The organism is Pseudomonas sp. BMS12, assembly GCF_001592875.1.
Lineage (GTDB): Bacteria > Pseudomonadota > Gammaproteobacteria > Pseudomonadales > Pseudomonadaceae > Aquipseudomonas.
The window spans coordinates 108,230-216,759 of the sequence record NZ_LSOF01000003.1 but is presented as its reverse complement, the minus strand read 5'-3'; the positions used below and the strand labels follow the sequence as shown (position 1 = coordinate 216,759).

112 protein-coding genes (2 of these 112 running past the window's edge) are annotated in these 108,530 nt (G+C 65.2%); 50 read left to right on the top strand and 62 right to left on the bottom strand.

Annotated elements, in window-relative coordinates; translation table 11 throughout:
- The 3 genes in view from potA to AYB31_RS02105 are tightly spaced (at most 23 nt apart) and all read left to right on the top strand, a layout consistent with a single transcriptional unit that may run on beyond the window.
- Positions 1–828, top strand: partial view of a polyamine ABC transporter ATP-binding protein gene (gene potA, locus AYB31_RS02115; protein ID WP_068825309.1) — the 3' portion only. It extends 327 nt beyond the left edge of the window; the window shows 828 of its 1,155 coding nt (coding positions 328–1,155); its start codon lies beyond the left edge, outside the window; the stop codon is at positions 826–828.
- Between the two features lie 23 nt (positions 829–851).
- Entirely contained in the window at positions 852–1,733 is an 882-nt protein-coding gene (locus AYB31_RS02110; protein ID WP_177332268.1) for an ABC transporter permease subunit, read from the top strand.
- A complete protein-coding gene (locus tag AYB31_RS02105) occupies positions 1,730–2,608 on the top strand; it encodes an ABC transporter permease subunit (RefSeq protein ID WP_068825305.1) in 879 nt (292 codons plus the stop codon). The genes AYB31_RS02110 and AYB31_RS02105 overlap by 4 nt, the downstream gene beginning before the upstream one ends.
- 91 nt (positions 2,609–2,699) lie before the next feature.
- Here AYB31_RS02105 and AYB31_RS02100 read toward each other — a convergent pair whose 3' ends face one another.
- Together AYB31_RS02100 and AYB31_RS02095 are read right to left on the bottom strand one after the other, a co-directional pair.
- Positions 2,700–5,102, bottom strand: a complete 2,403-nt coding sequence (locus AYB31_RS02100) for a sugar-binding protein (protein WP_068825303.1) — start codon at positions 5,100–5,102, stop codon at positions 2,700–2,702.
- Positions 5,103–5,365: 263 nt separating this feature from the next.
- Positions 5,366–7,747, bottom strand: a complete 2,382-nt coding sequence (locus AYB31_RS02095) for a penicillin acylase family protein (protein WP_068825301.1) — start codon at positions 7,745–7,747, stop codon at positions 5,366–5,368.
- 104 nt (positions 7,748–7,851) lie between these two features.
- Here AYB31_RS02095 and AYB31_RS02090 point away from each other — a divergent pair, with 104 nt between their 5' ends.
- Entirely contained in the window at positions 7,852–8,892 is a 1,041-nt protein-coding gene (locus AYB31_RS02090) for an AraC family transcriptional regulator (RefSeq protein WP_068825299.1), read from the top strand.
- Positions 8,893–8,919: 27 nt separating this feature from the next.
- On the opposite strand, the gene AYB31_RS02085 is transcribed toward AYB31_RS02090, so the two are convergent.
- The 6 genes from AYB31_RS02085 to AYB31_RS02060 form a co-directional block, all read right to left on the bottom strand.
- Positions 8,920–9,594 (bottom strand): DUF799 domain-containing protein, encoded by a 675-nt coding sequence (locus AYB31_RS02085; RefSeq protein WP_442961785.1) that lies wholly within the window; start codon positions 9,592–9,594, stop codon positions 8,920–8,922.
- A gap of 9 nt (positions 9,595–9,603) precedes the next feature.
- Entirely contained in the window at positions 9,604–9,954 is a 351-nt protein-coding gene (locus tag AYB31_RS02080; RefSeq protein WP_068825295.1) for a DUF4810 domain-containing protein, read from the bottom strand.
- Between the two features lie 12 nt (positions 9,955–9,966).
- The gene (locus tag AYB31_RS02075; RefSeq protein ID WP_068825293.1) at positions 9,967–10,635 is read right to left on the bottom strand and encodes a CsgG/HfaB family protein; all 669 of its coding nucleotides are present in this window, start codon (positions 10,633–10,635) and stop codon (positions 9,967–9,969) included.
- 233 nt (positions 10,636–10,868) lie between these two features.
- Positions 10,869–12,266: an FAD-binding oxidoreductase gene (locus AYB31_RS02070; RefSeq protein WP_068825291.1), complete on the bottom strand. Its 1,398-nt coding sequence runs from the start codon at positions 12,264–12,266 to the stop codon at positions 10,869–10,871.
- Between the two features lie 28 nt (positions 12,267–12,294).
- The gene (ptsP, locus tag AYB31_RS02065; protein WP_068825289.1) at positions 12,295–14,574 is read right to left on the bottom strand and encodes a phosphoenolpyruvate--protein phosphotransferase; all 2,280 of its coding nucleotides are present in this window, start codon (positions 14,572–14,574) and stop codon (positions 12,295–12,297) included.
- An 11-nt stretch (positions 14,575–14,585) separates the two neighbouring features.
- Positions 14,586–15,065, bottom strand: a complete 480-nt coding sequence (locus AYB31_RS02060) for an RNA pyrophosphohydrolase (RefSeq protein WP_068825287.1) — start codon at positions 15,063–15,065, stop codon at positions 14,586–14,588.
- A gap of 144 nt (positions 15,066–15,209) precedes the next feature.
- Between AYB31_RS02060 and AYB31_RS02055 the strand changes: the two genes are divergently transcribed.
- The 3 genes from AYB31_RS02055 to AYB31_RS02045 are packed head-to-tail and all read left to right on the top strand — an operon-like array spanning position 15,210 to position 18,079.
- Entirely contained in the window at positions 15,210–15,866 is a 657-nt protein-coding gene (locus AYB31_RS02055; RefSeq protein WP_068825285.1) for an HAD family hydrolase, read from the top strand.
- 13 nt (positions 15,867–15,879) lie between these two features.
- A complete protein-coding gene (locus AYB31_RS02050; protein WP_068825283.1) occupies positions 15,880–16,992 on the top strand; it encodes a radical SAM protein in 1,113 nt (370 codons plus the stop codon).
- Entirely contained in the window at positions 16,985–18,079 is a 1,095-nt protein-coding gene (locus AYB31_RS02045) for a DNA methyltransferase (protein ID WP_068825281.1), read from the top strand. Before AYB31_RS02050 ends, AYB31_RS02045 begins: the two co-directional genes overlap by 8 nt.
- 8 nt (positions 18,080–18,087) lie before the next feature.
- Here the strand turns inward: AYB31_RS02045 and AYB31_RS02040 are convergent, their stop codons facing one another.
- From AYB31_RS02040 to ilvA, 3 genes are read right to left on the bottom strand one after another with little or no spacing between them, the layout of a single operon-like run.
- On the bottom strand, positions 18,088–18,555 hold the full coding sequence (locus AYB31_RS02040; RefSeq protein WP_068825279.1) for a DUF2269 family protein: 468 nt from the start codon (positions 18,553–18,555) through the stop codon (positions 18,088–18,090).
- 28 nt (positions 18,556–18,583) lie between these two features.
- A complete protein-coding gene (locus AYB31_RS02035) occupies positions 18,584–19,027 on the bottom strand; it encodes a DUF2269 family protein (RefSeq protein WP_068825277.1) in 444 nt (147 codons plus the stop codon).
- 12 nt (positions 19,028–19,039) lie between these two features.
- Positions 19,040–20,557 (bottom strand): threonine ammonia-lyase, biosynthetic, encoded by a 1,518-nt coding sequence (ilvA, locus tag AYB31_RS02030; RefSeq protein WP_269085682.1) that lies wholly within the window; start codon positions 20,555–20,557, stop codon positions 19,040–19,042.
- A gap of 181 nt (positions 20,558–20,738) precedes the next feature.
- On the opposite strand from ilvA, the gene rpiA reads away from it, so the two are divergent.
- Entirely contained in the window at positions 20,739–21,410 is a 672-nt protein-coding gene (gene rpiA, locus AYB31_RS02025) for a ribose-5-phosphate isomerase RpiA (RefSeq protein ID WP_068825273.1), read from the top strand.
- 241 nt (positions 21,411–21,651) lie between these two features.
- Here the strand turns inward: rpiA and AYB31_RS02020 are convergent, their stop codons facing one another.
- From AYB31_RS02020 to speB, 5 genes are all read right to left on the bottom strand, one after another.
- Positions 21,652–22,377: an MBL fold metallo-hydrolase gene (locus AYB31_RS02020; RefSeq protein WP_068825271.1), complete on the bottom strand. Its 726-nt coding sequence runs from the start codon at positions 22,375–22,377 to the stop codon at positions 21,652–21,654.
- A gap of 62 nt (positions 22,378–22,439) precedes the next feature.
- Positions 22,440–23,780: a purine-cytosine permease family protein gene (locus AYB31_RS02015; protein ID WP_068825269.1), complete on the bottom strand. Its 1,341-nt coding sequence runs from the start codon at positions 23,778–23,780 to the stop codon at positions 22,440–22,442.
- A 115-nt stretch (positions 23,781–23,895) separates the two neighbouring features.
- Positions 23,896–25,497 carry a 5-guanidino-2-oxopentanoate decarboxylase gene (locus AYB31_RS02010; protein WP_068825267.1) on the bottom strand — a complete coding sequence of 534 codons (1,602 nt, stop codon included), beginning with the start codon at positions 25,495–25,497 and terminating at the stop codon, positions 23,896–23,898.
- A 48-nt stretch (positions 25,498–25,545) separates the two neighbouring features.
- Positions 25,546–26,940: a YjiH family protein gene (locus AYB31_RS02005; protein ID WP_068825265.1), complete on the bottom strand. Its 1,395-nt coding sequence runs from the start codon at positions 26,938–26,940 to the stop codon at positions 25,546–25,548.
- 74 nt (positions 26,941–27,014) lie between these two features.
- The gene (gene speB, locus AYB31_RS02000) at positions 27,015–27,974 is read right to left on the bottom strand and encodes an agmatinase (RefSeq protein WP_068825263.1); all 960 of its coding nucleotides are present in this window, start codon (positions 27,972–27,974) and stop codon (positions 27,015–27,017) included.
- Positions 27,975–28,162: 188 nt separating this feature from the next.
- On the opposite strand from speB, the gene AYB31_RS01995 reads away from it, so the two are divergent.
- Together AYB31_RS01995 and AYB31_RS01990 are read left to right on the top strand one after the other, a co-directional pair.
- On the top strand, positions 28,163–29,056 hold the full coding sequence (locus AYB31_RS01995; protein WP_068825261.1) for a LysR family transcriptional regulator: 894 nt from the start codon (positions 28,163–28,165) through the stop codon (positions 29,054–29,056).
- A 62-nt stretch (positions 29,057–29,118) separates the two neighbouring features.
- Positions 29,119–29,451, top strand: a complete 333-nt coding sequence (locus tag AYB31_RS01990; protein ID WP_068825259.1) for a YegP family protein — start codon at positions 29,119–29,121, stop codon at positions 29,449–29,451.
- Between the two features lie 13 nt (positions 29,452–29,464).
- On the opposite strand, the gene AYB31_RS01985 is transcribed toward AYB31_RS01990, so the two are convergent.
- The 4 genes from AYB31_RS01985 to AYB31_RS01970 form a co-directional block, all read right to left on the bottom strand.
- Positions 29,465–30,388, bottom strand: coding sequence for an SdiA-regulated domain-containing protein (locus tag AYB31_RS01985; protein ID WP_068825257.1), 924 nt, complete (start codon positions 30,386–30,388; stop codon positions 29,465–29,467).
- A gap of 115 nt (positions 30,389–30,503) precedes the next feature.
- Positions 30,504–31,418, bottom strand: coding sequence for an SdiA-regulated domain-containing protein (locus AYB31_RS01980; RefSeq protein WP_068825255.1), 915 nt, complete (start codon positions 31,416–31,418; stop codon positions 30,504–30,506).
- A gap of 98 nt (positions 31,419–31,516) precedes the next feature.
- On the bottom strand, positions 31,517–32,182 hold the full coding sequence (locus tag AYB31_RS01975; protein WP_068825253.1) for a fumarylacetoacetate hydrolase family protein: 666 nt from the start codon (positions 32,180–32,182) through the stop codon (positions 31,517–31,519).
- 94 nt (positions 32,183–32,276) lie between these two features.
- Complete coding sequence (locus AYB31_RS01970) at positions 32,277–33,671, bottom strand: FAD-binding oxidoreductase (protein ID WP_068825250.1); 1,395 nt, start codon at positions 33,669–33,671, stop codon at positions 32,277–32,279.
- 187 nt (positions 33,672–33,858) lie between these two features.
- Here AYB31_RS01970 and serA point away from each other — a divergent pair, with 187 nt between their 5' ends.
- On the top strand, positions 33,859–35,088 hold the full coding sequence (gene serA, locus AYB31_RS01965) for a phosphoglycerate dehydrogenase (protein WP_068825248.1): 1,230 nt from the start codon (positions 33,859–33,861) through the stop codon (positions 35,086–35,088).
- A gap of 166 nt (positions 35,089–35,254) precedes the next feature.
- Here serA and AYB31_RS01960 read toward each other — a convergent pair whose 3' ends face one another.
- The 3 genes from AYB31_RS01960 to AYB31_RS01950 form a co-directional block, all read right to left on the bottom strand.
- Complete coding sequence (locus AYB31_RS01960; RefSeq protein WP_068825246.1) at positions 35,255–35,698, bottom strand: DUF4399 domain-containing protein; 444 nt, start codon at positions 35,696–35,698, stop codon at positions 35,255–35,257.
- Between the two features lie 61 nt (positions 35,699–35,759).
- On the bottom strand, positions 35,760–36,257 hold the full coding sequence (locus AYB31_RS01955; protein ID WP_068825244.1) for a DUF523 domain-containing protein: 498 nt from the start codon (positions 36,255–36,257) through the stop codon (positions 35,760–35,762).
- 2 nt (positions 36,258–36,259) lie between these two features.
- Positions 36,260–36,871: a 2OG-Fe(II) oxygenase gene (locus AYB31_RS01950; RefSeq protein WP_068825242.1), complete on the bottom strand. Its 612-nt coding sequence runs from the start codon at positions 36,869–36,871 to the stop codon at positions 36,260–36,262.
- Between the two features lie 63 nt (positions 36,872–36,934).
- Between AYB31_RS01950 and AYB31_RS01945 the strand changes: the two genes are divergently transcribed.
- A complete protein-coding gene (locus AYB31_RS01945; RefSeq protein WP_068825240.1) occupies positions 36,935–37,702 on the top strand; it encodes a DUF2059 domain-containing protein in 768 nt (255 codons plus the stop codon).
- A 7-nt stretch (positions 37,703–37,709) separates the two neighbouring features.
- Here AYB31_RS01945 and AYB31_RS01940 read toward each other — a convergent pair whose 3' ends face one another.
- A complete protein-coding gene (locus AYB31_RS01940) occupies positions 37,710–38,669 on the bottom strand; it encodes an alpha/beta hydrolase (protein ID WP_442961784.1) in 960 nt (319 codons plus the stop codon).
- 89 nt (positions 38,670–38,758) lie between these two features.
- Between AYB31_RS01940 and AYB31_RS01935 the strand changes: the two genes are divergently transcribed.
- Entirely contained in the window at positions 38,759–39,355 is a 597-nt protein-coding gene (locus AYB31_RS01935) for a DUF6436 domain-containing protein (protein WP_068825238.1), read from the top strand.
- Here the strand turns inward: AYB31_RS01935 and AYB31_RS01930 are convergent.
- The 6 genes from AYB31_RS01930 to AYB31_RS01905 form a co-directional block, all read right to left on the bottom strand.
- Positions 39,338–40,072 carry a hypothetical protein gene (locus AYB31_RS01930; protein WP_068825236.1) on the bottom strand — a complete coding sequence of 245 codons (735 nt, stop codon included), beginning with the start codon at positions 40,070–40,072 and terminating at the stop codon, positions 39,338–39,340. The genes AYB31_RS01935 and AYB31_RS01930 overlap by 18 nt on opposite strands.
- Before the next feature lie 5 nt (positions 40,073–40,077).
- Positions 40,078–40,458: a RidA family protein gene (locus AYB31_RS01925; protein ID WP_068825234.1), complete on the bottom strand. Its 381-nt coding sequence runs from the start codon at positions 40,456–40,458 to the stop codon at positions 40,078–40,080.
- 60 nt (positions 40,459–40,518) lie between these two features.
- On the bottom strand, positions 40,519–42,627 hold the full coding sequence (gene spoT, locus AYB31_RS01920) for a bifunctional GTP diphosphokinase/guanosine-3',5'-bis pyrophosphate 3'-pyrophosphohydrolase (RefSeq protein WP_068825232.1): 2,109 nt from the start codon (positions 42,625–42,627) through the stop codon (positions 40,519–40,521).
- Positions 42,628–42,690: 63 nt separating this feature from the next.
- Positions 42,691–42,954, bottom strand: coding sequence for a DNA-directed RNA polymerase subunit omega (gene rpoZ / locus AYB31_RS01915; RefSeq protein WP_068825230.1), 264 nt, complete (start codon positions 42,952–42,954; stop codon positions 42,691–42,693).
- Between the two features lie 104 nt (positions 42,955–43,058).
- Positions 43,059–43,679 (bottom strand): guanylate kinase, encoded by a 621-nt coding sequence (gmk, locus tag AYB31_RS01910; RefSeq protein WP_068825228.1) that lies wholly within the window; start codon positions 43,677–43,679, stop codon positions 43,059–43,061.
- 40 nt (positions 43,680–43,719) lie between these two features.
- Positions 43,720–44,583 carry a YicC/YloC family endoribonuclease gene (locus AYB31_RS01905; protein ID WP_068825226.1) on the bottom strand — a complete coding sequence of 288 codons (864 nt, stop codon included), beginning with the start codon at positions 44,581–44,583 and terminating at the stop codon, positions 43,720–43,722.
- Between the two features lie 149 nt (positions 44,584–44,732).
- Here AYB31_RS01905 and rph point away from each other — a divergent pair, with 149 nt between their 5' ends.
- The 3 genes from rph to AYB31_RS01890 all read left to right on the top strand — a co-directional run bounded on the left by rph (position 44,733) and on the right by AYB31_RS01890 (position 46,877).
- The gene (rph, locus tag AYB31_RS01900) at positions 44,733–45,452 is read left to right on the top strand and encodes a ribonuclease PH (RefSeq protein ID WP_068825224.1); all 720 of its coding nucleotides are present in this window, start codon (positions 44,733–44,735) and stop codon (positions 45,450–45,452) included.
- Between the two features lie 24 nt (positions 45,453–45,476).
- Entirely contained in the window at positions 45,477–45,842 is a 366-nt protein-coding gene (locus tag AYB31_RS01895; RefSeq protein WP_068825222.1) for a DUF4870 domain-containing protein, read from the top strand.
- Between the two features lie 99 nt (positions 45,843–45,941).
- On the top strand, positions 45,942–46,877 hold the full coding sequence (locus AYB31_RS01890; RefSeq protein WP_068825220.1) for a DUF808 domain-containing protein: 936 nt from the start codon (positions 45,942–45,944) through the stop codon (positions 46,875–46,877).
- A gap of 18 nt (positions 46,878–46,895) precedes the next feature.
- Here the strand turns inward: AYB31_RS01890 and AYB31_RS01885 are convergent, their stop codons facing one another.
- Positions 46,896–47,675: an exodeoxyribonuclease III gene (locus AYB31_RS01885; RefSeq protein WP_068825217.1), complete on the bottom strand. Its 780-nt coding sequence runs from the start codon at positions 47,673–47,675 to the stop codon at positions 46,896–46,898.
- A 92-nt stretch (positions 47,676–47,767) separates the two neighbouring features.
- Here AYB31_RS01885 and pyrE point away from each other — a divergent pair, with 92 nt between their 5' ends.
- Together pyrE and AYB31_RS01875 are read left to right on the top strand one after the other, a co-directional pair.
- Complete coding sequence (pyrE, locus tag AYB31_RS01880) at positions 47,768–48,409, top strand: orotate phosphoribosyltransferase (RefSeq protein WP_068825215.1); 642 nt, start codon at positions 47,768–47,770, stop codon at positions 48,407–48,409.
- Between the two features lie 23 nt (positions 48,410–48,432).
- On the top strand, positions 48,433–49,020 hold the full coding sequence (locus tag AYB31_RS01875) for a DUF4124 domain-containing protein (protein WP_068825213.1): 588 nt from the start codon (positions 48,433–48,435) through the stop codon (positions 49,018–49,020).
- 18 nt (positions 49,021–49,038) lie between these two features.
- Here the strand turns inward: AYB31_RS01875 and argB are convergent, their stop codons facing one another.
- The 4 genes from argB to coaBC all read right to left on the bottom strand — a co-directional run bounded on the left by argB (position 49,039) and on the right by coaBC (position 54,280).
- Positions 49,039–49,947 carry an acetylglutamate kinase gene (gene argB / locus AYB31_RS01870; protein ID WP_068825211.1) on the bottom strand — a complete coding sequence of 303 codons (909 nt, stop codon included), beginning with the start codon at positions 49,945–49,947 and terminating at the stop codon, positions 49,039–49,041.
- Positions 49,948–49,970: 23 nt separating this feature from the next.
- Positions 49,971–51,374 (bottom strand): phosphomannomutase/phosphoglucomutase, encoded by a 1,404-nt coding sequence (gene algC, locus AYB31_RS21860; protein WP_201787415.1) that lies wholly within the window; start codon positions 51,372–51,374, stop codon positions 49,971–49,973.
- 1,216 nt (positions 51,375–52,590) lie between these two features.
- Entirely contained in the window at positions 52,591–53,046 is a 456-nt protein-coding gene (gene dut / locus AYB31_RS01860; RefSeq protein ID WP_068825207.1) for a dUTP diphosphatase, read from the bottom strand.
- Positions 53,047–53,071: 25 nt separating this feature from the next.
- Positions 53,072–54,280 (bottom strand): bifunctional phosphopantothenoylcysteine decarboxylase/phosphopantothenate--cysteine ligase CoaBC, encoded by a 1,209-nt coding sequence (gene coaBC, locus AYB31_RS01855; RefSeq protein WP_068825205.1) that lies wholly within the window; start codon positions 54,278–54,280, stop codon positions 53,072–53,074.
- Between the two features lie 137 nt (positions 54,281–54,417).
- Here coaBC and radC point away from each other — a divergent pair, with 137 nt between their 5' ends.
- A complete protein-coding gene (gene radC, locus AYB31_RS01850; protein WP_068825204.1) occupies positions 54,418–55,092 on the top strand; it encodes a RadC family protein in 675 nt (224 codons plus the stop codon).
- 9 nt (positions 55,093–55,101) lie between these two features.
- Here the strand turns inward: radC and AYB31_RS01845 are convergent, their stop codons facing one another.
- The gene (locus AYB31_RS01845) at positions 55,102–56,679 is read right to left on the bottom strand and encodes an ABC transporter substrate-binding protein (RefSeq protein WP_068825203.1); all 1,578 of its coding nucleotides are present in this window, start codon (positions 56,677–56,679) and stop codon (positions 55,102–55,104) included.
- 322 nt (positions 56,680–57,001) lie between these two features.
- Here AYB31_RS01845 and rpmB point away from each other — a divergent pair, with 322 nt between their 5' ends.
- The gene (gene rpmB / locus AYB31_RS01840; protein ID WP_021702024.1) at positions 57,002–57,238 is read left to right on the top strand and encodes a 50S ribosomal protein L28; all 237 of its coding nucleotides are present in this window, start codon (positions 57,002–57,004) and stop codon (positions 57,236–57,238) included.
- A gap of 10 nt (positions 57,239–57,248) precedes the next feature.
- Positions 57,249–57,404, top strand: coding sequence for a 50S ribosomal protein L33 (gene rpmG, locus AYB31_RS01835; RefSeq protein WP_003464575.1), 156 nt, complete (start codon positions 57,249–57,251; stop codon positions 57,402–57,404).
- 129 nt (positions 57,405–57,533) lie between these two features.
- Here rpmG and AYB31_RS01830 read toward each other — a convergent pair whose 3' ends face one another.
- Positions 57,534–57,899 carry a cupin domain-containing protein gene (locus tag AYB31_RS01830; protein ID WP_068825201.1) on the bottom strand — a complete coding sequence of 122 codons (366 nt, stop codon included), beginning with the start codon at positions 57,897–57,899 and terminating at the stop codon, positions 57,534–57,536.
- Positions 57,900–58,114: 215 nt separating this feature from the next.
- On the opposite strand from AYB31_RS01830, the gene AYB31_RS01825 reads away from it, so the two are divergent.
- Both AYB31_RS01825 and AYB31_RS01820 read left to right on the top strand, forming a co-directional pair.
- On the top strand, positions 58,115–59,608 hold the full coding sequence (locus AYB31_RS01825) for an aldehyde dehydrogenase (RefSeq protein ID WP_068825199.1): 1,494 nt from the start codon (positions 58,115–58,117) through the stop codon (positions 59,606–59,608).
- Between the two features lie 294 nt (positions 59,609–59,902).
- Positions 59,903–61,054, top strand: a complete 1,152-nt coding sequence (locus AYB31_RS01820) for an MFS transporter (protein ID WP_068825343.1) — start codon at positions 59,903–59,905, stop codon at positions 61,052–61,054.
- Here AYB31_RS01820 and AYB31_RS01815 read toward each other — a convergent pair.
- On the bottom strand, positions 61,051–62,469 hold the full coding sequence (locus tag AYB31_RS01815; protein ID WP_068825197.1) for an aminotransferase-like domain-containing protein: 1,419 nt from the start codon (positions 62,467–62,469) through the stop codon (positions 61,051–61,053). The two genes, AYB31_RS01820 and AYB31_RS01815, sit on opposite strands and share 4 nt — an antisense overlap.
- Before the next feature lie 158 nt (positions 62,470–62,627).
- On the opposite strand from AYB31_RS01815, the gene AYB31_RS01810 reads away from it, so the two are divergent.
- On the top strand, positions 62,628–62,864 hold the full coding sequence (locus AYB31_RS01810; RefSeq protein ID WP_068825195.1) for a DUF1127 domain-containing protein: 237 nt from the start codon (positions 62,628–62,630) through the stop codon (positions 62,862–62,864).
- A gap of 3 nt (positions 62,865–62,867) precedes the next feature.
- Here the strand turns inward: AYB31_RS01810 and AYB31_RS01805 are convergent, their stop codons facing one another.
- On the bottom strand, positions 62,868–64,190 hold the full coding sequence (locus tag AYB31_RS01805; protein WP_068825193.1) for an NAD(P)/FAD-dependent oxidoreductase: 1,323 nt from the start codon (positions 64,188–64,190) through the stop codon (positions 62,868–62,870).
- Between the two features lie 139 nt (positions 64,191–64,329).
- Here AYB31_RS01805 and AYB31_RS01800 point away from each other — a divergent pair, with 139 nt between their 5' ends.
- A complete protein-coding gene (locus AYB31_RS01800; RefSeq protein WP_068825191.1) occupies positions 64,330–64,683 on the top strand; it encodes a YkgJ family cysteine cluster protein in 354 nt (117 codons plus the stop codon).
- Positions 64,684–64,723: 40 nt separating this feature from the next.
- Here AYB31_RS01800 and dadR read toward each other — a convergent pair whose 3' ends face one another.
- Positions 64,724–65,212, bottom strand: a complete 489-nt coding sequence (gene dadR / locus AYB31_RS01795; protein WP_068825188.1) for a transcriptional regulator DadR — start codon at positions 65,210–65,212, stop codon at positions 64,724–64,726.
- Positions 65,213–65,533: 321 nt separating this feature from the next.
- Between dadR and dadA the strand changes: the two genes are divergently transcribed.
- The 5 genes from dadA to AYB31_RS01770 all read left to right on the top strand — a co-directional run bounded on the left by dadA (position 65,534) and on the right by AYB31_RS01770 (position 69,508).
- Positions 65,534–66,832, top strand: a complete 1,299-nt coding sequence (gene dadA / locus AYB31_RS01790) for a D-amino acid dehydrogenase (protein ID WP_068825186.1) — start codon at positions 65,534–65,536, stop codon at positions 66,830–66,832.
- Positions 66,807–67,160, top strand: coding sequence for a RidA family protein (locus AYB31_RS01785; RefSeq protein WP_068825184.1), 354 nt, complete (start codon positions 66,807–66,809; stop codon positions 67,158–67,160). Before dadA ends, AYB31_RS01785 begins: the two co-directional genes overlap by 26 nt.
- 59 nt (positions 67,161–67,219) lie before the next feature.
- Positions 67,220–68,293 (top strand): alanine racemase, encoded by a 1,074-nt coding sequence (gene alr, locus AYB31_RS01780; protein WP_068825182.1) that lies wholly within the window; start codon positions 67,220–67,222, stop codon positions 68,291–68,293.
- Between the two features lie 104 nt (positions 68,294–68,397).
- Positions 68,398–68,946, top strand: coding sequence for a cupin domain-containing protein (locus AYB31_RS01775; RefSeq protein WP_068825180.1), 549 nt, complete (start codon positions 68,398–68,400; stop codon positions 68,944–68,946).
- A gap of 139 nt (positions 68,947–69,085) precedes the next feature.
- Positions 69,086–69,508 (top strand): c-type cytochrome, encoded by a 423-nt coding sequence (locus tag AYB31_RS01770; protein ID WP_068825178.1) that lies wholly within the window; start codon positions 69,086–69,088, stop codon positions 69,506–69,508.
- A gap of 54 nt (positions 69,509–69,562) precedes the next feature.
- Here AYB31_RS01770 and AYB31_RS01765 read toward each other — a convergent pair whose 3' ends face one another.
- Both AYB31_RS01765 and rep read right to left on the bottom strand, forming a co-directional pair.
- Positions 69,563–70,135, bottom strand: a complete 573-nt coding sequence (locus tag AYB31_RS01765; protein ID WP_068825176.1) for a xanthine phosphoribosyltransferase — start codon at positions 70,133–70,135, stop codon at positions 69,563–69,565.
- A 33-nt stretch (positions 70,136–70,168) separates the two neighbouring features.
- On the bottom strand, positions 70,169–72,181 hold the full coding sequence (gene rep, locus AYB31_RS01760) for a DNA helicase Rep (RefSeq protein ID WP_068825174.1): 2,013 nt from the start codon (positions 72,179–72,181) through the stop codon (positions 70,169–70,171).
- 296 nt (positions 72,182–72,477) lie between these two features.
- Between rep and AYB31_RS01755 the strand changes: the two genes are divergently transcribed.
- Positions 72,478–74,151 (top strand): putative bifunctional diguanylate cyclase/phosphodiesterase, encoded by a 1,674-nt coding sequence (locus tag AYB31_RS01755; protein WP_068825172.1) that lies wholly within the window; start codon positions 72,478–72,480, stop codon positions 74,149–74,151.
- A 93-nt stretch (positions 74,152–74,244) separates the two neighbouring features.
- Here the strand turns inward: AYB31_RS01755 and AYB31_RS01750 are convergent, their stop codons facing one another.
- Positions 74,245–75,630: a NorM family multidrug efflux MATE transporter gene (locus tag AYB31_RS01750; RefSeq protein ID WP_068825170.1), complete on the bottom strand. Its 1,386-nt coding sequence runs from the start codon at positions 75,628–75,630 to the stop codon at positions 74,245–74,247.
- A 139-nt stretch (positions 75,631–75,769) separates the two neighbouring features.
- On the opposite strand from AYB31_RS01750, the gene AYB31_RS01745 reads away from it, so the two are divergent.
- Entirely contained in the window at positions 75,770–76,696 is a 927-nt protein-coding gene (locus AYB31_RS01745) for a LysR substrate-binding domain-containing protein (RefSeq protein WP_068825168.1), read from the top strand.
- Positions 76,697–77,053: 357 nt separating this feature from the next.
- Positions 77,054–77,854 carry a gamma-glutamyl-gamma-aminobutyrate hydrolase family protein gene (locus tag AYB31_RS01740; RefSeq protein WP_068825166.1) on the top strand — a complete coding sequence of 267 codons (801 nt, stop codon included), beginning with the start codon at positions 77,054–77,056 and terminating at the stop codon, positions 77,852–77,854.
- Between the two features lie 46 nt (positions 77,855–77,900).
- Here AYB31_RS01740 and AYB31_RS01735 read toward each other — a convergent pair whose 3' ends face one another.
- The 3 genes from AYB31_RS01735 to AYB31_RS01725 all read right to left on the bottom strand — a co-directional run bounded on the left by AYB31_RS01735 (position 77,901) and on the right by AYB31_RS01725 (position 81,774).
- Positions 77,901–79,865, bottom strand: coding sequence for a BCCT family transporter (locus AYB31_RS01735; protein ID WP_068825164.1), 1,965 nt, complete (start codon positions 79,863–79,865; stop codon positions 77,901–77,903).
- Between the two features lie 117 nt (positions 79,866–79,982).
- Positions 79,983–81,479, bottom strand: coding sequence for a YifB family Mg chelatase-like AAA ATPase (locus AYB31_RS01730; RefSeq protein ID WP_068825162.1), 1,497 nt, complete (start codon positions 81,477–81,479; stop codon positions 79,983–79,985).
- A 34-nt stretch (positions 81,480–81,513) separates the two neighbouring features.
- Entirely contained in the window at positions 81,514–81,774 is a 261-nt protein-coding gene (locus AYB31_RS01725) for an accessory factor UbiK family protein (protein WP_068825160.1), read from the bottom strand.
- A gap of 403 nt (positions 81,775–82,177) precedes the next feature.
- On the opposite strand from AYB31_RS01725, the gene glnK reads away from it, so the two are divergent.
- The 5 genes from glnK to sutA all read left to right on the top strand — a co-directional run bounded on the left by glnK (position 82,178) and on the right by sutA (position 86,123).
- Positions 82,178–82,516, top strand: coding sequence for a P-II family nitrogen regulator (gene glnK / locus AYB31_RS01720; RefSeq protein ID WP_068825159.1), 339 nt, complete (start codon positions 82,178–82,180; stop codon positions 82,514–82,516).
- 34 nt (positions 82,517–82,550) lie between these two features.
- Complete coding sequence (locus AYB31_RS01715) at positions 82,551–83,867, top strand: ammonium transporter (RefSeq protein WP_068825157.1); 1,317 nt, start codon at positions 82,551–82,553, stop codon at positions 83,865–83,867.
- A 66-nt stretch (positions 83,868–83,933) separates the two neighbouring features.
- On the top strand, positions 83,934–85,187 hold the full coding sequence (locus AYB31_RS01710) for an ammonium transporter (RefSeq protein WP_068825155.1): 1,254 nt from the start codon (positions 83,934–83,936) through the stop codon (positions 85,185–85,187).
- Positions 85,188–85,283: 96 nt separating this feature from the next.
- Entirely contained in the window at positions 85,284–85,709 is a 426-nt protein-coding gene (locus AYB31_RS01705; protein ID WP_068825342.1) for a secondary thiamine-phosphate synthase enzyme YjbQ, read from the top strand.
- An 84-nt stretch (positions 85,710–85,793) separates the two neighbouring features.
- Positions 85,794–86,123 carry a transcriptional regulator SutA gene (gene sutA, locus AYB31_RS01700; RefSeq protein WP_068825153.1) on the top strand — a complete coding sequence of 110 codons (330 nt, stop codon included), beginning with the start codon at positions 85,794–85,796 and terminating at the stop codon, positions 86,121–86,123.
- A 129-nt stretch (positions 86,124–86,252) separates the two neighbouring features.
- Here the strand turns inward: sutA and AYB31_RS01695 are convergent, their stop codons facing one another.
- The 6 genes from AYB31_RS01695 to lptM all read right to left on the bottom strand — a co-directional run bounded on the left by AYB31_RS01695 (position 86,253) and on the right by lptM (position 90,882).
- Positions 86,253–86,957 carry an HAD family hydrolase gene (locus tag AYB31_RS01695; protein WP_068825151.1) on the bottom strand — a complete coding sequence of 235 codons (705 nt, stop codon included), beginning with the start codon at positions 86,955–86,957 and terminating at the stop codon, positions 86,253–86,255.
- The gene (gene xerC, locus AYB31_RS01690) at positions 86,957–87,850 is read right to left on the bottom strand and encodes a tyrosine recombinase XerC (protein ID WP_068825149.1); all 894 of its coding nucleotides are present in this window, start codon (positions 87,848–87,850) and stop codon (positions 86,957–86,959) included. Before xerC ends, AYB31_RS01695 begins: the two co-directional genes overlap by 1 nt.
- Positions 87,851–87,957: 107 nt before the next feature.
- Complete coding sequence (locus AYB31_RS01685; protein ID WP_068825147.1) at positions 87,958–88,650, bottom strand: DUF484 family protein; 693 nt, start codon at positions 88,648–88,650, stop codon at positions 87,958–87,960.
- A complete protein-coding gene (dapF, locus tag AYB31_RS01680; RefSeq protein ID WP_068825145.1) occupies positions 88,647–89,477 on the bottom strand; it encodes a diaminopimelate epimerase in 831 nt (276 codons plus the stop codon). Before dapF ends, AYB31_RS01685 begins: the two co-directional genes overlap by 4 nt.
- Positions 89,478–89,487: 10 nt before the next feature.
- Positions 89,488–90,735 carry a diaminopimelate decarboxylase gene (gene lysA, locus AYB31_RS01675; RefSeq protein WP_068825143.1) on the bottom strand — a complete coding sequence of 416 codons (1,248 nt, stop codon included), beginning with the start codon at positions 90,733–90,735 and terminating at the stop codon, positions 89,488–89,490.
- 9 nt (positions 90,736–90,744) lie between these two features.
- Positions 90,745–90,882 (bottom strand): LPS translocon maturation chaperone LptM, encoded by a 138-nt coding sequence (lptM, locus tag AYB31_RS01670; protein WP_068825142.1) that lies wholly within the window; start codon positions 90,880–90,882, stop codon positions 90,745–90,747.
- A gap of 160 nt (positions 90,883–91,042) precedes the next feature.
- Between lptM and AYB31_RS01665 the strand changes: the two genes are divergently transcribed.
- From AYB31_RS01665 to rnk, 4 genes are all read left to right on the top strand, one after another.
- Positions 91,043–92,095, top strand: coding sequence for an AraC family transcriptional regulator (locus tag AYB31_RS01665; RefSeq protein ID WP_068825141.1), 1,053 nt, complete (start codon positions 91,043–91,045; stop codon positions 92,093–92,095).
- A gap of 151 nt (positions 92,096–92,246) precedes the next feature.
- The gene (gene cyaY / locus AYB31_RS01660; protein ID WP_068825139.1) at positions 92,247–92,579 is read left to right on the top strand and encodes an iron donor protein CyaY; all 333 of its coding nucleotides are present in this window, start codon (positions 92,247–92,249) and stop codon (positions 92,577–92,579) included.
- Positions 92,563–92,757 carry a DUF1289 domain-containing protein gene (locus tag AYB31_RS20995; protein WP_153020625.1) on the top strand — a complete coding sequence of 65 codons (195 nt, stop codon included), beginning with the start codon at positions 92,563–92,565 and terminating at the stop codon, positions 92,755–92,757. The genes cyaY and AYB31_RS20995 overlap by 17 nt, the downstream gene beginning before the upstream one ends.
- A 117-nt stretch (positions 92,758–92,874) precedes the next feature.
- Positions 92,875–93,282 (top strand): nucleoside diphosphate kinase regulator, encoded by a 408-nt coding sequence (gene rnk, locus AYB31_RS01655; RefSeq protein ID WP_068825137.1) that lies wholly within the window; start codon positions 92,875–92,877, stop codon positions 93,280–93,282.
- Between the two features lie 4 nt (positions 93,283–93,286).
- Here the strand turns inward: rnk and AYB31_RS01650 are convergent, their stop codons facing one another.
- Both AYB31_RS01650 and AYB31_RS01645 read right to left on the bottom strand, forming a co-directional pair.
- Positions 93,287–93,517, bottom strand: a complete 231-nt coding sequence (locus AYB31_RS01650; protein WP_068825135.1) for a hypothetical protein — start codon at positions 93,515–93,517, stop codon at positions 93,287–93,289.
- A gap of 3 nt (positions 93,518–93,520) precedes the next feature.
- On the bottom strand, positions 93,521–93,715 hold the full coding sequence (locus tag AYB31_RS01645) for a hypothetical protein (RefSeq protein ID WP_068825133.1): 195 nt from the start codon (positions 93,713–93,715) through the stop codon (positions 93,521–93,523).
- 182 nt (positions 93,716–93,897) lie between these two features.
- Here AYB31_RS01645 and AYB31_RS01640 point away from each other — a divergent pair, with 182 nt between their 5' ends.
- Positions 93,898–94,698: a lipase family protein gene (locus AYB31_RS01640; protein ID WP_068825131.1), complete on the top strand. Its 801-nt coding sequence runs from the start codon at positions 93,898–93,900 to the stop codon at positions 94,696–94,698.
- Here AYB31_RS01640 and AYB31_RS01635 read toward each other — a convergent pair.
- The 5 genes from AYB31_RS01635 to AYB31_RS01615 form a co-directional block, all read right to left on the bottom strand.
- Complete coding sequence (locus tag AYB31_RS01635) at positions 94,695–95,363, bottom strand: glycine-rich domain-containing protein (RefSeq protein WP_068825129.1); 669 nt, start codon at positions 95,361–95,363, stop codon at positions 94,695–94,697. The two genes, AYB31_RS01640 and AYB31_RS01635, sit on opposite strands and share 4 nt — an antisense overlap.
- A gap of 13 nt (positions 95,364–95,376) precedes the next feature.
- Positions 95,377–98,235 (bottom strand): class I adenylate cyclase, encoded by a 2,859-nt coding sequence (locus AYB31_RS01630; protein ID WP_068825127.1) that lies wholly within the window; start codon positions 98,233–98,235, stop codon positions 95,377–95,379.
- A 110-nt stretch (positions 98,236–98,345) separates the two neighbouring features.
- Positions 98,346–98,588, bottom strand: coding sequence for a TIGR02647 family protein (locus AYB31_RS01625; protein WP_068825125.1), 243 nt, complete (start codon positions 98,586–98,588; stop codon positions 98,346–98,348).
- A gap of 54 nt (positions 98,589–98,642) precedes the next feature.
- On the bottom strand, positions 98,643–99,416 hold the full coding sequence (locus AYB31_RS01620; RefSeq protein ID WP_068825122.1) for a substrate-binding periplasmic protein: 774 nt from the start codon (positions 99,414–99,416) through the stop codon (positions 98,643–98,645).
- 56 nt (positions 99,417–99,472) lie between these two features.
- A complete protein-coding gene (locus tag AYB31_RS01615) occupies positions 99,473–99,751 on the bottom strand; it encodes a hypothetical protein (protein WP_068825120.1) in 279 nt (92 codons plus the stop codon).
- Positions 99,752–99,881: 130 nt separating this feature from the next.
- Here AYB31_RS01615 and AYB31_RS01610 point away from each other — a divergent pair, with 130 nt between their 5' ends.
- Positions 99,882–100,541 (top strand): glutathione S-transferase family protein, encoded by a 660-nt coding sequence (locus AYB31_RS01610; protein WP_068825118.1) that lies wholly within the window; start codon positions 99,882–99,884, stop codon positions 100,539–100,541.
- Positions 100,542–100,544: 3 nt separating this feature from the next.
- On the opposite strand, the gene AYB31_RS01605 is transcribed toward AYB31_RS01610, so the two are convergent.
- Genes AYB31_RS01605 through argH form a run of 3 tightly spaced genes read right to left on the bottom strand, consistent with a single transcriptional unit; the run spans position 100,545 to position 102,708 of the window.
- Positions 100,545–101,024, bottom strand: a complete 480-nt coding sequence (locus AYB31_RS01605) for a GNAT family N-acetyltransferase (protein WP_068825116.1) — start codon at positions 101,022–101,024, stop codon at positions 100,545–100,547.
- A 19-nt stretch (positions 101,025–101,043) separates the two neighbouring features.
- The gene (locus tag AYB31_RS01600) at positions 101,044–101,286 is read right to left on the bottom strand and encodes a hypothetical protein (protein ID WP_068825114.1); all 243 of its coding nucleotides are present in this window, start codon (positions 101,284–101,286) and stop codon (positions 101,044–101,046) included.
- A gap of 27 nt (positions 101,287–101,313) precedes the next feature.
- Positions 101,314–102,708: an argininosuccinate lyase gene (argH, locus tag AYB31_RS01595; protein ID WP_068825112.1), complete on the bottom strand. Its 1,395-nt coding sequence runs from the start codon at positions 102,706–102,708 to the stop codon at positions 101,314–101,316.
- A gap of 206 nt (positions 102,709–102,914) precedes the next feature.
- Between argH and AYB31_RS01590 the strand changes: the two genes are divergently transcribed.
- The 6 genes from AYB31_RS01590 to AYB31_RS01565 all read left to right on the top strand — a co-directional run.
- Positions 102,915–103,997, top strand: coding sequence for a sensor histidine kinase (locus tag AYB31_RS01590; protein ID WP_068825110.1), 1,083 nt, complete (start codon positions 102,915–102,917; stop codon positions 103,995–103,997).
- The gene (locus AYB31_RS01585) at positions 103,994–104,743 is read left to right on the top strand and encodes a LytR/AlgR family response regulator transcription factor (protein WP_068825108.1); all 750 of its coding nucleotides are present in this window, start codon (positions 103,994–103,996) and stop codon (positions 104,741–104,743) included. The genes AYB31_RS01590 and AYB31_RS01585 overlap by 4 nt, the downstream gene beginning before the upstream one ends.
- Positions 104,744–104,823: 80 nt before the next feature.
- Positions 104,824–105,756 carry a hydroxymethylbilane synthase gene (gene hemC, locus AYB31_RS01580; protein WP_068825105.1) on the top strand — a complete coding sequence of 311 codons (933 nt, stop codon included), beginning with the start codon at positions 104,824–104,826 and terminating at the stop codon, positions 105,754–105,756.
- A complete protein-coding gene (locus tag AYB31_RS01575; protein WP_068825103.1) occupies positions 105,753–106,535 on the top strand; it encodes a uroporphyrinogen-III synthase in 783 nt (260 codons plus the stop codon). Before hemC ends, AYB31_RS01575 begins: the two co-directional genes overlap by 4 nt.
- 16 nt (positions 106,536–106,551) lie before the next feature.
- Positions 106,552–107,661: a uroporphyrinogen-III C-methyltransferase gene (locus AYB31_RS01570; protein WP_068825101.1), complete on the top strand. Its 1,110-nt coding sequence runs from the start codon at positions 106,552–106,554 to the stop codon at positions 107,659–107,661.
- On the top strand, positions 107,658–108,530 hold the 5' portion of the coding sequence (locus AYB31_RS01565; protein WP_068825099.1) for a heme biosynthesis HemY N-terminal domain-containing protein. Its footprint extends 366 nt past the window's final position; the window shows 873 of its 1,239 coding nt (coding positions 1–873); it begins with the start codon at positions 107,658–107,660; its stop codon lies off the right edge, out of view. Before AYB31_RS01570 ends, AYB31_RS01565 begins: the two co-directional genes overlap by 4 nt.

Genomic DNA, 108,530 nt, shown 5'->3' with positions numbered 1-108,530 from the left:
ACCGTGGCGCAGAACATCGCTTTCGGCCTGCAGCAGGACAAGCTGCCCAAGGCCGAGATCGATGAGCGTGTGGCCGAGATGCTCAAGCTGGTGCACATGACCCAGTACGCCAAGCGCAAGCCGCACCAGCTCTCCGGCGGCCAGCGTCAGCGCGTGGCCCTGGCCCGCTCGCTGGCCAAGCGTCCCAAGCTGCTGCTGCTCGACGAACCCATGGGTGCACTGGACAAGAAGCTGCGTTCGCAGATGCAGCTGGAGCTGGTCGAGATCATCGAGCGCGTCGGCGTGACCTGCGTGATGGTGACTCACGATCAGGAAGAGGCCATGACCATGGCCCAGCGCATCTCCATCATGCACCTCGGCTGGATCGCCCAGACCGGTAGCCCGGTGGACATCTACGAGACGCCGGCCAGCCGCCTGGTCTGCGAATTCATCGGCAACGTCAACCTGTTCGACGGTGAAATCACCACCGACGAAACCGACCACGCCATCATCAGTTGCCCGCAGCTGGACAAGCCGATCTACATCGGTCACGGCGTCACCACTCGCGCCGAAGACAAGCGTGTTTCCTACGCCCTGCGCCCGGAAAAACTGCTGATGGCCACCGAGCTGCCGGCCGATCACGAGCACCCGGAGCACAACTGGTGCAACGGCACCGTGCACGACATCGCCTACCTCGGCGGTCACTCGGTGTACTACGTCAAGCTGACCTCCGGGCAGATCGTGCAGTGCTTCATCGCCAACGCCGAACGTCGCGGCAAGCGTCCGACCTGGGATGACGCCGTGGTGGTGTACTGGGAAGACGACAGCGGCGTGGTACTGCAATCATGAAAATCGGCAAACTGAAACGCTACCTGCCCACCGGGCGGCATGCCGTTATCGGGGTGCCGTTCTTCTGGCTGTTCCTGTTCTTCATGCTGCCGTTCTTCATCGTCCTGAAGATCAGCTTCGCCGAAGCAGACGTGGCCATCCCGCCCTATACCGAAATCTACAGCTGGGTGGAAAACCAGCTGTCGATCGTGCTTAACCTGGGCAACTACATCTTCCTCTCCGAAGACGAGTTGTACCTGGCGGCCTACCTGGGCTCGCTGAAGATGGCCTTCATCAGCACCGCCCTGTGCCTGCTGATCGGCTTCCCGATGGCCTACGCCATCGCCCGCGCCAGCAAGGAAGCGCAGACCGTGCTGCTGCTGCTGATCATGATGCCGACCTGGACCGCGATCCTGATCCGCGTCTACGCCTGGATGGGCATCCTCAGCAACAACGGCCTGCTCAACAGTTTCCTGCAGACCATCGGTTTGATCGACTCGCCGCTGCAGATCCTCAACACCAACCTGGCGGTGTACATCGGCATCGTCTACTCGTACCTGCCGTTCATGATCCTGCCGCTCTATGCCAACCTGGTGAAGCACGATCACAGCCTACTGGAAGCGGCTTCGGATCTGGGTTCGAGCAACTTCAACAACTTCTGGAAGATCACCGTGCCGCTGTCGAAGAACGGCATCATCGCCGGCTGCATGCTGGTGTTCATTCCGGCGGTGGGCGAGTTCGTCATCCCCGAACTGCTCGGCGGCCCGGAGACCCTGATGATCGGCAAGGTGCTGTGGCAGGAGTTCTTCAACAACCGCGACTGGCCGGTGGCATCCGCCCTGGCGGTGATCATGCTGCTCATCCTCATGGGCCCGATCATCTGGTTCAACCGTAACCAAGCCAAAGAGATGGAGGGCCGCGCATGAAACGCCTGAGTTTCTCCAATGTGATGTTGTGGGTCGGCCTGACCTTCATCTACCTGCCCATGCTGATCATGGTCATCTACTCGTTCAACGCCTCCAAGCTGGTCACCGTCTGGGGCGGCTGGTCGGTCAAGTGGTACGCCGGCCTGCTCGACAACAGCCAGCTGATGGGCTCGGTGATGCGCTCGCTGGAAATTGCCCTGTACACGGCAATCGCCGCCGTGGCGCTGGGCACCATGGCCGCCTTCGTGCTGACCCGGGTCACCCGCTTCAAGGGTCGCACCCTGTTCGGTGGCCTGGTCACTGCGCCGCTGGTCATGCCCGAGGTGATCACCGGTCTGTCCCTGCTGCTACTGTTCGTGGCCATGGCCCAGCTGATTGGCTGGCCGCAGGAGCGCGGCCTGGTGACCATCTGGATTGCCCACACCACCTTCTGCTCGGCCTACGTGGCGGTGGTGGTGTCGGCGCGCCTGCGCGAGCTGGACCTGTCCATCGAGGAAGCGGCCATGGACCTGGGCGCCAAGCCGTGGAAGGTGTTCTTCCTGATCACCATCCCGATGATCGCGCCGTCCCTGTTGGCCGGCGGCATGATGTCCTTCGCCCTGTCGTTGGACGACCTGGTACTGGCCAGCTTCGTGTCCGGCCCCGGCTCGACCACTCTGCCGATGGAAGTGTTCTCCGCCGTGCGTCTGGGCGTGAAGCCGGAGATCAACGCGATCGCCAGCCTGATCATCCTGACCGTGTCGATCTTCACCTTCTTCGCCTGGTACTTCGCCCGTCAGGCCGAAGAGCGTCGCAAGCGCGCCATCCAGCAAGCCATGGAGTCGATGGCCGAAGAGGCCGCCAGCTCCAACTGGAAGCCCGCTCAGGCTGCCTGAGCCCGCTGCTGAAACGCCAAAGGCCACCTTCGGGTGGCCTTTGGCGTTCGTGGGTTGCGGGCCGCTCTAACCTGGTCTGTACCCTTAACTCCTACTCAAGCAGTGTGAACTCACGCTGCACCTTGAAGTAGATCTCGCGTTCGGTGAGGTCTCTCTTGTCTATATCCGATTCATAGTCTTTTACCAGTCGCAGCCCCCACATCAGCTGCCATTCCGGGCGCGGTGAGAAGATTTGCGTGTACTCCAGGGTCTGGCTGGTTTCGCGGGCCAGTTCGTCGCCGCGCCAGCGGTCGTTATCGCGCTTGGTCAGGTCGTTGAGCCAGAGCAGTCGGTGGGTCAGGCCGTTGGGGGCGTGATAGAGCGCGGTGAGGGAAAAGAACTGTTCCTTGTAGAGTCGCTCGCCATGGGTATCAAAGTGGCGCAGGGTGAAGTCCGCCATCAGGTCCAGGGCGCCGGTGGTGTAGTGCAGCTTGGGCTTGATCTCGCGCATCTTCCCCAACACCAGGTTGTCGGGGTCGGCGATGGAGCCCCAGCGGCCATCCAGGTGCAGGGTCCAGGGCGCGTAGGGCGATGTCTGGAAAAACCACTGCCAGTAGTGCTCGTCGAAACGCGGGGCGTTGTCACCGGCCGACAGGTCGCTCTGGTCAATGCGGTTGACGGCGCGGTTGCGCTGCTGCCAGCCCAGCCGGGCGATGGTCTGATAGCTGCCGCGGAACTCGCCCCACAGGCCGACGGTTGTCTCCAGTGGCTGGTTGTCCGAGTGCGAGCGCATATGCCCGCCAATCAGGTAAGTGCGGATGCGCGACTGGCTTTCATCGTCCTCTTTGGCCTGGAAGTACCACTTGCGACCGTAGGCCAGGTTGAGTGCGCGGAAGTCTACGCGGCGGACAAAGCCCAGGTCGGCACGGAAGTCCGGCGATACATCGTAGTAGCGCGCCCAGTAGAGGGACTCCGGCCCGTCGTGGTTGTAGCGCAGCTGCAGGTTGTAGCCGCGCAGGGTGTCGTCGAAATCGGTACGCCTGACGTAGGGCGTGGTGGCGCAGTCGCCCAGCTCGCATTCCGGCTCGGGGGCAGCCTCGGTACAGCCGGCGCTGTTGCAGAGGTCTTCGGCAAAACGCTGCGGGTACTGCGTATCCGACACCATCAGCTGCCCGCGCACCTTGTCGTCGATACCGAGATTGCCGGTGCCGTTCAGGCTGAATACCGCGTTGTGGTAGTCGTCGGCGCTGCGCAGGGTGCTCAGCACGCCCAGGCTGTGTTTGTCGGATTGACGTTCGTAGTTGAACGCCGCGGAGCGGCTGTTATCGACCAGGCTGACGACATCCGAGCCGAGGTTGTCGGGCATATAGATCTGCGTTTGCCGGTCAACGGCGGCCAGCAGCCCACTGGTGGCAGTCGGGCTGCTCCACAGGTGGGCCAGGCCCACATCCGGCTGCACGATATTGCGCGTATAGACCACCTCGTTGAGGGTGCGGAAGTATTCGCGGGCATCTACAAACAGCTCGCGCTTTTCCGGTTCGTAGGGGTCAAAGGGGTCATTGATGCTGTCGCGGGCGATGTCCGACTCCACGTCCGCGTAGTTGGGGTTTACCGTCATCAGGAACTGACGGTCGGCGGCGATGCGGTAGTTCAGGTAGGCACCGGCGGCGTGCAGCGGCTGCTCGTCTACCTGCGCAAAGCGTGCGCCGATATCGCGCTCTTCATCGCGGTTATACACATAGTGGGGCGTCACGGTCAGGCGCTGGTTGCTGCTGGCAGGGGCGGCGGTCTTTACCGGTTCCCCGGCCAGCACCAACTGGACGGCACCGGCCAGCGTGCGCTCGACCTGGCGCGGATGGTGGCGCTTGAACAGTAGCAATAACTCCTGGGGTTGCGCCTGCGAGCTCGGCAGCAGGCGCAACTGCTCACGCGGGATCGCCATTTCTACCCGGAAGCCCGTTTCGTCAATCTGTGCGGCGGCTTCCCATTGGGCGTCCCAGTCGTACAGATAGCGATCACTGATGCTGTCCTGCAGCACGTCGGATTGACTGCCGTGCGGGTTCACCCTGAACTCGTACTTGCGCAAACCCTGCCCGGCCGGGTCTAGAACCAACGCGACGTAATCGTCCTCCTTCAGGCCATCGCGCTCACGCACGGCGGAGCGCAGCTTGTCGATCTCCGGGTCTGATGCGTCAAAGGAGACGTAGAGGTGGGTGTCGGTCAACCCGACCCGTACACGGGTGGCCACGCCTGCTTCGCGCAGCCGCACCGGGAACACTTCGTACTCGATGGGGATGTCGCCGAGGGTGTGCCAGAAAGCATCTGAAAGGTCGCCGTCAATGAGCGGCGCGTCGAGCCGGACATAGATCAATTGCCGGGGAATCTGTGGGGTGTCCATCGCTGCGCTGTCGGCTGACGCTGCCTCGGTGGCTTCCGCGTCCTGATCGCCCAGAATTTCCTGGGCGCCGGTGTGCTGGTCAGTCCATAGCAGCGCCACTAACAGCCACAGGGGCAATCCCTTGCACCGGCCCAAGGCAACCTCCCTTCTTGCTCTTGCCGCATCAGTCGGATCCGCATCTGCGTGTCTTCCAGAGCATAGCAAAGCGCGATTTCACGACTGCGGGGGCCTTGTGAGCGGTTACTGGGCGATGCCGCGGGCGGTCAGAAGTCGCTCCTTTCAGCGTCCAGCAGACAAAAACGCCGCGACTCCTGTGCGAAATCGCGGCGCTGTTCCCGAGTGGCCCGTGTTGCGGCCTGGGCCGGGCTCGTTACGTGGTTTTAATCCGCCGGTTGCAGGCTCAGGGTCGAGCGCGTATTGGCCCGCACATCCTCTTCGCTCAGGTGCATTGGCACGTACTGCCCTTGGATATAGGCCTCGGCCTGATCCGCGTAGTGCTCGTCGAAGGGCACGCCGCTCTGACCGACCGGGTTGATGCCCAGGCCTTTGCTGGCGTCGGCCAGGTCGATCAGGCGGCGTGTCGAGGGGCCGTAGACCACCGACCAGGGCGCCGGGCCGACGCGGTGTGAGAGGTTGTTCGGCACTTCATGGCCGCCGGGGGCAGCGAACGGGCCGACGTTGAACAGCAGGTCGAGCGGCTTCTGTGCGCCCAGTGGGTGCTGGTGGGTGAGGGTATGGCCTTTGCCCCATTGCCACTGGTTGCTGTCGTTGCCGAAGGTCTGTTGCAGATGCGCAACGCTGTGGCGCCAGGCCGCGGCGACCGTGTCGCGGCGGCTTTCCACTACGGCGGTACCGCGCTTGTCCCACCAGGCAGAGTCGGCGTCGGCAGTCAGGCGTGGCAGTGCGACGTCGAGCACGCGGGTCTGCAGCAGGCTGTCGAAGAAGGCGTCGCCCAGCTCGTCACGCATGGCCTGGTTGGCCAGCTCATAGGTGAGCTGGTTGAACAGGGTGGCGGCGATGGAGTCCAGCGGGTGGCTGCCATCCCACTTGGCCAGTTGCTCGACCAGGGCGCGCTCATCGTCGCTCTCTGCAGCGTGGCGCAGGTCGTCGAGGATCGGCGCCAGCAGGCGCGGGCCGTAACCGGTGCCGTCGTCCAGCTGCAGGGCCTGGCTGTTGTGGGTGTCCCATTTCACGCCCGGCTCAGCCAGGCGCTCATTCAGGCGCGCGCCGCGGTCGGCCAGGTTGTAGTAGCCGGGAATGCTCACGCCGGTTGGCGACTGCGGCTGGTAGTTGGCCGAGATGATGTAGCCGCGCGCCGGGTTTTCTTCCTGTGGATTGGCGCTGAAGGGTAGGAAGCCGGGTTTGTCTGCTTCGCCATTGGCGCCGTCGAGGATGAAGCTCGGGTTCACCCCGGCCGGGCGCCGCGGCAGCTTGGCGGCGGCCCACCAGCCGATGTCGCCGCTGGCGTTGGCGTAGATCACGTTGAGGCCGGGGGCCTCGATCTTCTCCACGGCGGCGCGGGCCTTGCCCAGGCTGTCGGCGCGGCCCAGCTGATAGAAAGCATCGAGGATGGGGTTCTCGGTTTCCAGGAAGGCCCACCACATGGCAATCGGCGTCTTGCCGGTATTGGCGCCGAGGGCGTCGTTGACGATGGGGCCGTGGGGCGAGCGACGCAGGGTCAGTTTGATCGGCTCGCCACCTTTGACCTGGATGGTCTCCTCGCGGCTCTGCAGCTCGACCCACTGGCCGTCGACCCACACCTGATCGGGGTTGTCCGGATTGACCTTCTCGGCGATCAGGTCGAGGTCGTCGTTCTGGAACATGGTCAGGCTCCAGGCGAACTGCGTGTTGTGGCCGAGCGAGGCATAGGGGTTGAGCGCCTGGTGGTGGCCATACAGCTCGAAGCCGGGGTAGCTCAGGTGCGCCTCGTACCACACCGCCGGCACGGCGAAGCGGATATGCGGGTCGCCGGCCAGCAGCGGCTTGCCGCTGGCGGTGCGGCTGCCGGAGATGGCCCAGGCATTGCTGCCTTCGAACTGCGGCAGGCCGGCATCCACCAGCGCCTGCTGGCTCAGTGCCGCCAGCGTGTTGAGGCCGCGCCAGTCGTCTGCACCGAGGCGCTGGGCCACGGCGCCCTCGGGGTGCCAGGCGAGGTCGAAGACCTTGAGGTAGTCGCCGCCGAGCTGGTCGCGCACATAGGTCAGCACCGGCTCGGTGCGGAAGGCTGCGGCGAAGCTGTAGGCCATATAGCCGGCCACCGACACGGTGTCCTCGACGGTGAAGGGCCGTTTGGCGATGCCCAGCAGGTCGAATTCGACCGGCGCCGGACGGCTGGCCTGGTACTGGTTGATACCGTCCAGGTAGGCCTGCAGCGCCTTGACGGCCGGGCTGTTGCGGTCGAGGGTCTTGGTGTAGCGGTCGGCGTGTTCGCGAATGCCCAGGGTGCGGAACAGACGGTCGGTGTCGACCAGCTTGGCGCCCAGCACTTCGGCCAGCTCGCCGCGCGCCAGGCGCCGCAGCATCTCCATCTGGAACAGACGATCCTGGGCGTGAACGAAGCCCAGGGCGCGGTACATATCGATCTCGTTCTGCGCCTGGATATGCGGCACGCCGCGTTCGTCGTAGTGCACTTCGACTGGTGCCTGCAGCCCGGCCAGGGGCATATCGCCGTCGCGCAATGGGTTCTTGCTGTGGGCGTACCAGGTGGCGCCGGCGGCGACGGCGGCCACCGCGATGGCCAGGACAGTCAGGCTGCGTTTCATGAAGCACTCCTTGTTGTTATGCGGCCATTCTGAGCAGTGCTTCGGTCGCCGGCATTGACCGTTGGTTATGTGGCTGGAATTCTTCGGTCAATCGAGGAGTATTCATGAGCCTGTCTGCCAATAGCGCCCCACTTAGCCAGTCTGCCACCTTGCGGCGTCTGCTGTACGAGGGGCTGGGCGAGCTCGGCCACGAGCCGGCGGCGATCTACCGCGGCGCCAACCAGCATCGACGGCTGGTGCCGCCGCCCAGCGAGGGGCGCCTGAGCCACGACGAGGCGCCGCTGTTCTGGCTGGCGGCCGATGCCCTGACTGGTGATGCCGATATCGGCCTGCACCTGGGCGAGGTGATGAAGCCGCGCCTGCTCGATGTGGTCGGCTATCTGCTGCTGGCCAGCCGCGATCTGGAGCAGGCGCTGCGCAGCTTCCTGCGCTTCCAGCACATCCTCGCCGGTGGCTTCGCCGCTCAACTACACATCGACGGCGAGCGCGCCTGCCTGGTGCTGGACATCAACTACCGTGGCTTCGGCCCGCTGCGCCAGCAGATGGAGTGCCTGACGCTGCTGTTCACCAAGCTGCTGCGCCTGATCAGCGACGATGAGTTCCGCCTGCTGGCCGTGGACTTCCGTCACGCCAAACCGCGCAAGCTCACCGAGCATCGGCGGCTGTTCGGCCTGCAACCCAGTTTCTCCTGCGCCCACGATGCGCTGTGGTTTCCCGTCAGCCTGCTCAAACGGCCCTCGCGCAATGCCAACCCCGAGCTGCACCGGCTGCTCTGGCAGCATGCCGAGGCGCAGCTGGCGGCGCTGGTGGAGAACGATCTGCTCAATCGTCTGCGTTACTTGCTGAACGTACGGCTGGGCCAGGCCGATTGCTCGTTGCGCGCCTGCGCCGCCGAGCTGGGCCTGGAGCCGGCTGCCCTGCAGCGTGGGCTGGCGGCCCAGGGCAGCAACCTGCGCCAGGTGCGCGAGGCGGTGCAGCAAGTGAAGGCGCAAGAGTTGCTGCAGGCCGGCGAGTCGATCCGCGAGGTGGCGCGCGCCTGCGGCTTCGCCGAGCTGTCGCCGTTCTACCGGGCGTTCAAGCGCTGGTATGGCATCGCCCCGGATGCCTATCGGGGGCGGTTGGCAGAAACAGAAAGGGCCCATTAGGGCCCTTGGATTGTCGCCGGCGTACGTTTACTGAACGGGCCTGTCGTTCTCCGCATACCGCGGGGAGCGTGGGCCAAGCAGCATGCCGTTGGCCCGACCGCCAGTCAGCAGGCGGGCGCTGGTGATGCCGGCAATCTCATGCCCGCGATCCGTCAGCGAGTTCATCACCTGTTCGACGGCGGCGGTGATCAGCATGCCGATCAGTCCACCGCCATTGTTGTTCTGGTTTTCCGCGCTGCTGGCGCGTGCGGCACCTTCCCAGAGCAGGCGTCCATCACGCAGGTCCACCAGCTTGGCCTTGGCAGTTACCGCGACTTCGCTGGTGATCACCTTATAGCTGGAGCCGTACTCGGTGACTTCCAGATACAGCGCGGAATCGGCGCCGAAGATCTCGCGCAGCTTGGCAGTGGGAATCGCCTGGGCTTCGTCGGCGCTCATCACGCCGTTCTGTTTGAAGGTCTCATCGACCACGGCCACCGGCAGTACGTAGTAACCCGCTTCGGCCAGTGGTAGGGTGACATGCGAGAGCATGCTGTACCCGGCCTTGATGTCCGGCGAGGTGTTGACCGGCGGCATCACCAGGATGGAGGCCGGTTTGCTCTGTTTGAACGCGGTGTAGTCGTAGGGGGGCGGAGGTGTGACGCAGCCGCCCAGCAGGGCCAGCAGCAGGCCAAGGCCGAGGATTTTCAGTGTGCTTGTCATGCTCATCCCTTACTTCTTGGCGTTGTTCAGCAGCAGATCCATATAGGGCGCCGATTCCGGAAACAGCGCCTTCTCGGTCTCGAATTCCTGGTGTACCTGATCGGCCTTGCCCAGTTCGGCATAGAGCATGCCGAGGTGAGCATGGAAGCCTGGGGGCAGTGGACGGTCCTTGGCGCGGGCCTCCTGCAGGCTGGCCTCCAGCGCGGCAACCTGCTCCTGCGGGCTGCTGTTGTCACCCTGGAAATGGGCGTAGACCTGATCCTGATAGGCGTTCCAGTGATAGAGCGATTGCGGCTGGCTGACACAACCGCCGAGCAGGCCGAGGCTGGCTACGGCGATGATGCGAGATGCGTTGTTCATTGCGCGGCTTCCTTACTGCTGCGGGCGCCAGGCGCCATTGTCGAGGCTTTCGGTCAGGCGATTGACCGCCTCGCGGATGGCCAGGTCGAGCACCTTGCCGTTGAGGGTCGAGTCGTAGCTGGCAGTGCCGCCGAAGCCGATCACTTCGCGGTTGGACAGGCTGTACTCGCCGGCACCCTGGGTCGAATAAACCACTTCCGACGTGCGCACATTGACGATGTTGAGGTTGACCTTGGCGTAGGCGACCTGGGTCTTGCCGCGGCCGAGAATGCCGAACAGCTGGTGGTCACCCACCTCCTTGCGGCCGAACTCGGTCACGTCACCGGTCACCACGAAGTCGGCACCACGCAGCTGCTGGGCCTTCTGCGAGATGCTGCTCTCCTGGCGGATCTCCTCCATGTTGTCGCGATCCAGCACGCTGAAACGGTTGGACTGCTGCAGGTGGGTGATGAGAATGGTTTTGGCCTGGCCGCCGAGACGGTCGACGCCGTCGGAGAACAGACCGCGCATGTAGCTGGAGCGGTTGTCGAACTTGCCAATGGAGATGGGCTGGCGGGTGCCCTGGTAGGTGCTCTGGTAGCTCTGTACCTTGGAGACTTCCAGGGTGCGGGAGCTCTCGGTGGCGCAACCGACCAGCAGGCCGGACACGAGCAGACCGCTCGCGACTAGGGCGTTTCTCATGATGTTCCTCGGAACTAGGGGCGATCAGTAAGCGGCTTGGCCAGAGGGCGTGCCGTTTGCGGGTGCCTGGAGCAGGCGAGAGGGTGGCGTGGTGCCGGTGGTGCTTCCATGACCTTGAATCTCCAAATCACACCCGTGCCAGGTGCGATAACGCTTGAAGGCTGGCGGGCCGCCAGCGGGTAGAGGCGCGAGTCTACAAATAACCGTGGTTAATGGCCAGTAGCCATGTTGGCTTACTCGTTGCTGCTGATGGGCTGGTAATAGGCATCCCACAGCCGGTTGCGAAACTTGTAGCTTGGATCGAGGCGCTGCTTGAGGGCGAAGAACTCTGGCGCGCGTGGGTAGGCGGCGAGGAATTGCTCGCGGCTGGCGTGAATCTGGTAGGGCAGGTAGTAGCGCCCGCCACTGGCCAGTGCGGCGTCGATCAGGTCGCGGGTCCAGGCGGCGGCGCGCTGGCGTTCTTCCGCTGAGGCGCCCTGGCGGTAGTAGAGCACCAGGGCGAAGACTTCTTCCGGCGCCCAGGCCAGCAGGGTGCCGGGGTCGGCCTTGGCATGGCGGATCGAGATGTTGATCAGGTTGGCCTGATGCTGGCGGGTCAGGCGTGCCAGTTCGGCAACGAAGCGTTCCAGCTGCGCCGGCGGCATGAAGTATTCCTGCAGCACGTAGCTGAAGTCGGGCCCGGAGATCGGTTGCAGCTCGCGTACATCGAGGCTGGCCTCGTGGTTGCGCCACTGCACCTGCTGGCCGCGGTACAGCAAGGGGTCGAGCGCCGCTTCGCGCAGCATGCGGCCGGTGCGCGACGCGCTGGTCAGTTTGATGCCGGCGCGTTGCAGCGGGTATTTGCGGTCGGCGGGTACCAGGCGTTCGCTCAGGGTCAGTGGCGCATGGGTGCGGCGGTAGGAAACGGCACGCACGCGGTCGAAGGAGTCCGGGTAGAGGATGCCGTTGTGCATCAGGACATCCGCCTGGCCCTGCACTTCGCGCTGGAACCAGGCACGGTATTCGCTCAGCGGCATGACCTGCGATTCGCGGGCGATGCGGCTGTTTTCCACCAGGCCCAGGGTCGCCTCGACTATCACGCCGAGGCCGCCGTAGCCGCCGATGGCGCCATAGAAGAGTTCCGGGTTATGGCTGGGGCTGGCCTCCACTAGGCTGCCATCGGCCAGCACCATACGGATGCTGCGCACCGCGCCGACCAGCGGGCCCTCGCCGACATAGCGGCCATGCACGTTGACCGACAGCGAGCCGCCGACGCTGAAGTTGGCGTAGGACTGCATGATCTGCGGCGACAGGTCGTACGGGTCGATGTATTCGAGGATCTCGCGCCAGGTGATGCCGCTCTGCACGCGGATCTCGCGCCGCTCGGCGGAGAATTCCAGCACGTCGTCGAAGTCGCGCATATCCAGCTGCAGTGCGCCGTCCGTGGCAGTCTGCCCGCCCATGCTGTAGCGCCCGCCGCCGATGCTGAGCGGCCCGTCATGGGCTTTGACGGCCGCGACTATCTGCTCCAGGCGAGTTGGCGCCAGCACCTGCTGAACGCGGATGGGGTTGAGGCCGGTGACGTCATTGACGATTTCGTCGGCCCAGGCCGGCATCGCAGCCAGGGCCAGGAGGAAAAGCAGGTAGCGCATGAACTGTCCTTGTTCGTGGCGCGGCGGCTCAGCTCTGGATGGTCGCCGCCGGATTGATCACCCGGCCCAGGCCGAGGTTGCGCAGGGCCAGGTGCAGGGTGCTGTGGATCACCTGCGGGTTGTCGATGGTCATCAGTTGGCCGAGCAGCTCGCGGGCCTTGCCGGAGCTGATCTGGCGCAGCAACCACTTCACCTTGGGCAGGTTGGTGGCGTTCATCGACAGGCTGTCGAAGCCCATGGCCAGCAGCAGTACGGCCATCGCCGGGTCGCCCGCCATCTCGCCGCAGATGCTGACCGGCTTGCCTTCGGCATGGGCGCCGTCGACGATCAGGCGCAGGGCATGCAGCACGGCGGGGTGGAGGAAGTCGTAGAGATCGGCGACCCGCGGGTTGTTGCGATCCACCGCCAGCAGGTACTGGGTCAGGTCATTCGAGCCGACCGAGAGGAAGTCGACCTGACGCGCCATCTCGTGGATCTGGTAGACGGCGGCGGGGATCTCGATCATCACCCCGACCGGAGGCATGGGCACATCGACGCCCTCGTCGCGCACCTCGCCCCAGGCACGGTGGATCAGGTGCAGGGACTCTTCCAGCTCCTGCAGGCCGGAGATCATTGGCAGCAGGATGCGCAGGTTGTTCAGGCCCTCACTGGCCTTGAGCATGGCGCGCACCTGGACCAGGAAGATTTCCGGGTGGTCGAGGGTGACGCGGATACCGCGCCAGCCGAGGAAGGGGTTGTCTTCCTTGATCGGGAAGTAGGGCAGGGCCTTGTCGCCGCCGATATCCAGGGTGCGCATCGTCACCGGCAGCGGATGGAAGGCCTGCAGCTGCTCGCGGTAGGTGGCCAGCTGTTCCTTCTCGCTGGGGAAGCGCTCGCCGTTCATGAACGGCACTTCGGTGCGGTACAGGCCGACGCCTTCGGCGCCGCGTTCCTGGGCGCGCTTTACATCGGCCAGCAGGCCGGTGTTGACCCACAGCGGCATGCGCTGGCCGTCCAGCGTCTCGCAGGGCAGTTCGCGCAGGGCGTCGAGGCCCTGGGCCAGCTGGCGCTCTTCCTCGACCACCTCGGCGTACTGCTTGCGCAGCAGCTCGCTGGGGTTGGTGAAGACTTCGCCGTGGTAGCCGTCGACGATCAGCTGGATGCCGTCGACCTTGGAATAGGGCAGGTCGACCACGCCCATCACCGTGGGAATGCCCATGGCGCGGGCAAGAATCGCCACGTGGGAGTTGCCCGAGCCCTGTACGGAGATCAGGCCGGCCAGCTTGCCTTCCGGCACCTGGCCGAGCATGGCCGGCGACAGTTCCTCGCTGACCAGAATGCTGTTGTCGGGGTACACCAGGCTCTGCTTGCGCTCTTCCTGCAGGTAGGCGAGCAGGCGGCGGCCGAGGTCGCGCACGTCGCTGGCGCGTTCGCGCAGGTAGGCGTCGTCCATCAGTTCGAAACGCGCGACGTGTTCGTTGACCACCTGGCGCAGCGCGCCCTGGGCCCATTGGCCGGTCTTGATGATCTTGCGCACCTCGTTACCGAGGGCATTGTCGTCGAGCATCATCAGATAAACGTCGAACAGCGCCAGCTCTTCCTTGCGCAGCTGGGTGGCGAGCTTGGCGGACAGCTCCTGCATGTCCTCGCGGACCCAGTCCAGGGCCTTGCCGAACAGTTCCAGCTCGGCGGCGATGTCGTCCACCGGCTTGTCTGGCACCACATTGAGGTCGGCCGGTGGCAGCACGACTACGGCGGTGCCCACGGCGGCGCCGGGTGAGCCGGGCACGCCGACGAAGCGTGCCTCCTGAATGCCTTTGCCCTGCTTGCCCAGGCCGCGGATCGAGCCGGTGGCCTCGGCGTGGGCGATGACCCCGGCGAGCTGGGCACTCATGGTGACCAGGAAGGCCTCTTCGCCTTCGTCGAATTGGCGGCGTTCCTTCTGCTGGATGACCAGCACGCCCATCACCCGGCGGTGGTGGATGATGGGGGCGCCGAGGAAGGAGGCGTAGCGCTCCTCGCCGGTTTCCGGGAAGTAGCGGTAGCGCGGGTGTTCGGAGGCGTGTTCGAGGTTGAGCGGCTCTTCGCGGGTGCCGACCAGGCCGACCAGGCCCTCGTTGGGCGCCATGCTGACCTTGCCGATGGAGCGCTTGTTGAGGCCGTCGGTGGCCATCAGCACGAAGCGATTGCTCTCCGGGTCGAGCAGGTAAACCGAGCAGACGTGGCTGCCCATGGCCTCCTTGACCCGTTGCACGATGATCGTCAGCGCCGCCTTGAGGTCCTTGGCGGAGTTTACTTCCTGAACGATCTTGCGCAGCGTGTTGAGCATGCTTGCTTCCGTCAGTCGCGCGCCAACAGGCGCGGGGCGAGTTCCTTGAGGGCGCGACGGTAGACCTCGCGCTTGAAGCTGACCACCTGGTTGAGCGGGTACCAGTAGCTGACCCAGCGCCAGCCGTCGAACTCGGGTTTGCCGGTCACATCCATGCGCACCCGCTCTTCGGCACCGGTCAGGCGCAACAGGAACCACTTCTGTTTCTGGCCGATGCACAGCGGTTGGCTGTGGGTGCGTACCAGGCGTTGCGGCAGACGATAACGCAACCAGCCACGGGTGCAGGCGAGAATCTTCACATCTTGCTGTTCCAGGCCCACTTCTTCGTTGAGTTCGCGGTACAGCGCCTGCTCCGCCGACTCCTGTGGGTTGATGCCGCCCTGGGGAAACTGCCAGGCGTCCTGGTTGATCCGCCGTGCCCACAGCACCTGGCCAACATCATTGGTCAGAATGATGCCGACATTGGGGCGAAAACCATCGGAGTCGATCACGGCAGAACACCTCGAAAACGCATGTTTCGGCATTGTTCCACAAAGCCCGCAGGCGCAGCAAACGCGCGGCCCCGGCCGTGGGCAGGGGCGGTGAAAACCGCTATCCTGACGGCCCTTTCGACCATGCAGCTCAGGTACTCCGACGTGCGTCTCGCCCTCTTCGACCTCGACAACACCCTGCTCGCCGGCGACAGCGACCACAGCTGGGGCGAATTCCTCTGCGAAACGGGCCGCGTCGATGCCGTGGAATACCGCGCGCGCAACGATGCCTTCTATGCCGACTACTGTGCCGGCAGGCTTGATGTGGTGGCCTACCAGAGCTTCACCCAGGCCATTCTCGCGCGCACCGAGGCCGCCGAGCTGGCGCGCTGGCAGGCCGAGTTCATGCGTGAGGTGATCGAGCCGATCATCCTGTCCAAGGGCGAGGCGCTGCTGCAGCAGCATCGTGAGGCCGGCGACAGGCTGGTGATCATCACCGCCACCAACCGCTTCGTTACTGCGCCGATTGCCGCGCGCCTGGGCGTCGAAACTCTGATCGCCACCGAGTGCGGCATGCAGGATGGTCGCTACACCGGTCAGGTCGCTGGGGTACCCTGCTACCAGGAGGGCAAGGTGACGCGCATGAACCAGTGGCTGGCCGAGACCGGCCTGAACCTGGACGGCGCCTACTTCTACAGTGACTCGCGCAACGACCTGCCGCTGTTGCAGGCCGTCGCCCACCCCGTGGCGGTGGACCCGGACGACACCCTGCGCGCCACCGCGCTGGAGCGTGGCTGGCCGGTGCTCAGCCTGCGCGACTGAGCCAGGCGCCGACATGGATGTCAGCCACGCTCCCCTGATCGCCAGCGATGCGCCGGCTGCTTTTCTCGGCTCGTCACTGGCCCGGCAGCTGCTGGCCGGCGGCCTGGACCTGATCCAGCGGGCCCCCGGTGAGGATCGCCAGCGCTGGAAGCGCCATCGCCTCGGCGGTCGCGACTATCAGTTCGCCCAACCGTTGACGCTGACCCCCTATGCCTCCAGCAACCCTTGCTCGGCGCGCTGCCACTTCTGCTCGGAAAACCTGCGCCAGCGCAACGATGCTCAGGCGCCGGCGCGCCTGCGACCTGACGCGCACTATTTCGTCGGCCTGCAGCGCGTTCTCGCCGAATTGCGCGGCCTGCCGCGCGCCTATTCGCTGTCCGGCCTGGAGGCCAGCGACGATCCGGACTGGCTGCTGCAGCTGCTGGAGTGCCTGAACGGCCCGGTCGACCTGGCGGATGTCGAGCAACGCGTGCTCTATTCCAACGGCGCCGGCCTGGCTGGCGCGCGGGGAGATGAGCTGCTGGCGGCGCTGGAGCGCTTCGGGCTGTCTTGGCTGGAGCTGTCGCGCCATCACCACGACGCGAGCGAGAACCAGCGCATCATGCGCTTTCGCCCCGGCCAGACGGTCGCCCACGCAGAGGTCTTCCAGCAGCTGCTGCATGCCGCGTCCGGGCGCTTTCCGGTGAAGTTGGTGTGCCTGCTGCAGCGCGGCGGCATCGACTCGCCGCAGGCGGTTGCCAGCTACCTGGACTGGGCCGGTCGGCTGGGTGTGGACACGGTGATCTTCCGCGAGCTGTCGCGCCTCGATACGGGCTATGTGGCCAATGCCACGGCGCGCTATCTGAGCCAGCAGCGCGTGGCGCTGGAGCCGCTGCTGCAGGCCTGCCTGGCTAGGCGCGAGCTGGGGCTGGATGCGCAGGCGCTGACCGACGGCTACTACTTCTGGAACCTGCAGTTGCGCCATCGCAGTGGCCTGCGAGTGGTGTTCGAGTGTTCGGACTACCGCACCATGCATAAGCGCCATGCCGAAGGGCGGGTGTACAAGCTGGTGTACTTCGCCAATGGCCAGCTCTGCGCAGGCTGGCAACCGGATCGCGACGTGTTGCTGGAGACGCGCCATGGATAGTCGCAGCTGGATGTTGCTGGAGCAGGAAGACCCGGCCTGGCGCCTGCCGGACGACTTGCGTCAGCGCGACCCCATCGCCGCGCGTGACTGTGGCTGGGTGGAGCAGATGCGCCCCTTCATCCGCCAGTTCTCGCGCCCGGGAGAGTTGGTGCTGGATCCGTTCTGCGGCTTCGCCAGCACCCTGCTGGCGGCACACCTCGAAGGGCGCGCCGGCCTCGGCTACGAGATCGACCCGGCACGCGCCGCGCTGTCCCGCGAACGCCTGGCGCAGCATGGCGCCACGGCCCAGCGGGTCGTGGCCGACGACCTGTTGCGCAGCCCGCCGCAAGGCAGCGTCGACCTGTGCCTGACCAGCATTCCCTACTTCGGCAGCCGCTGGGCCTCGGCCGATCCTGCCCAGCTGTATGCCAGTGCGGACTACGCGCGCTACCTGGAGCAGGTCGGCGAGCACTTTCGCCTGATCCGCCGTTTGCTGGCGCCGGGGCGCTACTGCGTGGTGATGGCGGAGAACCTGCAGCTCGACGGGCAGATGCTGCCGCTGGCCTGGGATCTGGGCCGGCTGCTGGCCGGGCAACTGCAGCTGTGCGAGGAGCGCATCCTGCTCTACCGCAAGCCGCCGGAAAAATTGCCACACCTGGCCTGGCGCAGCGACCGCAGCCACGAATACGCGTTGATCCTACGCAATCAGGCCGCGGCCCCGGACCCGCAGCAGGGGCTGGCGGTGTTGCAGGCCATGCAGGCCGCGGGTCTGCGCTTCGCCGTGTTCGGCAGTTTCGCCGCCTGGCTGGCGGATGAGGCGCAGGCCTGGCCGGCGGATATCGACCTGCTGCTGCCCGCCGAGGATGCAGGGGTCAACGCTCTGCTGGCCTGGTTGCAGGGCCAGGGCTTTGCTTTGAGCTGCTGGCAGCAGGCGCTGCGGCTGCCGGTGCGCCTGGCGGATTATCGCGGTCGTTACTACTTCCGCGCCGAGCGCGTGCTGCGCAACGGCGAGCGCCTGCGCCTGGATCTGTGCTTCGAGCTGGATGAGGGCGATGTCGCCGAACGCCTGTTGGATGCGCGGTTGTGCCGAGGCCTGCCGGTGGCCTGATGGCAGGGCTACAGGGGTTTGGCCACCATCAGCCAGAAGATCGCGATAAAGGCGATAAAGGCCGGCCAGCCCAGGGCAAACCAGATACGCATGTAGAGGTGTGCGCGCGCAGGCAGCTCCGTGCCATCGCGTAGCGCCTTGGAAGCCATATTGCGTACGCGGATCTGCAGCCACAGCACCGGCAGCCAGCATAGCCCGGCGAAGACGAACAGCCCGGCGCTCCACAGCAGCCACAGCTGATTCAGCGGCCAGCCGGCAACCCTGGCCAGGGCCAGGCCGCTGAGCGGCTGGAATACAGCGGTGGTGGCGATGAACAGCCAGTCGGCGGTAACCAGGTGGCGGAAGGTCGTGGCGATCACCCGCAGATTGCCGCTGCGCCAGGCGCGCAGGGCATAGTAGGCCGAGCCCAGGCCGGTGCCGAAGAGCAGGGTGGCGGACAGGATATGCAGGGTCTTGAGCAGCAGGTACAGGCTCATGGCCGCTGCTCGATGATCGGGTGCATCATCAGGCCGGCTTGGCCCCCATCAGGGCGAAGATCGCCAGCAGCAGGACAAACACCAGCACCGCATAGGCCAGCACGAAGCGCAGCAGCTTGGTCGGTACCGCGCCATTGCCGACCGCCGTCTGCCAGGCGCCGAGGCGACCATGCAGGAGCAGGCCGAACAGCATCAGTAGGGCGAACAGAATGGCGCTGTACAGCAGCCAGCTGGCACCCAGCGACAGGCCTACCGTGTGCACCAACCACCAGCCGCTGATCGGCAGGCTGACGGCCAGCAGGCCCAGCGCCGGCAGGCTGTACAGGCGAGTGACGCGCAGCTTGCGGGTCAGCACCGTGGCATCGCCGCCGCGATGGGCCTTCCACAGCATGAAAGCGTGGGCCACCAGGCCGGCCAGGAGCAGCACGGCGGGGATCAGGTGGGCGTACTTGAGCAGTTGGTAGTGTTCCATCACGGCACTTCCTTATCCGAGAAACAGCTTGTAGGCCGGGTTGTCGGTTTCGTCCCAATAGGGATAGCCGATGGCGTCCAGGGCCGCCGGAATCTGCTCGCGTTCTTCCGCCGGCACCTGCAGGGCGGCCAGCACGCGGCCGTCGGCAGCGCCGTGGTTGCGGTAGTGGAACATGGTGATGTTCCAGCGCCCGCCCAGGCGGTTGAGGAAGTTGAACAGCGCGCCGGGGCGCTCGGGAAACTCGAAACGCAGCACCACTTCGTCGGCCACGGCGGCGGCGTGGCCGCCCACGGTGTGGCGGATGTGCAGCTTGGCCAGCTCGTTGTCGGTCAGGTCCAGCACCGGGAAGCCCTGCTCGCGCAGGGTGTCCACCAGCGCCTGGCGCGGGTCGTTCTCCGGGTGCGTCTGCACGCCGACGAAGATGTGTGCTTCGCGGTCGGTGTGGTAGCGGTAGTTGAACTCGGTGATCTGGCGTTTGCCGATCGCCTCGCAGAAGGCCTTGAAGCTGCCCGGACGCTCGGGGATGGTCACGGCGATGATCGCCTCGCGCTTCTCGCCCAGTTCGGCGCGCTCGGCCACGTGGCGCAGGCGGTCGAAGTTGACGTTGGCGCCGGAGTCGATGCCGACCAGCACCTGGCCACTGATGCCTTCGCGCTCCACGTACTTCTTGATCCCGGCCACGGACAGCGCGCCGGCCGGTTCGGTGATCGAGCGGGTGTCGTCGTAGATGTCCTTGATCGCCGCGCAGATCTCGTCGGTGCTGACGGTGATGACTTCATCGACGTACTGCTTGCAGATGTCGAAGGTGTGCTGGCCGATCTGTGCCACCGCTACGCCGTCGGCGAACAGGCCCACGGTCGGCAGCACCACGCGCTCGCCGGCGGCCATGGCGGCCTGCAGGCAGTTGGAGTCATCCGGCTCGACGCCAATGACCTTGATCTCCGGGCGCAGATATTTCACGTACGCAGCGATACCGGCGATCAGGCCGCCGCCGCCCACCGGGACGAAGATGGCGTCGAGCTGGCCCGGCTGCTGACGCAGGATCTCCATGGCGGCGGTGCCCTGGCCGGCGATCACCAGCGGGTCGTCGTAGGGGTGGATGTAGGTGTAGCCCTTCTCTTCCACCAGTTTCAGCGAGTGCGCCAGCGCCTCGGGGAAGGCGTCGCCGTGCAGCACCACCTTGCCGCCGCGCGAGCGCACGCCCTGCACCTTGAGCTCCGGGGTGGTGCGCGGCATGACGATGGTCGCCTTCACGCCCAGATGCTTGGCAGCCAGGGCCAGGCCCTGGGCATGGTTGCCGGCCGAGGCGGTGACCACGCCGCGTTCCAGCTCCTCGGGGCTGAGCTGGGCCAGCTTGTTGTAGGCGCCGCGAATCTTGAACGAGTACACCGGCTGCAGATCCTCGCGCTTGAGCAGAATCTGGTTGCCCAGGCGCTCGGTGAGCTGGCGGGCTGGTTGCAGCGGGGTTTCCACCGCGACGTCGTAGACGCGCGAGGTGAGGATCTTCTTGACGTACTGTTCGAGCATCACGGCTTCACTGGCGGGCTTTTCAAGGATTCCGGAGTCTACCCCAGCGCTTCGGCCGGCGGCCACCGACAGACCGCGGGGAAAACCGCATAACAGTAGGACTGTGGCGATAAAACGCAGCCGATCGCGGGGGCGCGGGGCTATAATTCGCCCCTTCCCGTACTCCCCAGGCGCAGAACCCGCGATGACCCAGGATCAGCTCAAGCAGGCCGTGGCCCAGGCCGCCGTCGACCATATTCTTCCCTTCCTCGACAGCAAGAGCGTGATCGGCGTCGGCACCGGCTCCACCGCCAACTGCTTCATCGACGCCCTGGCCCAGCATAAGATGGCCTTCGACGGCGCCGTGGCCAGCTCCGAAGCCACCGCCGCGCGCCTCAAGGGCCATGGCATCCCGGTGTATGACCTCAACGCCGTGGACGGCCTGGAGTTCTACATCGACGGCGCCGACGAGAGCGACGAGCGCCTCAACCTGATCAAGGGCGGCGGTGCCGCGCTGACCCGCGAGAAGATAGTCGCGGCGGTGGCCAAGACCTTCATCTGCATCGCCGACGCCAGCAAGCTGGTGCCGGTGCTTGGCGCCTTCCCGCTGCCGGTGGAAGTGATCCCCATGGCCCGCAGCCACGTGGCGCGCCAGCTGGTCAAACTGGGCGGCGACCCTGTGTACCGCGAGGGAGTGGTCACCGACAACGGCAACATCATCCTCGACGTGCACAACATGAGCATCGTCGACCCGGTGAAGCTGGAAGCGGACATCAATGCCATCGTCGGCGTGGTCACCAACGGCCTGTTCGCCGCGCGCCCGGCCGACCTGCTGCTGCTCGGCACCGCCGAGGGTGTGAAGACGCTGAAGGTCTGATCGCCCTGAAGTGAAAGAACCCGGCCTCGGCCGGGTTTTTTGTGCCTGCAAAGTTATCTGTAAGAGGGGCCTTGGCCGCGACCGGAAGAGTTCTGGGTGGTCTGGGTCGCGGCCAAGGCCCTTCCTACGGTTTGGTGCTGCCTGGGGCTGTCGCGGCTAAAGCCGCTCCCACAAAAGCACGGGATCGACTTTGTGGGAGCGGATTCAGCCGCGATGGTCGGCCCGTACGGAGTTTGGCTGGTCAGGGATGCTTGGCAAACCACTGGTCGATCAGCTCGCGCAAGCGCTCTCCAGAGAAGCTAGCGAAGTGGCCGCCATGCACCGTGCGCACTGGCAGGTGGCGCAGGCGTTCGAGGCTGGCGGCGTAGTCGGCCAGGTTGGAGTGGTAGGCGTCTTCGATCAGCGGGCCGTCGTAGACGATGTCGCCGGAGAACAGGGTCTGCGTGGCCGCTTCCCACAGGCTGATGCCGCCGGGCGAATGGCCGGGGGTGTGCAGCACCTGCAGCACGCGGTCGCCGAGGTCCAGTACGTCACCTTCCTCGATCAGACGGGTGGCCGGCGCGGCCTTCACCCGGTATTCGGCGTAGCACAGCGGGCACTCCGGGTGCGCCTCGAACATCTCGTCGCCGACGAAGGCGGTGGCCAGTGTGTTGTCACCATCTGGTGCGGCAAGGATGGCGGCCTCGGCCGGGTGACAGAGGCGCTCGGCGAACTCGTGGTGGCCGGCGATATGGTCGAAGTGGGTGTGGCTGGCCACGGCCAGCAGCGGCTTGGCGGTCAGCCAGGGCAGTTGCTCGCGCAGGCTGACCAGGCCGGAGCCGGAGTCCACCAGCACATCACGCTCGCGGCCGCTGATATGCCACAGGTTGCAGCGGTAGAAGGGCCGCACGTAGGGCTCATGGATCAGGCGCACACCGTCGTCCAGGCGGCGCACCTCGAACCAGTGGTCTTTGCTGACGATCTTCATTTCGGCTCCTTGCGCAAAGGCCGCCTTGCGGCGGCCTCTGCAGTCTGTACTGGGATGGGCGATCAGGCCAGACGCACGCGTGGCACCAGCACCCAGCGACGCAGCACGGTGTAGCTGGTGGCGGTGATCAGGAATACCGGCAGCGAGGCGCCCCAGGCCAGCGGCGAAACCCAGCCCCAGTAGTAGGCCAGCACGGCGCCCAGGCCATAGGCGGCGAAGGCCGCCGGGTTGAAACCACCCAGATAGCGGTAACTGCCGCCGTCCTCGCTGAGCAGATCGTCGACCGCGTACTGACCGCGCTGGATCAGAAAGAAGTCGGCGATCAGCACGGCGAAGGCCGGGATGAACAGGCTGCCGATGATCAGCAGGAAGCTCTGGAAGTTGTCGAGGATGCCGGGGATCTGCGAGCCGGCCACTGACAGCACGCCGATCACCAGGGCCGGTTTCCAGAACTTGGTCTGCGGACGCATGTTCAGGTACGACAGGCTGGCGCTGTACACGCACATCACGTTGGTGGTCATCACCGAGAGGAACACCACGATGGCCGCCGGCAGACCGAAGCCGAAGCCGGCCAGAAGTACCGCCGGGTCATAGGTCTGCTCCATGCCGCCGAGTACCGAGAAGCCGGAAACGGTGGCGCCCAGGCCCATGGCCAGCAGGGTGGCGACAACGTAGCCGAGCCAGGTTCCGACGGCCGCATCGCCCTGAGTGCGGCAGTTGCGGTTGTAGTCCGCGGCCAGTGGAATCCAGGAGAAGGCGGTGGCGATGACGATGTCGAAGGCGATGCCGGGGGTGATCTCGTTGCGCGGCTCCACCGGCATGCTCAGCAGCTGGCTGAACTCGAACTTGTCGGCCATCACGTAGAACACCGCGCCGGCAAGCAGCAGCATGCCGATGGCAGCCCAGCGCTCGACCCGCTCGATGCCCAGGTGACCGCGCAGGGCGATCAGCAGCACCAGGGTCTCGCAGAGGATGGTGAACAGCGGCAGGTTGCTGTAGCCGGTGACGTGCTCGACCGCGTAGTTCAGGCTCATGCCAGCCAGCAGCGCCTGGATCCAGCTCCAGGCCAGCAGGGTCAGCAGGTTGACCAGCGAGGGCAGTTTGGCACCGTGCACGCCATAACTGCCGCGGGCCAGGACCATGGTGGTCAGGCCGGTGCGCTGGCCCATCAGGCCGACCAATACCAGCGGCAGGATGCCGATGGCCGAGCCGCACAACACGATCAGCATGGCCTGCAGGAAGGGCAGATCCGGCACCAGCAGCATGCCGGTGAGGATGGTGGTGACCACCACGTTGGCGCCCAGCCAGAGGGCGGTGGTACCGCCGAAGCCGAGGCTGCGGTGGCTGGCGTCGGTGGCGGCGAGGCCGTCCTGGCCGAAGTGTTGGCTGAGGTTCTTGAGCATGTGTCGACTCCCCGATGTTTGATTATTGCTTTAGGTAACGCGGCAGTCAGTGGTGCAGGTGCTTGTTGTCGTTATTGCCCTGGCCCGGATGGCATCCGGGCCAGTGTGGGCTGGCTCAAGGGTGGAAGGGTGCTTCCTCACGGACCTCGATGATCAGCGGGCGATCTGCGGGCGCGCTGCGTAGCAGCTCGGCCAGGTGCGCGTGGTCACGCGCCCGTTCCGCCGCGCAGCCATAGCCGCGGGCGATGGCGATCAGGTCCGGGGTGTAGATATCCACGCCGATCGGGGTGATGTCGCGGCGCTCCATGTAGCGCTTGATCTCGCCGTAGCCGCTGTTGTTCCACAGCAATATGACGATGCCGACGCCGGCTTCCACCGCGCTGGCCAGCTCCGGCAGGGTGAACTGGATGCCGCCGTCGCCGATCAGGCATACCACCGGGCGCGTCGGCTCGGCCAGCTTGGCGCCGATGGCGGCCGGCAGGCCGTAACCGAGGGTGCCGTAGCCGGTGGAGGAGTTGAACCAGCGCCGCGCGCCGTCCAGCTCGACCAGGTGGTTGCCGCTGTACACGGTCTGCGTCGAGTCACCGACGAAGCGCGCCTCGGGCAGTACGTCCAGCAGCGTATCGAACAGCTGGCGGTAGTGCGCCCAGCCGGAGAAACCTTCGGCCAGCTGCGCCTGGGCGGCGGCGGTGCGTTGCGCGCCGGGGCTGTTCGGCTCGGCGCTGCGTGGGTTGAGCCCGGCCAGCAGCATGCGCATGGCCAGGCGCGCGTCGCCCTGGATGGCCAGGGTCGGTGCATGGTTGCGGTGCAGTTGCTGTGGGTCGATGTCGATGCGGATCAGCTGGCCGGGGATGCGGAAGTTGCCGTCGAACACCACGTCGTAGTCGGTCTCGCCCAGCTCGGTGCCGATGGCCAGCACCACGTCGGCCTGCAGCGCCAGCTCGCGCACCGGCACCAGCGACTGGTTGCTGCCCAGCAGCAGCGGGTGGCCCGGCGGTAGCAGACCCTTGGCGTTGATGGTCAGCGCGGTCGGCGCGTCCAGCGCGGCGGCCAGGGCGCGCGCCTCGGCCTGGGCTTCGACGCAACCACCACCGAGCAGCAGCAGCGGGCGCTGGGCGCCGCGCAGCAGGCTGGCGGCTTCCTGCAGCAGGGCACGGTCCGGCGCCGGGCGGGCGCAGCGCGGTTTGGCCTGGACGCGCATATGGCTGGCGTCGGCGGTGATGATGTCCAGTGGCAGCTCGATATGCACCGGGCGTGGTCGCTCGCCCTCGAACACGGCGAAGGCGCGGGCCAGTACCGCCGGCAGCTCCTCGACGCTCATCAGGGTGTGGCTGAAGGCGGATACGCCGGCGACCATGGCGCGCTGGTTGGGCAGCTCGTGCAGGTAGCCATTGCCGTGCCCCAGGCGGGCGCGCTCGTTGACGCTGCTGATCACCAGCATGGGTATGGAGTCGGCGTAGGCCTGGCCCATGGCGGTGAGGATATTGGTCATGCCCGGGCCGGTGATGATGAAGCACACGCCGGGTTTGCCGCTGACGCGGGCATAGCCATCGGCCATGAAGCCGGCGCCCTGCTCGTGGCGCGGGGTGATGTGGCGGATGGCACTGCCCGGCAGGCCGCGGTAGAGCTCGACGGTGTGTACGCCGGGGATGCCGAACACGGTGTCGACGCCCCAGGCTTCGAGTTGTTTGACGAGGAATTCGCCGCAAGTGGTCATGCTGAAGTCCTGTGTTGTGCGCCCGGCCCCGTGCGGGGCCGGTGCGGCTTAGCCGACGATCCAGTGCGCCATCAGCGCGATGATCGGCAGGGTGATCAGGGTACGGATGATGAAGATGACGAACAGCTCCAGCAGGTTCAGCGGCAGCTTGGCCTTGAGGATCAGCACGCCGACTTCGGACATGTAGATCAGCTGGGTCAGCGACATGCAGGCCACCACGAAGCGGGTCAGCTCGCTCTCGATGCCCTTGCCCAGCACGGCCGGCAGGAACATGTCGGCGAAGCCCACCAGCATGGCCGGCGCCGCCTTGGCCGCTTCCGGCAGTTGCAGCGCTTCGAGCAGCGGCACCAGCGGGTAGGACAGCCAGTTGAAGATCGGGGTGAACTCGGCGATGGCCAGCGACACGGTGCCGATGGCCATGACCAGCGGCAGCAGGCCGAGCCAGATATCCACCACGTTGTGCACGCCGATGCGCGCCATCTGTGCCGGCGACGGATTGATGTTGGCGCGATTGACGGCCTGGGCCAGGCCCCAGCGCAGTAGCGAGGTGCCGGCCGGTACGTCTTCGCTGATCTGCTTGCCGACGCCGGCGACGTACTCGTCCTTCTTCCACGACAGCGGCGGGATGCGCGGGGTGATGATGGCGGCGGCCAGGCCGGCGACCACCACGGTCAGGTAGAAGGGCACGAACAGGTGGTCGAGCTTCATGAAGCTGGTGATCAGCAGGCTGAAGGCGATCGAGGCGATGGAGAAGTTGGTGGCGATCACCGCCGCTTCACGCGCGCTGTAGAAGCCTTTCTGGTACTGCTGGGCGGTGATCAGCACGCCGACGGTGCCCGAGCCGAGCCAGGAGGCGATGGCGTCGATGGCCGAGCGGCCCGGCAGGCCGAAGATCTTGCGGAACACGTTGCGCACCAGGGTGCCGCAGAACTCCATCAGGCCGTAGTCGGTGAGCAGTGGCAGGACCAGGCCGGCGACCAGGAAGAAGGTGATCAGCACCGGGGCCAGGTCTTTCAGCACCACGCCGCCGGTGTTGGCGCTCCAGATCCACTCGGGGCCGAACTGCCAGAAGGTCATGGCGGCGAACAGCGCGCCGACCACGCGCAGGCCGAGCCAGAACGGGTGCAGGTTGAACAGGTCGTTGAGGGCCGGGCGGCGGGTGACCCAGTGTGGCTTGAGCAGGGTGGCCAGCAAGCCGGCGATGGCGGAGAACAGCAGCAGACCGGTGGCGATGGCCGGCAGATGAGCGCTCAGCGCGGCCTTGAGGGCGTCGGCCATGACGCCGAGGCCGATGGTGACCTTCTCTTCGTAGACGATGGGGGTGAGGAACAGCAGGATCCCCAGCAGCGAGGGGATCAGGAACATCAGAAATTGACGCGCGCTGTAGCTGTGCTCGGGTGCGGGCTGGTCATCCAGCAACGGCATGGATTCTTCGTGGTTCATGGCACACCTTGATTGTTGTTGTCAGTGTGTCCGGGCGCCGGGCGCCCGGTCGTAATAAAAGGCCGGAGTGGCGCCTAGCGGCGCTGCACACCCGGCAGCACGCAGAGCATTTCGTAAAGCAGGTTGGCACCTAGCAGCGAGGTGTTGCCGGTGGTGTCGTAGGGCGGGGAAACCTCGACCAGGTCGCCGCCGATGATGTCCAGGCCCTGGCAGCCGCGGATGATCTCCATCGCCTGGATGGTGGTCAGGCCGCCGATTTCCGGGGTGCCGGTGCCGGGCGCCCAGGCCGGGTCGATGCCGTCGATGTCGAAGGAAAGGTACACCGGGCCGCCGCCGACCTTCTCGCGCACTTCGGCCATCAGCGGTTCCAGCGACTTGTGCCAGCACTCTTCGGCTTGCACGACGCGGAAGCCCTGCTTGCGGCTCCAGTTGAAGTCCTCGGCGGTGTAGCCCTGGGCGCGCAGGCCGATCTGCACCACGCGCTGGCTGTCGAGCAGGCCTTCTTCCTGAGCGCGGCGGAAGGTGGTGCCGTGGGCGATCTTCTCGCCGAACATGTGGTCGTTGACGTCGGCATGGGCGTCGATATGGACCAGGCCGATCTTGCCGTACTTCTTGTGCAGGGCGCGCAGGATCGGCAGGGTGATGGTGTGGTCGCCGCCCAGGGTCAGCGGCTTGATGTCGAGTTCGACGATCTCGTCGTAGGCCTCTTCGATGATGCGCACGGCATCCAGCAGGTTGAAGGTGTTGATCGCCACGTCGCCGATGTCGGCCACGTTGAGCGAGTCGAACGGCGCGGCGCCGGTGGCCATGTTGTACGGGCGGATCATCACCGACTGGGCGCGGATCTCGCGTGGGCCGAAGCGGGTGCCGGAGCGCAGCGAGGTGCCGATGTCGAGCGGCACGCCGACGAAGGCGGCGTCGAGCTGGCGTTTTTCTTCGACGTTTTGGATATGCGGCAGGCGCATCATGGTGGCGATGCCACCGAAACGGGGCATTTCATTGCCGCCCAGGGGCTGGTGCAGGATCTTGTCCATGGGTGGGGCCTCACGGTTGTTGTGCTTGTAATGAACTCGGGACGGTCGAGCGCCCCGAGCGGAGCGTGGGTCGATTCTTCTGCGCCGGGGCGACAAAAAGAATCGCTGTGGCGAAATAATTAGTTCATGAATTTCTAAACTAACCGTCACCGTCTTAGGATGAGCACTCCTACCGACGGACTGCGCCCATGACCCCTGCCTTGCCCGATCTCAAGCTGCTGCGCATCTTCGCCAGCGTGGTGCGCCACCAGGGTTTCGCCGCCGCCCAGCAGGAACTCAACCTGTCCACTTCGGCGATCAGCACTTACATGAGCCAGCTGGAGGCGCAGCTGGGCCTGGTGCTCTGCCACCGCGGTCGCGGCGGCTTCAGCCTGACCAGCAAGGGCGAGCTGTTCCATCAGGAGTGCCTGCGCCTGCTGGCCGAGCTGGAGGGCTTCGAGCGTTACTCGGCGGCGCTCAAGGGTGAGCTGCGTGGCACCCTGAACCTCGGCGTACTGGACTCCACCGTGGGCGATCCGGCGCTGCCGCTGGCCGAGGTCATCGGTGTGTACAGCGAGGAGCATCCGGCCGTGCACCTGCACCTGGCGGTACTGAGCCCTGCCGAGTTGCAGCTGGCGCTGCTGGAGAACCGCCTGGACCTGGCCATTGGCGCCTTCTATACGCGGATGAACGGCCTGACCTATCAGGCCTTGTACCGCGAGCAGCACTGGCTGTACTGCAGTGATCGCCATCCCCTGTTCACCCAGCGCAGGATACCCGCCGAGGTGATTACCCAGCAGCGCATGGTGGGGCGTGGCTACTGGAGCCAGAGCGAGCTGGCCCGGCACGGCTTCAAGCACAGTGCGGCGACCGTGGAGTCGATGGAGGCGCAACTGATCCTGGTGCTCTCGGGCGCCTATATCGGCTATCTGCCCGAGCACTACGCCCAGCCCTGGGCCGAGCAGGGGCGGCTCAAGGTCTTGCTGCCCACCACCTTCGGCTACCAGGCACCGTTCAGCCTGGCGCTGCGTCGCGGGCGCTCGCGCGAGCCGCTGATCCAGAGCTTTCGCGACCTGTTGCGCGGGCAGCTCAATCCGTCCTAGGCGTGCAGGGCCGGCATCAGCGTCTAGGCTTGCTGAACCTTCCCCGTGACAGGAGTTAGACCATGGCCAGCAAGTTCCACCTGAAAACCGGCAAAGACGGCCAGTTCCACTTCAATCTGCTTGCCGGCAACGGCGAGATCATCCTCAGCAGCGAAATGTACAAGGCCAAGGATTCGGCGCTGAACGGCATCGAGTCGGTACGCAAGAATTCCCAGCGCGACGGGGCCTTCGAGGTCAAGCCGGCCGCCAGTGGCAAGTTTCACTTCGTGCTCAAGGCCACCAACGGCCAGGTGGTCGGCCAGAGTCAGATGTATGCGAGCGAGGCCAGTGCCGTGGCCGGCACCGAATCGGTGAAGAGGAACGCGCCGGAGGCGGCGTTGCAGGACGATAGCTGAGTGACTTGCCCGCCTATTCGGCGGGCTTTTTCTCGAAGACGTAGAACAGGTTCGGCTCGCTCACCACATAGAGCCGACCCTGGTCGTCCATGGCCACGCCTTCGGCCTGCGGTACGGTTTTCTCCAGGCCTTGGCGCCCGCCGAGCAGCGACAACGAACTGATCGGCTGGCCATCGGCATTCAGCTCCAGCACCAGATGCGACTCATCGGACAGGGCCAGCAGGTGGCCGCTGCGTTCGTCGTACTGCAGGCTGGACAGGTCACGCACGAACAGTCGGGCATCGCGCTCCGGATCGTTCACCACGTGCACGGCGAAGGGTTTGTCCGGGTCGGTGTGGGGAAAGCCGTGGATCTCGTAGATGCTCAGCGGGTCGCGCTCCTTGGCCACGAACAGGCGCTGCCCCTGGCTGTCATAGGCCAGCCCTTCGAAGCCCTTGTTGCCGTTGAGACCGATGCCCAGCGATAGCTGCTCGGAGTCGGCGGCATCGACATAGGCCGTGTCCTCGCTCAGGTGCACGCGGAACAGTCGCTGCTGGCGCTCATCGGTAATCACATAAATATCGGTACTGATGTACTCGATGGCTTCCGGATCGCCGAAGCCGGTCATGGGGATACGCCGAATGATCTTCCCGTCGAGGGTCAGTTCGATGATTTCCGAGTTCTTGTTGGTCACGGTGAACAGGCTGCGGCGATCCGGATCGAAGGTCAGCGCCGAGACATCATCCTCCAGCCCTTCGATCGGCTGGGCCTGCAGGGTGGCAACATAGTCCGGTAGCCAGACCGAACGTTCGCGCCATTCACTGGTATGACGCCACTCCTGCAACTTGAACCAGCCGCGCTCGAACAGACGCAATTGCTGGGCGGCCACTGCGGCAAGGGACAACAGGAGCAACAGGACTGCCGGCAGCAGAAAACGTGGTCGAGTCAGTCGGCGCATGGTGGGCATCCACGGGGGGAGGGGCCGTATGGAAGCACGGCCGGCTGAACCCAAGCTTAAGCGTCGTGGGGCATTCTGCGTAGCGAGTTATCCACGGCCGGCTCGGGGCTCGTGTTCAGCCCCTGGGCGCGGCGGGCTGATCCCGGTTGAAGACGTAGAACAGATTGGGCTCGCTGACCATATAGATGGTGCCGTCCTCGTCCATGGCCACTCCCTCGGCGCGCGGAATGCGGCTTTCCAGCCCGCTCTGGCCACCGATCAGGCTGATGAAGCTGACCGGCTCGCCCTGGGCGTCTAGCTCCAGCAACAGGTGCGACTGGGCGGAGAGGGCGAGGATGTGCCCGGTGCGCGGGTCTACCGAGAGGGCGGACAGGTTGCGCATGCCCAGGCCGTAGCTGGGCAGTGGCTGCAACTCGGTTTGCAGCAGGCGTTGGCCGTCGCTGCCCAGGCTGAACATGCTTGGCGAGCGTTCCTTGCCGAGCAGCAGGCGCTGCTGGGCCGGGTCCCAGGCCACGCCCTCGAAGCCCTTGTTACCGGCATCCGGAAAGCCCAGGTCGAACGGTTGGCCATCGGCCATGTCCAGTTCGAGCGTTTCCGGGGTCAGGCTGAAGATCGACAGGTTGCGCTGGCGCTCGTCGGCCACGGCGATGTTGCCGTTTTCCAATACCGCCACTCCCTCCGGATTGGAGAAGCCCTTGAGCACGATGCGCCTTAGCACCTCGCCGGTGCGGCTCAGTTCGACCAGCATGGGCAGTTTGCCGGTGACGGTGAACAGGGTGCCGGTCAGCGGGCTGTAGGCCAGGTCGGAGGTCTCGTCGTCTTCCAGTCCGGCCAGCGGCTTGCCCTGCACGCTGGCGCTGTAGCCCGGCAGCCAGATGCTCGCGACGCGGGCGCTGGCGGACATGTCGCGCTCCTTGAGCCAGAGTCGGGCATGGTCATCCCAGTGCCGGTAGTCGACGACGAGGGCCAGGCAGACGACGGCGCTGATCAGTAGCAGAAGGCGGGTATGGCGACGGGAGATGAGTGGCATCCGGGACTGCTCGGAAGATCGAGCCTCTCAGAGTACTCGGGGGCGGTGAAAGTTCTGTGAAAGCGGCGGGATGCCCGCCGCTTTTGCCGTGGCCGGCCTCAGAGTACCTGGCTGGCGAAGCGCGACAGGCCGAGCAGCTCGATCTCCAGGCTCTCGCCGCTGGCCAGCGGGCCGACGCCGGCGGGAGTGCCGGTAGACACCACGTCGCCCGGCTGCAGGCTGAAGTGGGCGGCGATGTGCTGGATCAGCGGCACGATGGGGTTGAGCATGTCGCGGCTGTTACCGTCCTGACGTACCTTCCCGTCGATGCTCAGGCGGATGCTGATGTCGCGCACGTCCTCCACCGCATCGGCGGCGACGAAGGGCGCCAGCACATAGGCACCGTCGAAGCTCTTGGCCAGCTCCCAGGGCAGGCCCTTTTCCTTCAGTTTCGCCTGTACGTCGCGCAGGGTCAGGTCGAGGGACGGCGCATAGCCGGAGATGGCGTCCAGCACTTCTTCTTCGGAGGGCTTCTTCGACAGCGGCTTGCCGATCAACACGGCGATCTCCGCCTCGAAGTGCACGGCGCCGCGATCTTGCGGGATGGCGAAGCCACCGGCCATCGGCACGGTGCAGCTGCCCGGCTTGATGAACAGCAGTGGCTCGGTGGGAATCGGGTTGTTCAGCTCGGCGGCATGCTCGGCGTAGTTGCGCCCGACGCAGACCACCTTGCCCAGCGGGAAGTGGATCGGGGTACCGTCGGTGTACTGGTGCTGGTAGCTCATGCGGGCTCCTGGGTGGCGAAGGAACAGCTGGCGGCCGAGGCCGCCGCGGAGCAGAGGATGGCAGGCGTGGGTGGCGCCGGCCATCCGACGGAAGTCAAAGAGGGAAGATCTTGCCCGGGTTCATGATGCCGTTCGGGTCGAATACGGCCTTGATCGCCTTCATGTAGCCGATCTCGGCCTCCGAGCGGCTGTAGTGCAGGTAGTCGCGCTTGGTCATGCCCACGCCGTGCTCGGCGGAGATGGAGCCGTTGTACTTCTGCACGGTCTCGAACACCCACTGGTTGACGATGGCGCACTTGGCGAAGAACTCGTCTTTGGACAGGTTCTCCGGCTTCAAGATGTTCAGGTGCAGGTTGCCGTCGCCGATATGGCCGAACCACACCACTTCGAAGTCCGGGTAGTTGGCCTCGACGATGCGGTCGATGTCATGCAGGAAGGCCGGCACCTTGCCCACGGTGACCGAGATGTCGTTCTTGTACGGCGTCCAGTGGCTGATGGTCTCGGAGATGTACTCGCGCAGCTTCCACAGGTTCTCCAGCTGCTGCTGGCTCTGGCTCATCACACCATCCAGCACCCAGCCCTGCTCGACGCAGTGCTCGAAGGTCTCCAGCGCCTGGTTGGCGACCTCCTCGGTGGTGGCCTCGAATTCCAGCAGGGCATAGAACGGGCAGTCGGTGTCGAAGGCCGGCGGCACGTCGCCACGGGCCATGATCTTGGCCAGGGCCTTGTCCGAGAAGAACTCGAAGGCGGTCAGGTCCAGCTTGTTCTGGAAGGCGTGCAGCACCGGCATGATCGAGTCGAAGTCGGGGGTGCCGAGCACCATGGCGGTGAGGTTCTTCGGTGCGCGCTCCAGGCGCATGGTGGCCTCGACGACGAAGCCCAGGGTGCCTTCGGCGCCGATGAACAGCTGGCGCATGTCGTAGCCGGTGGCGTTCTTGATCAGGTCGCGGTTCAGCTCCAGCAGCTCGCCGGTGCCGGTGACCACCTTCATGCCGGCCACCCAGTTGCGGGTCATGCCGTAGCGGATCACCTTGATGCCGCCGGCGTTGGTGCCGATGTTGCCGCCCAGCTGGCTGGAGCCCGAGGAGGCGAAGTCCACCGGGTAGTACAGGCCCTTGTCTTCGGCGAACAGCTGCAGCTGCTTGGTCACCACGCCCGGCTGGCACACCACGGTGCGGTCGAATTCGTTGAAATCGAGAATCTGGTTCATGTAGTCGAACGCGACTACGACTTCACCATTGGCCGCCACGGCAGCGGCGGACAGACCGGTGCGGCCGCCCGAAGGCACCAGGGCAACCTTGTGGGCGTTGGCCCAGCGCACGATGGCCTGTACCTGCTCGATGGTCTTGGGGAAGACGATGGCGGACGGTGCCGGGGCGAAATGCTTGGTCCAATCCTTGCCGTAGGCGTTCAGCGAGTCGGCGTCGGTCAGCACCTTGCCGGCCTCCACCAGGGTCTTCAGCTCGTCGATCAGGGCAGGATTGGTCATCTGGGAACTCTCAAACGGTTCATGGTCACCCTGAGTACGCTTCATCGCCCAGGGGTGGCTGTTTCGCGGGGCTCGTATGCTAGCATACGCACCCCGCCAATCGAGCCCCCGAGCCGATCTGCGGGCCCTGGCCGGCATTGTCCGCAGCCGCTTCCCTGACACTTTTTGTGGGACCACAGGTACTCCGATGAGCAAGACCTCTCTCGACAAGAGCAAGATCAAGTTCCTTCTGCTGGAAGGCGTGCACCAGAACGCCGTCGATGTGCTGAAGGCCGCTGGCTACACCAACATCGAGTACCTCAAGGGCGCCCTGTCAGATGAAGAGCTGAAGGAAAAGATCGCCGACGTGCATTTCATCGGCATCCGCTCGCGTACCCAGCTGACCGAAGAGGTCTTCGATTGTGCCAAGCGCCTGGTCGCCGTCGGCTGCTTCTGCATCGGCACCAACCAGGTCGATCTGAATGCCGCCCGCGAGCGCGGTATCGCCGTGTTCAACGCCCCTTACTCCAACACCCGCTCGGTCGCCGAGCTGGTGCTGGCCCAGGCCATCCTGCTGCTGCGCGGCATTCCGGAGAAGAACGCCTCCTGCCACCGCGGTGGCTGGATCAAGTCGGCGGCCAATTCCTTCGAAATCCGCGGCAAGAAGCTGGGTATCGTCGGCTATGGTTCGATCGGCACCCAGCTCTCCGTGCTGGCCGAGGCCCTGGGCATGCAGGTGTTCTTCTACGACCCGCTGACCAAGCTGCCGCTGGGCAACGCCACGCAGATCGCCAGCCTGCACGAGCTGCTGGGCATGGCCGATATCGTCTCCCTGCACGTCCCGGAGCTGGAAAGCACCAAGTGGATGATCGGCGAGAAGGAAATTCGCGCCATGAAGAAGGGCGGCATCCTGATCAACGCCGCTCGCGGCACCGTAGTGGTGCTGGAAGCCCTGGCCGAAGCGATCAAGGACGAGCACCTGATCGGCGCCGCCATCGACGTGTTCCCGGTCGAGCCTAAGTCCAACGACGAAGAGTTCGAGAGCCCGCTGCGTGGCCTGGATCGCGTGATCCTGACCCCGCACATCGGTGGTTCCACCGCAGAGGCGCAGGCCAATATCGGCCTGGAAGTGGCCGAGAAGCTGGTCAAGTACAGCGACAACGGTACCTCGGTGTCGTCCGTGAACTTCCCGGAAGTGGCTCTGCCGGCGCACCCGGGCAAGCACCGTCTGCTGCACATCCACGCCAACATCCCGGGCGTGATGAGCGAGATCAACAAGGTGTTCGCCGACAATGGCATCAACATCTCCGGCCAGTTCCTGCAGACCAACGACAAGGTCGGCTACGTGGTGATCGACGTCGACGCCGAGTATTCCGACCTGGCGCTGGAGAAGCTGCAGCACGTCAACGGCACCATCCGCAGCCGCGTATTGTTCTGATCCGCACGCCGCGATGAAAAAGGGAGGCTTCGGCCTCCCTTTTTTGTGGGCATCAAGTCGGTAACGGCAGCGCCAGGTCGGGGCTAGGTGCGGGTTTTCGCGGCTAGAGACGCTCTTTCCGAGCAGTGTGCTCTGCACCGGCAGGCAGTGCGGGCACAGCCTTGCCTTATTGCACCTGGATGGTGATCTTCTTGGAGATTACCGGTGGGTCCATGGGCACGTGGTACTTGTCGCCGATCAGCAGCTGCAAGGTGTGCGGTCCGGGTGGCAGGGTCAGCTGGGTCTCGGTCTGGCCCTTGCCGAAGTGCAGGATATGCTCGGTTGCCGGCAGCGCCGTATCCAGCAGCGGCATCTCCTCGACATCCACCAGCAGGTGATGGTGCCCGGTGTCGGGGAAATCGACCCCGGCCGGCGCTATGCCCATGCCCTTGAGGCCGAACCTGACGGTGAAGGTCTGCGCGACGGTGGCGCCATCGGCTGGCTCGATGATGTACACCTGGGCGCCTTCCGGGGCGGGTAGTTGCGGTGAGGCGGGTGACTGGGCCTGGGCCAGCAGCGGGCTGGCACACAGCACTACGAAAAGGCCCATATTGGGCAGGAAGTTGGGCATGCTGGAGCTCCTTGAGCGTGTTCCAGCTTTGACCATAGGTGATTCGCTGCGGCTTGCCGGGTCAGTCGTCGTGTCGCTCCAGGCGCGCCAGTTCGGTGGCGGCCTCGCTGAGCTGGGTTTCGTTGAACACCTTGACTCCGGCGCGGCGCAGCAAGGCGGCGGTCACGCCTTCACCGGCGACCAGGGTGCCGCTGAAGCTGCCGTCGTAATTGTGGCTGTTGCCGCAGGACGGGCTGCGCGCCTTGAGCACGGCAACCCGCAGGCCGTGCTGCTGGACCAGTTGCAGGGCGATTTCGGCCCCGGCGACGAAGGCCGTAGTGACATCGTCGCCACTGTCGGTCAGTACCGGGCGTGAGCCGTCCAAGACCTGCGCGCCCTGGCCGCCAGGTATTTCCGCTGGCGGGCGCGGCGTGGGCAGGCCGCCGGCCACTTCCGGGCACAGCGGCACGATGCGGCCTTCGTCCTGCCAGCGCTGCAGCAGATCAAACGGGCCGTGTGCGCCGCCGTCATAGCGCACCCGGTGGCCGAGCAGGCAGCGGCTGACCAGTAGTTTCTCCATGTTCAACTCCTGCGGCGGAACCAGCCGGTCAGCGACAGGCGCTCGCGGCTGGCCGGCAACACTTCATGCGGCAGTTCGGCAGACATGAACAGCACCAGGCTGCCGCCCTGCGGCAGCAGATCCAGCGGCTCATGGTTGTGCGGGTAGATACGCAGAGCTCCGCCCTGGGCTGCCTGCCAATCCTGGTTGAGGTAGAACACTGCCGAGACGCAGCGCCGATCGTCGTCGCGAAAGCGGTCGAGGTGTTTCTGGTAGAAGCTGCCAGGTGGGTACAGGGCGAAGTGGCTCTCGTAGTCCTCCAGGCCCAGGTAGAAGGCCTGATTGAGGGCCTGGCGCAACTCATCCATCGCTGTCAGGTACTGGTCGCTGGCCGGACTCTGGCCGGGTTCGAGCCACTGGATATGGTCGCCGCGCACGCCCTCGCGCACCGCCAGGCCCTGGCCGCGGCCGACCCCGGCTGGGCTCAGTGCGCCTTTCTCGGCACGCGCACGGCACTCTGCGGCCAGTTCGTGGGTCAGAGTATCCGGCAGGAAGTCTTCCTGCCGCGACCAGCCCTGGCTGGCGAGGTCATCGATGATCTGCGGCAGCTGCCGCTGGAGGCGTTGGTTATGCATGGCGGGATTCTATCAGTGCCGGCGGCGGCGCCCTACAATAGCCGCGCCAGACAGGAGTCCCCCATGCGCGCCGTTTTCACCCTGCTATTGCTGCTGTGCAGCTTTCCTAGCTTCGCCGACGATCACGCCAGCCTCTATCAGAGTGCCGGCTGGCCGCAGCAGCGCGCGCATTTCAACGATGCCTTGCAGGCGGCCCAGCAGCGTTATCAGCCCAGCTTGCCGCCGGGGGTGTTCCAGGCCCTGGTGGACAACAGCAATCGTCGCTTCGAGCCCAGGGCCATGGAGCAGCGAGCTCAGGCCGCGTTGCGCATGGAGCTGGCCGACCCGCGTCCGGCGCTGCAGTTCTTCGAGTCGGCGCTGGGCCGCAAGGTGGTGGCCGCCGAGATCCAGGCCACCAGTCGCGAGCAGTTGGCTGCCCACGCGCAGGGACTGCCGGCGAGCCAGGCCGATGCCACGCGCCGCCTGCTGATTCGCCATCTGGCCCAGGCGCTGCCCGCCAGTCAGGCCGGTGCCGAGGTCAGCCTGGCGCTGGCCGGTGTGGCCGCCGACAGCCTGAGTTCGATGGTGCCGGGCCTTTTCGGCGAGGCGCAGACCCAGCTGCTGGTGCAGGGGCAGCGTCAGCGCCTGCTCGGCGAGATCGAGGGACAGATCGATGACACCCTGCTGTATGTCTATCGCGAGCTGTCCGACCCGGAGCTGGAAGAGTTCGTCACCTTCGCCCAGTCCCCCGGCGGTCAGGCCTATTACCAAGCCGCCCTGGTGGCACTGCGCGCCGCGCTGGCCGTGGGGCAGTCGGCACAGGGCCTGGAGCCGGCGCAGCAGGGCATCTGATTAGCGGCTAGCGCAGGCGCTCGCTGAGAAAGGCGAAGTAGCGCTTGCGGATATCCTCATGCTCGTTGGCCAGGTGATGGCGGGCACCGGGGATGCGCAGAATCTGCGGCTGATCGAACTTGGCCTGCAACACCGCCAGGTTGTGCCTCCAGTCCACCGTCATATCGTCCTCGCCTTGCACCACCAGGGGCTGCAGGGCGCTGCGCTGCGCGCGCTCGATGCGAGGAATCCAGCGCGCCAGGGCGCCGACCCAGGCAGTCGGCAGGTTGCGGGGCTGCAAGGGATCGCGGTTTTGCAGGAAGTCGAGGAACGCCGGGTCGCTGGAGTTGGCCGAGAAGCGTCGCGGAATCGCCGACTTGAACGGACTCAGCAGGTGGTAACTGAGTTTCGACAGGCCCCAGGCGCGCGGCCGTACCAGCGGAGCCAGAAGAATGGTGGCGCCGGGCTCGGGGCGCGGCGCGCCGGTCAGCAGGTAATCGAGCAGGATGGCGCCACCGGTGCTTTGCCCGCACAGGTGCCAGGGTTGCGGCAGGTCGAGGCTGGCGGCCTCGTCGAGCAGCCCGTGCAGCGCGCGCTGGTAGCTGGCGAAGTCATCGATGCTGGCGCGTGGCCCGGCGGACAGGCCGTGGCCGGGCAGGTCGAAGGCCAGCGCGGCGAGGTTCAGGCTCAGCGCCCAGTCGATCACATGGCGGTACAGGCCCATGTGGTCGTAGTAACCGTGCAGCAGGATCAGCGTCGCCTGCGGCTCGGGTGGTAGCCAGAGCTGGGCGACCAGGTCGAGGCCGTCGCTGGTGAAGCTGCCCAGGCGGCTGCGCACCGCCGGGTGCTGGGGCAAATCCAGACCGTAATGGCGTTGATAGGCCAGGGCCTCCGCGCTCAAGGCTTGCCCTGCGGCCAAGGGTCGCAGGCTGGCACGCAGACGCTCGGCCTGAAAGGGTTCCGTCGGGGATTTGGGCATGGCGGTCATGGCGTATTCGAGGCAGTGGGCAAGCGCCGATATTCAGCTGTCGGGTGCGGCATGGCAAGCTAGGCGCCCCGATTCGATATTTCCCGCTCATGTCGTCGTCACGCAAGACCCTGCTCGCCAGCCTGCTCGCCATCTTCTGGCTGGGCGCCATGCTGGCCGCGTTCTGGTGGTTCCAGGTGCGCTATATCCGGCCGTTCGAGGCGCGTACGGAGCTGTTCGCGGGTAGCCAGCTACGCCTGCCGGCCGAGCTGGCCGGGCCGGGACCGATTCGCCTAGTGCACTTCTGGGACCCGGGCTGTCCGTGCAATGTCGGCAATCAGCAGCACCTTGGCGAGCTGCTGCAGAACTATGCGCCGCGTGGGGTGAGGTTCTACTCGGTGCAGAAGGCGGGTAGTCAGGGCCGTCTGCCCGACAACCTGCAGGCCTTGCAGCCGCTGGAGGGATTGCTGGGCAGTGAGCAGTTGCCGGCCAGTCCGGCGGTGGCGATCTGGGACCGTGAGGGCAATCTGGCCTATTTCGGGCCTTACAGCGAGGGCGCGCTCTGTACCTCCAGCAACAGCTTCATCGAGCCGATTCTCGAGGCGCTGCAGGCGGGGCGGCAGGTGCATGCGGACAGCAATCTGGCGGTGGGCTGCTTCTGCGACTGGGCAAAGGCGCGGGGCGCGGATTCAGTCGCGCTGCAATAACCAGGTCAGGCGCCCGGGGCGGTATTCCGGTATTTCATCCGGGGCCGCGGCGTTGAAGGCTTCGAGGATGCGCAGCTGCTCGCCTTCGCGCTGGAAGATCCAGGGTGCGCCCTGCTCGCCGAGCTGCAGCCACAGGCTGTCGTTGTCGCCGGCCATCGAGGCACAGTCGCCGGCCAGACACAGAGCATAACGTTCGGCGCCGGGCAGGCCTTCCAGGCTGCCGTCCGGGTGGAACAGCACCAGTCCGCCTTGGCCCTGGCCTTCGCGGATCAGCCATTTGCCACCGAGGTAAGCCTCGTACAGTACCCATTCGAAGCTGCTGCCGATGGGGGCGCCGAGGGCGACGTCATGGCTGGCGCGGCTGAATTGCTGCTGCGGGCCTTGAGCGCCGGCCAGCTGTATCAGCTGGTCATCCTGCAGCTTCAGGTGTTCCTCAAAGCCGCCCTGATAAGCGACGGTCAACTGGCCGGCATCGCCAATATCCAGGCGGCCTTGCGGACTCTCGAAGCCATTGCTGTAGGTCGCCAGGCTGCGTCCGCTATCGAACTGCCATTCCAGCACAGGGCCGTAGGCCAGCAGGGCTTCGCGCAGTGGCCCGCCCTGGCGTGCCTCCTCGACGATCGACTGGTTGATCCAGGTGCCATCGGGGCTGCCGCCCGAGCCCGCACAGCCGGTCAGCAGACCGGCGCACAGGAGCAGGGCGGCGAGGCGGCGCATGGGGCTTAGTCGATGACCAGGATGCCGTCCATTTCCACCAGCGAGCCACGCGGCAGCGCGGCTACGCCAATGGCGGCACGGGCCGGGTAGGGCTGCTCGAAGTAGCGGCCCATGATCTCGTTGACCTTGGCGAAGTGGGACAGGTCGGTGAGGAAGATGTTCAGCTTGACCACGTCCTTGAAGCTGCCGCCGGCGGTGGTGATGACTGCCTTGAGGTTCTCGAACACCTGTACGGTCTGCTCCTCGAAGCCTTGCACCAGCTCCATGGTCTTCGGGTCGAGCGGGATCTGCCCGGACAGGTAGACGGTGTTGCCGGCCTTGATGGCCTGGGAGTAGGTGCCGATGGCTGCTGGTGCGTCGGGCGAGGTGATGACGGTCTTGCTCATGGGGTTTCCTTAGTTGGCGTAGGTTGTTGATGGGGCCGCGGACATGCCAGCAGCTGGCGCTCAGGCCTTGACCCGGGTAATACGGATCACGCCAGCGAGCGCGCGCAGTTTCTTGATCACGCGGGCCAGGTGGACGCGGTCGTGCACGCTGATGACCAGCTGGACCACACTGATGCGGCCATCGCGCTCGTCCATGCCGATCTTCTCGATGTTGCCGTCGGCGGCGTTGACGCTGCTGGCCAGCAGGGCGATCAGGCCGCGCTGGTGTTCCAGTTCGACGCGCAGCTCGACGTTGAATTCGCCGGCGACATCCTTGGCCCAGTTGAGCTGGATGCATTTCTCCGGGTTGTTGCGGATGTCGGCGATGTTCCGGCAGCTCTCCAGATGCACCACCATGCCCTTGCCGGCCGACAGATGGCCGACGATCGGATCGCCGGGGATCGGTGTGCAGCACTTGGCGTAATTCAGCACCAGGCCCTCGGTGCCGCGGATGGCCAGTGGGCCGTCCGGGCTGGGCGCGGCGTCGCCACTCTCGGCCAGCAGACGGCGCGCCACCACGTAGGCCATGCGGTTGCCCAGGCCGATGTCTTCCAGCAGGTCTTCGATCACCTCGTGGCGATACTCGGCCAGCACGGTCTGGATGCGTTCTGCGCCGATTTTTTCCAGATGGCTGTCGAAGCCGGCCAGGGTCTTGTTCAGCAGGCGCTCGCCCAGGCTGATGGACTCCGAGCGGCGTTGCAGCTTGAGGGCGTGGCGAATATGCGTGCGTGCCTTGCCGGTGACCACGAAGTTGAGCCAGGCCGGATTGGAGCGGGCGCCGGGGGCAGTGACGATTTCCACCGTCGAGCCGCTTTCCAGGGCTTGCGACAGCGGCGCCAGGCGGCGGTTGATGCGGCAGGCGATGCAGCTGTTGCCGACGTCGGTATGCACGGCGTAGGCGAAGTCGACCGCGGTGGAGCCTTTGGGAAGCTCCATGATCTTGCCTTTCGGGGTGAAGACGTAGACCTCGTCGGGGAACAGGTCGATCTTCACGCTTTCGATGAACTCCAGCGAGTTGCCGGCGCGCTGCTGCATTTCCAGCACACCCTTGACCCACTGGCGGGCGCGGGCGTGGTTACCCTTGGGCGCTTCGTCGGCATCCGATTTGTACAGCCAGTGTGCGGCAATGCCGTTGTTGGCCATCTCCTCCATCTCGCGGGTGCGGATCTGGATCTCAATGGGGACGCCGTGCATGCCGAACAATGTGGTGTGCAGTGACTGGTAGCCGTTGGCCTTGGGGATGGCGATGTAGTCCTTGAAGCGGCCGGGTAGCGGCTTGTACAGGTTGTGCACGGCGCCGAGCACGCGGTAGCAGGTGTCGACCTTGTCGACCACGATGCGGAAGGCGTAGACGTCCATGATCTCGTTGAACGCCCGGCGCTTGCCGCGCATCTTCTGGTAGATGCTGTACAGGTGCTTCTCGCGCCCGGTCACCTCGCCCTGCAGGCCTTCGCGCTGCAGGCAGGCGAGTATGGACTCCTCGATCTTGGCGACGATTTCCTTGCGGTTGCCGCGGGCGCGGCGCACGGCGGTGCGGATGCGCTCGGAGCGCATCGGGTGCATGGCCTTGAAGCCGAGATCCTCGAACTCCACGCGCATGCTGTGCATGCCCAGCCGGTTGGCGATGGGGGCGTAGATTTCCAGGGTTTCCTTGGCGATGCGCCGGCGCTTCTCGCCGGACAGCACTTCCAGGGTACGCATGTTGTGCAGGCGGTCGGCCAGCTTGACCAGGATCACGCGAATATCGCGGGCCATGGCCATGGCCATCTTCTGGAAGTTCTCGGCCTGGGCCTCGGCCTTGGTTTCGAAGTTCATCTGGGTCAGCTTGCTGACCCCGTCCACCAGTTCCGCGACAGTTTCGCCGAATTGACTGGTGAGCGCTTCTTTGGCGATGCCGGTGTCTTCGATCACGTCATGCAGCATTGCGGCCATCAGGCTCTGATGGTCCATGTGCATGTCGGCGAGGATGCTGGCCACGGCGAGAGGATGGGTGACGTAGGCTTCGCCGCTGCGGCGGCGCTGCCCGTCATGCGCCTGCTCGGCGTAGAAATAGGCGCGGCGAACCAGGTTGACCTGATCCGCGGCCAGGTAGGTCGAGAGCCTGTCGGCGAGTCCGTCTATGCTCGGCAAGATTTCACCTCCTGCCGTGCTGGATGGGGACCCGGTGCCGCGAGACGTCGACCAGGCATAGGCTTACAGAGGCTCGTTGGCCTCTTCCTCGAAGGAGACGAACAGCGGCTCTTCTTCGACCAGGTCTTCCTGGGCGACGAACTCGGAGTCGACCAGGCCGGCGGCGATTTCGCGCAGGGCAACCACGGTCGGCTTGTCGTTTTCCCAGGCTACCTTGGGCTCTTTGCCGCCGGTGGCCAGTTGACGGGAACGCTTGGTGGCCAGCATGACCAGCTCGAAGCGGTTATCGACGTTGTCCAGGCAGTCTTCAACGGTAACGCGGGCCATGGTGTTCCTCGTGGCAAATAGCAGATAAAGCTGGGCCCGGATGGGCGAGCGGACTGGATAGTCTAAAAAATCACCAGCATTAAGGGAAGGCCTTTCGCTGGCGGTCAGACCAGCAGCTCGCCAAGCAGGCCGCTATGGCGTTGCGTTTGCACGCTGGCCTGCAGCTGGTTGGCGCGGAAGATGGCCTTGAGGTCGCTCAGGGCGTGGGCGAAATCGTCGTTGATCACCAGGTAGTCGTACTCGACGTAGTGGCTCATCTCGCTGACTGCCTCGCGCATGCGCCGCTCGATGATCTCGGCGCTGTCCTGGCCGCGGTTGGTCAGACGGTGGCGCAGTGCCTCCTGGGTCGGCGGCAGAATGAAGACCGACTTGGCCTGGGGCATCAGCTTGCGCACCTGTTGCGCGCCCTGCCAGTCGATCTCCAGGATCAGGTCGAAGCCTTCGGCCAGTGTCTGCTCCAGCCACTTCTGCGAGGTGCCGTAGAAATTGTCGAAGACCTGGGCATGCTCGAGGAACTCGCCACGCTCGATCATGGCGGAGAAGGTTTCGTGGCTGACGAAGTGGTAGTTCACGCCATCTTCTTCACCCGGGCGTATGGCGCGGGTGGTGTGCGAGACGGATACGCGAATGCGTGGCTCGCTGTCGATCAGGGCCTTGACCAGGCTGGTCTTGCCGGCGCCGGAGGGGGCGGAAATGATGTAGAGGGTGCCGGTGGTGACGGTCATGGTTGCATCCTGAAAAACGGTTATTCGAAGCCTAGGCGACTTATTCGATGTTCTGTACTTGCTCGCGCATCTGCTCGATCAGCACCTTGAGGTTGACTGCGGCCTGAGTACTGCGCGGGTCGAACGCCTTGGAGCCGAGGGTATTGGCCTCGCGGTTGAGTTCCTGCATGAGGAAGTCCAGGCGCCGACCGGCGGCGCCGCCGGCCTTGAGCACGCGGCGCACTTCGCTGACATGGGTGGTCAGGCGATCCAGCTCTTCGGCAACATCGCTCTTCTGTGCCAGCATGACCAGCTCCTGCTCCAGGCGCTGCGGTTCCAGTTCGGCCTGCATTTCGGCGCAACGGTCGAGGATCTTCTGGCGCTGGTTGGCCAGCATCTCGGGCACCAGCACGCGCAGCGCGGCGACTTCTTCCTGAATGCTGTCCAGGCGCTCGTTCAGCAGCTTGGCCAGTTCCGCGCCTTCGCGAGCACGACCGCTCTTCAGCTCGCTGAGGGCCTGCTCGAACAACTTCAGGGCGGCGCTGTTCAGGGCCTGCGGGTCGGCGGCGTCGGCTACCAGTACGCCCGGCCAGGCCAGGACTTCCAGTGGGTTGAGCGGGGCCGGTTGCTTGATTAGGGCGGCAACCTGCTCGGCCGCGCTGATCAGCTGGCTGGCGCGGACGCTGTCGACCTGCAGGCTCTTGTCGCCATTTTCCTCATTGAAGCGCAGGGTGCACTCCACCTTGCCTCGCGAAAGCCCCTGGCGCAGGGCTTCGCGCACGCTACCTTCGAGATCGCGGAAGGCTTCCGGCAGGCGCAGGTGCGGTTCCAGGTAGCGGTGGTTGACTGAGCGCAGTTCCCAGCTCAGGGTGCCGTTGGCCCCGGCGCCTTCAACGCGGGCGAAGGCGGTCATGCTGTGCACCATGGAGAGAACCTCGTGGACTGACGAATGAGGCGCGAGATTGTAGCGCAGTGCGACCGCCGGCCCAATCCGCGGCGGCGCGGGGCTATAATGCCGGCAGATTCGGGTGTCGGCGATGCCCGAGATTTTCGCTTTCCTACAGGTATCAGCAGATGAAACGTCCCAGCGGCCGTGCTTCCTCCCAGTTGCGTTCAGTGCGCATTACCCGCAACTACACCAAGCATGCCGAGGGTTCGGTGCTGGTCGAGTTTGGCGACACCAAAGTGATTTGCACCGCCAGCGTCGAGTCCGGCGTGCCGCGCTTTCTCAAGGGCCAAGGGCAGGGCTGGTTGACCGCCGAGTACGGCATGCTGCCGCGCGCTACCGGCGAGCGTAATGCTCGTGAGGCCAGCCGTGGCAAGCAGGGTGGTCGCACCCTGGAGATCCAGCGTCTGATCGGTCGCTCGCTGCGTGCCGCGCTGGACATGAGCAAGCTGGGCGAGAACACCATCTATATCGATTGTGATGTGATCCAGGCCGATGGCGGCACCCGTACCGCTTCCATCACTGGCGCCATGGTGGCCGTGGCCGATGCCTTGAAAGTGCTGAAGAAGCGCGGTGCGCTCAAGGGCGAGCCGCTCAAGCAGATGGTCGCCGCAGTGTCGGTAGGCATCTATCAGGGCGAGCCGGTGCTGGACCTGGATTATCTGGAGGACTCGGCGGCCGAGACCGACCTCAACGTGGTGATGACCGACGCCGGTGGCTTCATCGAGGTGCAGGGCACTGCCGAGGGCGCCCCCTTCCAGCCGGAAGAACTGAATGCCATGCTGGCCTTGGCCCAGCAGGGTGTGCGCGAGCTGTTCGAACTGCAGCGCGCCAGCCTGGCGGACTGATCACAACCACCCGCGGAGAGACCCATGGAAGAGCAGAACCTCAGTCCCACCCCGAGTCAGGAAGCCCGTCAGTGGGCGATGTTCTGTCACTTCGCCGCCTTTGCCGGGCTGCTGATTCCCTTCGGTAACCTGCTAGGTCCGTTGATCGTCTGGCAGCTCAAGCGCGATCTCGATCCTTTCGTCGATGATCAGGGCAAGGAGGCGTTGAATTTTCATATCACGGTGTCCATTGCCGCGTTGGTATGCATTCTGTTGGCCGTGGTGGTGATCGGCTTCCTGCTATTGCCGCTGCTGGGTCTGGCTGCGCTGGTGTTGACCATCATTGCCGGGATCAAGGCCAACGAGGGTCAGGCCTATCGCTATCCGCTGTGTTGGCGCTTGATCAAGTGACTTTCGGGCCCCGCATGCGGGGCCTTTTGCTGTGGCCGTGGCGAGATCGGAACATGCGCGCGGCCCCTTTCTACAACCACTCATAAAAGGAAGTCAGAAGTGGCCGGAGCCAGTCTGCTAACTCTGCTCGACGATATTGCCAGCGTGCTGGATGACGTTGCGGCGATGACCAAGGTGGCGGCAAAAAAGACCGCCGGGGTGCTGGGGGACGATCTGGCGTTGAACGCGCAGCAGGTCACCGGTGTTAGGGCCGAGCGTGAGCTGCCGGTGGTCTTTGCAGTGGCCAAGGGCTCGCTGCTCAACAAGCTGATCCTGGTGCCGGCGGCGTTGCTGATCAGCGCTTTTGCGCCCTGGCTGGTAACCCCGCTGCTGATGCTGGGGGGCGCCTTCCTCTGCTTCGAGGGCTTCGAGAAGCTGGCGCACAAGTTCCTCCACAGCCAGGATGAGGAGCAAAAGCACCATGCCGAGCATGTGCAGGCGCTGAGTGATCCGGCGGTGGACATGCAGGCTTTCGAGAGGAACAAGATCAAGGGCGCGGTGCGTACCGACTTCATTCTCTCCGCCGAAATTATTGCCATCGCCTTGGGTGTGGTGGCCGAGCAGGCCTTTCTGCAGCAGGCCATTGTGCTCTCGGGCATCGCCCTGCTGATAACCGTGGGCGTCTATGGGCTGGTGGCGGGCATCGTCAAGCTGGACGACGCCGGGCTCTATCTGAGTCAGCGCGCCAGCGCCGCAGCGCAAAGCCTGGGGTGCGGCCTTCTGTGGCTGGCACCCTGGCTGATGAAGTTGCTGTCGGTGGTCGGTACGGCTGCCATGTTCATGGTCGGTGGGGGCATCCTCACCCACGGTATCCCCGGTGCCCACGAGCTGATTCAGCACTGGGCCGAGATGGCGGCCGGCTTGTCTGGGCTGGGTGGCGTGCTGAGCGCACTGACGCCAACGCTGGTCAATGCGCTGTTTGGTGTGCTGGTCGGTGCGTTGCTGGTACTGCTGGTGAGTGCCGCCGGCAAGGCCTGGGGCGCATTGCGCGCCTGAGGCCTGTGATGGGGCTGCTCAGATACTGAGCAGCCAGTCGTAGTCGACAATCAGCGGTGCGTGCTGGGAGAAGCGTGGTTGACGTGGCAGCTTGGCATTGCGCACCACCCGGCGCATGCCGGGCGTCAACAGCTGGTAGTCGAAGCGCCAGCCGAGATTGAGCATCTCCGCCTGCTCGCTGTCCGGCCACCAGCTGTACTGCTCACCTTCGCGGCTGACTTCGCGCAGGGCGTCGACATAGCCCATGTTGCCGATCACTTCGTCCAGCCAGGCGCGCTCGGGCGCCAGAAAGCCCGGTAGCTGCTGGCAGTCGCGCCAGTTCTTCACGTCCAGCTTCTGATGCGCTACATACAGCGAGCCGCAGTAGATGTACTCGCGCCGCTTGCGCCGCTGCTTGTCCAGGTAGCCGGTGAAGTCGTCGATGAACTTGAACTTGTGGTTCAGGCTCTCGTCGCCGTCCTGGCCCGAAGGCAGCAGCAGAGTGGCAATACTTACCTTGTCGAAATCGGCCTGCAGATAACGTCCGTAACGGTCGGCCATCTCGAAGCCAAGGCCGTGGATCACCGCCTTGGGTTGCAGTCGCGAATAGAGCGCCACGCCACCCTGGGCAGGCACTTCGGCATCGGCCGCATAGAGAAAATAGCCGTCCAGCTGATAGGCCGGATCGTCCAGTTCGAAGGAGGAGACTCTTGTATCTTGCAGGCAGATCACGTCGGCATTCTGGGCCTGCAGCCAGCTGAGCAAGCCTCGCTCGACTGCGGCCTGAATACCATTCACGTTCACACTGATGATCCGCATAAATGGCCCCCAAAAACACGTGCGTGTATGATACCCGAGCTCATTCCCATTAGCTAAATTCATAGCTAAATCCGTGCCGTACGGAGCTTTTCATGCAGGCGTATCAACGCGAATTCATCCGTTTTGCCATCGAACGCGGCGTGCTGCGTTTCGGTGAGTTCACTCTGAAGTCTGGGCGCACCAGTCCCTACTTCTTCAATGCCGGCCTGTTCGACAGCGGCCTGGCCCTGGCGCAGCTTGGGCGTTTCTACGCCTCTGCGCTGGTGGATGCCGGGATCGAATTCGATGTGCTGTTCGGTCCAGCTTACAAAGGTATCCCACTGGCCGCCGCCACCGCCGTGGCCCTGGCCGAGCAGCATGGTCGCGATCTGCCCTGGTGTTTCAACCGCAAGGAGGCCAAGGATCATGGCGAGGGCGGCACCCTGGTTGGCGCGCCGCTGGCCGGGCGGGTGATGATCGTCGACGACGTGATCACCGCCGGTACCGCCATCCGCGAGGTGATGCAGATCATCCAGGCCCAGGGCGCTCAGGCTGCGGGTGTGCTGATTGCATTGAATCGCCAGGAGCGTGGCCAGGGCGAACTGTCGGCGATCCAGGAAGTGGAGCGTGACTACGGTATGCCGGTGGTCAGTATTGTGTCGCTGGAGCAGGTGTTGGACTATCTAGCCGGCGATAGTGAGTTGAAGAAGCATCTGCCGGCGGTGGAGGCATACCGCGCGCAGTACGGCATCTAGTCGACCAACAACAGGATGTGTTCATGCTCAAAACCATCACCTTTGGCCTGACTCTGCTGGGTAGCCTTTGCTGCGTTATGCCCGTGGCTGCTGCGGAATACTATCGCTACCTCAACGACAAGGGCGTGCCTGTCCTGGACCGTCAGGGGGTCCCGCCCGAGTTTATCGAGAAGGGCTATCAGGTGGTGGACGATCAGGGGCGTGTGCTACGTGAAATACCGCCGGCACCTACTCCGGAAGAGCGTGAGCGTATGGCTGCCGAGAAGGCCAGGGCCAGCTCGGATGCGCAGTTGCTGCGCATTTACTCGGAGTCTGCGGATGTTGAGCGGGCCCGCGATCGCAAACTGTCCGAGTTGGATGGGGTGATTGGTGTGGCGCAGAGCAATCTGAATTCGCTGCGTGTTCAGCAGGCCAACCTTCAGGCCAAGGCCGCGGAGTTCGAGCGAGCCAGTCGCAAGGTGCCGGAGCACCTGATCGTGCAGATCGACAATATCAAGGCCGAGCAGGCCAGTCTGGAGAAGGATATCGAGCGCTACCGGCAGAATCGCAAGGAGGCAGAGCTTTCCTTCGAGGCGGATCGTCTACGCCTTATCCAGCTCAGGGGGCGTTGACCCCCTGAGCTCTTCTGCTCAGTGATGACGCTTGCGATTGCTGATCAGGGTGCCGACGCCACTGTCGGTAAAGATCTCCAGCAGCACCGCATTGGGTACTCGACCATCGATGATGTGGGCGCTGGTGACGCCGCCTTGCACGGCTTCCAGGGCGCAGCGGATCTTCGGCAGCATGCCACCGTAGATGGTCCCGTCAGCAATCAGTTCGTCGACCTGTTCGGTGGTCAGGCCGGTTAGAACCTCGCCCTGCTTGTCCATCAGGCCGGCGATATTGGTCAGCAGCATCAGCTTTTCCGCTTTCAGCGCCTCGGCCACCTTGCCGGCCACCAGGTCGGCGTTGATGTTGTACGACTCGCCTGCCGTCCCTACCCCGATCGGGGCGATCACCGGAATGAAATCACCCTTGACCAGCATGTTGAGCAGGTCGGTATTGACGCTGGCAACCTCGCCGACATGACCGATATCGATGATTTCCGGTTGGGTCATTTCCGGGGTCTGGCGGGTGACGGTGAGCTTTCTGGCGCGGATCAGCTCGGCATCCTTACCGGTCAGGCCGATGGCGCTGCCGCCGTGCTGATTGATCAGGTTGACGATGCTCTTGTTGACCTGGCCGCCGAGCACCATTTCCACCACATCCATGGTGGCGGTGTCGGTGACGCGCATGCCGTCGATGAAATGGCTCTCGATCGACAGGCGCTTGAGCAGGTCGCCGATCTGCGGGCCGCCGCCATGCACCACCACTGGATTGATACCGACCGCCTTCATCAGCACGATGTCGCGGGCGAAGCCTTCCTTCAGCTCTTCGCTTTCCATGGCGTTGCCGCCGTACTTGATCACCAGGGTCTTGCCGACAAAGCGACGGATGTAGGGCAGCGCTTCGGACAGAACCTTGGCGACGTTGGTGGCGGCATCACGATTGAGGGTCATGGCGGAACGGACTCCGAGGCAGATCAGAACGGCAGGTTGAGGTCGGGGGCGATGCTGTACAGCTGGGCGCGGAACACTTCCTGGATGCGCTTCAGCTCATCTTCGGTTTCCGCTTCGAAGCGCAGCACCAGCACCGGTGTGGTGTTGGACGCGCGCACCAGGCCCCAGCCCTTCGGGTAGTCAACCCGCACGCCATCGAGCGTGGTCAGGTTGGCTTCGCCCCATACTCCGTCGCGCTGCAGGCGCTCGACCATGCGGAACTTGTTCTCGTCGGTGACGGTGATGTTGATTTCCGGGGTTGAGATGTCCACGGGGAAGGCGGCAAACACCTGCTCGGCATCGCGGCGATCCTGGCTGAGGATTTCCAGCAGGCGCGCGGCGCTGTAGATGCCGTCGTCGAAGCCGAACCAGCGCTCCTTGAAGAAGATGTGCCCGCTCATCTCGCCGGCCAGCAGGGCGCCGTTTTCCTTCATCTTCTTCTTGATCAGCGAGTGGCCGGTCTTCCACATCACTGGGCGGCCACCGTAGCCGCTGATCAGGGCACCAAGGCGGCGGGTGCATTTGACGTCGTAGATGATGTCCGCGCCAGGGTTGCGCGATACCACGTCCTTGGCGAACAGCATCATCAGGCGGTCAGGGAAGACCATGTTGCCTTTGTTGGTCACCACGCCGACGCGGTCGCCATCGCCGTCGAAGGCTAGGCCGAGATCGGCGCCTTCGCTTTTCACGCGGGCGATCAGGTCCTTGAGGTTCTCCGGTTTGCCTGGGTCAGGGTGGTGGTTGGGGAAGTTGCCGTCCACCTCGCAGTACAGCGGGATCACGCTGCAGCCGAGGGCCTCGATCAGACGCGGGGCGATCACGCCGGCCACGCCATTGCCGCAGTCGACTACGACCTTGAGCGGCTTGGCCATGGCGATGTCGTCGCGGATCTGCTTGAAGTAGCGGTCGAGAATGTCGATTTGCTCGACACTGCCGACACCACTGGCCAGATCGTTGTTGTCGATACGTGCCTTGAGTGCCTGGATCTGCTCGTTGGCCTGGGTGTCGCCGGCGATGACGATCTTGAAGCCGTTGTAGTCCGGCGGGTTGTGGCTGCCGGTGAGCATAACGCCAGACTTGCCTTCCAGGACATGGGTGGCGAAGTACAGCACGGGAGTCGGCACCATGCCGATGTCGGTGACCTGGCAGCCGCAGTCCAGCAGACCCTGGATCAGCTGTTGCACCAGTTGCGGACCGGACAGGCGTCCGTCGCGGCCTACGGCCACGTTGGGCTCGCCCTGGGCCAGGCTTTCCGAGCCGATGGCGCGGCCGATCCAGTAGGCGGCCTCGGGCGTCAGGGTGTCGCCGACCACGCCGCGAATGTCATAGGCGCGGAAGATGGTGGCGGGAAGTTTCGGTGGGGTCTGTTGCTGAACGGCGCTATCCATGGAATTTTGCTCCAGTCCCAGGAGATCCTGGTCTTCGTCGAGAATGTCGATATCGAGGATATCGGTGGCCTGGAACAGCGGGTCCGCAAAATGCTCGGGCTGGGCCGCTGTTGCCGGTTTGGCAGTGACGGGGGAACTGCCGACCTCCTGCCTGGAGGCTTCTTGTTTGGGGCGCTGCAAACGCGCCAGGCTCTGCGCCAGGCCGTCGAGGGCGGCGAAGTGCAGGCTGAAGGCTTTGACCGACTTGCCGGCAGAAAGCTCCTGAACCAGTCCAGCCAGTTGCTGCACGTCGCCGCGCAGGCGACCGAGCAGATGATTGCGGGTCAGCATCAGGCCGAGCAGGGCGCCGGCCAGTGCGAGCAGGGCGGCAATGGCCAGAATCACGATGGATGGGGTCGCTGCGCTCAATTCCGGACCGGGCGTGAAGTCCAGCTGCCAATTGGGATTGCCGGTGTCGAAGCGTTTCGCGGCGGTTTCGCTGGCGTTGCCGCGCTGGAGCAGCACCTGTGGTGCGGCGCTTGCAAACTGCTGGCTCAGGCGCAGCTGGCCGATCTGCTCGGGGAGTGCTGGGAGGGCGTCGAGCAGGCGCTGCAGGTCGACCACCAGCAGCAAGGTGCCCTGGGAGCGGTCGCTGCCGGGGCTGCGCAGTGGTGCGGCGCTATAGGCCAGCCAGCGCTCGCCGATCTTGTAGGCCTCCACTGCCGGGTTCTGGCCGTTTTCCAGGCGCCGCAGTATGTCCAGGGCGGCGAAGTTCATCGGCCCGCTGCGGCCGACGTCCAGCACTGCTCGACCCGGGGCATTGATATGCGCATCCACCACGCCCTGCCAGTGTTGCAGGCTGCGCTCGGCGGCGGCGATCTGTTCGCGATCGCCGGTTTGTAGCGCGGCGAGCAATGCGGGGTCGCTTGCGGCGGCCTGGGTATCGGCTTGCAGCTGCAGTTGTGCCTGTTGCAGGGCGCTGGCCTGGCTGCCGCCCCAGGCCTGGATCAATGCTTGCTGTTGCTGCTGGTCATTGCCACGCAGCGTAACGGCCAGGAGCGCACCGGCCAGCAGTATCCCGCCGAGAGCGGCCAGGGCGCCTGGCAGCAGTGCCTGCTGGTCGTTGCCGGCCTTGCTCGCGGAGGGCGTCGAGGGGGCGGATATCGGCTGCTGGTTATCCTTGGTGCTGCGCTTCAACAGTTTCACACGTGTCTCCCTGGGCGATAGGTTCCGTGATTCAGTGGCTGCCGGAGTGGCCGAAGCCACCAGCGCCGCGCTGGCTTTCGTCGAACTGTTCGACCAGCTCGAAGTGCGCCTGCACCACCGGCACCAGCACCAGTTGGGCGATGCGCTCGCCGACGGCGATGGTGAAGGGCGTCTGGCCGCGGTTCCAGCAGGACACCATCAGTTCGCCCTGGTAGTCCGAGTCGATCAGGCCGACCAGGTTCCCCAGCACGATACCGTGCTTATGGCCGAGGCCCGAGCGGGGCAGGATCAGTGCCGCCAGGCCGGGGTCGCCGATGTAGATGGACAGGCCGGTGGGAATCAGCAGTGTCTGCCCGGGCTCCAGTACGCTGTCCTGTTGCAGCATGGCGCGCAGATCGAGGCCGGCGGAGCCAGGCGTGGCGTACTGCGGCAGGGGAAAGTCACTGCCCAGGCGTGGATCGAGAATCTTGGCTTGCAGAGCGTGCATAGGGTGTCCCGTGAAGCGGATTGAGTCAGGCGCGGTTCAGGCGCTCGGCGATGAAGGCCACCAATTGGCGGGCGATCTTGCTCTTGCTGGTCTGGGCGAAGGCGCTCGCCTGCAGCTCGCGGTCGATCACGGTGATGGCGTTCTCTTCGCTGTTGAAGCCGATGGTCGGGTTGGCCACGTCGTTGGCGACGATCAGGTCGAGGTTCTTGTCCTTCAGCTTGCGCGCAGCATAGTCGAGCAGGTGTTCCGTTTCTGCGGCAAAGCCCACGCTGAACGGACGATCTTCGCGCCCGGCAATGGTGGCGAGGATGTCCGGGTTGCGTACCAGCTGCAGCAGCAGGCCGTCACCCGTGGTGGGGTCTTTCTTCATCTTCTGCGGTGCCACCACTTCTGGACGGTAGTCGGCCACGGCGGCCGAGGCGATCAGCAGATCGCAGGGCATGGCTGCCTCGCAGGCGGCGAGCATGTCGCGGGCGCTGACCACGTCAATACGCTGGACCCGATCCGGGGTCGGCAGGTGCACCGGGCCGGTGACCAGGGTCACCCGGGCGCCGGCCTCCACGGCCGCCTCGGCCAGGGCGAAGCCCATCTTGCCGGAGCTGTGGTTGGTGATGTAGCGCACCGGATCGATGTTCTCCTGGGTCGGGCCGGCGGTGATCAGCACGTGCTTGCCGGTCAGGGCCTGCCGCTGGAAGCAGTCGGCGGCGCGCTGGGCCAGCTCTTCGGCTTCCAGCATGCGGCCGGGGCCGACATCGCCGCAGGCCTGGCTGCCGGCCGCCGGGCCGAACAGGTGCAGGCCGCGCTTGGCGAGGATTTCGGCGTTGGTTTGGGTGGCAGGGTCGCGCCACATGGCCTGGTTCATCGCCGGGGCGAGGGCGACCTGGGCGTCGGTGGCCAGCACCAGGGTGCTCAGCAGATCGTCGGCGATGCCCTGGGCCAGGCGCGCCATGATGTCGGCGGTGGCAGGGGCGACCAGGACCAGGTCGGCCCACTTGGCCAGCTCGATATGGCCCATGGCGGCCTCGGCGGCCGGGTCGAGCAGGTCCAGATGTACCGGATGGCCGGACAGTGCCTGCAGGGTCAGCGGGGTGATGAATTCACGACCGCCGCGGGTCATGACCACGCGCACCTCGGCACCCTGGTCGCGCAAGCGGCGAACCAGCTCGGCGCTCTTGTAAGCGGCGATGCCGCCGCCTACGCCCAGGACGATGCGTTTCCGATACAGCCGCTGCATAGGCCTGCCTTTAATAATGTGGTGTGGATTGCAACGCGATGCGGCACCTCCCCAGGCCAGCCACCGCGCCAAAAAAGCCGGGCTAAGATAGCACAGGGCCTGCACTGGAACAGCGGGCCGACGGACAGGGAGGTGTCATGAGCATACGCGACTGGCCTGCGGCGGAACGCCCGCGGGAGAAGCTGTTGGAACAGGGCGCCGCGGCACTGAGCGACGCCGAACTGCTGGCGATTTTCCTGCGCACCGGCGTCGCCGGGCAGAGCGCAGTGGATCTGGCCCGCCACCTGCTCGGTGATTTTGGCAGCCTGCGCGCGCTGTTGGAGGCCGATCTGGAGTCCTTTAGTCAGCGCCTGGGGCTGGGGCCGGCCAAGTTCGCTCAGTTGCAGGCGGTGCTGGAGATGGCGCGCCGTCATCTGGCCGAGCGACTGCGCCGCGATTCCGCCCTAGAAAGCCCGCAGGCGGTACGCGACTATCTCAAGGCTCGCCTGCGCCACGAGCCGCACGAAGTGTTCGGCTGCCTGTTCCTCGATGCCAAGCACCGGGTGATCTGCTTCGAGGCGCTGTTCTTCGGCTCCATCGACGGTGCCAGCGTCTACCCGCGGCAGGTGGTCAAGCGCGCGCTTTTCCACAACGCCGCGGCGGCGATTCTGGTGCATAACCATCCGTCCGGGGTGGCCGAGCCAAGCCAGGCGGATCGCCTGCTCACCGAGCGGATCAAGGAGGCGCTCGGGCTGATCGAGGTGCGCGTGCTCGATCACTTCATCGTCGGCGATGGCGAGCCGCTGTCGATGGCCGAGTTCGGCTGGATGTAGGCGCTCTGTTCAAGGCTGGACAGCGACCTTGGCGAAGTCCTGGCGGCCGAAAGGATTGACCTGATAACCCGTGACGCCTTTGCGCAGCAGGGCAAACGCCGTGGGATGGGCCAGCGGCAACCACAGCGCCTGTTGCTGGATGATGGTCTGTGCCTGCAGATAGAGGGCGCTGCGTTCGGCCTGATCACTGGCTGCTTTGCCCTTGGCGATCAACTGGTCCAGTTTCTCGTCGCAGTAGCGGGCGAAGTTCAGCCCGGACTGCACCGAGGCACAGGCGAATTGCGGGGTGAGAAAGTTGTCCGGGTCGCCGTTATCGCCGGCCCAGCCCATGAACAGCAGATCGTGTTCGCCAGCCTTGGCGCGGCGGATCAATTCGCCCCACTCGATCACCCTGATCTGCGCCTGGATGCCGATATTGGCGAGGTCGGCCTGCAGCAGCTGGGCGCCAAGGGTCGGGTTGGGGTTGAGCAGGCTGCCCGAGGGCCGCGTCCAGATGGTGGTCTTGAAACCGTCCGCCAGGCCTGCTTCGGCCAGCAGCGCCTTGGCCTTGGCCAGATCATGAGCGTAGCCGGGCAGGTCTTTGGCATAGCCCCAGGTGGTGGGTGGATAGGGTCCGCTGGCCGCGGTTGCGCTGCCCTCGAACACTGCCTGCAGATAACTGGTCTTGTCGAAGGCGAGGTTGATCGCCTGGCGCACCTGGGGCTTGTCCAGCGGTGGGTGTTGGCTGTTGAGGGCGACAAAGGCGGTCATGAAGGCGGGCGTCTCGCTGACCTGCAGAGCCGAGTCTTTGCGCGCCGCCTGTACATCCAGCGGTTTGGGCGACAGGGCGATCTGGCACTCGCCGCGCCTGATCTTCTGCAGGCGCACGTTGGCGTCCGGGGTAATGGCGAAGACCAGATCGTCGACGGCGGGCTTGCCGGCGAAGTAATCGGGATTGGCGACGTAGCGGATCACCGCGTCCTTCTGGAAGCGCTTGAGGGCGAAGGGGCCGGTGCCCACTGGCTGGCTGTTGAGCATTTCCGGTGTACCGGCGGCCAGCAGCTTGTCCGCGTATTCGGCCGAGTAGATGGAGGCGAAGCCCATGCTCAGGGTGGCCAGAAAGGTGGCGTCGGGCTGGCGCAGGACGAAGCGCACGCTCATCGGTGTTGGCGCCTCGACACGTTCGATCAGTGCCGGCCACTGCATCGACTGCGCGTGCGGGTAGCCATTGGCGGCCACCTTGTACCAGGGGTGGGCGGGGTCGAGCATGCGCTGGAAGCTGAACAGCACGTCGTCGGCGTTCAGTTCGCGGCTCGGGGTGAACCACTGAGTGTGCTGGAACTTCACTCCGGGCCGCAGCTGAAAGGTCCAGCTGCGGCCGTCCGCGGAGGCCTCCCAGCGTTCGGCCAGGCTGGGCGTCAACTGGCCGCTGGCCGCGTCGTATTCCACCAGGCGGTTCATCAGAACATCGGCTGAGGCATTGGTGGTGGTCAGCGAGTTGTACTGCACCACATCGAAGCCATCCGGGCTGGCTTCGGTACACACGCTGAGGGTGGCGGCCTGGCTCAGTAGCGGAGCGAGCAGCAGGGGCAGGGTGGCTAGGCGCATCGCAGATCCTCCGATAATCAAGAGGCCTACCCTAGACCAAGGTGGCGGCGCGAACAATCAAACCCGGCGACGAGCGGTTGTCCGGCTGATGCGCCGGAGTGGCGCTGTTCCTGGTGCGCGCGGCATTTCTTATCGTGCATCGATCCTTGCTAGGGGGTGGGTGTTCTGGTATAAAGCAGCGCTCTTTTCTAGGGGCCCGGTCATGCGGTAACGCAAAACGCCGGTAAGACCTCCAAGAAACGCGGCGCTGAGCGCCAAATGACTATTGAGTTCAAGCGGCCAACCCATGCCGGGTTGGGCATGTGGTTTAGAGGGCTGAGGCATGTCGAGAGTCTGTCAAGTTACCGGTAAGGGTCCGGTAACCGGGAACAACGTTTCCCACGCAAACAACAAAACCCGTCGTCGTTTCCTGCCGAACCTGCAGCACCATCGCTTCTGGGTCGAGTCCGAGAAGCGCTTCGTGCGTCTGCGCGTTTCCGCCAAGGGCATGCGTATCATCGACAAGCGCGGCATCGACGTAGTTCTGTCCGAACTGCGTGCCCGCGGCGAAAAGGTTTAAGGAGTCAATCATGCGTGAACTGATCCGTTTGGTGTCCAGCGCCGGTACCGGCCACTTCTACACCACCGACAAGAACAAGCGCACCACCCCGGACAAGATCGAGATCAAGAAATTTGATCCGGTTGTTCGCAAGCACGTGATGTACAAGGAAGCCAAGATCAAGTAATTGATCCGGCCCTTGCTCGAAGAAACCCGCCTCGGCGGGTTTTTTCTTGCCTGCAGAAAACATCTGGCAAAAAAAGGCCCGCCAGAGGCGGGCCAACAGGGTGACGCAGGATCAAGGCGGGGTTATGGATCAGTCGGCCTTGGCCTCGAAGATCACATAGACCTTGCGGCATGGCTCCAGGACTTCCCAGGTACCGCTCAGGCCGGCGGGGATGACGAAGCGGTCGCCAGCGCGCACGGTCTTGGCGTTGCCTTCGGCGTCGCGAATCACCGATACGCCCTGGAGAATCTCGCAGTACTCATGCTCGGTGTAGTTGATGGTCCACTGGCCCGCGGCGCCTTCCCAGATGCCGACGTTGAACTGTCCGCAGGGGCTGCCATAGTGGTTGCGTACGCTTTGCTCGGGATCGCCCTTGAGAATCTTCTCGGCGGCGGGGCGATAGTGCTCCGGCGCGCTGCCGGCGGTGGCGAAGTCGACGATCTGGTCGATGTGCATGGCGGTTTCCTGTTGTCGTTAGGCGCGAGTGCGTCGAAGTCTATGTTTGATAAAACGAACATTCAAGGCGCCTCGAGGCGCTCGTGTCAAAAATATTGAAAATACGGTCCGCTCTGGTTTAGTGTTGCCTGCACGAAGGCCGGCAATCGGCCTGGCAGAATAATTGACAGTGCGTGTTGTCTATTTGCCACACGCTTTCACCGAGGATCTCCCGCATGACCACCCTGACCCGTGCCGACTGGGAACAGCGCGCCAAGAGCCTGCAGATCGAAGGCCGCGCCTTCATCCATGGCGAATACACCGAGGCGGTCGCCGCTGACACCTTCGAATGCATCAGCCCGGTCGATGGCCGCCTGCTCGGCCTGGTGGCCAGCTGCGACAGCGCCGACGCCGATCGGGCGGTCAAGGATGCCCGCGCTACCTTCGAGTCCGGCGTGTGGTCGCGCCTGGCGCCGGTCAAGCGCAAGGAGATCATGATCCGCTTCGCCGACCTGATCGACGCTCATGCCGAGGAGCTGGCCCTGCTGGAAACCCTGGACATGGGCAAGCCGATCGGCGACTCGCTGAGCGTAGACGTGCCGGCCGCCTCGCGTGCGATCCGTTGGAGCGGCGAGGCGATCGACAAGATCTACGACGAAGTGGCAGCCACCGCCCATGACGAGCTGGGTCTGGTGACGCGCGAGCCGGTCGGCGTGGTCGCCGCCATCGTGCCGTGGAACTTCCCGCTGCTGATGACCTGCTGGAAGCTCGGTCCGGCGCTGTCCACCGGTAACTCGGTGGTGCTCAAGCCCTCCGAGAAGTCGCCGCTGACCGGTATTCGCATCGCCCAGCTGGCCATCGAGGCCGGTATTCCGGCGGGTGTGTTCAACGTGCTGCCGGGCTTCGGTCACACCGTGGGCAAGGCCCTGGCTCTGCATATGGACGTCGACACCCTGGTGTTCACCGGTTCGACCAAGATCGCCAAGCAGCTGATGGTCTACGCCGGCGAGTCCAACATGAAGCGTGTCTGGTTGGAGGCTGGCGGCAAGAGCCCGAACATCGTGTTCGCCGATGCCCCGGACCTGCAGGCCGCCGCCGAGGGTGCCGCCAGCGCCATCGCCTTTAACCAGGGTGAGGTCTGCACCGCCGGCTCGCGCCTGCTGGTAGAGAACTCGATCAAGGACAAGTTCGTGCCCATGGTGGTCGAGGCAATCAAGGCCTGGAAGCCGGGCAACCCGCTGGATCCGGCCACCAATGTCGGTGCCCTGGTCGATACCACCCAGATGAACAACGTGCTGGCCTACATCCAGGCCGGCCATGACGACGGCGCCAAGTTGGTGGCTGGTGGCAAGCGCGTGCTGGAAGAAACCGGCGGCACCTACGTCGAGCCGACCATCTTCGACGGCGTGACCAATGCCATGCGTATCGCCAGCGAGGAAATCTTCGGCCCGGTCCTGTCGGTGATCGGCTTCGACAGCACCGAGGAAGCCGTGGCCATTGCCAACGACACCATCTACGGCCTGGCCGCTGGTGTCTGGACCAGCAACCTGTCCAAGGCTCATCTGGTCGGCAAGGCGCTGCGCGCCGGCAGCGTGTGGATCAACCAGTACGACATGGGTGACATGACCGCGCCGTTCGGTGGCTTCAAGCAGTCCGGCAACGGTCGTGACAAGTCGCTGCATGCCTTCGACAAGTACACCGAGCTCAAATCCACCTGGATCAAGCTGTAAGTACGCAGGGGGATCTCCCGGTCTTCGGCCATAGGGCGTTGCGTCCTCGCTTTTAATGCTCACGTACTGCAGTACGCTGAGGGGCGCCTGGCCTGGCCTGGCCTGGCCTGGCTTTAGTCCCGAAGCTCTGGATGGGTGGTGAGTTCGGTCGAGGTAAGACTGGATAGCGTTGTAATGAAGGTCCGCCCTTCGGGGCCGGCTCTAGCGAGCCACACCTGCGGCCGGGTTTCCTAGGAAGCCCGGCCGTTTTGCATTCTGTAACTCGGCAGGCCAGCACAGGGAGCAATCATGGCTATGCGTTGGGGTACCTATTTCGCCGTGTGCGCGGCGGTCATCAGTATCGGCCTGGCGCTGGGCGTGACCATGCCGCTGGTGTCGTTACGCCTGGAAAGCTGGGGCTATGGCTCCTTCGCCATTGGCGTGATGGCCGCCACGCCGGCTATCGGTGTATTGCTCGGCGCCTCGCTGGCCGGGCGTCTGGCTGGGCGCTTTGGTACCACCATGCTGATGCAGTTGTGTCTGCTGATCGGTGCGCTGTCCGTCGCTGCGCTGGCCCTGGTGCAGGAGTACGTGGTGTGGCTGGGCTTGCGCCTGTTCATTGGTGTGGCGCTGACCGTGGTGTTTATCCTTGGCGAAAGCTGGATCAACCAGTTGGCGGTCGAGCAGTGGCGCGGCCGTCTGGTGGCGCTTTACGGCACCGGTTACGCGCTGAGCCAGCTTTCCGGGCCGCTGCTGCTCAGTGTGCTGGGCACCGGCAACGATCTGGGCTTCTGGACCGGCACCGGCCTGCTGGTCTTCGGCTCGCTGGTGCTGCTGGGCCGTACGGGCGCGCCCCAGGTCGATGCGCACAGCGCTTCCGGGCGAGGGCTATGGGCTTTTTGCGTGCGTTTGCCGACCATCGCCTGGGCTGTCGTGCTGTTCGCTGCCTTCGAGGCGATGATGCTGACGTTGCTGCCGATCTACGGCTTGCGCGAGGGCTTCACCCAGGAAGTGGCGCTGCTGATGGCCAGCGTGGTGGTGGTGGGTGACGCTGCGCTGCAGCTGCCGATTGGCTGGCTGGCTGACCATATGTCGCGGCGTACTCTGTTCCGTGGCTGCGGCATGGTGTTGCTGCTCTCTAGCCTGGCGGTGCCACTGCTGTTGCACACATCGCTGATCTGGCCGCTATGGGTGTTGTTCGGCGCCAGCGCCGGCGGCCTGTTCACCCTGGCGCTGATTCTGATTGGCGAGCTGTATCGCGACGATGAGCTGGTGCGGGCCAACGCGCATATCTCGCAGCTCTGGGGGCTCGGCTGCCTGATCGGGCCGCTGGCGACCGGCGCGTTGAGCCAGTGGCTGACCGGGCATGCCTTGCCGCTGCTGATGGCTGTCGGCGCCGCTGGCTTTGTCTGGCTCACCTATCGGCACCCGGACATCGCCCCCGCGCCCCAGGCGCAAGGCAGCTAAGCCGGCTCGTTCAGCAGGCGTTGCGCGGTTTCGCCGACCAGGCGCACGGCCTGCTCGATGCCGGCGTCGGGCGGCGCGGCGTAGTTCATGCGCAGGCAGTTGCGGAACTTGCCGGAGGCGGAAAAGATGCTGCCGGTGGCGATCTGTACGCCGTGCGGCTGCAGCTCGCGATTGAGGCGGTGGCTGTCGAAGTGCTCGGGTAACTCCAGCCAGAGCATGAAGCTGCCCTGTGGCTGGCTGATCTTCACCGAGGCCGGGAAGTAGCGGGTCACCCAGTCGATCATCAGGTCGCGGCCACGCTGGTACTGGGCGCGCATGCGCCGCAGGTGCGGCTCGTAGTGGCCGCCGGCGATGAATTCGGCCAGCGCCAGCTGCGGCAGCTGAGCGGTGGAGCCGGTGCCCATGTACTTCATGTGCAGCACCCGTTCGCGATAGCGCCCTGGAGCGATCCAGCCGATGCGCAGGCCCGGCGCCAGGGTCTTGGAAAAGGAGCTGCACAGCAGCACGCGACCATCTTCGTCGAACGACTTGATGGTGCGTGGGCGCGGGTAGCGGTAGGCCAGTTCGCCATACACATCGTCTTCGATGATCGCCACGTCGTAGCGCTGGGCCAGGGTCAGCAGGGCGCGCTTGTTGGCTTCGGGCATGATGTAGCCGAGCGGGTTGTTGCAGGTCGGGGTCAGTTGGATGGCCTTGATCGGCCATTGCTCAAGCGCCAGCTGCAGGGCCTGCAGGTTGATCCCGGTCAGCGGGTCGCTGGGCAGCTCCAGCGCCTTCATGCCGAACCCCTTGAGTGCCTGCATCACGCCGTGAAAGCTGGGCGAGTCCACCGCGACTATGTCGCCCGGCTCGCAGATGGCGCGAATCGCCGCCGACAGCGCCTCGTGGCAGCCGGTGGTGATGACGATTTCATCGGCGCCGATATGGCAACCGGAATCCAGTAGCAGGCGCGAGATCTGTTCGCGCAGGCCGCGGTCGCCATAGATGCTGCCGTAGGTCAGGCCCCGCAGGTCCTGGCGTCGACTGAGGCGCGACAACGAGCGCAGCAGCGGTTTCAGGGTCGGGCTGCTGATGTCCGGGCGGCCGCGGCCGAGCTGGATCATGCGCTCGTCCGGGGCGCTGCCGATCTGCTCCAATACCTGGTCCCACTGGGAGATTTCCACCGGGCGTTGCACGGTACGATTGACTTCGGGCAGGGCGGGCGCGTGGCGGCTGGCGGGTACGAAGTAGCCGGACTTCGGCCTTGGCGTGGCCAGGCCGAGGTCTTCCAGCTGGCGGTAGGCCTGCTGCACGGTGCTCAGGCTGACACCGTGTTCCTGGCTGAGCGCGCGCACCGACGGCAGGCGGTCGCCCGGCCGGTACAGGCCCTGTTCGATGCGGTCACCCAGGATATCGGCGAGATTGCGATAGAGCATGTCGAACTCCGCTTGCCATACAGATGTTGCAGAAAACCAGGATTCAGATGGCCATTCAGGGAATCTGTATGACTCAAAAGGCGGGCTCTTGAATCTGTATCCTTTCTTCGCTGTTCTGCATCATGGCTCTCCATACAGATGGCTGCAAGGAGATCGTCATGGAGCGCTCGTTCGAACGTGATGTGGAGTTGGCCCCGGGCAAGGCAGCGGGCCGGCAGGGTTTGCTTGGTGGATTTTTGCTGCTGCTGGGGCGCTGGAACGCCTTCTCGCGGCGGCTGCATTCGCGCCGGGAGCTGTTACGCCTGAACGACGAACAGCTGCGCGATATCGGCCTGACTCGGGCGCAGGCGCTCGGCGAGGCCGAGCGCCCGTTCTGGACCCTGTGGCGCGATTGAGCGTCAGACCAGGCCGACGGCTTCCTTGAGGCGATACCAGCCCATGCCCAGAGCCAGCAGTGGCGAGCGGAAGTAACGGCCGCCGGGGAAGGTCATGTGCGGCACCTTGTCGAACAGATCGAAGTGCCCGCCTGCCTGTCCGGCGATGGCCTCGGCCAGCAGCTTGCCGGCCAGGTGGGTGGCATTGACGCCGTGGCCGGCGTAGGCCTGGGCGTGGAATACGTTGGGCTTGTCCTTGAGGCGGCCGATCTGCGGCAGGCGGTTGGCACCGATGCCGATCATGCCGCCCCACTGGAAGTCGATGCGCACATCGGCCAGTTCCGGGAAGACTTTCAGCATTTTCGGGCGCATATAGGCGGCGATGTCCGCAGGATCGCGTCCGGAGTAGTGGCAGGCGCCGCCGAACAGCAGGCGGTTGTCGGCCGACAGGCGGTAGTAGTCGAGGGCCACGCGCTGGTCGCACAACGCCATGTTCTGCGGAATAAGCTTCCGTGCGCGCTCCGCACCCAGCGGCTCGGTGGCGATCACGTAGCTGCCGGCCGGCAGCACCTTGCCGCCGAGGTTCGGGTCGAGGCCGTTGAGGTAGGCGTTGCAGGCCAGCACCAGGTTTTTTGCCCGCACCAGGCCCTGGGCCGTGTGGACCTTGATCTCGGCGCCGTGCTCGATGCGGGTGACCGGTGACTTCTCGAACAGCTTGACGCCCAGGCCGATCGCGGCAGCGGCTTCACCCAGTGCCAGATTGAGCGGGTGCAGGTGGCCGGAGCCCATGTCGATCATGCCGCCGCAGTATTGGTCCGAACCGACCACTTCGCGCATCTGTCCCGGCTGCAGCAGGCGCAGCTCATGGCGGTAGCCCAGGCTTTCCAGTTCGGCCTTGTCTTCGGCGAAGCCCTCCAGGTGCGCGGGCTTGTTGGCCAGGTCGCAATAGCCCCAGGTCAGGTCGCAGTCGATCTGGAACTCCTCGACGCGCTGGCGCACCAGCTCCACCGCTTCCAGGCCCATCAACTTGAGCTGGCGCACGCCTTCGCTGCCGATCACATTCTCGAACTGTTCGACGCCATGGCCGACGCCGCGGATCAGCTGGCCACCGTTGCGACCGCTGGCGCCCCAGCCGATCAGGTGGGCTTCCAGCAGCACTACCGAAAGGCCTTTCTTGGCCAGCTCGATGGCCGTGTTGAGCCCGGAGAAGCCGCCGCCGACAATGCACACGTCGGCAACCTGCTCGCCACTCAGGGGCGGCTGCGCCAGCTGACGGTTGACCGAGGCCGCGTAATAGGAGGCGGCGTGTTGGTCACTGTGGACGGGCTGGTTGAGCCGGGCGTTCATGTGCGAAATCCTGATTTAAGTGTTGTTAAAATTTGACGCAGGATAAGCGTGTGTCGCTCGCCTCGCCAAGGGGGGGGCGGGAAAAACTGTTTTCACCGCTCGCCGGCTACACTGCGCGGATTCACTCTCGGGGCCATCGATGGACTGTACCAATCGCAAGATCGACCAGCTGCGCCGGCAGATCCCCGGCTTCGCCTGTGTGCCGGGTTGCCATGATTGTTGCGGTCCGGTCACGGCTTCCTCCGAGGAGCTGGCACGCCTGCCGCACAGGAGTGATGCCGAGCACGATGCGGCGCTGGCCGAGTTCAATTGCGTACACCTCGGCCCGCAGGGCTGCACGGTGTATGACCAGCGCCCGCTGATCTGCCGCCTGTTCGGTACTACCCCCAGCCTGCCGTGCCCGCGCGGGCAAGCACCGGAGACGCCGATCGAACCGCAGGTCGAGCGGCAGATCCATCAACTGATCGCCAGCACTCGCCAGCGCCTGGTGTAGGCGGCGCAGCAACTCCCACGCAAGCGGTGGTGTCGCCGGCTCACTCGGGGATCGGTAGGGTCAGCGACTCCTTGACCTCTTCCATGACGATGTAGGACTTCGACTCGCGCACATGCGGCAGCTTGAGCAGGATGTCGCCGAGCAGCTTGCGGTAGCTGGCCATCTCGTTGATGCGCGCTTTCACCAGATAGTCGAAGTCGCCGCTGACTAGGTGGCATTCGAGTACATGGGGCAGCTTGAGCACGGCGCGGCGGAACTCCTCGAAGGTATCGCCGGATTTGTAGTCCAGGCTGATCTCGACGAATACCAGCAGGCTGGCCTTGAGCTGCTGAGGATTGAGGCGGGCGTGGTAGCCCATGATGATCCCTTCGCGCTCCAGCCGGCGCACGCGCTCGGTGCAAGGGGTGGTCGACAGACCGACTCGCTCGCCCAGCTCGGTGAAGCTGATGCGCCCGTCTTCCTGCAGGATGCGCAGGATATTGCGGTCGATCTTGTCCAGCTCGCGGCGGCTCTGATGTTGGGTGCGCATGGGAAATCTCTCGGTTCGACGGGCTAAACGCCCTGATTCGTCGGCAAATATAGCGAGCTGACCAGCGTAAATCACTGTGACGGTTTGGCGCCGTCCGTCAGTGTGCCTTGGTCTATCATTGGCGGGATAATCCACTGGCTAATTAGCAATAATGCAGCCATATCGTCTGCATGGCTCCTGTTAAATGGCCCTATATCAAGAGCAAACGCCGAAACTCGACATTTATATAGTGAATATCTCTGCTGACGAATTCCTATACTTCACCCATCTCTGGTCAAAATAACAAACGCTCGTGGGCTCGCCCGCAGCGGGGAGGCAAAGATGCGTGTTCTGGTTCTCGGCAGCGGCGTGATCGGCACCGCCAGCGCCTACTATCTGGCTCGCGCCGGCTTCGAAGTGGTCGTGGTCGACCGCCAGAACGGCCCGGCCCTGGAAACCAGTTTCGCCAATGCCGGCCAGGTCTCCCCCGGCTATGCCTCGCCCTGGGCTGCCCCGGGCGTGCCGCTGAAAGCCATCAAGTGGCTGCTGCAGAAGCACGCGCCGCTGGCGATCAAGGCCACCGCCGATGTCGATCAGTACCTGTGGATGGCGCAGATGCTGCGCAACTGCACCGCCGCCCGCTACGCGGTGAACAAGGAGCGCATGGTGCGTCTGTCCGAGTACAGCCGCGACTGCCTCGACGAGCTGCGTGCCGAGACAGGCATCGCCTATGAAGGCCGCCAGCTCGGCACTACCCAGTTGTTCCGCACCCAGGCCCAGGTCGATGCCGCCGCCAAGGACATCGCCGTGCTGGAGGCCTCCGGTGTGCCCTTCGAACTGCTCGATCGCGACGCCATCGCCCGCGTCGAGCCGGCCCTGGCTGGCGTCAAGCACAAGCTGGCCGGTGCCCTGCGCCTGCCCAACGATCAGACCGGCGACTGCCAGATGTTCACCACCAAGCTGGCCGAGATGGCCAAGGCGCTCGGCGTCGAGTTCCGCTTCGGGCAGAACATCCAGCGTCTGGATGCTGCCGGTGATCGCATCAACGGCGTGTGGATCGACGGCAAGCTTGAAAGTGCCGATCGCTACGTGCTGGCCCTCGGCAGCTACAGCCCGCAACTGCTTAAGCCGCTGGGTATCAAGGCTCCCGTCTACCCGCTCAAGGGCTATTCGCTGACCGTACCGATCCGCAACGCGGCGATGGCGCCGAGCTCGACCATTCTCGACGAGACCTACAAGGTCGCCATCACCCGCTTCGACAATCGCATCCGCGTCGGCGGCATGGCCGAGATCGCCGGTTTCGACCTGAGCCTCAACCCGGCCCGGCGTGCCACCCTGGAAATGATCACCGCAGATCTCTACCCCGAGGGTGGCGATCTGCAGCAGGCCGAGTTCTGGACCGGTCTGCGTCCGGCCACCCCGGATGGTACGCCGATCGTCGGTGGCACCAGCTACCGCAACCTGTTCCTCAACACCGGGCACGGTACCCTTGGCTGGACCATGGCCTGCGGCTCCGGCCGCCTGCTCGCCGATCTGATGGCCAAGAAGCGCCCGCAGATCAGCGCCGAAGGCCTGGATATTTCCCGTTACGGCAAGACCAAGGAGACCCACAAGCATGTCCATCCAGCGCCTGCGCACTGAGAAGCGCTTCAGCGAAATCGTCATCCACAACGGCACCATCCACCTGGCCGGTCAGCTGGCTGACGATTACGACGGCGACATCCGTGAGCAGACCCGGCAGACCCTGGCCAATATCGACCGCTTCCTGGCCGAGGCCGGCAGCGACAAGTCGAAGATTCTCTCGGTGACCATCTACCTCAAGGACATGGCCGCCGATTACGCCGGCCTCAACGAGGTGTATGACGCCTGGGTCAGCGAAGGCGCTGCGCCGGTGCGCGCTTGCGTCGAGGCCAAGCTGTACGACCCGCGCGTGCTGGTCGAGATGATGGTCGTCGCCGCGCAACACTGAACATCCCGTTTGCCCGGCCACCCCGCCGGGCTTTTTTTGCCTTGAAAGAAGCTCTCGCTATGCGTCCTGCTCGTGCCCTGATCGACCTCAATGCCCTGCGCCACAACTACCGGCTGGCCCGCGAACTCAGCGGAGCCAAGGCTCTGGCGGTGGTCAAGGCCGATGCCTATGGTCACGGCGCCGTGCGCTGTGCCCAGGCGCTGGAGGCAGAAGCCGACGGCTTCGCCGTGGCCTGCATCGAAGAGGCGCTGGAGCTGCGCTATGCCGGCATCCGCCAGCCGATCCTGCTGCTCGAAGGTTTCTTCGAGGCGGCCGAGCTGAGCCTGATCGACCAGCACCAGCTGTGGTGCGTGGTGCATTCGGCCTGGCAGGTCGAGGCCATCGAGCAGGCTCGGATTGCCCGGCCGCTCAGGGTCTGGCTGAAACTGGACTCGGGCATGCACCGGGTTGGCCTGCATCCGGCCGAGTACCGTGACGCCCAGCAGCGCCTGCTGGCCAGCGGCAAGGTCGACAAACTGGTGCTGATGAGCCATTTCGCCCGCGCCGACGAGCTGGATTGCCCGCGCAGCGCCGAGCAGCTGGCGCTGTTCCAGCAGGCGCGTGGCGACCTGCAGACGGAGATCAGCCTGCGTAACTCGCCGGCCATTCTCGGTTGGCCCGAGATACCGAGCGACTGGGTGCGCCCGGGGATCATGCTGTACGGCGCCACGCCGTTCGAGCAGACGCAGGAGCAGGCCGCGCGGCTCAAGCCGGTGATGACCCTGGAGTCGAAGATCATCAGCGTGCGCGAGCTGCCGGCCGGTGAGCCGGTGGGGTATGGCGCGCGTTTCGTGGCCGAGCGGCCGACCCGCGTCGGCGTGGTCGCCATGGGCTATGCCGACGGCTACCCACGGCATGCGGCTACCGGTACGCCGGTGCTGGTCGATGGCCAACCGACCCGCCTGATCGGCCGGGTATCCATGGATATGCTGACCGTCGACCTCACCGATCTGCCCCGCGCCGGCCTCGGCAGCCGGGTCGAATTGTGGGGGCGCGATGTGCTGGCCAGTGAGGTGGCCTATGGTTGCGGCAGTATTCCGTACCAGCTGTTCTGCAATCTGAAGCGGGTGCCGAGGCTCTATTCCGGGGGCTGACAGTGCGTCTGCAAGGGATTTGCGGACGTTGTGTTGTAAATACTGAACACTGTTGCCATGATACGGCGATCCAACCGTGCCCGTTCCCAAGGAGGATCCCCGCATTGGACGTCGGTGTTCGACTGCAATCTATACGCAAACTCAAAGGCCTTTCCCAGCGTGAACTCGCCAAGCGGGCGGGCGTCACCAACAGCACCATTTCGATGATCGAGAAGAACAGCGTAAGCCCCTCGATCAGTTCGTTGAAAAAGGTGCTCGGCGGCATTCCCATGTCGCTGGTGGAATTCTTCTCCCTCGATATGGAGCAGGATAGCCAGACCCAGGTGGTGTATCGGGCCAACGAACTGACCGACCTTTCCAGCGGTGCCGTGACCATGAAGCTGATTGGCAAGGCGCACCCAAGCCGGGCCATCACCTTCCTCGACGAAACCTATCCGCCTGGCACCGATACTGGTGACGAGATGCTCAATCACGATGGCGAAGAGGCCGGCATGCTGGTCGATGGTCGCCTCGAGCTGACCGTGGGCACCGAGGTGTTCGTGCTCGAACCGGGCGACAGCTACTACTTCGACAGTACCAAGCCGCATCGCTTCCGCAATCCGTTCGACCGTCCGGCGCGCCTTATCAGCGCCACCACGCCGGCCAACTTCTAAGGCGCGGGCATTGGCCATGCCTGCATGGTCAATGCCCCTGCGACAAGTTGGGTTGTTCCGGCCGGCGGGTCTAACCGTTATACTGGCGCCCGCCTGCGAAACCGTGGCCGCGGGCGTGTCTAGCCAATGAGGGTGTACCGTGAATCTGATCAAAAAGATCCTGGCGGCTCAAGCTGCCGTATTGGCCCTGTGGGCTGTGAGCGCTCAGGCTGCGACCAACGAAGAAATCGCCGAGCGCATCAAGCCGGTGGGTGAGGTCTGCATCCAGGGTGAGGAATGCAAAGGCGTCGGTGCCGTTGCCGTAGCTGCTGGTGGTGGCGCGAAGTCGGCTGACGACATCATTGCCGGCCACTGTGGTGCCTGCCATAGCGCCGGTGTGCTGGGTGCGCCGAAGATCGGTGACAGTGCCGAGTGGAAGAAGCGCGCCGACGAGCAGGGTGGCCTCGATGGTCTGCTGGCCAAGGCTATCTCCGGTATCAACGCCATGCCGCCGAAAGGCACCTGCGCCGACTGCTCGGATGACGAGCTGAAGTCCGCTATCCAGAAGATGTCCGGCCTCTGATAGACGCCGACCTGGATTGATTGCAAAGCCGCCCTCGGGCGGCTTTGTCGTTTCTCAGTCGAGGAAACGTACCTGGCCGTCTTCCAGCGAGGCGATACGGGCCAGAGACTCGATCCGGTAGCCCTGGGCGTCGAGCTCGCCACGACCGCGCTGGAAGGACTTCTCGATCACCACACCGATGCCGGCGATGCTCGCGCCAGCCTGGCCGATCAGGTCGATCAGGGCACGGGCGGCATGACCGTTGGCGAGGAAGTCGTCGACCAGCAGGACATGGTCGTCGGCACCCAGGTGCTTGGCGGAGATGGCCAGGGTGCTCTCGGTCTGCTTGGTGAAGGAGAACACCGTCGAGGTGTAGAGATCGTCCTTGAGCGTCAGCGACTGGTACTTGCGGGCGAAGATCACCGGTACGCCGAGTTCCAGGCCGGCCATCACCGCAGGGGCGATGCCCGAAGCCTCGATGGTGACGATCTTGGTGATGCCCTGGTCGCGGAAACGCACGGCGAACTCGTGGCCGATCTGCTGCATCAGGGCGGGGTCGATCTGGTGGTTGAGGAAGGCGTCGACCTTGAGTACCTGGTCGGACAGCACCAGGCCTTGTTCGAGAATTTTCTGCTTCAGTGCTTCCACGCCGTATTCCTCGGGGTTGGTTGCTGGTTGGCGTCAGGATTTTTTCAGCATGGCACGCATGTTGGCCAGTGCATCGTTGCCCCGGGCGGCCTTGACCTCCACGGGGGTGTCTTCCTGGCCTTCCCAGACCAGGTCTTCCGGCGGCAGTTCGTCGAGGAAGCGGCTCGGCGTGCAGTCGATGATCTCACCGTACTGCTTGCGCTTGGCGGCGAAGGTCAGCGCCAGGTTGCGTTTGGCGCGGGTGATGCCGACGTAGGCCAGGCGCCGTTCTTCCTCGATGGTATCGGACTCGATGCTGGAGCGGTGCGGGAGGATCTCCTCCTCGAAACCGATGATGTACACCGAGGGGAACTCCAGGCCCTTGGAGGCGTGCATGGTCATCATCTGCACGCCCTCGGCGCCTTCCTCTTCCTCCTGCTGGCGTTCCAGCATGTCGCGCAGGACCAGCTTGCCGATGGCGTCCTCGATGGTCATGTCACCCTCTTCGTCCTTGTCGAGGGTGTTCTTCAGCGCCTCGACGAGGAACCAGACGTTGCCCATGCGTGCGTCGGCAACCTTGTCGCTGGAGGCGTTCTGTCGCAGCCAGTTTTCGTAGTCGATGTCCATGATCATGCTGCGAATGGCGCCGATCGGGTCGTTGCCGGCACACTGTTCGCGAATCTTGTCCATGTAGCGCTTGAAGCGCGACAGGCGCTCCGTGTAGCGGCTGTCGAGCTGTTCGCCCAGGCCCAGCTCGTCGCTGGCGGCGTACATGCTGACACCCCGCTCGCTGGCGTAGTTGCCGAGCTTCTCCAGCGTGGTCGAGCCGATCTCGCGGCGTGGCACGTTGATCACCCGCAGGTAGGCGTTGTCGTCGTCCGGATTGACCAGCAGGCGGAAGTAGCTCATCAGGTCCTTCACCTCCTGGCGGGCGAAGAAGCTGGTGCCGCCGGACAGGCGATAGGGAATCTGGTGGTGCTGCAGTTTCAGCTCCATCAGCTTGGCCTGGTAGTTGCCCCGGTAGAGGATGGCGAAGTCGCTGTACGGGCGCTCGGTGCGCAGATGCTCGGTGAGGATTTCCAGGGCCACGCGCTCGCACTCGGCATCTTCGTTGCGGGTGCGAATCACGCGGATCTCGTCGCCCGTGCCCATCTCCGACCACAGCTGCTTCTCGAACACGTGCGGGTTGTTGGCGATGAGGATGTTGGCGCATTTCAAGATGCGACTGGTGGAACGGTAGTTCTGCTCCAGCATCACCACCTTCAGCGAGGGGTAGTCCTCTTTCAGCAGCATCAGGTTTTCCGGGCGCGCGCCGCGCCAGGCGTAGATCGACTGATCGTCGTCACCGACCACGGTGAACTGGTTGCGCATGCCCACCAGCAACTTCACCAGCAGGTACTGGCTGGCGTTGGTGTCCTGGTACTCGTCGACCAGCAGGTAGCGGATGCGGTTCTGCCACTTCTCCAGGATGTCCTTGTGCTCCTGGAACAGCTTTACCGGCAGCAGGATGAGGTCGTTGAAATCCACCGCGTTGTACGCCTTGAGCGTGCGCTGATAGTGCAGGTAGACCACTGCGGCGGTCTGCTCCTTGGGATTGCGCGCGCCCGCCAGTGCCTCGTCGGGCAGGATCAGGTCGTTTTTCCAGCTGTCGATGTAGTTCTTGATCTCGTCGGCGCCATCATCGCCGGCGTATTCCTTCTGCATGATGTCGGTCAGCAGGGCCTTGATGTCGCCGTCGTCGAAGATCGAGAAGCCCGGCTTGTAGCCCAGCGCCGCATATTCCTTGCGGATGATGTTCATGCCCAGGTTGTGGAAGGTGGATACGGTCAGACCGCGGGCTTCGGCGCCCTTGAGCAGCGTGCCGACGCGCTCCTTCATCTCCCGCGCGGCCTTGTTGGTGAAGGTCATGGCAACGATGTGGCGGGCCTGAATGCCGCAGTTCTGCACCAGGTGGGCGATCTTGCGCGTGATCACGCTGGTTTTGCCGGAGCCGGCGCCGGCGAGCACCAATAGTGGGCCGCCGACGTAGTTCACGGCCTCTTGCTGCCGAGGATTGAGTCGGGACATGGCAAAGGAATTGATCAGGAAAAAGAGGCGGCATTCTAGCAGCCGGCAGACGCTTGCGGGACGCTGCCCGACCGCTGTACGACACGGGCAGTTCCCAATAAAAAACATAAGGAATGTGTGCTAAGTCACTATTTTAAAAGATCATGTACGATTGTTCCGTATCCCCCCGGTTGCCGCTGCTATGCCTTTCCCGCAGGATGCGCAAAACCTGCACAGGGATGGGGCAGAAAAGAGAACGCCGAGCAACGGTGCGTGCAGACGGGGTGAGTCTGTCTTGTCGACCTTGGGGAATTCATTTGTCCGCGCTTGCTGAACCCATGCGCCTGATCCTGCTGGCCGAAGTGCCGGAGTGGGCGGCTTTGCTGCGTGCACGACTCGCCGCGTTGGGTATTGGCTGGCCGCTGATCACTGCGCCCTCCTGGGAGGCCGCCAGCAGTCTGTTCGACGACGATGTGCCGGGCCTGCTGCTGACCACCCCCGCCTGCCAGCCCGCGCCCGGGCGCTGCCCATTGCCGGTGGTGCTGTTGCTCGACGCAGAGCCCGTTGCCGCACCGGCCGATGCCTATGACTGGCTGGTGCGTGATCAGCTGGGTGAGGATGTACTGCGCCGCTGCCTGCGTTATGCCGGTGAGCGCGCGCGCCTGCAGGGCACGCTGCAGCGCCTGGCCGAGCAGGACACACTGACCGGTATCGCCAATCGCCAGGGCTTTCAAGCGTTGCTGGCCGGACGTCTGGCCGAATATCAGGGGCGCGGCCTGGCGCTCGGCCACCTCGACCTGGACAACTTCAAACACGTCAACGACGCCCTCGGCTATCAGGCCGGCGACCGCCTGATCCTGCAGGTGGTGGGGCGTCTCAAGGCCCAGCTGGAAGCCGGCGACAGTCTGGCCCGCCTGGGCAGCGACGAATTCGCCCTGCTCCTCGACACCCGCCGCGACCCGCAGCGTGCCGAGCGGCTGGCCGAGCGCATCGTCGAGGCGCTGTCCGAGCCGTACTGGCTGGATGGCGAGAGCCTGCTGCTCGGCTGCAGCCTGGGCCTGACCCATGCGCGCGCCGGCGAGGGCGCCGACCCGCTGTTGTGGCACGCGCACATCGCCATGCAGCAGGCCAAGGCGGCCCAGGGCTGCACCTATCACCTGTACGACGAGCGCATCCATGGTGGTGCGCGCAACAAGGCCGACCTGGAAACCGAACTGCGTCGGGCGCTGCGCCGCGACGAACTGGAGCTGCATTATCAGCCGCGGCTGTGCCTGCAGAGCGGGCGCATTCTCGGCCTTGAGGCGCTGGTGCGCTGGCGCCACGGCGAACGCGGCCTGCTCGGCCCGGACGAGTTCGTGCCGCTGGCCGAGGAGAGCGGGCTGATCGTGCCGCTCGGCTACTGGGTGATTTCCCGTGCGCTGCGCGACATGCAGTGGCTGCGTGGCCGTGGCCTGCCGGCGCTGCACATGGCGGTCAACCTGTCCTTCCGCCAGTTTCAGGACAGCCAGCTGCTGTCGACCCTGAATCGCCTGATCGAAGAGCGCGGGGTGGATGCCGAGTGGCTGGAGTTCGAACTGACGGAAACCGCGGTCATGCGCCGCAGCGAGCAGGTGCAGCAGACCATGCAGGCCCTCGGCCGGCTCGGTGTGCGCTTCTCCCTGGACGATTTCGGCACGGGCTTCTCGTCCTTCGTGCACCTGAACAACCTGCCGATCACCCTGCTGAAGATCGACAAGAGTTTCGTCGGCGGCATGGGCGAGCGCGCGGAGAATCGGCAGCTGGTGCGGGCGATGATCAACCTGGCGCACAACCTGCACCTGGAGGTGGTGGCCGAAGGCGTGGAAAGCGCCGAGCAACTGGCCCTGCTGCGCCAGTTCGGCTGCGACCAGGTGCAGGGCTATCTGATCAGCAAGCCGCTGCCGCTGGCCGAGCTGGCGCGCTTCCTGGTGTTCGGCATGCGCCAACCGCTGCTTTCCGGCCTGCCTTCCTGACGAGGCTGCCGTAGGCGCGGGAGCTGTTCGCGAAAGATGGGCGCCCATGGTTGCTCGCGAGCCCATCTCGCTGCCGCGAAAGGTAACTCCGCACTATGACGGGCAGGCCGCCGCCGGCACCGGTTGCGGTCGCAGCAGGCGTGCCATCTTCCACTCGAAGCCCAAGGTCAGGCCGATGGCCGCACAAGCCAGGCCGCCGGCCAGGCCCCACCACACGCCCTGGGCGCCCCAGCCCAGGGTGAAGGCCAGTGCCCACGCCAGCGGCGCGCCAATGCCCCAGTAGCAGGCCAGGCCGACCAGCAGGGTGGTCTTGCCGTCCTTGAGGCCGCGAATGGCGCCCATGGCGATGGTCTGGATGCCGTCGAACAGCTCGAACCAGGCCGCCACCGCCAGCAGGCTGATGGCCAGCGCGACGATCTCGGCGAAGGCCGGGTCGTGGCGATCGAGGAACATTCCCACCACCCACTGTGGCGCCAGCCAGAACAGCAGCGCGAAGGCGAGCATGCACAGGGCGCCCAGGCCTATGCCCAGGCGGCCGGCACGGCGCGCTTCGACCAACCGCCCGGCGCCGTAGTGCTGGCCGATACGGAAGGTGGTGGCATAGGAGATGCCCACCGGCACCATGAAGGCCGCGTACACCGACATGATCGCCACCTGGTGCGCGCCCAGCGCCTGGCTGCCGAGTGCGCCCATGCACAGGGCGGCGAAGGCGAACAGGCCGGACTCCACTGCGTAGGTGCCGCCGATGGGCAGGCCCAGGCGCAGCAGTTCACGCAGATCGTCCAGGCGTGGCTGCAGCAGGCCCTGGCGCAGCGCATAGCCGGCGTAGGCCGGATGGCGCGCCAGGTGCCAGGCCAGCAGCAGGGCCATGACGTTGCTGACCAGCGCGGTGACCAGGCCGATACCGGCCAGGCCCAGTGGCGGCAGGCCGAACCAGCCGTGGATCAGCGCCCAGTTGAGGGCGAAGTTGGCTAGCGCACCGCCGATGCTGATGGCCATCACCGGGCCGGGCCGGCCGATGGCGGCGGTGAAACCGCGCAGGGCCATGAAGGCCAGGTAGCCGGGCAGGGCGAATACCAGGGTGGAGAGGAACTCCTCGGCGCCGCTCACATTGTGCGCGGCCTGGCCGAAGCGCAGCAGCAGCGGACCGAGGTTCCATAGCAGCAGGCCCGCGCCTAGGGCCAGGCCGGCGGCAAGCCACAGGCCACTCTGGGTCAGGCGGCTGACTCCGCCAGGGTCGTCTGCGCCATGGCGAATGGCGACCAGGTTGCCCACCGCCGCCAGCACGCCGACGCAGAAGATGGAGACGAAGGAATAGCTGGCCGCACCCAGGCCGCCGGCTGCCAGTTCGGCCGGGCCGAGCTTGCCCATCATCAGGGTGTCGGTGAACACCATCAGGACATGAGCCAGTTGCGCGGCGATCAGTGGGGTGGCGAGGCGCACCAGGGCGCCGAGCTCGCTGCGTAGGATGTTCGACATGATGAGTCAGGCTCAGGTAGATGGCTTGCCGGAGCGAGCCGCTCTGGCAAAGAATGGCGCAATTCTCCTCGGCACTCGTTGGTGCGCACAAAAGGATAAAAGCGATGCTATGCATGATTAATACTCATGGATTACGGCTATGAGCCGACGTCTGCCGCCTCTCTATGCCCTGCGTGCCTTCGAGGCCGCCGCCCGGCATGCTTCCTTCACCCGCGCGGCGGAGGAACTGGCCATCACCCAAAGCGCGGTGAGCCGGCATATCCGCACCCTGGAGGAACACTTTGCCTGTCGCCTGTTCGAGCGCAGTGGGCGCAACCTGCGTCTGAGCGAAAGTGCACGCCTGCTGCTGCCCGGTGTACGCGACGGTTTCGACGCCCTGGAGCGGGCCTGTACCAGCCTCAGGGCGGACGACGCCACCCTGCGTCTTAAGGCGCCCTCGACCCTGACCATGCGCTGGTTGCTGGCGCGGCTGTCGCGCTTTCGCCTGCTCAACAACGATATCGAGGTGCAGTTGACCAGCGCCTGGATGGATGTGGACAAGGTCGACTTTCATCAGGAGCCCTTCGATTGCGCCGTGTTGCTCAGCAGCGGCGGGAGCTTTCCGGCGGAGTGGGAGAGCGTCGAGCTGTTCGCCGAGTGGCTGATTCCGGTGTGTGCGCCGGAGGAGGCGGCTGCCGGGCCATGGGATCTGCCGCGGCTGCAGAGCGCCGAGTTGCTGCACCCGACACCGGACCGGCGTGATTGGCGGCGCTGGCTGCAGGCCATGGGGCTGGAGGAGAGCGTGGCGCTCAAGGGCGGCCAGGTCTTCGACACCCTGGAGCTGGGTATCGTTGCGGCGGCGCGTGGTTATGGCGTGTCCATCGGCGATCTGGTGATGGTCGCCGAGGACGTCGAGCAGGGTCGCCTCGGTCTACCCTGGCCTTGTGCCGTGGCCAGTGGCGACAGCTACCACCTGGTCTGGCCGCGCGGTCGGCGCGGTGAAGAGCGCATGCGCCGGCTGCGCGATTTCCTGTTGGCCGAGATGGCGCAGATGCATCTGCCAGCGGTCCGGCGCATCGAGGTCTGAGCGCTGGTGCGGTTTTGCCTGCCTTGCGTAAAAAATAATGGACCTAAAAGCCGCGCCGCTGCGGCTTGTTGTCGAAAGATGCGCCGTAAAATGCCGCCTTCAGGCCAGATGCCTGATTCGGATTTTGCTGCGTTCGGCTGGATTTGTTTGACATATTTTACGGCTCGGGCAGACTGTGCTGGCGGTTCCGACTGTTATGCGGCCGTCGCGGGAGGTTCGTTACCTTCCATTTCCAAGCCTCCAGGTGGGGCGCATGCAATGCCGCCGACAGACGGAACCGTGCCAAACAGGTAGCGCGTCGATCTCCTCCGACCCTCCTGCACAGCAACGGCAGGCCAACCTGCCCCAAGGTGACGTATGTCCAACAACAACAGCGCAAAGACCCCCAACGCCAAACGTAAACCCGTCGTACTGATGTCTATGGGCGCCCAGGAGCGCAAGGGCCACGCCTACCAGGTGATGACCCACAAATACATCACGCCGGTAACCGATTTTGCTGGCTGCGTGCCGGTGCTGGTGCCCAGCTGCTGCGGCACCGAAGACCTCGAGCAGTACCTCGACATGGCCGATGGTGTGTACCTGACCGGTGCCGGCTCGAACATCGATCCGGCTCTCTACGGCCAGGAAAACCTTACTCCCGAGAAGACCCAGGACCGCGACCGCGACCTGTTCGACCTGCCGCTGATCAAGGCCGCCATTGCCCGTGGCCTGCCGATCTTTGCCATCTGCCGCGGCATGCAGGAAATCAACGTGGCCCTGGGTGGCGACCTGTACCAGAAGGTCTACACCGAGCCAGGCTTCAACGATCATCGCGAGAACCCCGAAGACTCGGTGGACGTGCAGTACGCGCAGAGCCACAAGGTGCGCCTGCAGCCCGGCAGCTGGCTGGCCAAGCTGCTGCAGAGCGAGGAGATCGGCGTCAACTCGCTGCACGGCCAGGGCATCAAGACCCTGGGCAAGGGCCTGGAACCGCTGGCGCGTGCCGAGGACGGCCTGGTCGAGGCCTTCCATGCGCCGAGCCTGTCACCCTTCCTGTTTGCCGTGCAGTGGCATCCGGAATGGCAGGCAGCACAGAACCCGGACTCGGTGCGCATGTTCGAAGCCTTCGGCGAGGCTTGCCGCCAGCGCGCCTCGCGGCAGCAGCGCAACGTGGCCTGAGTTCATGCCCCATGAAAAAGCCCGGCGATTGCCGGGCTTTTTCGTTTCAGCGCACCACGTGCAGGAAGTGTCTGTGCTTCTCGTACTGGTCGATGATGTCGCCGATTACATCGTCGCGGCTCCAGCCGAGCAGGTCGTAGTCCTGGCCGCCTTCGAGCAGGTGGACCTCGGCACGGTAGTAGTGCTGTTCCTCGCTGGTGTCCTGGCTTTCCAGGAGGGCGAAGCTGGGCAGATTGAAGGCCCGCGGACGCACTTCATAGAGGAAGTCGGTTGCCGTGCCATGGGTCACCACCAGGCGCACGCGACCATCCTCGCCGTTTTCCCGGCGAGCATCCAGGCCGCGCTTGCACAGTTCCTCGGTCACGGCGTCGATGGCATATTGCGCGACGTCGGCGAGAAAGGACTGTGCCTCGGCCTGGCTGGGGAAGGTCACCAGGGTGCGCAATCGCCGTTGCCAGCCGCCCTGCGGGCGCATGCGGTTGGGCGTGTGTGGCAGTGCCTGGAAGCGGATGCTGCGTTTGGTGGCATCCAGCTTCAGTGCCCGCAGCAGGCCCCAGATCGCGGCCAGCAGCACGATGGAGAAGGGCAGCGCGCTGGCGATGGTCGCGGTCTGCAAGGCCTTGAGACCGTCGGCTAGGAGCAGCGAGATCGCGACCACGCCGATCAATACCGACCAGAACAGGCGCTGCCACAGTGGCGTGTGGGTCTTGCCCCCGGAGGCCAGCATGTCCACCACCAGGGCGCCGGAGTCGGCCGAGGTGACGAAGAACACCACCACCATGGCTACGGCGATCAGCGACAGCAGACTGCTCAGCGGGAACTGTTCGAGGAAGGCGAACAGCGCCAGGGAGCTGTCGGCATTCACCGTATCGGCCAGGCTCTGCAGGCCGTCGTTGAGCACCATGTTGATGGCGGTGTCGCCGAACACGGTCATCCACAGCAAGGTGAAGCCGGCCGGTACGAACAGCACGCCGCTGATGAACTCACGGATGGTGCGGCCACGCGAGATACGAGCGATGAACAGGCCGACGAAGGGCGACCAGGACAGCCACCAGCCCCAGTACAGCAGGGTCCAGCCGCCGATCCAGTCGGTGGGCTCATAGGCGTAGAGGTTGAAGGTCTTGCTGACGATTTCCGACAGGTAGCCGCCGCTGTTCTGCACGAAGGTCTTGAGCAGGAACACGGTTGGCCCCAGGGCCAGGACGAACAGCAGCAGGAGTACGGCCAGCGCAAGGTTGAGTTCGGAGAGGATGCGGATGCCCTTGTTCAACCCACTGGCCACCGACAGGGTGGCCAGGGCGCAGATGCTGGCAATCAGGACGATCTGCACCGTGGTGTTCACCGGCAAGCCGAACAGGTGATGGAAGCCGCTGTTGATCTGCAGCACGCCATAACCCAGCGAAGTGGCCACGCCGAACACCGTGCCGAGGATGGCGAAGGTATCCACCGCATGGCCGATAGGGCCATAGATGCGGTCACCGATCAGCGGGTAGAGCGCCGAGCGCAGGGTCAACGGCAGGTTGTGGCGGAAGCAGAAGAACGCCAGGATCAGCGCGACGATCGCATAGATCGCCCAGGCGTGCAGGCCCCAGTGGAAGAAGGTCAGCTTCATCGCCTCGCGGGCGGCTTGCACCGTGCCGGGATCGCCACTGGGCGGTGACGTGAAGTGCATCAGCGGCTCGGCGACGCCGAAAAACATCAGACCGATGCCCATGCCGGCAGAGAACAGCATGGCGAACCAGGTGGTGTTGCGGTATTCGGGCTGGCTGTGGTCCGGGCCGAGCTTGAGGTCACCGTAGCGGCTGACGGCGAGGAAAACGCAACAGATCAGGATAAGGGCTACGGTAAGGACGTAGAACCAACTGGCCTTGTCGATGATCCAGCCTTGCAGCAGGGCGAATTGGCTTTGCGCCTGCTCCGGGAGCAACGTGCTGTAGAGCACCAGAGCGATGATGAGGATGGCCGAGCTGAAAAACACCGGCTTGTTGAGCGAAGACGAAGATGCCTCCATTGAGCTAGCTCTCCTTGTTATCGGATGGGCCGCCAAGGGCGGGAGGCCCGATAGGGTAGCACGTCTTATAGCTTTAATTTCTGAATAGGATGATTCTGATAGCTTTATCGGATGATCTTAGTGATCTGCACTGGGACGATACTGCAGCGCCTCTGCCAGATGATGGCGGCCGATCTGGGCAACGTCCTCGAGATCGGCGAGGGTACGTGCCACCTTGAGCAGGCGATGCGCCGCGCGCAGGGACAAGTGTAGGCGCTCGCTGGCCTGTTCGAGCCAGCGTCGATCTTCTTCCGGCAAAGAGCAGTGTTGCTGCAGGCCCGGCAGGTCGAGAAAGGCGTTGGCGCAGCCCTGGCGCTGCAGCTGCCGCCGGCGTGCCGCAGCTACCCGGGCGGCGGCACTGGCGCTGGTTTCGCCGCCCTCGCCGGTGGTGAGCAGGCTGGTACTTTCGCGGGCGACGGTCAGGTGCAGGTCGATACGATCGAGCAGCGGCCCGGACAGCTTGGCGCGGTAGCGTTGCACCTGGTCCGGGCTGCAGCGGCAGCGCCCGCCAGGGTCGCCCAGGTAGCCGCACGGGCAGGGGTTCATCGCTGCCACCAGTTGGAAGCGGGCAGGGAAGCGTACCTTGTCGCGGGCCCGGGCGATGACGATCTGCCCGCTTTCCAGGGGCTCGCGCAGCACCTCGAGCACCTTGCGGTCGAACTCCGGCAGTTCATCGAGGAACAGCACGCCCTGGTGCGCTAGGGTGATTTCGCCGGGTACCGGGCGACTGCCGCCTCCGACCAGTGCCGGCCCGGAGGCGCTATGGTGCGGGCTGCGAAAGGGTCGTTGTGGCCAGGCCTCCAGTGGAGCCTGGCTGGCGACCGAGTGGATGGCGGCGACTTCCAGGGCTTCTTCTTCGCTGAGCGGCGGCAGCAGGCCCGGCAGGCGGCTGGCCAGCAAGGTCTTGCCGGTGCCGGGCGGGCCGCTGAGTAGCAGGTTGTGGCCGCCGCTGGCGGCGACCAGCAAGGCGCGCTTGGCGGCCAGCTGGCCTTGCACCTCGGCCAGGTCCGGATAGCTCGCGGGTTGGCGCAGCAGGCCGCCGGCCTGGTGTGGCGTCAGTGGGGTGTGGCCGTTGAGGTGGGCGGCCAGCTCCAGCAGGTGACCGACGGCAAGCACCGTCAGGCCGGAAGCCAGGCACGCCTCTTCGGCGTTGGCGCGAGGCACCACCAAGGTGCGCCCGGCGGCTCGCGCTGCCAATGCTGCGGGCAATACGCCCTGCACCGGGCGCACTTCGCCGGACAGCGCCAGTTCGCCCAGGCATTCCAGCTCGCCCAGGCCTTCGAGCGGCACCTGGCCGCTGGCGGCCAGCACGCCCAGGGCGATGGCCAGGTCGAAACGCCCTCCGTCCTTGGGCAGGTCGGCGGGGGCCAGGTTGAGGGTGATACGCCGCGCGGGAAAATCGAAGCCGGAATTCTGTATGGCACTGCGCACGCGGTCCTTGCTTTCCTTGACTGCGGTTTCCGGCAGGCCGACCAGGGCCATGCTCGGCAGGCCGTTGGCCAGGTGTGCCTCGACGGTGACGGCCGGGGCTTCAACGCCGACCTGGGCGCGGCTGTGGACGATGGCCAGGGACATGGATCACTCCTTGATCGCATGCCCGCCGATGGCATTACTCGGCGGGTGGGTTCTGTTGGGCTTCCAGCGCCGCCAGCTTGGCTTCCAGCGCTTCCAGGCGGGCACGGGTGCGAGCCAGGACGGCCATCTGGCTGTCGAACTCGTCGCGGCTGACCAGGTCCAGCTTGCCGAAGGCGCTCTGCAACAGGGCCTTGAACTGGGCTTCCAGTTCGCCGCGAGGCAGCGGACTGTCGCTGCTGAACAGGCGCGAGGCGTGGCCGGCGAGGGTGTCGAGCAAGGCTTTGGGCGGCAGCATGATGGTGGCTTTCTTCCGGTTGCAAACGGCCGGCAGTGTAGCACGGGCCTAGTGCTGTCGCGGTCTCTGGCCTTATGCACAGTTTTTGATCACTCGCGGTGGTGCGAGTGCGTCAATGTGGTGCGAGAGGCTGTGCGCAATTCCACCTTGCCCCAGAGCGTGAGGGCTAACTGCATGAAAAAGTGGCCTTTTGGCATAGCTGGCAAGCTTTCTGCTTATCACCCTGTGACGCGTGCACCGATGCAGTACCGGTGCGCAGGATGAGGCGGGGGAATGCCTCACCGGATGCGGTAGGTTGGTTCCGACCCAGGCGGTCGGCGCGTTACAAAAGCCAGACACTGCGCTTAGACTTGGCCCGGGTTCGTTTTCCTGGGGCAAGTCCACTTAAACGGGAGAGAGTTTCATGAAGCTAGTCACTGCCATCATCAAGCCGTTCAAGCTCGACGACGTACGCGAGTCGCTGTCCGAGATCGGCGTGCAGGGCATCACCGTCACCGAAGTCAAAGGCTTCGGTCGTCAGAAAGGTCACACCGAACTGTATCGCGGCGCCGAGTACGTGGTCGACTTTCTGCCGAAAGTGAAGATCGACGTCGCCATCGCCGACGACCAACTGGACCGCGTAATCGAGGCCATCACCAAGGCTGCCAACACCGGCAAGATCGGTGACGGCAAGATCTTCGTGGTTCCCCTGGAGCAGGCCATCCGTATCCGTACCGGCGAAACCGGCACCGACGCGATCTAAGCCCCGAACCCCCTCAAGCCCCAGGAGAAACAACATGACTCTGCGAAAATTCGCAGGGCTAGGAGCCCTTTTGTCTCTGTTGACCCCCGGTCTGGCCATGGCCGACGAGGCGGTGCTCAACAGCGGCGACACCGCGTGGATGCTCACCGCAACCGCGCTGGTGCTGTTCATGACCATCCCCGGCCTGGCGCTGTTCTACGCCGGCATGGTGCGTTCCAAGAACGTGCTGTCGGTGATGATGCAGTGTTTCGCCATCACCGGCCTTATCAGCATCCTCTGGGTGGTGTACGGCTACAGCATGGCGTTCGACACCACCGGCATGGAGCAGGGGGTGACCAACCTCAACTCCTTCGTCGGCGGCCTGTCCAAGGCCTTCCTCAGCGGTCTGACCGTCGACAGCCTGGTCGGTGCCTTCCCTGAAAGCGTGTTCATCACCTTCCAGATGACGTTCGCCATCATCACCCCGGCGCTGATCGTCGGTGCCTTCGCCGAGCGCATGAAGTTCTCCGCGATGCTGGTGTTCATGGGCGTCTGGTTCACCCTGGTCTACGCCCCAATCTGCCACATGGTCTGGTCCGGTGACGGTGCCTACCTGTGGGATGCCGGCGTACTCGACTTCGCCGGTGGCACCGTGGTGCACATCAACGCCGGTATCGCTGGCCTGGTGGCCTGTCTGGTACTGGGCAAGCGCAAGGGCTACCCGACTGCCGCCATGGCGCCGCACAACCTGGGCTACACCTTGGTCGGTGCCGCCATGCTGTGGATCGGCTGGTTCGGCTTCAACGCCGGTTCCGCCATCGCCGCCAACGGCACTGCCGGCATGGCCATGCTGGTGACCCAGATCGCTACCGCCGCTGCCGCCCTGGGCTGGATGTTCGCCGAGTGGATTACCCACGGTAAGCCGAGCGCCCTGGGCATCGCTTCCGGTGTGGTCGCGGGCCTGGTTGCCATCACCCCGGCCGCCGGTACTGCCGGCCCGATGGGCGCCCTGGTGATCGGTCTGGCCGCTGGCGTGATCTGCTTCTTCTGCGCGACCAGCCTCAAGCGCAAGCTGGGCTACGACGACTCGCTGGACGCCTTCGGCGTGCACGGTATCGGCGGCATCGTCGGCGCCATCCTCACCGGCGTGTTCGCGGCACCGGCCCTGGGTGGCTTCGGCACCGTCGAGGACATCGGCGCTCAGGTGCTGGTGCAGATCGAAGGTGTGGCAGTCACCGTGCTGTACACCGCCATCGTCACCTACGTGATCCTCAAGGTCATCGACCTAGTCATGGGGCTGCGCGTGAGCGACGAGGAAGAAACCGTCGGCCTCGACTTGTCCCTGCACAACGAGCGTGGTTACAACCTGTAAAGCCGCCGATGCGGTGCCCGGGTGGAACCGGGCGCCGCTTCAAGCACCCCAGCCAAGAGGTGAATCATGGACAACACAGCACTGACTGCCTTGCAGTACGGCTTTGATACTTTCTACTTTCTGATGTGCGGCGCCCTGGTGATGTGGATGGCGGCAGGCTTCGCCATGCTCGAATCCGGCCTGGTGCGCGCGAAGAACACCACCGAAATCCTCACCAAGAACATCGCCCTGTATGCGATCGCCAGCATCATGTACATGCTGATCGGCTATCACATCATGTACTCCAGCCCCGAGGGCGGCATCCTGCCGAGCCTGGGTTTCCTGCTGGGCGACGAGAACACTGCCGATGCCATCCTGGGCGGCGGTGACGATGCTCCCTACTACTCGAGCCGTTCCGACTTCTTCTTCCAGGTGGTGTTCGCCGCGACCTGCATGTCGATCGTCTCCGGTGCCGTGGCCGAGCGCATGAAGCTGTGGGCCTTCCTCGCTTTCGCGGTGGTCATGACCGGCTTCATCTACCCGATCCAGGGCTTCTGGAAGTGGGGCTCGGGCTTCCTCAACGAAGCTGGCTTCCTCGACTTCGCCGGTTCCGGCGTGGTGCACATGGCCGGTGCCGCTGCCGCTCTGGCAGGTGTGCTGCTGCTCGGTGCGCGCAAGGGCAAGTACGGTTCCAACGGCCAGATCAACGCCATTCCCGGCGCCAACCTGCCGATGGCTACCCTCGGTACCTTCATCCTGTGGATGGGCTGGTTCGGCTTCAACGGCGGCTCGCAGCTGAAGATGAGCACCATCGATGATGCCAACGCCGTGGCCAACGTCTTCGTCAACACCAACATGTCTGCTGCCGGTGGCCTGATCGCTGCGCTGATCGTGGCGCGCATCCTGTTCGGCAAGGCCGACCTGACCATGGCCCTCAACGGCGCCCTGGCCGGTCTGGTGGCGATCACCGCCGAGCCGCTGACCCCGACCGCACTGCAGGCCACCCTGATCGGTGCCGTGGGCGGCGTGCTGGTGGTGTTCTCCATCCTCGGCCTGGACAAGCTGAAGCTCGACGATCCGGTCGGCGCCATCTCGGTGCATGGCGTGGTGGGTATCTGGGGCCTGCTGGCCGTCTGCCTGACCAACGGCGACTCGACCCTGAGTGCCCAGCTGCTGGGTATCGGTTCGATCTTCGCATTCGTGTTCATCGCCAGCCTGATCGTCTGGTTCGTGATCAAGCTGGTGTTCGGTCTGCGTGTTAGTGAGGAAGAAGAATACGAAGGCGTGGATATCGCCGAATGCGGCATGGAAGCCTACCCGGAATTCACCAGCAAGAAGTGACTCCACGGGTTTTTCACAAGGGCGCCTTCGGGCGCCCTTTGTTTTTTCTGCGGCCGCGCTAGAATGCGCCCCCAACGCATGTTGCAGGTGCCCGCCATGTGGCTACAGCGGCTGATCGAACTGCGCCCGCGGGCGCGCGGATTCCATCTGGTAACTGACGAGATCGTCGCTGCGCTGCCCGAGCTTGCCGACTACCGTGTCGGCCTGCTGCACCTGTGGCTGCAGCACACCTCGGCTTCGTTGACCATCAACGAGAATGCCGATGGTGCGGTGCGCCGCGACTTCGAGCGCTTCTTCAACCGCCTGGTACCCCAGGGGGAAGGCGGTTACGAGCACGACTATGAGGGCCCGGACGATCTGCCGGCGCATTTCAAGTCCAGCCTGCTGGGCTGCCAGCTGAGTCTGCCGATAACTGCAGGGCGCCTGTGTCTCGGCACCTGGCAGGGCGTCTACCTTGGCGAACATCGTGAGCATGGCGGTGGTCGTAGGGTGTTGGCGACCGTGCACGGCGAGCGCCGTTGAGATGTGAATTTTTTCCGGTGACATTTTGCATTGCGTGTCACTGGTCTATAAGTAACCTGCTTTGCGCAAGTCATGAGGTAGAACATGAGCGACGAAGAACTGGAACAGGACGATCTTGAAGGGGCCGACGAGGATGACGGCGAAGAGCTGGAAGCGGCCGACAGCGGCGACGATAGCGAGGACGACGGCAGCGATGCCGTGGAGCCTGGCAGCAAACCGAGCAAGAAGGCCAAGGCGGCCGTAGAGCCGGAAGAACTGCCCAGCATCGAGGCCAAGCAGAAGGATCGCGATGCCCTGGCCAGGGCGATGGAGGAGTTCCTCACCCGCGGTGGCAAGGTTCAGGAGATCGAGCCCAACGTGGTGGCCGACCCGCCCAAGAAACCGGACAGCAAGTACGGCAGCCGCCCCATCTGAGGACGGCCGTCGCGATAAAAAAGCCCGCGCTATTGCGGGCTTTTTTATGGGAGTGCATATCACTGATGCGGGCCGTCGGCGTGGATTTAGCCGCGAATAGGCGCTGAGCGGGTCCCGCGCGAGAGCAACCTACCGAGTCGTGCCCCAGCTTTCCAGTAGCGCCGGCAGTTCGGCCAGGCTGCGGACCTGGGCATCCGGCGCCGGCGCCTCGCCCCAGGCCTTGCCCTGAGGGTTGAACCAGATGGCGCGCAGGCCGCTGGCCTGGGCCCCGGCAATATCGTCACCGGGATGGTCGCCGATATGCACGGCCGCAGCGGCGGGCACCCCGGCCTGTTGCAGGGCGGTGCGGAAGGGATGCGGGTCCGGCTTGCCGACGCCCAGCTCCTCGGCGCAGAGGGCGAAGCGGAAGTAGTCGGCCAGGCCCAGGCGGCGCACGTCGGCGTTGCCGTTGGTGATCACGCCGAGGATGTAGCGGTCGGCCAGTTGCTCCAGGGTGCGGTGCACGTCTGGAAACAGCTCGACCTGGTGACGCGCGGCGAGGAAGACCTGAAAGCCCTGCTCGGCGAGGTCGGCGGACTCATCCTCGGCATAGCCGGCATCGCGCAGGGCATGGAACAGGATGCGTCGGCGCAGCTCGCTCAAACGATGGCGGAGCATGGGCTCGCTGCCCAGCAGACGGGCGCGAATGCTCCACAGGTGTTCGACCGGCACCGGTCCCAGGCGCGGCGCCGTGGCGGCCAGCCAGTCGCGCAGCGCCGCTTCGGCGCCGTGCATCACCGGGGTGACGTCCCACAGGGTGTCGTCGAGGTCGAAGGTGACCAGTTGAATCGTCATCAGGGCTCGCTCTTGCGTTTGGCGCGCGGGTGGGCGCCGTCGTACACCTTGGCCAGGTGCTGGAAGTCCAGGTGGGTGTAGACCTGGGTCGTGGCGATATCGGCGTGGCCGAGCAGCTCCTGCACGGCGCGCAGATCCTGGCTGGACTCCAGCATATGGCTGGCGAAGCTGTGCCTGAGCATGTGTGGATGCAGGTGCTGGCCCAGCTCGCGCACGCCGGCCTGGCGCACTCGCAGCTGGATGGCGCGCGGGCTCAGGCGCTTGCCCTGGCGGCCGACGAACACCGCGCCGTCGGCCGGATTGCTCAGCTGGCGCACGGGCAGCCAGGCCTCGATGGCCTCACGGGCCTTGCGTCCGACCGGCAGCTCGCGGGCCTTGTTGCCCTTGCCGAGCACGCGTACCAGGCCGGCGGTGAGGTCCAGCTCGGCGATGTTCAGACCGACCAGCTCTGACAGGCGCAGGCCGGAGGAATAGAACAGTTCGAGCATGGCCTGGTCGCGCAGGGCGAGGAAGTCGTCCTCCAGTGCGCCATCGAGCAGTTGCGCTGTGCGGTCGGCGTCCAGCGCTCGTGGCAGGCGTCGTTCGCCCTTGGGGGCGGCGAGGCCGGCAGCCGGATCGTGTCGGCACACACCTTCGCGATTCAGATACTGGTAGAGGCCGCGTACCGCCGAGAGCAGGCGCGCCAGCGAGCGGCTGGACTGGCCCTGGGCGTGCAGGCGGGCGATGAAGGCGCGCAGGTTGCGGGTGTCCAGCGCGGGCCAGTCGCCGATGGCGCTCTTCTCGCACAGCGCCAGCACCTTGAGCAGGTCGCGGCGGTAGCCGTCGAGTGTGTGCGGGGAAACCTGGCGCTCGCTGCGCAGGTGTTCGAGGTAGGCGTCGAGATGACCCTGCATGGATGGCTCCAGGTGCGAGGATGCGGGTGGAAGCGAGGACGCGCTTGGCCTCTACTCGCGAAACGATCTGCGCAAAAGCGTCGCGAGCAGCGCTCGCGACCAGGGTATCAGCGTGCCGAGCGCAGGGGTTCGGCGAAGTCCGGCAGGACGCGGGCCAGCACTTCGGCGACGTAGCCGAGGAACAGGGTGCCCAGGCTGCTCTTGTAGTGCTGCGGGTCCGGGCTGCCGATGGCCAGCACGCCGTGCAGGCCCTGGTGGCTGAGGGCGACCACGGCGGCGGAGCCAACCTGGCTGTGTTCGGCCTCGCCGAAGAGAAACTCCAGCTCGTTGGGACGCAGCACGCCGCAGGTGGTCTTGCCGCCGGCCAGCAGGCCGCCGATGGCCTGGTGCGCTTCGGCCGAGCTGACGGTACGGCCGACACCCAGCGGCGTTTCGCTGAACAGGATCAGGCCGACAAAGGGCACCTGGAACTCGTGGCGCAGGCTGTCTTCTACGGCGCCGATGACCTCTTCCAGGCTGGCGGCGTCGAGCAGGTCGAGCACCAGGCGGCGGGTCTTGTCGAACAGGCGGTCGTTGTCGCGGGCTACATCCATCAGCTGCGACAGGCGGTGGCGCATCTCGATGTTGCGCTCGCGCAGCAGTTTCACCTGGCGCTCCACCAGCGACACCGTGGTGCCCGGCTGATGAGGAATGCGCAGCTCGGGAATCAGCTCCTCGTGGTCGACGAAGAATTCCGGGTGCTGGCGCAGGTAGGCGGCAACGGTCTCGGCATCGAGCGGAGTCTGATCCTGGTCACTCATAAGCGGACTTGTCCTTCGTACACGCGAACGGCGGGTCCGGTCATCATAACCGGCTGGCCGGGGCCTGCCCACTCGATGGACAGCTTGCCGCCGGGCAGTTCCAGCTGCAGCGGCGAGTCCATCCAGCCCTGGCGGATGGCGGCCACGGCGGCGGCGCAGGCGCCGGTGCCACAGGCCTGGGTCTCGCCAGCGCCACGCTCCCACACGCGCAGGCGTGCCTGCTTGCGGTCGATGACCTGCAGGAAGCCGACGTTGACCCGCTTGGGGAAGCGCGGATGGTGTTCGAGCTTCGGCCCCAGGCTGTGCACCGGTGCCGTGTCGACGTTATCGACGCGCAGCACGGCGTGCGGGTTGCCCATCGACACCGCGGCCAGCTCATGGCTCTGACCTTCCACCTCGACTGCGTAGCTCAGCGCTTCGGCCTCGGCCTGGAAGGGGATCTGCTCGGGAACCAGGCGCGGCGCGCCCATGTCCACGGTGACCTGGCCGTCCGGACGCAGGTTGAGCTCGATGATGCCGCCCTTGGTCTCGACGCGAATCTGCTTCTTCACGGTCAGGCGCTTGTCCACCACGAAACGGGCGAAACAGCGCGCGCCGTTGCCGCACTGCTCCACTTCCGAACCGTCGGAGTTGAAGATGCGGTAGCGGAAGTCGACGTCCGGGTTGCTCGGCGCTTCGACCAGCAGCAACTGGTCGAAGCCGACGCCGGTATGCCGGTCGCCCCAGGCCTTGGCGTGCTTGGGCTGGATATGTGCGTGCTGGCTGATCAGGTCGAGGACCATGAAGTCATTGCCGAGGCCGTGCATCTTGGTGAAGCGCAATAGCATGATCGCGCCCTCACTCAGGCAGCAGGCTTTCGCCGGCGTAGAGTTCGGCGAGGGTCTCGCGACGCCGCACTTCATGGGCCTGCTCGCCATCCACCAGCACCTCGGCGGCGCGGCCGCGGGTGTTGTAGTTGGAACTCATGACGAAGCCGTAGGCACCGGCCGAACGCACGGCCAGCAGATCGCCCTCGGCCAGCACCAGCTCGCGGCCCTTGGCCAGGAAGTCGCCGGTCTCGCAGATCGGCCCGACCAGGTCATAGTTGCGTGTCTCGCCGTCGCGCGGCTGCACCGGGGTGACGTCCATCCAGGCCTGGTACAGCGCCGGACGGATCAGGTCGTTCATCGCCGCGTCGACGATGGCGAAGTCCTTGTGCGCGGTGTGCTTGAGGTATTCCACACGGGTCAGCAGCACGCCAGCGTTGGCCACGATGGAGCGGCCCGGTTCGAAGACCAGGGCCAGCGTACGACCCTTGAGGCGCTCGCGCACGGCGGCGATGTAGTCACCGGCCAGCGGTGGCTGCTCATCGCGGTACTGCACGCCGAGGCCGCCGCCGAGGTCCAGATGCTTGATCTGAATGCCTTGCGCGGCCAGCTGGTCGACTAGCGCCAGCAGGCGGTCGAGGGCGTCGAGGAAGGGCGGCAGGCTAGTCAGCTGCGAGCCGATATGGCAGTCGACACCGACGATTTCCAGGTTCGCCAGCTCGGCGGCACGGGCATAGACCGCCGGGGCCTGCTCGATGTCGATACCGAACTTGTTCTCTTTCAGACCGGTGGAAATGTACGGGTGGGTGCCCGCGTCCACATCCGGGTTGACCCGCAGCGAGATGGCCGCAGTCTTGCCCAGCTCGGCGGCGACCAGTTGCAGGCGCTCCAGTTCGTCGACGGATTCGACGTTGAAGCAGTGCACGCCGACTTCCAGGGCGCGGCGCATATCGTCGCGGGTCTTGCCGACACCGGAGAAGACGATCTTGGCCGGTTCGCCACCGGCGGCCAGCACGCGCTCCAGCTCGCCCCGGGAGACGATGTCGAAGCCGGCGCCGAGGCGCGCCAGCACGTTCAGCACGCCCAGGTTGGAGTTGGCCTTGACCGCGAAGCAGACCAGGTGCGGCATGCCGGTCAGGGCATCGGCATAGGCCCGGTACTGCGCCTCGATGTGGGCGCGGGAATAGACGTAGGTGGGCGTGCCGAAGCGTTCGGCGATAGCGGACAGGGCCACGCCCTCCGCGAACAGTTGCCCGTCGCGGTTGGTAAAGGCTTGCATGGAACCCCCTTAGAGGAAGACGTCTTTGTCGCGGTCTTGCGTGGTTTTTTCGTCGTCCGGGTGGTACAGCGGGCCTTTCTGGCCACAACCGGCGAGGGCGGCGGTGACTACGACAAGCGCGATGAAGGGCAGCAGCAGGCGCTTCATGGTGGGGTCCTTTGCAAAATCGTGAATGGCCCGGAGTATACCCACCCCCCGGTTGCTTGCCTATGCACGTCCGGCGGGCTCCGCGACCCTCGGGCTGGCGCGCTCGGTCTGCCCGCCGCCCGGGATTGCGGCTAGCATGGGGCAAAAACACGGAGCCCAGATGCAAGCCCCTACTTCTATTGCCAGTTCGGTATCGGTCGCCTATCTGCAAGGGCTGCTGGACTACCTCGATCGCCAGGGCTTCGTCAGTACCGAGCTGCTGGCCAAGGTGCAGCTGCAGCCGGGCATCCTGGCTCAGCGCGACCAGCGCATTGCCGTCAGTACCTATCTGGAGCTGCTCGGCGAAGGTGTACGGGTGACCGGCGACGCCAATCTTGGCCTGCATCTGGGCGAGGCCATGCGGCCCGGTTATTACGGCGTGCTCGGCTACCTGATCATGAGTTGCGCGACCTTGTCCGATGCGCTGCATCGTCAGGCCCGCTACGCCACCCTGGTCGGCAACCTGGGGCGCGTCGATCTCGACGAGGAGCCGCCGCGCGAAGGCCTGGAGCCCCAGGTGGCGCATAGCTGGGAACCGCTGATCCGCCAGCAGCAGCGCCAGCACAGCGAGGAAACCCTGGCCGGCTGGCTGACCTTCGGCCGCTGGATCACCGGCCTGCAGATTCCGCCCACCGAGGTGCGTTTCCAGCATCCGGCGCCGGCCGACACTTCCGAGCACCAGCGCATCTTCGGCTGTCCGGTGCTGTTCGGTCAGGCCGACAATGCCCTGGTGTTCCCCAAGCGCCTGCTGGCCGCACCGCTCGGCCAGGCCGATGCACAATTACGTCAGCTGCTCGATGCCCACGCCGACCGCCTGCTCGGCCAGCTTAACCAGGGCCACAGTGTGCTCGACCGCGCACGCCGCGAGCTGGCTCGTCAGCTGCCAGAGCAGGGCGCCGATCTGGAGCTGCTGGCGCAGAGCCTGCAGCTCAGCGCGCGCACCCTGCAGCGCCGCCTGCGCGAAGGTGGGTTGTCGTTCAGCCAACTGCTCGACGAAACCCGTCAGCAACTGGTGCTGCATTACTTGCGCGACCCCGCGCTGGAGCTGGCGGAGGTCGCCTTCCTGGTCGGTTTCAGCGAGGCCGGCTCGCTGGCGCGCGCCTTTCGCCGCTGGACCGGGCAGAGCCCCGGCGCCTACCGGCAAAGTCTGCTGGATTCCGCCCCCCACACTTGAGCCTTCCTGGTATTTGCTGCACGTCGGCCATGCTGTGTTGAAAACAGGCTCGGAATGCTCATTTACTCTCTGTAAACTCCGCTTCCTCGCCAGTTTTCGCCTTGCCTGGCGCTAGCTCGCTAAATCCCAGAAAGGCCCAGAGGACGTTGCGATGAGTTTGAGCGAAGCCCGTTTCCATGACCTGGTCGATGCCGCCCAGCAAGCTGTGGAAGACATTTTCGATGACAGCGATCTGGACCTCGACCTGGAAAACTCCGCCGGTGTGCTCACCGTGCGCTTTGAGAACGGCACTCAGCTGATCCTCAGCCGCCAGGAGCCGCTGCGTCAGCTGTGGGTGGCGGCGCGCTCGGGCGGCTTCCACTTCGACTACGACGCCGACCAGGGCCTGTGGATCTGCGACACCAGCGAGGAGCCGCTGGGCGAGCTCCTGGGCCGGGTCACCCGGGAGCAGGCTGGTGAAGAGCTCGATTTCGAAGAACTCTGATACGGTCGAGTCGCCCTGCCGCCGCCAGTGTTGCCTGGATGATCAGGACCGGTGTCTGGGCTGCGGGCGCACCCTGGCCGAGATTCTCGAGTGGGGCAAGGCCGACAGTGTGCGCCGCCGGCAGATCTGCCAGGCAGCGCAAGCGCGCCTGCGGTCCATTCCAGGGTTAGGTGACTGAGCGGTCTTGCTTATTGCCTGGCATGTGTTAGGTTCGCTGGAAGCTGACTAACCGTTCAAAACCCCGCCTTCGGGCGGGGTTTTGCTTTATCTGGCCCCAAGGAGAGCATCCGCCACCATGAGCAGCACCCCCGCCATCACCATCACCCGTCTCGACCTGCAGCGCCTGGAGCGCCTGCTCGACAGCCTGGAGGACTTCGGCTCGACCGCCAAGGCTCTGGAAACGGAGTTGGCGCGCGCTCAGGTCGTGGGCCATACCGAGGTGCCGGCCGGGGTGGTGACCATGAATTCGCGGGTGCATTGCCGCGAGGAAGGCAGCGGCAAGGATTACCACCTGACCCTGGTGTTTCCCGAGGACGCCGGTGGCGAGGGGCGGGTGTCGATTCTCGCGCCGGTGGGTTGCGCCCTGCTCGGACTTACCGTGGGCCAGCATATCGACTGGCCGGGGCCGGCCGGCAAGCCGCTGAAGCTGACCCTGCTGGCGGTGGAGTACCAGCCCGAAGCGGCGGGTGCCTATCTGAGCTGAGGGCTCAGTTCCAGAGAAATCGAGGTGACCAGCGTGCCCGTCGCTGACTCGGCGGGGTTTCGCTGGCGCGCCGCAGACGCTCGTCCAGCTCAAGCTTGTGCGCCATGTTCTGGTTGCATTCGATGGTGCGAGCCAGGCCGCCACCGCTGACCTTGCCGTCACCGGCCAGGGCCGGGCCATTGATCAGTGTCAGCAACAGGGCGAGTAGCAGCGCTCGGGCTGCATCCAGTTGCATGGCCTAGACCTTCGCCCGCAAGTTCGCTAGCAAGCTGCGCAGCGCCTGGGGGGCGATGGCGGTGTCGGCTGCAGGCGCGTGGGTGTGGGCCTGCAGCAGGCCGAGTGCCAGCGCCAGGGTCACGCTGGCGAGCATGCCGAGTAGGCCGAGGCCAGGCAGCAGCGAGTCGGGTTTCTGTGTCGGGGTCGAGCGGATCATGTTTGCGGGCCTGCGCCAGGGAAATCTGGCGCCAGATTCGCTCATGGAAATTCGATTGAATAATGCAGCTTGCTCGTAGTAACTATCAGCAGAATTGATTGCTTGCGGCCGGCAGGAACTTCGCGCCCGTCGCCGCATCTGGACTAGAGTGTCTGAACCCACTGCCGGCAAGGAGGCCCGCCATGTCCAGTCTGCCCCTGTACTTCCCTCAGGACTTTTCCCTGGCCCGCGCGCTGACCTGTGCCGAACTGGTGGCCCAGGCCTACGCCCAGTACGCCCAGTGGCAGCAACAGGACCGCCCCCACCGCCCCCAGGACTTCCATTGGCAGGCGCCGCAGATGGCTGGCTGGCGGTTTTCCGCGCCGATCTGGAGCATCCTCAGCGAACTGCACTTTCTCAACGAGTCCGAACCTTTCGGCTTTGCCGCCGCCAACGACCAGGGCGAGACCTACCTGGTGCTGCGTGGCACCGAGTCGGCGCAGGACTGGCTGGATGATCTCGATATCGAGCAGAAAACCTGGCCCTGGGCCGATGGTCAGGGCCAGGTGCATGCGGGTTTTCTCAAGCTGTACGGCTCGCTGCGCGACCTGGCCCTGGCGGCCCTCGACAGCCTGCAGCCGCAGGGATCGTTATGGGTCTGTGGACACAGCCTGGGCTGCGCCCTGAGCAGCATGGCGGTGCTCGACCTGCGCGAGCGCTGGCCGGACCAGGCGCTGCAGCACTACAACTTCGCCAGTCCGCGCCTCGCCGCGCCGGACTTCGCCGTTTCCTACAACGGCCTGGGCGTGCCGACCTTTCGGGTGGTCAACGACAGCGACGTGGTGCCGGAAGTGCCGCCGGGGGTGACCGACACACTGCTCTACCAGCACCTCGGCCTGGCCGTCACCTTCACCGCCAGCTATGCCTCCATTGAGGTCAACCACAGCCTCACGGGCTCCTACCTGTATGCCCTGCAACACCCACAGGCGCCGATGCAGGGTTAATCCCCACCACCGCCGCAGCCACTGCCACAACTGCTGTCGCTGGATGAGGAGGCATCGCCACCGCAGCCGCTGGCGCAACCCGAACCGCAGCCCATATGGCTGGCACAGTAGGCATCGCCATTGCGGTAGCTGCCGGGATGGGCGCCGCAGTCCAGGCGGTAGTGAAAACCATCGGCGATGCCCAGTTCGGCATCCAGGGCGAACAGCAAGGGCAGGCGTGTCGGGGCATCCGGGCGGATGCCCTCACGGATGCAGGCCAGGCGCCAGGCGCGGCGGATGCCTTCGCTGGCGACCTTGGCGCTGGGCATGACATCGCTGGGCGTATGGTGCAGGAAGCGGCCCAGACCCTTGCGGCAGAACTCGCCGTACTGACGGGTGTAGAGGATGAACTCGTGCCAGGCGACGTCCACCGCCTGCGAAGGCATGGCGAGCACGCGCCGCTTGGCCATCTGGCACAGTTGGAAATACTCGCGCAGGCCCTGCAGCACTTTCTCCTGTTGCTGCGGATCGAGTTGCGGGTAGGTCTCCGTCAGCTTCAGGCGCAGGCGCTCGGGGAAGCGATAGGTGGCGATGAAGTGGCGGCGCTGGCGGTCGCGGCTGCGCCGCCACTGCCAGTAGCCGACGCCGATGACGGCGCCGCCGAGCAGGATGCTGACGAAACTCATGGGTTCTCCATCATCAGGCCTTTTGCAGCGCGCCGTTCAGTGCGCCTTCCAGTTCGGCCTTGTAGCGCAGGTAGTGGATGCTCTGCGCATGTCCCTCACCGAGGATGCGCGACAGGTCGAGGTCGGTGATGTAGCAGGGGTAGCGCTCGGCGCCGCGGCGCTGGGCGAGGATATGCCGGGCCACGGCGCTGAACAGTTCGGCGCCGTACTCCAGCTCGGAGAACTCGCGGTGGTTGCAGTACAGGGTGATATGCACCCGGCCTCCATCGGCCGGTTCGACGATGGCCTGCACGTCATAGAAGGCGTGGCTCGCCGGTGCCTGCGGCGGCACGCGGCGCTCCAGCTGGCGGGCGCGCTGCTGGCCGGGTGGGAGTATCTCGTAATAGAGCACTTCCAGCGCCGCCGGCGGCAGCGGGCTGTCCAGCGGCAGCAGGGCGTTGCGCCTGTACAGCAGCGATTGCAGGAAGCGTTGCAGCGGGGTCAGCAGGCTCTGCTCGTCGCGAAACGGCAGGCGCTGGCGCCAGAGGGCGTTGTGTTCGTCCAGCACGCTGAGCTCGGCGCTGTCCTCGTTGACCCGGTAGAACACCTGGATGCAGTCCGGGCGGCCCTGCGGCAGGATCAGCGCCAGGTCTTCCCCTTCCAGGGCATGCCGATCCAGGCGCAGCGGGCTGTATGCCGGCTGCTCCTCGCCCAGGTGCTCGATCAGGCTCGGCAGGTCGCTGAGGGCGGCATGGCTGACCTGGCCCGGCAGCAGTTCCAGCACGTGGAAGTGTTGCTGCACCTGCAGCAGATAGCGGCTGCCGGTGCCGCTGGCCAGGCTGCTCAGGGCATCGCGGAACAGTTCCTCGACACGCTGGGCGATGGCCTGGGCACGGTTGCGGCAGAAACAGCGCACCTGCAGCTTGGGCAGGCGCCCGCTCGGCAGGCTGTTGAGGTAGTCGCGCAGGCAGTCGAGCAGGGCATGCGGGCCGTCGTAGCGACTGACCAGCAGCTCGTTCCAGCTGTTCAGGCTGACCTGGTCGAGGGTCAGCACCAGGTTCTCGCGCACCCCGGAGTAGCCCAGCGAGTCGGTGCGTCCGGTGGTCAGGTGCACGTTGAGCTGGCTGTGGGCCTTGAGCGGGTCGACGCCGACGTTGATCAGCAGCAGCACCTCGGCGGGCTCGGCGGCGTGCAACAGCGCCTCCTCGGCCACTGGCGGCAGCGGCAGCGGGATGGCTTGCTGCAGGCAGCCGAGCAGGCTGGACAGCTCGAACTCGGTCAGGTCGCTGCTGCCCGGGTGCAGCGACAGGCGCGTGCTGGGGTCGATCACGCCGTTGCGGTGGCACCAGGCGAGCAGTTCGATCAGTTGGCGCGCGCGCTTGAGCGGGGCGAAGTCCGGCCACTCCTGACCGTTCAGGCTGCCATGGTAGAGCGCCCACTGGGTTTCGCCATGCGCTTCGGGGCTGGGGCTCTGCACCAGGGTCAGGGTGTCTTCGGCCAGGTCCGGGGCGATGCCCGGGTTGATGAATTCGATCTTGCCGGCCTTGCGCTCGAAGGCGGCGTACAGGCGCCGGCCGAGGATGCCGAGGTCGCGGCTGTTGAGCGGGATGGCGGTTTGCTCGTTGCGGGCGAACTGGGAGAGGAAGCGGTAGCTGTAGGTCAGCTCGTTGACCAGGGCGCGGCGCTCGGCGCTGACCTGGCGCACCTTCCACTGGCTGCGGCTGTCGAGCATGGCCAGCTCGCGCTGGCTCCAGCGCCACTCGCCAGTCAGGCGCTCGAACAGCAGGCGCTGCCAGCTCTTGGCGCGCTGGCGCGGCGGCACGCTGAGCTTCTTGCCGACCTTGAGGTACAGGCAGCGGCGGATCAGCTCCAGGCGCTCCAGCTCGCCGCGCCCGGCCAGGTATTCCTCCAGGCGGCGATACACCACGATGTAGGGGTCCAGCTCGTCGAGGTCCAGGCGGCCTTCGTACACCGCCTGCTTGAAGCGCAGGCTGAGGCACTCCACCTGCGGGTGCTCGCTGGCGTAGACCTCGGTGAGCAGCAGCTTGAGCACCGACTTGTAGGGCGAGTCGATGCCCTTGAACAGCTGCCACATGCCGGCGCCGATGAATTCGCCTGGCGGAATGCGTGCCAGGTGACCGAGGTCGAGCACCTCGTCGGAGCGGACGAAGCGCTTGCTCAGCAGGGCATGGGTATAGGCACGGTAGTTGGCCTCCTCGTACACCGGCACCAGCCACCACAGCGGGGTACGTCCGCCGAGCCAGATGGCGGTGCGGTAGAACTCGTCGAGCAGCAGGTAGTGCTGGGTGGTACCGCAATCGTCCGAGGTCAGTTGCGCCTCGCGATCGCCGGAGGTGAAGCGCGCCGGGTCGATCAGGAAGCAGTGTACTTCGGCGCCCTGGGTGGCCGCCCAGGCCTCCAGGTGGTCGCACTTGCGCTGCAGCTCGGCGACGGCGCTTTCCGGCAGTGCCGGGTCGTGGCAGACCCACAGGTCCATGTCGCTCTGCTCGGCCTGGGCCACGGTGCCCAGGCTGCCCATCAGGAACAGGCCGTGGATCGGTGTCGGTGCCTTGCCGCCGGCGCTGCCGCGGCGGGCCTTGTAGGCGAAGGAACGGGTCAGGCGCTGGGCCTCGGCGAGTATCTCGTCGCTCGGCTCGAAGCCGGCCAGCCCGGCTGGCGTAGCGGCCGAGACATAGCCGGGCAGCAGCGGATGGTTCACATGAAACAGCAGTGGCAGCAGCTTGAGGACCAGCTGCTGGCGGGTCGACAGCGCCTGGGAGGCCCGCCCGAGGCGCCCGCTGTTGACCTTGAGGAAGCGTGCGCGCAACTGCGCCAGGACCTTGCGGTCGATGCCGTCGTCGATGTCGGGGCGGATTTCCTGGATGCGCGTCATGTACAGCTCGGAGCCTGGTTCTGGGCAAGCCTACCAGCGCCGGGGGACGACTGGCAGTAGTGCCAGTGTATCGGCGCCGTTGGGCTTCGGCTGTAGGGTGGCGCTGGAATTCAGGCGGGTTGCGGGCAGAGGATGGTCAGCAGGGCCTGGGCATGTTCGGCGGCATCCAGCCCCAGGCTGGTCAGGTAGCCGCCGTCTGCAGCGGTCACCAGGCCTTTCTCGTGCAGACGGGTGATGGCGCCCTGGGCGCGGGAGGTGGCGTTGTTGTGCACCTTGAGGCCTTCCAGATGGTTGTCCAGGTTGTACAGGGCAAGGATTTCCAGTTCGGCAATCAGATCGGGGGTGTAGGCCATGGGGACTCCGCTTGTTGTTGTAATGGGGCTGTCGTCCAGTGTAGTCCGGCAGTCTCAGTCGACCTCGCTGAGATGCTGCCAGATATCGAGTATCTGTTGATAGCGCCCACTGGCGTGGATGGCGCGCATGCCGCGGTCGAACTGCTCGGCCAGTTCGGCAGCCTGGGGATGGCGGCGGGAGAAGCTGACGAACAGTTGTGGTCGGTGCACCACCATCACCGGTGCGAAGTGCCCGGCCAGTTCCGGGTTTTCGCGAAACAGGGCGCGAGCGGTGTCGCGAAAAGCGATGGTGAAGTCGACCCGTCCGCGCTGCAGCATGCGGAAACCGCTGATGTCGCGACGTACTTCGACGCGCCGCAGCTGTGTGAAGTTGTCGAAGGCCGGGCCGTACTCATAACCCAGCGTCACCGCCACCGAGCTGCCGGCGATCTGTTTCAGGTCGCTCAGGGGCGCGGCTTCCTCCTTGCGGGCCCAGAGCTGAATCTGCCCGCGGAACAACGGCTCCTGCGGTAGCAGGTACTGCTCGGCGATACGCTTGTCCGCGGAGGTGTTGAAGCAGGCGGGTAGGCGACCTGTGCGGGTCAGTTCCATGCAGCGGGCATAGGGGTAGGGGTGTAGCTCGATTTCCGTGCCGCTGGCGGCGAAGGCGGCTCGGATGATGTCCACCGACATGCCCTCGATGCGCCCGTCACGGTAGGCGGTAAAGGGGTACCAGTCGTCCTCGGCGCCGATTTCCAGGGCGCCGGCCGGTGCCAGTACCAGGCACAGCAGGAGGGTGGTCAGTGTCTGCCAGGCGCGCCTGGCTGCACTGCGGGTTGGCACATACATGTTGGCAAGATAGCAGCCGGCTCGCCTGTGCAGTAGATCTGCGTCAATGCCGGTGGTCAGTCCTGCTCGGGCAGTTCGGGCAGCGCGCGCAGGGCCTGCTCGTACCAGGCTGAGTCGAAGGGGCGGTCGGCCTCGAGCATGGCGTCGATCTCATGAGCCAGGACCAGGGCCATCAGTTCGAGGATTTCCTCGCGCGCATAGCCGACCAGGGTCAGCTTGTTGTACACGGCCTGCGCCGCCGGCGGGTTGCCGGTTTCCAGCTGGTTCTCGATGGCCTGGGTCAGGGTCGCTTCGGCGAAGGCTTCGTCGTCATCGGGTAGTTCTTGGTCGCTCATGGCAGTTCCTCGGACAGGGTGGTGCAGTGTGCCACGCCGCCGGTGGGCGAGGGATATTCAGCGGCCTGATAACGCGTGCGTATGCTGTCCGACAGACTATAACTGCATCTCCCCTGCCTGGAGATGCAACATGCTCAAGCTTCATGGATTCGCCGTCAGCAACTACTACAACATGGTGCACCTGGCCCTGCTGGAAAAAGGCCTGACGTTCGAGACGGTCAGCGTCTATGGCTCTCAGGATGAAGCCTTTCTCGCCATCAGCCCGCGCGGCAAGGTGCCGGTTCTGCAGACCGAACACGGTTACATCAGCGAAACCAGTGTGATCCTCGACTACCTCGAAGAGCTGGGTCAGGGGCATCCGCTGCTGCCGGCAGACGCCTATGGGCGGGCCCAGGTGCGCAGCCTGGCCAGGGAGATCGAGCTGTATATCGAGCTACCGGCGCGCAGCTGCTACTCGGAGGCGTTCTTCCGCATGCCGGTGGATGCGGCGATCAAGGACAAGGCGCGGGTCGAGCTGCAAGCCGGTATCGCCACCCTCAAGCGTCATGGCCGCTTCGCCCCCTATGTGGCGGGCGAGCAGCTGAGCCTTGCCGACCTTTACTTCCTCTACAGCATTGACCTTGCCGACGTGGTTGCCCAGCGGGTGCTTGGCTTCGACCTGCTGGCAGACTTCCCCGCCGCCCGTGAGCTCATGCAGCGTCTGCAGCAGAACCCGCATGTGCAGGCTATCGCGGCCGAGAAGGAGGCCGGCATGGCGGCGTTTCTCGCCCACGTCAGCCAGAAGCGCTGAGCCTCAGCCGGCCGCGAAGTCGAGCAGAGCCTGGCCCGTCAGTCGGTAGCTGATCCAGTCGTCCTTGGGGCGGGCGCCGAAGGCTTCGTAGAACTCCATGGCCGGGGTGTTCCAGTCCAGCACGGCCCACTCCATGCGCCCGCAACCCTTGGCCACGGCCAGCTGGGCCAGATGGCGCAGCAGGGCCTTGCCGGCGCCGTGCTTGCGATACTCGGGGGCGACGTAGAGGTCTTCCAGATAGATGCCGTGCTTGCCTAGCCAGGTCGAGTAGCTGAAGAAGTACACGGCAAAGCCGACCGGCACGCCGTCCAGCTCGCAGATCAGGCCATGGGTGGTGCTGTCGGCACCGAACAGGCTGTCGCGAATGCCGGCCACATCGGTCTTGACCTCGTGCTCGGCCTTTTCGTAGATCGCCAGGTCGGTGATGAAGCGCAGGATCAGCGCGGCGTCGTCGGCGCTGGCAGGGCGGATATGCAGGCTCATGAAGTGTCTCTCGAAATATTCAACCGTAGAGGAAGACCAGTGCCACCAGCGGCAGGGCGATCAAGCAGAGGAAGCCGAAGCCGGCGATCCAGCTGCCGCGTGGGCTTTCCGGGTCAATCTGGCGCAGTGGCAGGCGTGGGTAGCGGCCTAGCGTCAGCAGGCGCAACAGCAGCCAGCCGACTGTGTAGAAGAGGTAGCTGAAGATCAGCTCCAGAATGGCCTCGCCGATGAACAGCAGGCCGCGTAGAAACAGCTCAGGCATGGGAAGTCCCTTTCCCCTGTGCGGCGATCAGCGGCTCGCCAGTAGTGCCTTGCCGCGTGCCACGGCGGCGCGTACCTGGTTCGGCGCGGTACCGCCGATATGGTCGCGGGCGTTGACCGAGCCTTCCAGGGTCAGCACGGCGAACACGTCGTCGCCGATCTGGTCACTGAACTGGCGCAGCTCGTCCAGGCTCATTTCGGCCAGGTCCTTGCCGCTGTCGACGCCATATTTCACCGCGTGGCCGACGATCTCGTGGCAATCGCGGAACGGCAGCCCCTTGCGCACCAGGTAGTCGGCCAGGTCGGTGGCGGTGGAGAAACCGCGCAGCGCCGCCTCGCGCATGATGGCCTTCTTCGGCTTGATCGCCGGGACCATGTCGGCGAAGGCGCGCAGGCTGTCGCGCAGGGTGTCGGCGGCGTCGAACAGCGGCTCCTTGTCTTCCTGGTTGTCCTTGTTGTAGGCCAGCGGCTGGCCCTTCATCAGGGTCAGCAGGCCGGTCAGGGCGCCAAATACGCGGCCGGTTTTACCGCGGACCAGTTCCGGTACGTCCGGGTTCTTCTTCTGCGGCATGATCGAGGAGCCGGTGCAGAAGCGGTCCGGCAGGTCGATGAACTGAAACTGCGCGGACGTCCACAGCACCAGCTCTTCGGAGAAGCGCGACAGGTGCATCATCGCCAGCGAAGCGGCGGCGCAGAATTCGATGGCGAAGTCGCGATCCGACACACCGTCCAGCGAGTTGCCGCCAACGGCGTCGAAACCGAGCAGTTCGGCGGTGATCTCGCGGGCAATCGGGTAGGTGGTGCCGGCCAGTGCGGCCGAGCCCAGTGGCATGCGATTGGTGCGCTTACGGCAGTCGACCAGGCGTTCGTAGTCGCGGCTGAGCATCTCGAACCAGGCCAGCAGGTGATGGCCGAAGGTCACCGGTTGGGCAGTCTGCAGGTGGGTGAAGCCAGGCATGATGGTGTCCGCTTCGGCTTCCGCCAGGCCGAGCAGGCCCTGCTGCAGGCGGGTGATTTCGGCCAGGATCAGGTCGATCTCGTCGCGCAGCCACAGGCGGATGTCGGTGGCCACCTGGTCGTTGCGCGAGCGGCCGGTGTGCAACTTCTTGCCGGTGACGCCGATGCGATCGGTCAGGCGCGCCTCGATGTTCATGTGCACGTCTTCCAGATCGACGCGCCAGTCGAACTGGCCGGCTTCGATCTCGCCCTGGATCTGCATGAGGCCGTCGATGATGCTGTCGCGCTCGCTGCCGCTCAGCACGCCGACCTTGGCCAGCATGGTGGCGTGGGCGATGGAGCCCATGATGTCGTGACGGTAGAGGCGCTTGTCGAAGTCGACGGAGGCGGTGAAGCGGGCGACGAAGGCGTCGACTGGCTCGCTGAAGCGGCCGCCCCAGGACTGGTTGGTCTTCTCAAGGCTCATGCTAGAACTCGCGGACAAGGCAGGCGCGGCGCCTGCGGAACGGACAAAGTGTGCCGATAATAACAGCCTTGCCGGGAAAACCGAGGCCATGCCGATCTGCTGGGCTCGTCACAGTTTGCGCGGCGAAGCGGCATTTGGGCGCCCGTTTTAGCCCGGCTGGAGCGCGCTGGCTTGCCGCCCGTCGGGCACACAAGGAAACTGCGCGGATGAAAATCCACTGGTTCAACAAGGGGCGTAGCGTCGCCCCGGACGACGATTTCTTCCTGCCGGAACTGTGCGAGCCCGAGGCGCTGCTCAGCCTGGTGTTGCTGGCCGAGCTGCTGGTGCTGGTGCTGGTGCTGTCCGAGCCCATGTTGCCGGGCTTCAACTGGGTACGCCTGGCGCTGACCTCGTTGTTCGTGCAGTGGATCGTACTGCTCTCCGCGGCGCTGCTGTGTCGTCTGCGCCCACTGTTGGCTCGACTGCGTGCGGCGTTGGCCGGCACCCTGTGCTGCGCCCTGGTGATCGGCCTGACCCTGGGCTGCACGGCGGTAGCCGACTTCTACGACCTGGGTGGTCCGCTACCACGCGACGGCGAGGTCAATCTGTACCTGCGCCACGCGCTGATCAGCCTGATCATGTCGGCGCTGCTGCTGCGCTACTTCTACCTGCAGAGCCAGTGGCGCAGGCAGCAGCAGGCCGAGCTGCGGGCCCGCATCGAATCGCTGCAGGCGCGTATCCGCCCGCACTTTCTGTTCAACAGCCTGAACAGCATCGCCAGCCTGGTGGTGGTCGATCCTTACAAGGCCGAGCAGGCGGTGCTCGACCTGTCCGACCTGTTTCGCGCCAGTCTGGCCAAGCCCGGTAGCCTGGTGCCCTGGGCCGATGAGCTGGAGCTGGCCAAACGATATCTGTCGATCGAACACTATCGGCTCGGCGAACGGCTACAGTTGGATTGGCAGGTGGACGATGTGCCGGCGGATTTACCGATCCCCCAGCTGACCTTGCAGCCGCTGCTGGAGAATGCCCTGATCTATGGCATCCAGCCGCGTATCGAGGGCGGACTGGTGCGGATCGAGGCGAGCTACCGCGACGGGGTGTTCCAGTTGTGTGTGAGCAACCCCTATCAGGAGAACGCTGAGCAGCAGGAATCACGGGGGACGCACCAAGCGCTGGGTAACATCGATGCGCGACTGGCGGCACTTTTCGGCCCCGGCGCCAGTCTCAGCGTGGACCGCCGTGACGGACGTCACTTCACCTGTCTACGCTATCCTTGTTCGAGACTCATGCAGGAAGCCCGAGCGATATGAATGTGCTGATCGTCGATGACGAACCCCTTGCCCGCGAGCGCCTGGCCCGCATGGTCGGCGACCTCGAGGGTTATCGCGTGCTCGAGCCTGCCGCCAGCAATGGTGAAGAGGCCCTGGCACTGATCGACAGCCTCCGGCCGGACGTGGTCCTGCTGGATATCCGCATGCCCGGTATGGACGGCCTGCAGGTGGCTGCCAAGCTGTGCGAGCGCGAGGCGCCGCCGGCGGTGATCTTCTGCACCGCCCATGACGAATTCGCCCTGGAAGCCTTCGACGTCAGCGCCGTCGGCTATCTGGTCAAACCGGTGCGCCCGGAATCCCTCGCTGCAGCGCTGAAGAAGGCCGAACGACCCAACCGCGTGCAACTGGCCGCGCTCACGCGACCGGCAGCCACCGGCAATGGCGCCGGCCCGCGCAGCCATATCAGCGCACGGACCCGCAAGGGGATCGAACTTATCCCGCTGGAGCAGGTGATCTTCTTCATCGCTGATCACAAGTACGTGACCCTGCGCCATGAGGGCGGCGAAGTGTTGCTGGACGAGCCGCTCAAGGCGCTGGAGGACGAGTTCGGCGAACGCTTCGTGCGCATCCACCGCAACGCCCTGGTCGCGCGCGAGCGTATCGAGCGCCTGCAACGCACTCCGCTGGGACACTTCCAGCTCTACCTCAAGGGCCTTGGCGGCGATGCCCTGACCGTCAGCCGTCGTCATGTGGCTGGCGTGCGCAAGTTGATGCACAGCCTCTAGGGCCCTGCGGCGATTGCACCTGCCGGCTCCGGCCGGCCATCCTGTTATCATCTCCGGCAGTTCGTTTTCTGGAATTGCCCATGTCCCGCGAAATCCGCATTGCCACCCGTAAGAGCGCCCTGGCCCTGTGGCAGGCCGAGTACGTCAAAGCCCGCCTGGAGCAGGCGCATCCCGGCCTGGTTGTCAGCCTGGTGCCGATGGTCAGCCGCGGCGACAAGTTGCTCGATGCGCCGCTGGCGAAAATCGGTGGCAAGGGCCTGTTCGTCAAGGAGCTGGAAACCGCCCTGCTGGAGAACGAGGCCGATATCGCCGTGCATTCGATGAAGGATGTGCCGATGGACTTCCCCGAAGGACTCGGCCTGTTCTGCATCTGCGAGCGCGAAGATCCGCGCGACGCCTTCGTCTCCAATACCTACGACAGCCTCGCAGCCTTGCCGGCCGGCAGTGTGGTCGGCACCTCCAGCCTGCGCCGTCAGGCCCAGCTGCTGGCGCGGCGTCCGGACCTGAAGATCCAGTTTCTGCGCGGCAATGTGAACACGCGCCTGGCCAAGCTCGACGCGGGTGATTACGACGCCATTATCCTTGCCGCCGCCGGGCTGATCCGCCTCGGCTTCGGTGAACGCATCCGCGCCTCGATCAGTGTCGACGACAGCCTGCCGGCCGGCGGTCAGGGCGCTGTGGGCATCGAATGCCGCACGGCAGACGCCGAGATTCATGCATTGCTGGCGCCGCTGCACCATGCCGAGACGGCTGCCCGCGTGACTGCCGAGCGCGCGCTGAACAAGCGCCTCAATGGCGGTTGCCAGGTACCCATCGCCTGCTACGCCTTGCTCGAAGGTGAGCAGCTGTGGCTGCGCGGCCTGGTCGGTCAGCCCGACGGTGGCCTGTTGCTGCGGGCTGAAGGGCGTGGCAACGATGCCGAGGCATTGGGTGTGCAGGTGGCCGAGCAACTGCTGGCACAGGGGGCCGAGGCGATTCTTGATGCCGTATATGGCGGGGCCGACCCGGCGTGAGCGGCTGGCGGCTGCTGCTGACTCGCCCGGCCGCCGAGTGTGCAGCACTGGCCGCGACGCTGGCCGAGGCCGGTGTGTTCAGTCGGAGCCTGCCGTTGCTGGAGATCGAAGCGCTGGCAGAAACGGCCGAGCAGCGCGCCACCATTCTCGATCTACCGCGCTACAACGCGGTGATAGTGGTGAGCAAACCGGCGGCTCGTCGGACTCTGGAGCTGCTCGCGCAGCACTGGCCGCAGCCACCGGCGGGGCCGCGCTGGTTCAGCGTCGGTGCCGCTACCGCACAGATTCTCGACCAGTATCTGCAGCCGCACGGCCTGCAGACCCGTTGCCCGCAGGAGGGTGACGACAGCGAGGCACTGCTGGCCCTGCCGCAACTGGCCGAGGCCCTGGCGGTGGTGTCGCCCAGGGCACTGATCCTGCGTGGCGAGGGTGGCCGCGAACTGCTCGCCGAAACCTTGCGTGAGCGAGGCGTGGCTGTGGATTACCTGCAACTCTATCGCCGGGTGCTACCGGCATATGCCGCGAATGCGCTGCCACAACTGGTGCGTGAGGAACGGCTGAACGCCCTGCTGGTCAGTAGCGGGCAGGGCTTGGCCAACCTCTGTGAGCTGGCCGGGGATGCCTGGGCCGAGCTGAGTCGGCTACCCTTGTTGGTACCCAGTGCGCGCGTGGCCGAACTGGCCCGCATGGCGGGGGCGAAGCAGATTATCGATTGTCGCGGCGCCAGTGCTGCGGCTGTTCTGGCGGTGTTGCGCAGTCATGCGGCGCCGGCCCACTGAAACAAAGGAAGGACACGTGAGCGAAACAGCCCCGCAGATCAGCGAGCAGACCCCGCAGACCCAGCTCGATCAGCCGCCACAGGCCGTGGTGCCCAAGGCCAAGGGGCGTGGCCCGGCCTGGCTGGCGTTGCTACTGGCCTTGGCCGCCCTCGGCGCTGGCGGTTGGAGCAGCTGGCAGCTTTATCAACAGCGCGAGCAGGCCCAACAGCAGCTGGCGCAGGTGGCTCAGGCGGCCGACGCCGCCCGCCAGCAGTTGCAGCAAGGCGAGAAGGATGTCGCCAAGCGTCTGGCGGGATTGCCATCGGCAAACGATCTGGCCGAACAACGCGACCTGCTGATGACGCTGCAGGGTGAGCAGCAGCGTCTGGCCCAGAGTCTCTCGGCTGTGCTTGGCAAGAGCCGCGAGGACTGGCGCCTGGCTGAGGCCGAGCACCTGTTGCGCCTGGCCATGCTGCGCCTGACCGCGTTGCAGGACGTGGATAGCGCCATTGCGCTGGTGCAAGGCGCAGACGACATCCTGAGGGCGCAGAACGACCCGCAGGCCTTTGCCGCTCGTGGTGAGCTGATCAAGGTGCTGGAGACGCTGCGTAGCCTGCCGCAGATCGATCGCAGTGGCCTGTTCCTGCAGTTGGCCGCCCTGCGCGGCCAGCTCGATCAACTGCAGATGCTGGCACCCGAGTACATTCTGCCGACGGAGCCGCAAAGTGTTGTCAGCGCCAGCGATGGCAGCCGCTGGGACGGACTCTGGCAGCAGCTGTCGCGCTATGTGCGCATCGACCTGCATGCCGACCAGGACATTCGCCCACAACTGGCCGGGCAAAGCCTGGCGCAAGTGCGCCTGACCCTGGCCCTGGCCCTGGAACAGGCCCAGTGGGGCGCGCTCAATGGCGAGCCCGAGGTCTATCGCCAGGCTCTGGCTGCAGCCAGTGACGTGCTGGATACCTACTTCGACCGTGACAACCAGGCAGTACAGCGCATGCAGGCGCGTCTAGGCGAGCTTTCCGGGCAGTCTGTGGTCGCCGGTATGCCCAAACTGGACGAAGCGCTGCGCAGCCTGCAGGCCTACCTCAAGCAGCGTGAGGCTGCCGAACGCATGCCGGAAGCGGTCGAGGAGGTCGAGCAATGATCCGCGCCGTTCTGGTGTTGCTGCTTGTGGCAGCGGCGGCGACGCTGCTGGGTCTGGCGATCCAGGAGCACAGCGGCTATGTGTTGATCGCCTGGAAGGGCTGGCGCTACGAGTCCAGCCTCTGGGTGTTCCTCCTGCTGGTGGTCCTGGTATGGCTGGCCGTGTGGTTGTTGCGCTGGCTGTGGCGAGGGTTGCGTCTGTCCGGCGGGGTGCTCAATCCCTGGTCACGGCGCAACCATGGCAAGCGGATGCAGGTGGCTGCCGACAAGGGCTTGCTGGACCTACTGGAAGGCCGCTGGGAGCGTGCCGTGCGCCATTTGCAACGCGCTGCAGAAGGCGAGCGCCAACCACTCATGCTCTACCTCGGCGCTGCGCGTGCGGCACACAAGCTTGGTCAACATGAGGAGAGCGAGTCGCTGCTCGAGCGTGCGCTGCAGCGCCAGCCGCAGGCCGAACTGGCCATCGCACTGACCCATGCCGATTTGCAAAAGGGGCGTGGCGATCTGGACGGTGCCCTGAATACTCTGCAGGCCATGCGTGAGCGCCATCCGCAGCATCGCCAGGTATTGCGCCAGCTGTACCAGCTCCACCTGGCTCGTCACGAGTGGTCGGAGCTGCTGCAGTTGCTGCCCGAACTGCGCAAGGCCAAGGTGCTGGAAGGCGACGATCTGGCGGCACTGGAGCGGCAGGTCTGGGCCGAGCGCCTGCAGGTTGCCGGCGAGCAGGGGCTGGATCAGGGCGAAGCGGCACTGCAAGCGCTAACCGCGACCTGGCAGCAGCTGTCCTCGGCGCAGCGCCAGGACCCCGAGCTGCTGCTGGCCTACGCCGGCCAGCTGCGGCGTCTGGGGGCGCCGGAAGAGGCCGAGGCG

Excerpts from the sequence above, each read along its gene's own strand:
- AYB31_RS01725 (WP_068825160.1), bottom strand. The coding sequence starts at position 81,774 with ATGCTGCCGCCCAAAGCCTTGCTCGACACCCTCGCCGGCCACGCCTCG.
- AYB31_RS01800 (WP_068825191.1), top strand. The coding sequence starts at position 64,330 with ATGGACTGTACCAATCGCAAGATCGACCAGCTGCGCCGGCAGATCCCC.
- AYB31_RS01585 (WP_068825108.1), top strand. The coding sequence starts at position 103,994 with ATGAATGTGCTGATCGTCGATGACGAACCCCTTGCCCGCGAGCGCCTG.
- rpiA (WP_068825273.1), top strand. The coding sequence starts at position 20,739 with ATGACCCAGGATCAGCTCAAGCAGGCCGTGGCCCAGGCCGCCGTCGAC.
- AYB31_RS01980 (WP_068825255.1), bottom strand. The coding sequence starts at position 31,418 with ATGCCACTCATCTCCCGTCGCCATACCCGCCTTCTGCTACTGATCAGC.
- AYB31_RS01625 (WP_068825125.1), bottom strand. The coding sequence starts at position 98,588 with ATGGCCTACACCCCCGATCTGATTGCCGAACTGGAAATCCTTGCCCTG.
- glnK (WP_068825159.1), top strand. The coding sequence starts at position 82,178 with ATGAAGCTAGTCACTGCCATCATCAAGCCGTTCAAGCTCGACGACGTA.
- speB (WP_068825263.1), bottom strand. The coding sequence starts at position 27,974 with ATGGACAAGATCCTGCACCAGCCCCTGGGCGGCAATGAAATGCCCCGT.
- algC (WP_201787415.1), bottom strand. The coding sequence starts at position 51,374 with ATGGATAGCGCCGTTCAGCAACAGACCCCACCGAAACTTCCCGCCACC.
- ptsP (WP_068825289.1), bottom strand. The coding sequence starts at position 14,574 with ATGCTCAACACGCTGCGCAAGATCGTTCAGGAAGTAAACTCCGCCAAG.
- coaBC (WP_068825205.1), bottom strand. The coding sequence starts at position 54,280 with ATGCAGCGGCTGTATCGGAAACGCATCGTCCTGGGCGTAGGCGGCGGC.
- AYB31_RS02070 (WP_068825291.1), bottom strand. The coding sequence starts at position 12,266 with ATGCGCTACCTGCTTTTCCTCCTGGCCCTGGCTGCGATGCCGGCCTGG.
- rnk (WP_068825137.1), top strand. The coding sequence starts at position 92,875 with ATGAGCAGCACCCCCGCCATCACCATCACCCGTCTCGACCTGCAGCGC.
- AYB31_RS02035 (WP_068825277.1), bottom strand. The coding sequence starts at position 19,027 with ATGGAACACTACCAACTGCTCAAGTACGCCCACCTGATCCCCGCCGTG.
- AYB31_RS01955 (WP_068825244.1), bottom strand. The coding sequence starts at position 36,257 with ATGGAGAAACTACTGGTCAGCCGCTGCCTGCTCGGCCACCGGGTGCGC.
- AYB31_RS01735 (WP_068825164.1), bottom strand. The coding sequence starts at position 79,865 with ATGGAGGCATCTTCGTCTTCGCTCAACAAGCCGGTGTTTTTCAGCTCG.
- AYB31_RS01940 (WP_442961784.1), bottom strand. The coding sequence starts at position 38,669 with ATGACCGCCATGCCCAAATCCCCGACGGAACCCTTTCAGGCCGAGCGT.
- AYB31_RS01875 (WP_068825213.1), top strand. The coding sequence starts at position 48,433 with ATGCTCAAAACCATCACCTTTGGCCTGACTCTGCTGGGTAGCCTTTGC.
- AYB31_RS01635 (WP_068825129.1), bottom strand. The coding sequence starts at position 95,363 with ATGAGTTTCGTCAGCATCCTGCTCGGCGGCGCCGTCATCGGCGTCGGC.
- AYB31_RS01825 (WP_068825199.1), top strand. The coding sequence starts at position 58,115 with ATGACCACCCTGACCCGTGCCGACTGGGAACAGCGCGCCAAGAGCCTG.
- AYB31_RS01970 (WP_068825250.1), bottom strand. The coding sequence starts at position 33,671 with ATGACCAATCCTGCCCTGATCGACGAGCTGAAGACCCTGGTGGAGGCC.
- AYB31_RS01935 (WP_068825238.1), top strand. The coding sequence starts at position 38,759 with ATGTCGTCGTCACGCAAGACCCTGCTCGCCAGCCTGCTCGCCATCTTC.
- lptM (WP_068825142.1), bottom strand. The coding sequence starts at position 90,882 with ATGAAGCGCCTGCTGCTGCCCTTCATCGCGCTTGTCGTAGTCACCGCC.
- dadR (WP_068825188.1), bottom strand. The coding sequence starts at position 65,212 with ATGCGCACCCAACATCAGAGCCGCCGCGAGCTGGACAAGATCGACCGC.
- AYB31_RS01985 (WP_068825257.1), bottom strand. The coding sequence starts at position 30,388 with ATGCGCCGACTGACTCGACCACGTTTTCTGCTGCCGGCAGTCCTGTTG.
- AYB31_RS01610 (WP_068825118.1), top strand. The coding sequence starts at position 99,882 with ATGCTCAAGCTTCATGGATTCGCCGTCAGCAACTACTACAACATGGTG.
- AYB31_RS01620 (WP_068825122.1), bottom strand. The coding sequence starts at position 99,416 with ATGTATGTGCCAACCCGCAGTGCAGCCAGGCGCGCCTGGCAGACACTG.
- AYB31_RS01740 (WP_068825166.1), top strand. The coding sequence starts at position 77,054 with ATGTCCAACAACAACAGCGCAAAGACCCCCAACGCCAAACGTAAACCC.
- gmk (WP_068825228.1), bottom strand. The coding sequence starts at position 43,679 with ATGACCGTCACCACCGGCACCCTCTACATCATTTCCGCCCCCTCCGGC.
- AYB31_RS02010 (WP_068825267.1), bottom strand. The coding sequence starts at position 25,497 with ATGACCACTTGCGGCGAATTCCTCGTCAAACAACTCGAAGCCTGGGGC.
- AYB31_RS01930 (WP_068825236.1), bottom strand. The coding sequence starts at position 40,072 with ATGCGCCGCCTCGCCGCCCTGCTCCTGTGCGCCGGTCTGCTGACCGGC.
- dadA (WP_068825186.1), top strand. The coding sequence starts at position 65,534 with ATGCGTGTTCTGGTTCTCGGCAGCGGCGTGATCGGCACCGCCAGCGCC.
- AYB31_RS01590 (WP_068825110.1), top strand. The coding sequence starts at position 102,915 with ATGAAAATCCACTGGTTCAACAAGGGGCGTAGCGTCGCCCCGGACGAC.
- AYB31_RS01645 (WP_068825133.1), bottom strand. The coding sequence starts at position 93,715 with ATGATCCGCTCGACCCCGACACAGAAACCCGACTCGCTGCTGCCTGGC.
- AYB31_RS01685 (WP_068825147.1), bottom strand. The coding sequence starts at position 88,650 with ATGAGTGACCAGGATCAGACTCCGCTCGATGCCGAGACCGTTGCCGCC.
- AYB31_RS01945 (WP_068825240.1), top strand. The coding sequence starts at position 36,935 with ATGCGCGCCGTTTTCACCCTGCTATTGCTGCTGTGCAGCTTTCCTAGC.
- AYB31_RS01960 (WP_068825246.1), bottom strand. The coding sequence starts at position 35,698 with ATGCCCAACTTCCTGCCCAATATGGGCCTTTTCGTAGTGCTGTGTGCC.
- sutA (WP_068825153.1), top strand. The coding sequence starts at position 85,794 with ATGAGCGACGAAGAACTGGAACAGGACGATCTTGAAGGGGCCGACGAG.
- AYB31_RS01990 (WP_068825259.1), top strand. The coding sequence starts at position 29,119 with ATGGCCAGCAAGTTCCACCTGAAAACCGGCAAAGACGGCCAGTTCCAC.
- hemC (WP_068825105.1), top strand. The coding sequence starts at position 104,824 with ATGTCCCGCGAAATCCGCATTGCCACCCGTAAGAGCGCCCTGGCCCTG.
- rpmG (WP_003464575.1), top strand. The coding sequence starts at position 57,249 with ATGCGTGAACTGATCCGTTTGGTGTCCAGCGCCGGTACCGGCCACTTC.
- AYB31_RS01820 (WP_068825343.1), top strand. The coding sequence starts at position 59,903 with ATGCGTTGGGGTACCTATTTCGCCGTGTGCGCGGCGGTCATCAGTATC.
- dapF (WP_068825145.1), bottom strand. The coding sequence starts at position 89,477 with ATGCTATTGCGCTTCACCAAGATGCACGGCCTCGGCAATGACTTCATG.
- AYB31_RS02075 (WP_068825293.1), bottom strand. The coding sequence starts at position 10,635 with ATGAGAAACGCCCTAGTCGCGAGCGGTCTGCTCGTGTCCGGCCTGCTG.
- AYB31_RS01785 (WP_068825184.1), top strand. The coding sequence starts at position 66,807 with ATGTCCATCCAGCGCCTGCGCACTGAGAAGCGCTTCAGCGAAATCGTC.
- pyrE (WP_068825215.1), top strand. The coding sequence starts at position 47,768 with ATGCAGGCGTATCAACGCGAATTCATCCGTTTTGCCATCGAACGCGGC.
- AYB31_RS02105 (WP_068825305.1), top strand. The coding sequence starts at position 1,730 with ATGAAACGCCTGAGTTTCTCCAATGTGATGTTGTGGGTCGGCCTGACC.
- AYB31_RS01815 (WP_068825197.1), bottom strand. The coding sequence starts at position 62,469 with ATGCTCTATCGCAATCTCGCCGATATCCTGGGTGACCGCATCGAACAG.
- AYB31_RS02090 (WP_068825299.1), top strand. The coding sequence starts at position 7,852 with ATGAGCCTGTCTGCCAATAGCGCCCCACTTAGCCAGTCTGCCACCTTG.
- rpoZ (WP_068825230.1), bottom strand. The coding sequence starts at position 42,954 with ATGGCCCGCGTTACCGTTGAAGACTGCCTGGACAACGTCGATAACCGC.
- AYB31_RS02095 (WP_068825301.1), bottom strand. The coding sequence starts at position 7,747 with ATGAAACGCAGCCTGACTGTCCTGGCCATCGCGGTGGCCGCCGTCGCC.
- AYB31_RS02040 (WP_068825279.1), bottom strand. The coding sequence starts at position 18,555 with ATGAGCCTGTACCTGCTGCTCAAGACCCTGCATATCCTGTCCGCCACC.
- AYB31_RS01810 (WP_068825195.1), top strand. The coding sequence starts at position 62,628 with ATGGAGCGCTCGTTCGAACGTGATGTGGAGTTGGCCCCGGGCAAGGCA.
- AYB31_RS01950 (WP_068825242.1), bottom strand. The coding sequence starts at position 36,871 with ATGCATAACCAACGCCTCCAGCGGCAGCTGCCGCAGATCATCGATGAC.
- argH (WP_068825112.1), bottom strand. The coding sequence starts at position 102,708 with ATGAGCCTTGAGAAGACCAACCAGTCCTGGGGCGGCCGCTTCAGCGAG.
- AYB31_RS01975 (WP_068825253.1), bottom strand. The coding sequence starts at position 32,182 with ATGAGCTACCAGCACCAGTACACCGACGGTACCCCGATCCACTTCCCG.
- AYB31_RS01730 (WP_068825162.1), bottom strand. The coding sequence starts at position 81,479 with ATGTCCCTGGCCATCGTCCACAGCCGCGCCCAGGTCGGCGTTGAAGCC.
- AYB31_RS01665 (WP_068825141.1), top strand. The coding sequence starts at position 91,043 with ATGCAAGCCCCTACTTCTATTGCCAGTTCGGTATCGGTCGCCTATCTG.
- AYB31_RS02005 (WP_068825265.1), bottom strand. The coding sequence starts at position 26,940 with ATGAACCACGAAGAATCCATGCCGTTGCTGGATGACCAGCCCGCACCC.
- AYB31_RS02045 (WP_068825281.1), top strand. The coding sequence starts at position 16,985 with ATGGATAGTCGCAGCTGGATGTTGCTGGAGCAGGAAGACCCGGCCTGG.
- AYB31_RS01705 (WP_068825342.1), top strand. The coding sequence starts at position 85,284 with ATGTGGCTACAGCGGCTGATCGAACTGCGCCCGCGGGCGCGCGGATTC.
- AYB31_RS01885 (WP_068825217.1), bottom strand. The coding sequence starts at position 47,675 with ATGCGGATCATCAGTGTGAACGTGAATGGTATTCAGGCCGCAGTCGAG.
- AYB31_RS02015 (WP_068825269.1), bottom strand. The coding sequence starts at position 23,780 with ATGCTCAAGAACCTCAGCCAACACTTCGGCCAGGACGGCCTCGCCGCC.
- AYB31_RS02085 (WP_442961785.1), bottom strand. The coding sequence starts at position 9,594 with ATGACAAGCACACTGAAAATCCTCGGCCTTGGCCTGCTGCTGGCCCTG.
- AYB31_RS01750 (WP_068825170.1), bottom strand. The coding sequence starts at position 75,630 with ATGTCGAACATCCTACGCAGCGAGCTCGGCGCCCTGGTGCGCCTCGCC.
- xerC (WP_068825149.1), bottom strand. The coding sequence starts at position 87,850 with ATGCAGGGTCATCTCGACGCCTACCTCGAACACCTGCGCAGCGAGCGC.
- AYB31_RS02080 (WP_068825295.1), bottom strand. The coding sequence starts at position 9,954 with ATGAACAACGCATCTCGCATCATCGCCGTAGCCAGCCTCGGCCTGCTC.
- radC (WP_068825204.1), top strand. The coding sequence starts at position 54,418 with ATGAGCATACGCGACTGGCCTGCGGCGGAACGCCCGCGGGAGAAGCTG.
- AYB31_RS01845 (WP_068825203.1), bottom strand. The coding sequence starts at position 56,679 with ATGCGCCTAGCCACCCTGCCCCTGCTGCTCGCTCCGCTACTGAGCCAG.
- rpmB (WP_021702024.1), top strand. The coding sequence starts at position 57,002 with ATGTCGAGAGTCTGTCAAGTTACCGGTAAGGGTCCGGTAACCGGGAAC.
- dut (WP_068825207.1), bottom strand. The coding sequence starts at position 53,046 with ATGCACGCTCTGCAAGCCAAGATTCTCGATCCACGCCTGGGCAGTGAC.
- AYB31_RS01630 (WP_068825127.1), bottom strand. The coding sequence starts at position 98,235 with ATGACGCGCATCCAGGAAATCCGCCCCGACATCGACGACGGCATCGAC.
- AYB31_RS01830 (WP_068825201.1), bottom strand. The coding sequence starts at position 57,899 with ATGCACATCGACCAGATCGTCGACTTCGCCACCGCCGGCAGCGCGCCG.
- AYB31_RS01650 (WP_068825135.1), bottom strand. The coding sequence starts at position 93,517 with ATGCAACTGGATGCAGCCCGAGCGCTGCTACTCGCCCTGTTGCTGACA.
- AYB31_RS02050 (WP_068825283.1), top strand. The coding sequence starts at position 15,880 with ATGGATGTCAGCCACGCTCCCCTGATCGCCAGCGATGCGCCGGCTGCT.
- AYB31_RS01805 (WP_068825193.1), bottom strand. The coding sequence starts at position 64,190 with ATGAACGCCCGGCTCAACCAGCCCGTCCACAGTGACCAACACGCCGCC.
- AYB31_RS01600 (WP_068825114.1), bottom strand. The coding sequence starts at position 101,286 with ATGCCTGAGCTGTTTCTACGCGGCCTGCTGTTCATCGGCGAGGCCATT.
- AYB31_RS01905 (WP_068825226.1), bottom strand. The coding sequence starts at position 44,583 with ATGGTGCACAGCATGACCGCCTTCGCCCGCGTTGAAGGCGCCGGGGCC.
- AYB31_RS01925 (WP_068825234.1), bottom strand. The coding sequence starts at position 40,458 with ATGAGCAAGACCGTCATCACCTCGCCCGACGCACCAGCAGCCATCGGC.
- AYB31_RS01640 (WP_068825131.1), top strand. The coding sequence starts at position 93,898 with ATGTCCAGTCTGCCCCTGTACTTCCCTCAGGACTTTTCCCTGGCCCGC.
- cyaY (WP_068825139.1), top strand. The coding sequence starts at position 92,247 with ATGAGTTTGAGCGAAGCCCGTTTCCATGACCTGGTCGATGCCGCCCAG.
- AYB31_RS01745 (WP_068825168.1), top strand. The coding sequence starts at position 75,770 with ATGAGCCGACGTCTGCCGCCTCTCTATGCCCTGCGTGCCTTCGAGGCC.
- AYB31_RS01995 (WP_068825261.1), top strand. The coding sequence starts at position 28,163 with ATGACCCCTGCCTTGCCCGATCTCAAGCTGCTGCGCATCTTCGCCAGC.
- AYB31_RS01710 (WP_068825155.1), top strand. The coding sequence starts at position 83,934 with ATGGACAACACAGCACTGACTGCCTTGCAGTACGGCTTTGATACTTTC.
- rep (WP_068825174.1), bottom strand. The coding sequence starts at position 72,181 with ATGTCCCGACTCAATCCTCGGCAGCAAGAGGCCGTGAACTACGTCGGC.
- AYB31_RS01895 (WP_068825222.1), top strand. The coding sequence starts at position 45,477 with ATGGAAGAGCAGAACCTCAGTCCCACCCCGAGTCAGGAAGCCCGTCAG.
- AYB31_RS01715 (WP_068825157.1), top strand. The coding sequence starts at position 82,551 with ATGACTCTGCGAAAATTCGCAGGGCTAGGAGCCCTTTTGTCTCTGTTG.
- alr (WP_068825182.1), top strand. The coding sequence starts at position 67,220 with ATGCGTCCTGCTCGTGCCCTGATCGACCTCAATGCCCTGCGCCACAAC.
- AYB31_RS01695 (WP_068825151.1), bottom strand. The coding sequence starts at position 86,957 with ATGACGATTCAACTGGTCACCTTCGACCTCGACGACACCCTGTGGGAC.
- serA (WP_068825248.1), top strand. The coding sequence starts at position 33,859 with ATGAGCAAGACCTCTCTCGACAAGAGCAAGATCAAGTTCCTTCTGCTG.
- AYB31_RS01615 (WP_068825120.1), bottom strand. The coding sequence starts at position 99,751 with ATGAGCGACCAAGAACTACCCGATGACGACGAAGCCTTCGCCGAAGCG.
- AYB31_RS02020 (WP_068825271.1), bottom strand. The coding sequence starts at position 22,377 with ATGAAGATCGTCAGCAAAGACCACTGGTTCGAGGTGCGCCGCCTGGAC.
- AYB31_RS01605 (WP_068825116.1), bottom strand. The coding sequence starts at position 101,024 with ATGAGCCTGCATATCCGCCCTGCCAGCGCCGACGACGCCGCGCTGATC.
- lysA (WP_068825143.1), bottom strand. The coding sequence starts at position 90,735 with ATGCAAGCCTTTACCAACCGCGACGGGCAACTGTTCGCGGAGGGCGTG.
- rph (WP_068825224.1), top strand. The coding sequence starts at position 44,733 with ATGAAACGTCCCAGCGGCCGTGCTTCCTCCCAGTTGCGTTCAGTGCGC.
- argB (WP_068825211.1), bottom strand. The coding sequence starts at position 49,947 with ATGACCCTCAATCGTGATGCCGCCACCAACGTCGCCAAGGTTCTGTCC.